This window comes from Pantoea sp. ACRSC, assembly GCF_022346785.1.
Lineage (GTDB): Bacteria > Pseudomonadota > Gammaproteobacteria > Enterobacterales > Enterobacteriaceae > Pantoea > Pantoea alvi.
Map to the genome: position 1 here is coordinate 1 of NZ_JAKRNN010000019.1, position 86,730 is coordinate 86,730.

At 59.4% G+C, this 86,730-nt stretch carries 78 protein-coding genes, 1 rRNA gene and 1 CRISPR repeat array; of the genes, 45 read left to right on the forward strand and 34 right to left on the reverse strand.

The annotated features are described in order from the left end of the window. Window positions 1-88, reverse strand: an 88-nt coding sequence (locus tag MHZ97_RS16835) for a hypothetical protein (protein WP_239313698.1), incomplete at its 3' end; no start/stop codon positions are given. Window positions 89-118: 30 nt separating this feature from the next. Next, a CRISPR array of direct repeats spans window positions 119-1,306; the repeat unit is 29 nt; unit sequence GTGTTCCCCGCGCAAGCGGGGATAAACCG. A gap of 7 nt (window positions 1,307-1,313) precedes the next feature. Here MHZ97_RS16835 and MHZ97_RS16840 point away from each other — a divergent pair. The 4 genes from MHZ97_RS16840 (at window position 1,314) to yacL (ending at window position 6,122) form a co-directional block, all read left to right on the forward strand. Beyond that, complete coding sequence (locus MHZ97_RS16840) at window positions 1,314-1,829, forward strand: tyrosine-type recombinase/integrase (protein ID WP_239315169.1); 516 nt, start codon at window positions 1,314-1,316, stop codon at window positions 1,827-1,829. A gap of 27 nt (window positions 1,830-1,856) precedes the next feature. Then, on the forward strand, window positions 1,857-2,105 hold the full coding sequence (locus tag MHZ97_RS16845; protein WP_239315170.1) for a hypothetical protein: 249 nt from the start codon (window positions 1,857-1,859) through the stop codon (window positions 2,103-2,105). A 903-nt stretch (window positions 2,106-3,008) separates the two neighbouring features. Continuing rightward, entirely contained in the window at window positions 3,009-5,606 is a 2,598-nt protein-coding gene (gene acnB, locus MHZ97_RS16850; RefSeq protein ID WP_103794042.1) for a bifunctional aconitate hydratase 2/2-methylisocitrate dehydratase, read from the forward strand. A 153-nt stretch (window positions 5,607-5,759) separates the two neighbouring features. Then, the gene (yacL, locus tag MHZ97_RS16855; RefSeq protein ID WP_103793960.1) at window positions 5,760-6,122 is read left to right on the forward strand and encodes a protein YacL; all 363 of its coding nucleotides are present in this window, start codon (window positions 5,760-5,762) and stop codon (window positions 6,120-6,122) included. A gap of 143 nt (window positions 6,123-6,265) precedes the next feature. On the opposite strand, the gene MHZ97_RS16860 is transcribed toward yacL, so the two are convergent. Genes MHZ97_RS16860 through MHZ97_RS16875 form a run of 4 tightly spaced genes read right to left on the reverse strand, consistent with a single transcriptional unit; the run spans window position 6,266 to window position 10,682 of the window. Then, window positions 6,266-7,585, reverse strand: a complete 1,320-nt coding sequence (locus MHZ97_RS16860; protein ID WP_239315171.1) for an MFS transporter — start codon at window positions 7,583-7,585, stop codon at window positions 6,266-6,268. A 42-nt stretch (window positions 7,586-7,627) separates the two neighbouring features. Further along, window positions 7,628-8,581 carry a phosphoglycerate dehydrogenase gene (locus MHZ97_RS16865; RefSeq protein WP_239315172.1) on the reverse strand — a complete coding sequence of 318 codons (954 nt, stop codon included), beginning with the start codon at window positions 8,579-8,581 and terminating at the stop codon, window positions 7,628-7,630. Between the two features lie 57 nt (window positions 8,582-8,638). Continuing rightward, the gene (locus MHZ97_RS16870) at window positions 8,639-9,523 is read right to left on the reverse strand and encodes a dihydrodipicolinate synthase family protein (RefSeq protein ID WP_239315173.1); all 885 of its coding nucleotides are present in this window, start codon (window positions 9,521-9,523) and stop codon (window positions 8,639-8,641) included. Between the two features lie 10 nt (window positions 9,524-9,533). Beyond that, entirely contained in the window at window positions 9,534-10,682 is a 1,149-nt protein-coding gene (locus MHZ97_RS16875) for an iron-containing alcohol dehydrogenase (RefSeq protein ID WP_239315174.1), read from the reverse strand. Window positions 10,683-10,871: 189 nt separating this feature from the next. On the opposite strand from MHZ97_RS16875, the gene MHZ97_RS16880 reads away from it, so the two are divergent. From MHZ97_RS16880 to MHZ97_RS16890, 3 genes are read left to right on the forward strand one after another with little or no spacing between them, the layout of a single operon-like run. Beyond that, window positions 10,872-12,131 (forward strand): four-carbon acid sugar kinase family protein, encoded by a 1,260-nt coding sequence (locus MHZ97_RS16880; protein ID WP_239315175.1) that lies wholly within the window; start codon window positions 10,872-10,874, stop codon window positions 12,129-12,131. Then, window positions 12,124-13,104, forward strand: coding sequence for a D-threonate 4-phosphate dehydrogenase (locus MHZ97_RS16885; RefSeq protein ID WP_103793966.1), 981 nt, complete (start codon window positions 12,124-12,126; stop codon window positions 13,102-13,104). The genes MHZ97_RS16880 and MHZ97_RS16885 overlap by 8 nt, the downstream gene beginning before the upstream one ends. A gap of 6 nt (window positions 13,105-13,110) precedes the next feature. Further along, on the forward strand, window positions 13,111-13,872 hold the full coding sequence (locus MHZ97_RS16890; RefSeq protein ID WP_103793967.1) for a DeoR/GlpR family DNA-binding transcription regulator: 762 nt from the start codon (window positions 13,111-13,113) through the stop codon (window positions 13,870-13,872). Window positions 13,873-14,284: 412 nt separating this feature from the next. Here the strand turns inward: MHZ97_RS16890 and speD are convergent, their stop codons facing one another. The 3 genes from speD to MHZ97_RS16905 all read right to left on the reverse strand — a co-directional run bounded on the left by speD (window position 14,285) and on the right by MHZ97_RS16905 (window position 16,436). After that, window positions 14,285-15,094, reverse strand: coding sequence for an adenosylmethionine decarboxylase (gene speD, locus MHZ97_RS16895; protein ID WP_103793968.1), 810 nt, complete (start codon window positions 15,092-15,094; stop codon window positions 14,285-14,287). Between the two features lie 14 nt (window positions 15,095-15,108). After that, window positions 15,109-15,978: a polyamine aminopropyltransferase gene (gene speE / locus MHZ97_RS16900; RefSeq protein WP_239315176.1), complete on the reverse strand. Its 870-nt coding sequence runs from the start codon at window positions 15,976-15,978 to the stop codon at window positions 15,109-15,111. Between the two features lie 107 nt (window positions 15,979-16,085). Next, a complete protein-coding gene (locus MHZ97_RS16905; RefSeq protein ID WP_239315177.1) occupies window positions 16,086-16,436 on the reverse strand; it encodes a YacC family pilotin-like protein in 351 nt (116 codons plus the stop codon). 180 nt (window positions 16,437-16,616) lie between these two features. Here MHZ97_RS16905 and cueO point away from each other — a divergent pair, with 180 nt between their 5' ends. Beyond that, the gene (gene cueO, locus MHZ97_RS16910; protein ID WP_239315178.1) at window positions 16,617-18,230 is read left to right on the forward strand and encodes a multicopper oxidase CueO; all 1,614 of its coding nucleotides are present in this window, start codon (window positions 16,617-16,619) and stop codon (window positions 18,228-18,230) included. Here the strand turns inward: cueO and MHZ97_RS16915 are convergent, their stop codons facing one another. Then, window positions 18,231-19,514: a cystathionine gamma-synthase family protein gene (locus MHZ97_RS16915; protein ID WP_239315179.1), complete on the reverse strand. Its 1,284-nt coding sequence runs from the start codon at window positions 19,512-19,514 to the stop codon at window positions 18,231-18,233. 271 nt (window positions 19,515-19,785) lie between these two features. Here MHZ97_RS16915 and hpt point away from each other — a divergent pair, with 271 nt between their 5' ends. The 3 genes from hpt (at window position 19,786) to MHZ97_RS16930 (ending at window position 22,236) form a co-directional block, all read left to right on the forward strand. After that, on the forward strand, window positions 19,786-20,322 hold the full coding sequence (gene hpt / locus MHZ97_RS16920; RefSeq protein WP_239315180.1) for a hypoxanthine phosphoribosyltransferase: 537 nt from the start codon (window positions 19,786-19,788) through the stop codon (window positions 20,320-20,322). 223 nt (window positions 20,323-20,545) lie between these two features. Next, entirely contained in the window at window positions 20,546-21,469 is a 924-nt protein-coding gene (locus tag MHZ97_RS16925; RefSeq protein WP_103793974.1) for an ABC transporter ATP-binding protein, read from the forward strand. Next, window positions 21,466-22,236 carry an ABC transporter permease gene (locus MHZ97_RS16930; protein WP_103793975.1) on the forward strand — a complete coding sequence of 257 codons (771 nt, stop codon included), beginning with the start codon at window positions 21,466-21,468 and terminating at the stop codon, window positions 22,234-22,236. Before MHZ97_RS16925 ends, MHZ97_RS16930 begins: the two co-directional genes overlap by 4 nt. 179 nt (window positions 22,237-22,415) lie before the next feature. Here the strand turns inward: MHZ97_RS16930 and panD are convergent, their stop codons facing one another. The 9 genes from panD to thpR all read right to left on the reverse strand — a co-directional run bounded on the left by panD (window position 22,416) and on the right by thpR (window position 29,516). Beyond that, window positions 22,416-22,796 (reverse strand): aspartate 1-decarboxylase, encoded by a 381-nt coding sequence (gene panD / locus MHZ97_RS16935; protein WP_103793976.1) that lies wholly within the window; start codon window positions 22,794-22,796, stop codon window positions 22,416-22,418. Between the two features lie 40 nt (window positions 22,797-22,836). Further along, complete coding sequence (gene panC / locus MHZ97_RS16940; protein ID WP_103793977.1) at window positions 22,837-23,691, reverse strand: pantoate--beta-alanine ligase; 855 nt, start codon at window positions 23,689-23,691, stop codon at window positions 22,837-22,839. 15 nt (window positions 23,692-23,706) lie between these two features. Next, entirely contained in the window at window positions 23,707-24,501 is a 795-nt protein-coding gene (gene panB / locus MHZ97_RS16945; RefSeq protein ID WP_103793978.1) for a 3-methyl-2-oxobutanoate hydroxymethyltransferase, read from the reverse strand. An 88-nt stretch (window positions 24,502-24,589) separates the two neighbouring features. Further along, window positions 24,590-25,075 (reverse strand): 2-amino-4-hydroxy-6-hydroxymethyldihydropteridine diphosphokinase, encoded by a 486-nt coding sequence (gene folK / locus MHZ97_RS16950; protein ID WP_103793979.1) that lies wholly within the window; start codon window positions 25,073-25,075, stop codon window positions 24,590-24,592. After that, on the reverse strand, window positions 25,072-26,493 hold the full coding sequence (gene pcnB, locus MHZ97_RS16955) for a polynucleotide adenylyltransferase PcnB (protein ID WP_239315197.1): 1,422 nt from the start codon (window positions 26,491-26,493) through the stop codon (window positions 25,072-25,074). Before pcnB ends, folK begins: the two co-directional genes overlap by 4 nt. Window positions 26,494-26,532: 39 nt before the next feature. Continuing rightward, window positions 26,533-27,462 carry a tRNA glutamyl-Q(34) synthetase GluQRS gene (gene gluQRS, locus MHZ97_RS16960; protein WP_239315181.1) on the reverse strand — a complete coding sequence of 310 codons (930 nt, stop codon included), beginning with the start codon at window positions 27,460-27,462 and terminating at the stop codon, window positions 26,533-26,535. Between the two features lie 70 nt (window positions 27,463-27,532). Then, window positions 27,533-27,988, reverse strand: coding sequence for an RNA polymerase-binding protein DksA (dksA, locus tag MHZ97_RS16965; RefSeq protein WP_033749555.1), 456 nt, complete (start codon window positions 27,986-27,988; stop codon window positions 27,533-27,535). Between the two features lie 286 nt (window positions 27,989-28,274). Then, complete coding sequence (gene sfsA / locus MHZ97_RS16970; RefSeq protein WP_103793982.1) at window positions 28,275-28,979, reverse strand: DNA/RNA nuclease SfsA; 705 nt, start codon at window positions 28,977-28,979, stop codon at window positions 28,275-28,277. A 12-nt stretch (window positions 28,980-28,991) separates the two neighbouring features. Beyond that, window positions 28,992-29,516 (reverse strand): RNA 2',3'-cyclic phosphodiesterase, encoded by a 525-nt coding sequence (gene thpR, locus MHZ97_RS16975; RefSeq protein ID WP_239315182.1) that lies wholly within the window; start codon window positions 29,514-29,516, stop codon window positions 28,992-28,994. 36 nt (window positions 29,517-29,552) lie between these two features. Between thpR and hrpB the strand changes: the two genes are divergently transcribed. From hrpB to fhuB, 6 genes are all read left to right on the forward strand, one after another. Next, on the forward strand, window positions 29,553-32,036 hold the full coding sequence (gene hrpB, locus MHZ97_RS16980) for an ATP-dependent helicase HrpB (RefSeq protein WP_239315183.1): 2,484 nt from the start codon (window positions 29,553-29,555) through the stop codon (window positions 32,034-32,036). Between the two features lie 97 nt (window positions 32,037-32,133). Next, on the forward strand, window positions 32,134-34,683 hold the full coding sequence (mrcB, locus tag MHZ97_RS16985) for a bifunctional glycosyl transferase/transpeptidase (protein ID WP_103793985.1): 2,550 nt from the start codon (window positions 32,134-32,136) through the stop codon (window positions 34,681-34,683). Window positions 34,684-34,876: 193 nt separating this feature from the next. Further along, complete coding sequence (gene fhuA, locus MHZ97_RS16990) at window positions 34,877-37,078, forward strand: ferrichrome porin FhuA (protein ID WP_239315184.1); 2,202 nt, start codon at window positions 34,877-34,879, stop codon at window positions 37,076-37,078. A 41-nt stretch (window positions 37,079-37,119) separates the two neighbouring features. Next, a complete protein-coding gene (gene fhuC / locus MHZ97_RS16995; protein ID WP_103794043.1) occupies window positions 37,120-37,911 on the forward strand; it encodes a Fe3+-hydroxamate ABC transporter ATP-binding protein FhuC in 792 nt (263 codons plus the stop codon). Between the two features lie 10 nt (window positions 37,912-37,921). Further along, window positions 37,922-38,797: a Fe(3+)-hydroxamate ABC transporter substrate-binding protein FhuD gene (fhuD, locus tag MHZ97_RS17000; protein WP_103793987.1), complete on the forward strand. Its 876-nt coding sequence runs from the start codon at window positions 37,922-37,924 to the stop codon at window positions 38,795-38,797. After that, complete coding sequence (gene fhuB, locus MHZ97_RS17005; protein WP_239315186.1) at window positions 38,797-40,776, forward strand: Fe(3+)-hydroxamate ABC transporter permease FhuB; 1,980 nt, start codon at window positions 38,797-38,799, stop codon at window positions 40,774-40,776. Before fhuD ends, fhuB begins: the two co-directional genes overlap by 1 nt. Window positions 40,777-41,022: 246 nt before the next feature. Here the strand turns inward: fhuB and hemL are convergent, their stop codons facing one another. Next, a complete protein-coding gene (gene hemL, locus MHZ97_RS17010; RefSeq protein WP_103793989.1) occupies window positions 41,023-42,303 on the reverse strand; it encodes a glutamate-1-semialdehyde 2,1-aminomutase in 1,281 nt (426 codons plus the stop codon). A gap of 211 nt (window positions 42,304-42,514) precedes the next feature. On the opposite strand from hemL, the gene erpA reads away from it, so the two are divergent. Further along, window positions 42,515-42,862 carry an iron-sulfur cluster insertion protein ErpA gene (gene erpA, locus MHZ97_RS17015; protein WP_033749565.1) on the forward strand — a complete coding sequence of 116 codons (348 nt, stop codon included), beginning with the start codon at window positions 42,515-42,517 and terminating at the stop codon, window positions 42,860-42,862. A gap of 32 nt (window positions 42,863-42,894) precedes the next feature. On the opposite strand, the gene MHZ97_RS17020 is transcribed toward erpA, so the two are convergent. The 3 genes from MHZ97_RS17020 to mtnN all read right to left on the reverse strand — a co-directional run bounded on the left by MHZ97_RS17020 (window position 42,895) and on the right by mtnN (window position 44,755). Then, window positions 42,895-43,146, reverse strand: coding sequence for a hypothetical protein (locus MHZ97_RS17020; protein ID WP_103793990.1), 252 nt, complete (start codon window positions 43,144-43,146; stop codon window positions 42,895-42,897). 123 nt (window positions 43,147-43,269) lie between these two features. Further along, entirely contained in the window at window positions 43,270-44,064 is a 795-nt protein-coding gene (gene btuF, locus MHZ97_RS17025; protein WP_239315187.1) for a vitamin B12 ABC transporter substrate-binding protein BtuF, read from the reverse strand. After that, window positions 44,057-44,755, reverse strand: a complete 699-nt coding sequence (gene mtnN, locus MHZ97_RS17030) for a 5'-methylthioadenosine/S-adenosylhomocysteine nucleosidase (RefSeq protein ID WP_103793992.1) — start codon at window positions 44,753-44,755, stop codon at window positions 44,057-44,059. The genes btuF and mtnN overlap by 8 nt, the downstream gene beginning before the upstream one ends. Window positions 44,756-44,854: 99 nt before the next feature. Between mtnN and dgt the strand changes: the two genes are divergently transcribed. The 3 genes from dgt to MHZ97_RS17045 all read left to right on the forward strand — a co-directional run bounded on the left by dgt (window position 44,855) and on the right by MHZ97_RS17045 (window position 49,232). Further along, entirely contained in the window at window positions 44,855-46,345 is a 1,491-nt protein-coding gene (gene dgt / locus MHZ97_RS17035; protein WP_239315188.1) for a dGTPase, read from the forward strand. A 135-nt stretch (window positions 46,346-46,480) separates the two neighbouring features. Further along, window positions 46,481-47,902 (forward strand): serine endoprotease DegP, encoded by a 1,422-nt coding sequence (degP, locus tag MHZ97_RS17040; protein ID WP_103793994.1) that lies wholly within the window; start codon window positions 46,481-46,483, stop codon window positions 47,900-47,902. A 172-nt stretch (window positions 47,903-48,074) separates the two neighbouring features. Then, window positions 48,075-49,232 (forward strand): CdaR family transcriptional regulator, encoded by a 1,158-nt coding sequence (locus MHZ97_RS17045; RefSeq protein ID WP_103793995.1) that lies wholly within the window; start codon window positions 48,075-48,077, stop codon window positions 49,230-49,232. 137 nt (window positions 49,233-49,369) lie between these two features. Here MHZ97_RS17045 and MHZ97_RS17050 read toward each other — a convergent pair whose 3' ends face one another. The 4 genes from MHZ97_RS17050 to map form a co-directional block, all read right to left on the reverse strand. Beyond that, complete coding sequence (locus MHZ97_RS17050) at window positions 49,370-49,762, reverse strand: DUF3461 family protein (protein ID WP_103793996.1); 393 nt, start codon at window positions 49,760-49,762, stop codon at window positions 49,370-49,372. A 224-nt stretch (window positions 49,763-49,986) separates the two neighbouring features. Next, entirely contained in the window at window positions 49,987-50,811 is an 825-nt protein-coding gene (gene dapD / locus MHZ97_RS17055; protein WP_103793997.1) for a 2,3,4,5-tetrahydropyridine-2,6-dicarboxylate N-succinyltransferase, read from the reverse strand. Window positions 50,812-50,885: 74 nt separating this feature from the next. Next, window positions 50,886-53,540, reverse strand: a complete 2,655-nt coding sequence (glnD, locus tag MHZ97_RS17060; protein ID WP_239315189.1) for a bifunctional uridylyltransferase/uridylyl-removing protein GlnD — start codon at window positions 53,538-53,540, stop codon at window positions 50,886-50,888. Between the two features lie 67 nt (window positions 53,541-53,607). Continuing rightward, window positions 53,608-54,402 carry a type I methionyl aminopeptidase gene (gene map / locus MHZ97_RS17065; RefSeq protein ID WP_103793999.1) on the reverse strand — a complete coding sequence of 265 codons (795 nt, stop codon included), beginning with the start codon at window positions 54,400-54,402 and terminating at the stop codon, window positions 53,608-53,610. Window positions 54,403-54,718: 316 nt separating this feature from the next. Here map and rpsB point away from each other — a divergent pair, with 316 nt between their 5' ends. The 21 genes from rpsB to MHZ97_RS17170 all read left to right on the forward strand — a co-directional run bounded on the left by rpsB (window position 54,719) and on the right by MHZ97_RS17170 (window position 78,754). Further along, window positions 54,719-55,444, forward strand: coding sequence for a 30S ribosomal protein S2 (gene rpsB / locus MHZ97_RS17070; protein WP_048781339.1), 726 nt, complete (start codon window positions 54,719-54,721; stop codon window positions 55,442-55,444). 180 nt (window positions 55,445-55,624) lie between these two features. Then, window positions 55,625-56,476, forward strand: a complete 852-nt coding sequence (gene tsf / locus MHZ97_RS17075) for a translation elongation factor Ts (protein WP_239315190.1) — start codon at window positions 55,625-55,627, stop codon at window positions 56,474-56,476. Between the two features lie 154 nt (window positions 56,477-56,630). Next, window positions 56,631-57,356 (forward strand): UMP kinase, encoded by a 726-nt coding sequence (gene pyrH, locus MHZ97_RS17080; RefSeq protein WP_033793563.1) that lies wholly within the window; start codon window positions 56,631-56,633, stop codon window positions 57,354-57,356. 141 nt (window positions 57,357-57,497) lie between these two features. Further along, the gene (gene frr / locus MHZ97_RS17085) at window positions 57,498-58,055 is read left to right on the forward strand and encodes a ribosome recycling factor (RefSeq protein WP_081138425.1); all 558 of its coding nucleotides are present in this window, start codon (window positions 57,498-57,500) and stop codon (window positions 58,053-58,055) included. A gap of 144 nt (window positions 58,056-58,199) precedes the next feature. Next, window positions 58,200-59,402, forward strand: a complete 1,203-nt coding sequence (gene ispC, locus MHZ97_RS17090; RefSeq protein ID WP_239315191.1) for a 1-deoxy-D-xylulose-5-phosphate reductoisomerase — start codon at window positions 58,200-58,202, stop codon at window positions 59,400-59,402. 168 nt (window positions 59,403-59,570) lie between these two features. Next, a complete protein-coding gene (gene ispU, locus MHZ97_RS17095) occupies window positions 59,571-60,323 on the forward strand; it encodes a (2E,6E)-farnesyl-diphosphate-specific ditrans,polycis-undecaprenyl-diphosphate synthase (RefSeq protein WP_033793566.1) in 753 nt (250 codons plus the stop codon). An 18-nt stretch (window positions 60,324-60,341) separates the two neighbouring features. After that, window positions 60,342-61,199: a phosphatidate cytidylyltransferase gene (gene cdsA / locus MHZ97_RS17100; RefSeq protein WP_103794002.1), complete on the forward strand. Its 858-nt coding sequence runs from the start codon at window positions 60,342-60,344 to the stop codon at window positions 61,197-61,199. A gap of 12 nt (window positions 61,200-61,211) precedes the next feature. Further along, window positions 61,212-62,561, forward strand: a complete 1,350-nt coding sequence (gene rseP, locus MHZ97_RS17105) for a sigma E protease regulator RseP (protein WP_239315192.1) — start codon at window positions 61,212-61,214, stop codon at window positions 62,559-62,561. A 51-nt stretch (window positions 62,562-62,612) separates the two neighbouring features. Continuing rightward, window positions 62,613-65,024, forward strand: coding sequence for an outer membrane protein assembly factor BamA (bamA, locus tag MHZ97_RS17110; RefSeq protein WP_103794004.1), 2,412 nt, complete (start codon window positions 62,613-62,615; stop codon window positions 65,022-65,024). A 113-nt stretch (window positions 65,025-65,137) separates the two neighbouring features. Then, on the forward strand, window positions 65,138-65,635 hold the full coding sequence (skp, locus tag MHZ97_RS17115) for a molecular chaperone Skp (protein ID WP_103794005.1): 498 nt from the start codon (window positions 65,138-65,140) through the stop codon (window positions 65,633-65,635). A gap of 3 nt (window positions 65,636-65,638) precedes the next feature. Further along, window positions 65,639-66,664 carry a UDP-3-O-(3-hydroxymyristoyl)glucosamine N-acyltransferase gene (gene lpxD, locus MHZ97_RS17120; RefSeq protein ID WP_103794006.1) on the forward strand — a complete coding sequence of 342 codons (1,026 nt, stop codon included), beginning with the start codon at window positions 65,639-65,641 and terminating at the stop codon, window positions 66,662-66,664. A gap of 151 nt (window positions 66,665-66,815) precedes the next feature. Continuing rightward, window positions 66,816-67,271 carry a 3-hydroxyacyl-ACP dehydratase FabZ gene (gene fabZ, locus MHZ97_RS17125; RefSeq protein ID WP_013507953.1) on the forward strand — a complete coding sequence of 152 codons (456 nt, stop codon included), beginning with the start codon at window positions 66,816-66,818 and terminating at the stop codon, window positions 67,269-67,271. 3 nt (window positions 67,272-67,274) lie between these two features. Then, a complete protein-coding gene (gene lpxA / locus MHZ97_RS17130; protein WP_084885441.1) occupies window positions 67,275-68,063 on the forward strand; it encodes an acyl-ACP--UDP-N-acetylglucosamine O-acyltransferase in 789 nt (262 codons plus the stop codon). A gap of 3 nt (window positions 68,064-68,066) precedes the next feature. Beyond that, window positions 68,067-69,215 carry a lipid-A-disaccharide synthase gene (gene lpxB / locus MHZ97_RS17135; RefSeq protein ID WP_239315193.1) on the forward strand — a complete coding sequence of 383 codons (1,149 nt, stop codon included), beginning with the start codon at window positions 68,067-68,069 and terminating at the stop codon, window positions 69,213-69,215. Next, window positions 69,208-69,834, forward strand: coding sequence for a ribonuclease HII (rnhB, locus tag MHZ97_RS17140; RefSeq protein ID WP_239315194.1), 627 nt, complete (start codon window positions 69,208-69,210; stop codon window positions 69,832-69,834). The genes lpxB and rnhB overlap by 8 nt, the downstream gene beginning before the upstream one ends. Window positions 69,835-69,865: 31 nt before the next feature. Then, window positions 69,866-73,348 carry a DNA polymerase III subunit alpha gene (dnaE, locus tag MHZ97_RS17145; protein ID WP_103794009.1) on the forward strand — a complete coding sequence of 1,161 codons (3,483 nt, stop codon included), beginning with the start codon at window positions 69,866-69,868 and terminating at the stop codon, window positions 73,346-73,348. 12 nt (window positions 73,349-73,360) lie between these two features. Then, window positions 73,361-74,317 (forward strand): acetyl-CoA carboxylase carboxyl transferase subunit alpha, encoded by a 957-nt coding sequence (gene accA / locus MHZ97_RS17150; protein WP_033793575.1) that lies wholly within the window; start codon window positions 73,361-73,363, stop codon window positions 74,315-74,317. Between the two features lie 145 nt (window positions 74,318-74,462). Then, window positions 74,463-76,601, forward strand: a complete 2,139-nt coding sequence (locus tag MHZ97_RS17155) for a lysine decarboxylase LdcC (protein WP_103794010.1) — start codon at window positions 74,463-74,465, stop codon at window positions 76,599-76,601. An 88-nt stretch (window positions 76,602-76,689) separates the two neighbouring features. Beyond that, entirely contained in the window at window positions 76,690-77,079 is a 390-nt protein-coding gene (locus tag MHZ97_RS17160) for a VOC family protein (protein WP_033749603.1), read from the forward strand. Between the two features lie 50 nt (window positions 77,080-77,129). After that, window positions 77,130-78,449 carry a tRNA lysidine(34) synthetase TilS gene (tilS, locus tag MHZ97_RS17165; RefSeq protein WP_239315195.1) on the forward strand — a complete coding sequence of 440 codons (1,320 nt, stop codon included), beginning with the start codon at window positions 77,130-77,132 and terminating at the stop codon, window positions 78,447-78,449. Then, window positions 78,446-78,754: a cytochrome c gene (locus MHZ97_RS17170; RefSeq protein WP_103794012.1), complete on the forward strand. Its 309-nt coding sequence runs from the start codon at window positions 78,446-78,448 to the stop codon at window positions 78,752-78,754. Before tilS ends, MHZ97_RS17170 begins: the two co-directional genes overlap by 4 nt. A gap of 37 nt (window positions 78,755-78,791) precedes the next feature. On the opposite strand, the gene rof is transcribed toward MHZ97_RS17170, so the two are convergent. Then, a complete protein-coding gene (gene rof, locus MHZ97_RS17175) occupies window positions 78,792-79,052 on the reverse strand; it encodes a Rho-binding antiterminator (protein WP_033749607.1) in 261 nt (86 codons plus the stop codon). Then, on the reverse strand, window positions 79,039-79,239 hold the full coding sequence (locus MHZ97_RS17180) for a YaeP family protein (RefSeq protein WP_033749608.1): 201 nt from the start codon (window positions 79,237-79,239) through the stop codon (window positions 79,039-79,041). Before MHZ97_RS17180 ends, rof begins: the two co-directional genes overlap by 14 nt. A gap of 208 nt (window positions 79,240-79,447) precedes the next feature. Here MHZ97_RS17180 and arfB point away from each other — a divergent pair, with 208 nt between their 5' ends. Further along, entirely contained in the window at window positions 79,448-79,858 is a 411-nt protein-coding gene (arfB, locus tag MHZ97_RS17185) for an alternative ribosome rescue aminoacyl-tRNA hydrolase ArfB (protein ID WP_103794013.1), read from the forward strand. 31 nt (window positions 79,859-79,889) lie between these two features. On the opposite strand, the gene proS is transcribed toward arfB, so the two are convergent. From proS to metN, 6 genes are all read right to left on the reverse strand, one after another. Beyond that, a complete protein-coding gene (gene proS, locus MHZ97_RS17190) occupies window positions 79,890-81,611 on the reverse strand; it encodes a proline--tRNA ligase (protein ID WP_103794014.1) in 1,722 nt (573 codons plus the stop codon). A gap of 69 nt (window positions 81,612-81,680) precedes the next feature. Further along, a complete protein-coding gene (tsaA, locus tag MHZ97_RS17195) occupies window positions 81,681-82,409 on the reverse strand; it encodes a tRNA (N6-threonylcarbamoyladenosine(37)-N6)-methyltransferase TrmO (RefSeq protein WP_239315196.1) in 729 nt (242 codons plus the stop codon). Beyond that, window positions 82,406-82,801, reverse strand: a complete 396-nt coding sequence (gene rcsF / locus MHZ97_RS17200) for an Rcs stress response system protein RcsF (protein WP_103794016.1) — start codon at window positions 82,799-82,801, stop codon at window positions 82,406-82,408. The genes tsaA and rcsF overlap by 4 nt, the downstream gene beginning before the upstream one ends. Before the next feature lie 133 nt (window positions 82,802-82,934). Further along, window positions 82,935-83,750: a MetQ/NlpA family lipoprotein gene (locus MHZ97_RS17205; protein ID WP_103794017.1), complete on the reverse strand. Its 816-nt coding sequence runs from the start codon at window positions 83,748-83,750 to the stop codon at window positions 82,935-82,937. Window positions 83,751-83,787: 37 nt separating this feature from the next. After that, window positions 83,788-84,441, reverse strand: a complete 654-nt coding sequence (locus tag MHZ97_RS17210) for a methionine ABC transporter permease MetI (protein WP_224481544.1) — start codon at window positions 84,439-84,441, stop codon at window positions 83,788-83,790. Then, on the reverse strand, window positions 84,434-85,465 hold the full coding sequence (metN, locus tag MHZ97_RS17215) for a methionine ABC transporter ATP-binding protein MetN (RefSeq protein WP_103794019.1): 1,032 nt from the start codon (window positions 85,463-85,465) through the stop codon (window positions 84,434-84,436). The genes MHZ97_RS17210 and metN overlap by 8 nt, the downstream gene beginning before the upstream one ends. Before the next feature lie 200 nt (window positions 85,466-85,665). On the opposite strand from metN, the gene gmhB reads away from it, so the two are divergent. Further along, window positions 85,666-86,226, forward strand: coding sequence for a D-glycero-beta-D-manno-heptose 1,7-bisphosphate 7-phosphatase (gmhB, locus tag MHZ97_RS17220; protein ID WP_103794020.1), 561 nt, complete (start codon window positions 85,666-85,668; stop codon window positions 86,224-86,226). Window positions 86,227-86,628: 402 nt separating this feature from the next. Continuing rightward, a 16S ribosomal RNA gene (locus MHZ97_RS17225) occupies window positions 86,629-86,730 on the forward strand; the annotation flags it as partial.

Genomic DNA, 86,730 nt, shown 5'->3' on the forward strand with positions numbered 1-86,730 from the left:
TGTAGGTGGGCCAGTTGGTGATTTTGAATTTTTGCTTTGCCACGGAACGGTCTGTGTTGTCGGGAGGATGCGTGATCTGATCCTTCAACTCAGCAAAAGTTCGATTTATTCAACAAAGCCGTTCCCCGCGCAAGCGGGGATAAACCGGCACTGTTGACGGCACTGTTCGGGTAACTCAGGTGTTCCCCGCGCAAGCGGGGATAAACCGAAATTCCTGATAATTCAGTTGATTTAATCGTTGTGTTCCCCGCGCAAGCGGGGATAAACCGGCCAACAAACTGCCGTACATTGAGTTTCGCGAGTGTTCCCCGCGCAAGCGGGGATAAACCGGACGACGAAACCGGGGAAGACCTGAAAGAAATGTGTTCCCCGCGCAAGCGGGGATAAACCGCGTTTTTTCAGTGTCGGGTAATCCGTAGTTCAGTGTTCCCCGCGCAAGCGGGGATAAACCGACCATATCTTCATGGAACCTACAAAGGTTGCGGTGTTCCCCGCGCAAGCGGGGAAAAACCGGTAATCACCATAAAAGCGATTTGCCTTTTTCAGTGTTCCCCGCGCAAGCGGGGATAAACCGCAGAAAAGGCGCTCCTGAATTCGGGCGAGTGGGTGTTCCCCGCGCAAGCGGGGATAAACCGACTTTTGCCAGATGCTTTTTCGCTTCTGCCAGGTGTTCCCCGCGCAAGCGGGGATAAACCGCAACTACTCTGAGATTGCGCGCAACGCCATCAGTGTTCCCCGCGCAAGCGGGGATAAACCGGCTCATATCTACTCCTTATCCGGCCAGTAGCAGTGTTCCCCGCGCAAGCGGGGATAAACCGCTAGAGAGTCTCCAGCGACCTTTCCTGAAGAGGTGTTCCCCGCGCAAGCGGGGATAAACCGACCGCATTGTAACTTTCTCTGTCGGGCTGGACGTGTTCCCCGCGCAAGCGGGGATAAACCGGATGCAATCAACGCCTATCAGATGGTCGGTGAGTGTTCCCCGCGCAAGCGGGGATAAACCGGGAAATAAATGGATTGGTGGCCAGACACGTGGGTGTTCCCCGCGCAAGCGGGGATAAACCGGACTTTGACGGCAAAGCGGGCATTACTGATAAGTATTCCCCGCGCAAGCGGGGATAAACCGGAGTTTTCCCGTATGCCGGAAGCCGCAAAACAGTGTTCCCCGCGCAAGCGGGGATAAACCGACGAAACTGAAGACCATCCGAAACAGGCTGTCGTGTTCCCCGCGCAAGCGGGGATAAACCGCTCTCCACGATGAAAAATGGCGCTGCCCCCGCGTGTTCCCCGCATGCGCGGGGATGAACCGATTAACCTTGGCGGAGTGGCGCAGGATTTATAATGCAGCGCGGGTATTCTGCCCAGAATATATTCATTCTGCGATGTTGCTTGTGTTAGTTATCGGGCAACGACGCGGTTACATCGTTCGGCTGCATCGGCTATTAATCTGGGATGATCATTTACACATTGTGCAGCAGAAAACTGGCGCGCAAATAGCGTTACCGCTGGCTCTACGCTGTGAGGCGCTGGATTTGTCTTTGCATGAGCTGTTAGAGCAATGTCCGGGTGACGGGCTGTTTATCAATGACACTACGATCGGACCCTGGAATCTGACGCACTGGTTCGCTTACGCTCGCGATATCGCGTTTAGCCGCGCATCATGGCTGGGTGCTCCGCCTAAATTTCATGAGCAGCGATCGCTGGCGGAACGGCTCTATCGCGTCCAGGGCGTCGATACTAAAACGCTGCTGGGGCATGGGCATAAATCAATGTCACAAACCGATCGCTACAATGACGATCGCGGGCGTGAATGCCGCAGGTTCATCCTGTAAACTCAGCCCCCATTAAGGGGGGCTTATATGTACAAAATTTACGTAATCAAACAACGTCGCGGCGGCAGTGAGCGCGTGCCGGGCAGTCAGACACAATCAGAATATGCTGATGTAGCGCGAGCGGGATGGCGCGCGGCGTATTACGATCTGCGCTGGCAGACATCCGAGCATTTGCTGTTACTTACGCACAAAAATGAAAAACTGTATGTGCATCGATTCGGCTCTGCGCCCGGTGATGCAGATTATGTTGCCCCCGACGAGGATCTATCGCTATGACTAAAACCCCACAATCTCAGCTGAAAGCCGTGGCGGCATATCACGAGAGAAACAAGGACGTGTGTTCCCCGCATGCGCGGGGATAAACCGGCGGCGGGGCTGGTGGGTTTGGTAACCATTCAGTGTTCCCCGCATACGGTCGATAAAAGCAAAAAATATTACACAGAAAGTACGGAGTTAATAATCAGCGCATCTATGAAAAGATGAATAATTATATCATCCTTATTCAAGATTAAAACCGCTCAGGTAACCACAAAGGATGTGATTAACCATGCCTTTATTAAAGGAATGAGAAGGCAGGGTTATAGAAAGCATAATATTAAGGTTGAAGTAAAAACCCAAAAATCGGCGAGGCATAAACTCGATAAGTTCAGCCGTAACTCGCTTAACTTTCTACGTAAATCATTAGGTGATTATGTGTTTTATACGGTGAGCCTTTTTGGGATGGCTCTCTTATTTATCATTCATTGCTGATAAGAGAGAAGACAGCGAAAAATTAATATCAAAGGAGAGGGCATATCTTTCTTTTACAGCGAGCGCTTGTTAATTCAGGCCGGCTTGTTATCTGTGAAATATCTCTGCTGCGGCAGTGATCGCCTGCTGGACATCATAAACCATAACCAAACCGATTGATTAACAGCTGGTTGCGCTGCTGTAAGTTATGCATTGCCCCGCGAAGTCCCTGTTTCAGCGACTGGGTGCCTGGCCTGCGACCGTTTTCTAACTGTATGCAAACCGCACAATTTACCCCTGTTAATTATGTTGTATTTTTGTAAACAGATTAACAAACAGCCTGAACCCTGCTATGCTGCCCCACGCGGAACCGGGCACCTTACCCTACTCATGGAATGCTTAGCATCAGGGTGCACCGGAGACCCATACAATGTGAGCGAGGAGAACGTCGTGCTAGTAGAATACCGTAAGCACGTTGCTGAGCGTGCTGCCCAGGGGATCGTACCTAAGCCGTTAGATGCTTCCCAGATGGCCGCGCTGGTTGAACTGCTGAAAAACCCGCCAGCGGGTGAAGAAGAATTCCTGACCGATCTGTTGGTCAACCGTGTCCCACCCGGCGTTGATGAAGCCGCCTACGTTAAAGCGGGTTTCCTTGCCGCGGTTGCTAAAGGCGAAACTACCTCTCCTCTGGTATCCCCTGAAAAAGCGATTGAACTGCTCGGCACTATGCAAGGCGGTTACAACATTCATCCGCTGATTGAGGCGCTGGACAACGAGAAGCTGGCCCCGATTGCCGCCAAAGCGCTGTCGCACACGCTGCTGATGTTTGACAACTTCTACGACGTTGAAGAAAAAGCGAAAGCGGGCAATACCCATGCGCAGCAGGTAATGCAATCCTGGGCGAACGCCGAGTGGTACCTGTCACGCCCTGAGCTGGCAGAAAAAATTACCGTCACCGTATTCAAAGTGACCGGCGAAACCAACACCGACGACCTCTCTCCGGCGCCGGATGCATGGTCTCGTCCAGATATTCCACTGCACGCGCTGGCAATGCTGAAAAACGCACGTGAAGGCATCAACCCGGATGAGCCGGGCAACGTCGGCCCGATCAAGCAGATTGAAGCGCTGCAGGCCAAAGGCTATCCGCTGGCTTACGTCGGCGACGTCGTCGGCACCGGCTCTTCGCGTAAATCTGCAACCAACTCCGTACTCTGGTTCATGGGCGACGACATCCCGAACGTCCCGAACAAAAAAGGCGGCGGTCTGGTGCTGGGCAGCAAAATCGCACCAATCTTCTTCAACACAATGGAAGATGCGGGCGCGCTGCCGATCGAAGTTGACGTAGGCGAGCTGAACATGGGCGACGTGATCGACGTCTACCCGTACAAAGGTGAAGTGCGCAACCACGAAACCGGCGAGCTGCTGGCTAGCTTTGAGCTGAAAACCGACGTGCTGATCGACGAAGTCCGCGCCGGCGGCCGTATTCCGCTGATTATCGGCCGCGGCCTCACCAGCAAAGCGCGCGAATCGCTGGGCCTGCCGCACAGCGACGTGTTCCGTCAGGCGAAAGACGTGGCGGAAAGTACGCGCGGCTACTCGCTGGCGCAGAAAATGGTTGGTCGCGCCTGTGGCGTTGAAGGCGTCCGCCCTGGCGCTTACTGCGAACCGAAGATGACCTCGGTAGGTTCTCAGGACACCACCGGTCCTATGACGCGCGACGAGCTGAAAGATCTGGCGTGCCTCGGCTTCTCCGCCGATCTGGTGATGCAGTCATTCTGCCACACTGCCGCCTATCCGAAGCCGGTCGACGTTAACACGCACCACACGCTGCCGGACTTCATTATGAACCGCGGCGGCGTCTCGCTGCGTCCGGGCGACGGCGTTATCCACTCATGGCTGAACCGCATGCTGCTGCCGGACACCGTCGGCACCGGCGGCGACTCGCACACCCGCTTCCCGATCGGCATCTCGTTCCCGGCGGGTTCTGGCCTGGTGGCTTTCGCCGCCGCGACCGGCGTCATGCCGCTCGATATGCCGGAATCTGTACTGGTACGCTTTAAAGGCAAAATGCAGCCGGGCATCACCCTGCGCGATCTGGTGCACGCCATCCCGCTGTACGCCATCAAACAGGGCCTGCTGACCGTTGAGAAGAAAGGCAAAAAGAACATCTTCTCTGGCCGCATCCTGGAGATCGAAGGTCTGCCGGATCTGAAAGTCGAGCAGGCGTTTGAACTGACCGATGCGTCTGCTGAGCGTTCGGCGGCGGGCTGTACCATTAAGCTCGATAAAGCGCCGATTATCGAATATCTCAGCTCCAACATCGTGCTGCTGAAGTGGATGATCGCAGAAGGCTACGGCGATCGCCGTACGCTGGAGCGTCGTATCCAGGGCATGGAAAAATGGCTGGCGGATCCGCAGCTGCTGGAAGCGGACGCCGACGCCGAATACGCGGCGGTTATCGAGATCGATCTGGCCGATATCAAAGAGCCGATCCTCTGTGCGCCGAACGATCCGGACGACGCGCGCCTGCTCTCTGACGTGCAGGGCGAGAAGATCGACGAAGTGTTTATCGGTTCGTGCATGACCAACATCGGTCACTTCCGCGCGGCAGGTAAGCTGCTCGACAGCCATAAAGGCCAGCTGCCGACCCGCCTGTGGGTTGCGCCGCCGACCAAGATGGATGCGGCTCAGCTGACTGAAGAGGGCTACTACAGCGTCTTCGGTAAGAGCGGTGCGCGTATCGAGATCCCGGGCTGCTCGCTCTGCATGGGTAACCAGGCGCGCGTGCAGGACGGCGCGACGGTGGTTTCTACCTCGACGCGTAACTTCCCGAACCGTCTCGGCACCGGCGCTAACGTCTACCTGGCATCGGCTGAACTGGCTGCGGTCGCGTCGCTGCTCGGCAAACTGCCGACGCCGGATGAGTATCAGCAGTTTATGGTGCAGGTGGATAAAACTGCCAGCGACACATACCGCTACCTCAACTTTGACCAGCTGGATCAGTACACCGATAAAGCAGACAATGTGATTTTCCAGACTGCGGTCTGAGTGACTCACTAAAAAACAAAGGGGCGATAATCGCCCCTTTTTCTTTTGCTTTTTCCCCGCAATAATGTCGCCCCGATCTCACTTTAGCGTTGATGATGCGCACACACTATTCTGGTGCGGATTCACTCGCGTCATTAACCAAAGGGTTAGCCCATGGAATACGAATTTTTACGCGATCTCACCGGGCAGGTGAAAGTACGCATGTCAATGGATCACGAAGCGGTGGGCCACTGGTTTAACGAGGAAGTGAAAGAAAACCTGGCGCTGCTGGACGAGGTCGAAGCCGCGATGCGTAGTATCAAGGGCAGCGAGCGCCAGTGGCAGCGCATTGGCCATGAATATACGCTGTGGATGGACGATGAAGAGATCATGATCCGCGCTAACCACCTTGCCTTAGAGGATGACGGGCTGGAAGAAGGCATGAACTACTACGACGAAGAGAGCCTGTCGTTCTGCGGCGTGGAGGATTTTCTTGCCGTTATGAACGCCTACCGCCAGTTTTTACAGGGGCGCTGAGTCAGCGCGGCCACTCCGATCGCTGAACGCCGTCAGCACCGCCGTTTCAAGCCACTCTTGCAGGCGGGTAGCCTGATCAATATCGCGCCGCGTTAAACGCCAAAAGGCTCCGATCGCCATCAGAGCCTTTTTGCCCGCGCCTGTCAGACGCTGCTGGCGACCGCCTGCGGCTCTGGCGCTTTCTCTTTATCGACAATCGGCTCAACCTTGCCCATCAGGAACAGATAGTTGAGGATGCCGATAACCACCAGCACGGCGGAGAAAACCAGCGCCCAGGTAAAATTGCCGGTGGCGCCAACAATCGCGCCGGTGATAATCGGGCCGACCGCGCCGCCCATATTCGACACCGTATTCTGCAGCCCGGCGACGATAGAGACGCTGTTTTTCGGCGCCACGTCGCCCGGCAGCGCCCAGACCTGCGAGGCGGCCACGGTGGTGCCCGACTTGGCGATACAGAGCAGCAGCACGGTCATAAACACCGATTCGGTAAAGGGCGCGAACCCGATGCAGAGCGCCATCAGCAAGCCAATGGTCAGAAACAGCTTGCGCGTGGCGGTCAGCGACAGCACCTTTTTATGCACCATGCGATCCGACGCCCAGCCCGCCAGCACCTCGATCACCATGCCGCAGATCAGCGGCAGCGCGGCGACGAAGCCCATCTTCAGAAAGTCCATGCCCTTGTCTTTCACCAGATAGGTCGGCAGCCAGGTAATAAAAAAGTAGGAGGTGTAGTTGATGGTGAAAAAGCCGATGCACATCGCCCAGATATTGCGGTAGCGCAGCAGCCGGTACCACTTCATCGGCCGCACGCCTTTGTCGCCATGTTTCTGCGCCTGGCCGTCGCGGATCAGACGCACTTCGTTCTGGTCGATCCTTTTATGGTCTTCCGGGTTCTCGGCATAGATAAAATACCAGGCGATGACCCAGAACAGGCCGATGGCGCCGATAACCAGAAAGGTAATGCGCCAGTCCACCATGGCGATCATCCAGACGATAAGCGGCATCGCCACCGCGCCGCCGAATTTCGAGGCGCTGTCGAACAGCCCCGATACGGTGGCGCGTTCGCGATCCGGGAACCAGCGCGCGGCGATGCCCGCGTTGCTGGGATAGGCGGCCGCTTCACCGACGCCCAGCGCCAGGCGCAGCGCCAGCAGCGATTTAAAGCCGGTCGCCAGGCCCATCGCCATGGTGGCGATCGACCACCAGCCGACCGCGATGCCGAGCCCTTTTTTCTGGCCAAAACGGTCGGCGAACCAGCCCGCCGGGATTTGCAGCAGCGCATAGGACCAGAAGAAGGCGGCCATAATCAGGCCCATCATCTCCGGGTTGATCTCCAGCTCGGTGATCAGATGCGGTGCGGCGGCGGAGAGCACCGTCCGGTCAATATAGTTAATGGCGACCGCCAGCCACATCAGGCCAGCGATCCACCAGCGAATTTTGGTCGAGCGCAGCGAAGAATTCATCATTATTTTCCACTCGAATCAGGTTGCAGGCGAGGGCGGCGCTTACGCCAGCCCGTTCATAACGTTGATCGGCCGCTCGCCCTGTCGGACGCACTGCACAATCTGCGCCACGCAGCGTTCGCCGATAGCGCTGATGGCGCCGTCGGTGTAGCCAGCGATATGCGACGTCGGGATAAAATTCGGCAGGCTAAACAGCGGGTGCGAAGTGAGTGGCTCCTGGACAAATACGTCGGCCGCCGCACCGGCAATTACGTTGTCCTGCAGCGCATGGAAGAGATCCTCTTCATTGACGACGCCGCCGCGCGAAACGTTGATCAAAAAGGCGCGCTTCTTCATGCGGCGCAGACGCGCACCGTCGAACAGGTTGCGCGTCTCGTCGGTCAGCGGCGTGTGCAGGGTAATAAAATCGCTCTCTTCGGTCAGCTGGTCGAGGCTGACAAAGGTGATGCCATGCTCGGCGGCAAAGGCTTCGTCAGGATAGAAGTCAAAGGCGATGACGCGCATGCTGAAACCTTTTGCGCGCAGCGCCACCTGCTTACCGATATTGCCCAGCCCGATAATGCCCAGCGTTTTGCCGTAGACGTCGGTTGCGAAAATACGCGGCCAGTTGCCCGCGCGCGTTTCCGTTACCGCCTGAGTCAGCTGGCGCGCGCCGCTGAGGATCAGCGCAAAGGCGAAGTCGGCGACGGCATGCTTGTTGGCGTCCGGTACGTTGGTCACGTAAATCCCGCGCGCGCGCGTGGCGTCGAGGTCGATATTATCGACGCCGACGCCGTGCTTGCAGACAATTTTCAGCGCTGGCGCCTGCGCCAGCAGCGCGTCGTCTACCTCGGTAAAGGCGACGATCATCGCCACGGTCTCTGGCAGATGCGGCGCCAGCGCGGCTGCTGGCGCGTCGGCGGGCAGGGTCACCAGCTCAAAGCCGTGCTGTTTCAGGGTATCAATCGGCGTCGTGTCATATCTGGCGAACGACGGCGAGGTGCAGATTATCTTCATCGCGTTTCCCAATGGGTTTAAAGCAGAAAAGGGCAGCAACGGCTGCCCTGATGGCCATTACTTCAGGTACTGATTGACGACCTGACGGATTTTTTGCTCTTCGTCGGCGCTGAACCGCACCGCATAGCGACTGTCGCCTACGTCGTAGCCCAGCAGCGATACCGCCTTCTTCACCGCCGCTGGCGAGAAGCCGATGCTGTAGAGATCGGTGCGCAGGCCGGTGACGTTCTCCTGCGCCGCGCGCGAGCCCTCAATATCGCCTGCGTTGAAGCGCGACCAGATGGCGTTGATTTCGTTCGGGGCGGCGTTGGCCAGGCCGGAGATACAGGCGGAGCAGCCGTCGACGAAGCCCTGATGGATCAGCGAGTCCGGCCCGTTAAGCACGTCGAAGTTCTCGATGCCTTCCGCCGCCTTAATAAAGCCGCTCAGGCTCTCATAGCTGCCCGCCGAGTCTTTGATGCCGATAATGTTGGGATGGGACGCGAGGGTACGCACGGTGTCCGGCTGTAGCGTATTACCGGTGCGCGCCGGAATGTTGTAAAGGAACAGCGGCACCTCAAGCGCGTCAGCGACCGTCTGGTAGTGATAGATCAGCTCTTCCTGACGAAGCGGCACGAAGTAGGGCGTGATCACAGAAACCGCATCCACGCCCAGCTTCGCGATCTGCCTGCCGAGACGGATGGTCTCACGCGTCGAGATCTCGCCGATATGCGCCACCACCGGCGCGCGGCCGTTAACTTCATCAAGACAGGTCTCGGTGACGGCGAGCTTCTCCTGCTCGTTCAGCACAAAGAACTCGCCGTTGGTGCCGCCGCAGAAGATGCCGTTGTCTGCGGCCAGCTGGCGTTTTACCTGCTCGCGCTGGGCGGCGGGGTTATAAGCACCTTCCGAATCGAAGCAGGTCACGATAGCGGTCAATACGCCGGTAATTTTCTGACTCATATAATCCTCTTTATTCCTGATATGAAGGGAACAGCGTCAGGTAGACGTCACGAACGTCATTCGCGCTGACGGCAGCGGGTACGTTCTTCATCAGACGCTGCACGTCGAGCGCCGCTTCCACTAAATAGGGCAGGTGATCCGGGCCGATGCCAAGCTCTTCCAGGCTGGCTGGCAGCTTCAGTCGTTTAACCAGCGCGGTGAACCAGGCCACCAGCGCGTGCGATTTACTCTCGTTATCCAGCGAGGTATCCGCATCCGGCAGCAGATCGTAAGCCTGCGCGAATTTGTCTACCGCTGCCGGTCGTACAAAGGCCATGCAGGGTGCCAGCAAGATGGCGTTGGCGACGCCGTGCGGCAGATGATATTTGCCGCCCAGCGGATAGGACATGGCGTGCACCAGATGCGTGCCCGCATGGGCGATCGCCGCGCCGCCGTAATAAGAGGCCCACAGCATATCGAGCCGCGCCTGCAGGTTGTGCGGCTCGGCAACGGCAGTTTCGAGGCTGGCGAACAGCTTCTTCAGGCCGATCAGCGCGTAATTGTCGCTTACCGGATTGGACACCGTGGCGGTAAAGCATTCAATCAAATGACAAAGCGCATCGATGCCGGTGGAAGAGGCGATATGCGGCGGCATGCTGGTGGTCAGCTCCGGCACCAGCGCCACGAAGTCGGGCAGCATCACCGGCGAGATAATGCCGACTTTGGTTTCACGTTCGGGAATAGCGAGGATCGCATTGGGCGTCGCTTCCGAGCCGGTGCCGGCGGTAGTGGGGATCAGCAGCGAGGTGGTGCGCGCGGTCGGCTTTTCGCCCGCCAGCAGCGCCTCCAGCGACGGGGCGTTATTGACGCACAGCACCGAAAGCAGCTTGGCGACATCGAGCACGCTGCCGCCGCCGACGCCAATAACCAGATCCACATCGCGCGTGGGCAGCGCCGCCAGCACCGCGGCGACATCATGCTGGCTCGGTTCCGGCGGCACGCTGTTAATCACGCTGACGCGAGCAACATGCTGTTTCAGCTGGGCGATAAGCGCCTGCACCGCCGGGATGGTTTCAATATTCTTGTCCGTCACCAGCAGCGCGCTGGCTTTTCCTTTCAGCAGATAGCTAATGTCGTTCAGCGCCTGAAAGCCGCTAATTACCGTGCTGTTGATATTCATTTTATACCCTTATTACTGCGAAGCCTGAGCGAATGATTAAATTTGGTCAAACGGGTGCGATATCTGTCACTTGCTGTGGTTAAGTTTATAGAGCATATCGATTTCGATTAATTTGATCTTGCTCACATATAATCAACCGTGATTGAATATAATCATTCGGTAGCAGCATGCAGCTCAACGGGAGAGAAGATGACGCAGAAGTCATGGAAAACGCCGGTGTTGGTTATTGCCGATGACTTTACCGGCGCTAACGACGCCGGCAGCGGGCTGGCAAAGGCGGGCGCTCGCGTGCACGTCCTGTTCAGCAGCGAAGCGCCGCTGGATGTCGCCGCCGCTGACGTCTGGGTGATCAGCACCGACAGCCGCGCCGTCAGCGCCGCAGAGGCGGCGGCGCGTACCGAAGCCGTGGTGCGGCGGCATCAGGATTTTATTGCGCAGGGCTGGCTGTTTAAAAAGATCGATTCCACGCTGCGCGGCAATATCGGCGCCGAAGTGCGCGCCGCGCTGGCTGCCAGCGGCAAGCAGCGGGCGCTAATCGTCCCCGCCGTGCCGCGGCTGGGACGGGTGACGCGCCGCGGCGAGGTGCAGGTCAACGGCGTGCCGCTGACCGAGACCGAATACGCCAGCGATCCAAAAACGCCGGTGATCAGCGCGCGGGTGTTAACGCAGCTTGGGATCGCGGGCAGGGAGATCGATCTCGCCGCGCTGCGCAGCGATCGTTTTGCCGCGCTGCTGGCGGAGCAGCAGGGCGCAGTGGTGATCGATGCGGAAAGCGAGAGCGATATTGCGCTTATCCTGGCCGCCGCCGCGCAGCTTGACGAAACGCCGCTGCTGGTGGGCGCCGCCGGACTGAGCGACGCGCTCGGCGCGCAGCTGGCGGTACGCGCCACTGCGCCGGTGCTGGCCGTTATCGGCTCGATGAGCGCCAGCGCGCAGCAGCAGATCGCCCGGCTGGCGGCGCAGCGAGATATCACGCTGGTGGATATCGATATCCGTCAGCTGTTTGAACGCCCTCGCTGGCCGGACGGCGCGCGCTGGGCGGAGCAGGTTCTCGCCGCGCTGCGCGCCGGTCGCCATACGGTGCTTCGCACCTGCCAGCACGCCGGGCAGCGTCATGAGATCGAGGCGCTGTGTCGGCAGCAGCAGATAACGCGCCAGCAGCTGGGCGAAGCGATTTGCCAGTTTCTGGGCGAACTGACTCTGACGCTCTGTCGCGCGCACCGGCCCGCGGCGCTTTATCTCTCTGGTGGCGACGTAGCGATTGCGGTTGCGCAGGCGCTGGGCGCCAGCGGCTTTGAGATTCAGGGCATCGTGGCGGACTGCGTGCCGCACGGCGTCCTGCTTAACAGTGAATTTACCCTGCCGGTGATGACCAAAGCGGGCGGTTTTGGCGACGAAAACACCCTGGTAGCAGCCATTGGTTTTATTGAGGAGAAGTCGAGTGAGTAAAATTATTGCGGTGACCATGGGCGATCCGGCGGGCATTAGCCCGGAGATCATCATCAAAGCGCTGGCGGAAGGCGATCTTAACGGCGCGCCGGCGGTGGTGGTGGGATGCGCGGCGACGCTGCGCCGCATCCTTGCTCTGAACATTACGCCGCAGGTCGAGCTGCGCGTGCTGGATAGCGTAAAAGAGGCGCACTTCGCGCCAGGCATTATTAACGTCATCGACGAGCCGCTGGCCGATCCCGATGCGCTGAAGCCGGGCGTGGTGCAGAAGCAGGCGGGCGATCTCGCCTGGCGCTGCGTGAAACGCGCCACCGAGCTGGCGCTGGCGGGCGAGGTTCAGGCCATCGCCACCGCGCCGCTGAATAAAGAGGCGCTGCACTCGGCGGGCCATCTCTATCCTGGCCATACTGAGCTGCTGGCGCATCTGACCGACACCAAAGATTACGCGATGGTGCTCTATACCGATAAGCTGAAGGTTATTCACGTCACCACGCATATCGCGCTGCGTAAGTTCCTCGACACGCTGAGCCGCACGCGCATCGAAACGGTGATTGGCATGGCGGATACCTTCCTGCGCCGCGTCGGTTTTGAAAAGCCGCGTATCGCGGTGGCGGGCGTTAATCCGCACGCTGGTGAAAACGGTCTGTTTGGCGACGAGGAGATCACCACCGTCGCGCCGGCGGTGAAGGCGATGAAGGCGCAGGGCATTGAGGTTTTCGGCCCCTGTCCGCCCGATACGGTGTTCCTGCAGTGTCAGGAAGGGCAGTATGACATCGTGGTGGCGATGTACCACGATCAGGGACATATCCCGCTGAAACTGCTTGGCTTTTACGACGGCGTGAATATCACTGCCGGTCTGCCGTTTATCCGCACCTCTGCAGACCACGGCACCGCTTTTGATATCGCATGGACAGGTAAAGCGAAGTCTGAGAGCATGGCGATCTCCATTAAACTCGCGATGCAGTTAGCATAGGGAAATATGAAGGGACAAAGTCGCCTTGACCAGATTATGGACTATCTGAAAAGCCATAATCTGGTGACTGTTGATCAGCTGGTGAGCGCTATTTCCGCCTCGCCGGCAACCATTCGACGTGATTTGATTAAGCTGGATAAAGAAGGCGTGATTAGCCGCAGCCACGGCGGCGTTACGCTGAATCGTTTTATTCCGGCGCAGCCTACCACGCTGGAGAAGATGCAGCGTAATCTGGCGGAGAAGCAGGCTATCGCCCACCACGCCGCCACGTTCGTGCAGTCGGGCGATGCGGTAGTGCTGGACGCCGGCACCACCATGCTGGAGCTGGCGCGTCAGCTGACGCATTTGCCGCTGCGCGTGATTACCGCCGATCTGCATATCGCGCTGTTTCTCTCGGAATTCAAACAGATTGAAGTGACCATTATCGGCGGCCGCATCGACGACTCGAGCCAGTCGTGCGTAGGTGAGCACGGGCGGCGTCTGCTGCGCAGCATCAATCCCGATATCGCTTTCGTCAGCTGCAACTCCTGGAGCCTGGAGCGTGGCATCACCACGCCGACAGAAGAGAAGGCCGGGCTGAAGCGCGATCTGCTGGCGAATGCGCGCCGTCGCATTCTGCTGGCTGACAGCAGCAAATATGGCTCCTGGTCGCTGTTCTGCGCCGCCCCGGTGGATGAGCTGACCGATGTGGTGACCGACAGCCGGTTAGACGAAGAAGTGTGCCGCACGCTGCGCGAGCGCGGAATTGCGCTGGCGCTGACGGATTAACGTTGCGGGTGGTTTAGCTGGCACCCGCTGCGCTTTTTTCTCGTTGAAATAAGGGGAAGGGCAGGACGGCCGCGCCTGTTTATTGGGCATGCGTGGGATTGAGCGCTTCGGCTGAAAAGTACGATCCTGTTTTTTATTTCAAAAGTAATCAGCCTTTCTCGCCTGGACTATTTTCGGCATCCTTTTGCACACCCTTTTTTATAGGCTGGCTTTAATTTATTGGAAAATAAGGCGCGGCAGTGCGTGCCTGATAAAAGGGGTTTTGGCTCAATATTGCTGCTTTTTAGTGGGATATGAGCAGGTTAGTTTGGTAAGGTAACCGTTCACTGCCGTACAGGCAGCTTAGAAATTAAAACCCCCAAAGAAATCGGCGCGCGTCTGCCGCTATGGCGTGACATCGCGCGCCTGGTCATTAAAAGGTCTTCAGGCCCACAGCCGGAATATTGCGGCCGTAGTAAATCTCGCGCATCTCCTTCCACAGCAGGTCGGTAATGCGTTTGTGTTCCGCCGGGCTGAGATCTTCAGGGCGGGTATTGAACAGGTAGTGCTTCAGGTCGAACTCTTTCAGCAACATCTTGGTGTGAAAGATATTTTCCTGATAGACGTTCACATCCACCATGTCATACATCGCCTTCATATCTTCCGACATAAAGTTCTGGATCGAGTTAATCTCATGGTCGATAAAGTGTTTCACGCCGTTTACGTCGCGGGTAAAGCCGCGCACGCGGTAGTCGACGGTAACGATATCGGACTCCAGCTGGTGGATCAGGTAGTTCAGCGCCTTCAGCGGGGAGATCACGCCGCAGGTTGAGACTTCGATATCCGCACGGAAGGTGCACAGGCCGCCTTCAGGATGGCTTTCCGGATAGGTGTGCACGCAGATATGGCTCTTGTCCAGGTGCGCCACAACGGAATTAGGCAGCGGACCAGGATGCTCTGAATTGTCGATATCCTTTGGATCGATCGGCTCTTCGCTCACCAGAATGGTGACGCTGGCGCCCTGCGGTTCATAATCCTGGCGCGCAATATTAAGCACGTTCGCGCCGATAATCGAACAGGTTTCCGTCAGGATCTCCGTCAGGCGATTGGCATTGTATTGCTCATCGATATAGGCGATATAGCCATCGCGTTCGGCTTCAGTATTCGCATAACAAATATCGTAAATACAAAAACTCAGGCTTTTGGTCAGGTTGTTGAAGCCATGCAGTTTAAGCTTTTGCAATTTGGTTCACCTCCTTATAAAGGCTGTTCAGCGGACAGGGCGGTCAGCAGGTACTGCGGCAGCGCAAAGCTGCCGGCATGGATAGCCGGGTTATAGTAGCGGCAGGTCAGGCCCGACGCCGCGAAACGCGTTTGCAGCGTGGCGAGGTCAAGGTGACGCAGCGCCGGATTATCGCTTGCCCAGGCGAAAGTCATAATGCCGCCGTAGTAGGTCGGGATCGCCGCCTGATAAAAACTGACGTCTGCGAAATAGTGGCTGAGTTTACGATGGCTGTTGATCGCTTCCTCCTGCTGCAGAAAGCAGACGCCGTTCTGCGCCACGAAAATGCCGCCAGGATTAAGGGCGTTTTTGCAGCCAGCGTAAAATTCTGAGGTGAACAGGCTCTCGCCCGGTCCGACAGGATCGGTGCAGTCGGAGATGATCACATCGAATTTTTCCTGAGTCTGGCTGACGAAGTTTACGCCATCGTCGATCACCAGATTGAGACGCGGATCCTGATAAGCGCCCTGGCTGTGATTAGGGAGATATTGCTGGCAAAAAGTCACTACGCCGGCGTCAATCTCTACCATCGTTATGCTTTCCAGCTGCCGATGACGCGCCACCTCGCGCAGCATCGCGCCGTCGCCGCCGCCGATAATCAGCACGCGCTTCGCCGCGCCGTGCGCCAGCAGCGGCACGTGCGTCATCATTTCGTGATAGATAAATTCGTCGCGCTCGGTGGTCTGCACCACGCCGTCCAGCGCCATTACGCGGCCCATCTGCGCGTTTTCGAAGATGATTAAATCCTGATGCGCGGTCTTTTCCCGGTACAGCTCTTTATCGACCGTGAAATATTGTCCGAAACCGGCATGAAGGGTTTCATACCACATTTCTTTTTGCGCCATGGTGGGCTCCTCTCTGATGACTTGGCCATGAAAAAGAGCGGCACATCATAACCAGGAGTGACCGTGCATGCACGGTCAAATGAACGGCGTTAAGGCGGGCGTGCGGCTTATTTAACGTAGGCGAGCAGGCTGAGGGAGTCGCGCGCCAGCGACTTGCACTTCTTGTCGTTGGTAATGGCGATGCCGCTCAGATCTTTATAGCTCGCTTCGCCAAGCGCCTTCATGTTGTAGGCCGCGTAATTACTCAAATCCCAGCGGTTCTGCTGGGCGAAAAACACCAGAGCTTTGCGGATTTGCGCATCAGGCAGATCCTGATAGCCGCAATCATTTTTCAGGTAAACGAATACCGCGGTGAGATCGGCCAGATCTTCTGCTTCGGATTCGCTTAGTGCGAAGCTGGTGGAGGAGAAGCCAAAGAGTCCTGCCAGCAGTAACAGGATCCTGATGCTTTTCTTCATAGTAATTCTCATTCATTAATCATCATGTGACGATAGCACAGTGACTGGCAGGATTCCGATTATTTTGCCGCTGGAAGGCCGCTCGAGCACTTTTTTCAGGCGTTTCCGCTAACAGGGCTTGACCCTCCCGCAGGGGAAGGGTTTAGGCTGTGGTTCCCTTATCACACGGATGAATAAGCTATGCATCGTCGCCACTTTCTCAAACTGACCGCAGCGCTGAGCGCGGCCGGGGCGCTGCCGCTCTGGAGTCGATCCCTGATGGCGGCCAGCCGTCCGCTGCTGCCGATTCCTTCACGGCTGGAGTCAGATCCGCGCGGCCAGATCCAGATCACCGCCATGACCGGCACCAGCCAGTGGCAGGGCAAGGAGGTGCCGACATGGGGCTACAACGGCGCGCTGCTGGGGCCAGCCATCGTGCTGCGCCGCGGCAAGCAGGCCACGGTTAATATCCTTAACCGCCTGCCGGAAGCGACCACGCTGCACTGGCACGGGCTGGCGATCCCCGGCGACGTCGACGGCGGGCCGATGGCGCGTATTGAACCGGGTGCGACGCGCCAGGTCAGCTTTACGCCAGATCAGCCCGCCGCTACCTGCTGGTTCCATCCCCATTTGCATGGCAAAACCGGCCATCAGGTGGCGCAAGGGCTGGCGGGCCTGATCCTGCTGCAGGATGAGGAAACCGACAAGCTGCGCCTGCCGTCGCAGTGGGGCTCAGACGATGTGCCGCTGATTTTCCAGGACAAGCGGCTAACCCAGGACGGCAGCCGCATCGACTATCAGCTCGATATCATGAGCGCCGCGGTAGGCTGGTTCGGCGATATGATGCTGACCAACGGCGTACAGTATCCGCAGCAGGCGGTGCCGCGCGGCTGGCTGCGCCTGCGCCTGCTGAATGGCTGCAACGCGCGCTCGCTGCATATCGCCGCCAGCGACAACCGACCGCTCTATGTTATCGGCAGCGACGGCGGCCTGCTGGCGGAGCCGGTGAAGGTGACGTCGCTGCCGCTGCTGCCGGGAGAACGCTTCGAGGTGATGGTCGATACCTCTGACGGCAAAACCTTCGATATCGTCACTCTGCCGGTTGAGCAGATGGGCATGACGCTGGCGCCGTTCGACCAGCCGCTGCCGCTGGTGCAGATCCTGCCGCTGCGCGTAATGGCGAGCGCGACGCTGCCGGATAGTCTGGTGCAGCTGCCGCCGGTTCCCTCGGCGGAAGGCGCTAACGCACGCTGGCTGCAGCTAATGATGGATCCGCAGCTCGATCGGCAGGGCATGGCGGCGCTGATGCAGCGCTACGGCGATAAAGCGATGGGCAAGGCGGGCGGCCATCACGCCATGCCGGCAGCTGGCGGCCATGAGGCGATGGGCGGCCATGAGGGGATGGCGATGAACGGTCACGATATGTCGACGCATGACGCGCACGGCGGCGGCGCAGCCCAGGGCTACGATTCCCACAGCGGCAACAAGATCAACGGCCAGGCCTTTAATATGGCGAAGCCGATGTTTAACGTTACGCCCGGCCAGCTGGAAAAATGGACCATCTCCGGCGAAGGCGACAAGATGCTGCATCCCTTCCATATCCACGGCACGCAGTTCCGCATTCTTTCAGAAAACGGCAAGCCGCCTGCGCCGCACCGGCAGGGCTGGAAAGATATGGTCAATGTCGACGGCTGGCGCAGCGAAGTGCTGGTGCGCTTTGACCACCGCGCCGCCGCCGAACACGCCTATATGGCGCACTGCCACCTGCTCGAGCATGAAGACACCGGCATGATGCTGGGCTTCACCGTCGGCTAATCAGGCTTTCTCGAGCGCCAGGCGAATATCTTCCACCAGATCGCCGGCGTTCTCGATGCCGATAGAGAGGCGGATAGTGGCGTCGCTGATGCCGATGCGCTGCCTGACCGCCTCCGGCACGCCAGAATGGGTGGTGCTGCCGGGGTGGCTGGCAAGGGACTCGGTGCCGCCCAGGCTCACCGCCTGTTTAAACAGCCCCAGCGCGTTAAGGAAACGGAAGGCGGCGGGCTGTCCGCCCACAATATCAAATGAGAAGGTCGAACCGGCGCCGCTGCACTGCTGGCGGAAAGTACGGCCTTCGGCGCTGTTCTCGTCGAGGTAGGGCAGCCACTGCAGCTTCGCCACCTTTTCATGGTCGCGCAAAAAGGCGGCCACCGCCTCGGCGTTCTGCCAGGCCTTCTCCATGCGCAGCGACAGCGTCTCCAGCGAACGGCCAATCATCCAGCTGGAGTGGGGATCGAGCTGGGTGCCGATGGCGCTGCGCAGCGAGCGTATCTGGGTAATCAGCGCCTTGCTGCCCATCGCCGCGCCGGCAATCAGGTCGGAGTGACCGCCGACATATTTGGTCAGCGAGTAGAGCGAAATATCGGCGCCGAAGTTCAGCGGACGCTGAAACAGCGGGCCGAGCAGGGTATTGTCGCAGGCGACCACCGGACGCGATCCCTGCTGCTGGCCAATCTCATCAGCGATGCGCGCGATCAGCGCAATATCGACCAGGCTGTTGGTGGGGTTGGCCGGCGTCTCGATCAGGATCAGCGCGACGCGACCCTTGCTCAGCGCCGTCTGCGCGGCGGCGCGCACTTTCTCTTCATCGGTGCCGTCGCTGAAGCCCACCGGCTCAATATTCAGGTTATGCAGCGTTTTGCTCAGCAGCGTCTCGGTGCCGCCGTAGAGCGGCTGCGAGTGCAGGATCACATCGCCCGGGCGCGCAAAGGTCAGCAGCGTGGTAGAGATGGCCGATATGCCCGACGAGAACAGGGCGCAGCTCTCCGCCTCTTCATAGATCGCCAGCCGATCTTCAACGATTTCGCTGTTGGGATGGTTAAAGCGCGAATAGACCAGCCCGCCGCTTTTGCCTTCCGGCGGTTCACGCCGTCCCGCCACATAATCAAAGAAGTCACGCCCCTCTTCGGCGCTGTTAAAGACAAAGGTCGAGGTCAGAAAGACCGGCGGTTTGACCGCACCTTCCGACAGGCGCGGATCGTAGCCGTAGTTAAGCATCTGGGTTTCGGGATGCAGCTTACGATCGCCAATATGGGTTTTTTTACTGGAGTTATGGGACATGGGATCTCCTGCTCAGCGCAGATGTAAGGTAACGATATGTTGGTCATAAGCTAACACGCAGCGGAATGTTCTGTTAAAGGCCGGTAAGTTCTAAGTTTATATCATCTGCGTACCCTGAGCCTGACGGCGGCTTAGCGCTGCATCTCGCCGCGTCTGGCAAGCTGTGATACTCTCCTGCGAATCGCTACCCGCTCAGGTCTGTGCGGGTTCTCTCTGTTCATCCGCTGCTGAGGATGAACGATCCCTTTAAAATCAACGAGAAGTACAGGTTTTGAAACATACTGTTGAAGTGATGATTTCCGAAGAGGCGATCGCAACGCGCATTGCCGAACTGGGTAAAGAGATTTCCGAGCGCTATCGCGACAGCGGCTGCGAGATGGTGCTGGTCGGTCTGCTGCGCGGCTCCTTTATGTTTATGGCCGATCTCTGCCGCGCCGTCGAGGTGCCTCACGAAGTCGACTTTATGACCGCCTCCAGCTACGGCAGCGGCATGTCCAGCTCGCGCGACGTAAAAATCCTCAAGGATCTCGATGAAGATATTCGCGGCAAAGATGTGCTGATTGTCGAAGATATCATCGACTCCGGCAATACGCTGAGCAAGGTGCGCGAGATCCTGCGCCTGCGCGAGCCGAAATCTCTCGCCATCTGCACGCTGCTGGATAAGCCCGAGCGTCGCGAAGTAGAAGTAACGGTGGAGTATGTCGGTTTCACCATTCCTGACGAGTTCGTGGTCGGCTTCGGCATCGACTACGCCCAGCGCTATCGTCATCTGCCCTTTATCGGCAAAGTGGTGCCGCTCGAATCCTGAGCCTGACCGCACGATCTTCCAAGGCCGACCGCCTCGGCCTGGTGTAGGCTGTGCTCCGATTCAGGAGTTCAGCCTTCACCTCCGCAAAAAAATGCCCACCCAGGAAGATTTTACGCTCAGGGTGGCTCATCATAAGTAGCAACGTTGCGGCGACATCGCGTCAGCCAGCGGCTCGCTATGTCTATCGCGACTCACCGACATTAAAACAGGATATGGATTCGGAATGACTTATGCACTGGAACTTTCCCGGCTGACCAAGACCTATTCCGGCGGCGTGCAGGCGCTGAAGGGCATAGATCTTAAGGTCGAAGCCGGCGATTTTTATGCGCTGCTGGGGCCAAACGGCGCGGGCAAATCGACCACCATCGGAATTATCAGTTCGCTGGTGAACAAATCTGGCGGCAGCGTACGGGTGTTCGGCTACGACCTCGAAAAAGAGGTGGTGAACGCCAAACGCCAGCTCGGCCTGGTGCCGCAGGAGTTTAACTTCAATCCGTTCGAGACCGTGCAGCAAATTGTGGTGAACCAGGCGGGCTACTACGGGGTAGAGCGCCGCGATGCGCAGCAGCGCGCAGAGAAGTATCTGACGCAGCTCGATCTCTGGGGCAAGCGCAACGAGCGCGCGCGGATGCTCTCCGGCGGCATGAAGCGCCGTCTGATGATCGCCCGCGCGCTGATGCATGAGCCGAAGCTGCTGATCCTCGACGAACCGACGGCAGGCGTCGATATCGAGCTGCGTCGCTCGATGTGGACCTTCCTTAAAGAGCTGAACGAAAAAGGCACCACCATTATTTTGACCACGCACTATCTGGAAGAGGCAGAGATGCTGTGCCGCAACATCGGCATTATCCAGAGCGGCGAGCTGGTGGAGAACACCTCGATGAAGGGACTGCTGGCCAAGCTGCAGTCGGAAACCTTTATTCTCGATCTGGCGCCGGGCAGCGCGCTGCCGACGCTGGAAGGGTTCCAGTATCGTCTGGTGGACGCCTCCACGCTGGAGGTTGAAGTTATGCGCGAACAGGGTCTGAACAGCGTGTTCGGCCAGCTGAGCGCGCAGGGCGTGCAGGTATTAAGCATGCGTAACAAGGCGAACCGCCTGGAAGAGCTGTTTGTCAGCCTGGTGCAGGGTAAAGGAGTAAAAGCATGACACATTTGTACTGGGTGGCGCTTAAGAGTATTTGGGCCAAGGAGATTAACCGTTTCGCGCGCATCTGGATCCAGACGCTGGTGCCGCCGGTGATCACCATGACGCTCTATTTTATTATTTTCGGCAACCTGATCGGCTCGCGCATCGGCGATATGCACGGCTTCAGCTATATGCAGTTTATCGTGCCGGGCCTGATTATGATGGCGGTGATCACCAACGCCTACGCCAACGTCGCCTCGTCGTTCTTCAGCGCCAAGTTTCAGCGCAATATTGAAGAGCTGCTGGTGGCACCGGTGCCGACGCATATCATTATTGCCGGCTATGTCGGCGGCGGCGTGGCGCGCGGTCTCTGCGTCGGGGTGCTGGTCACGGCGGTTTCGCTGTTTTTCGTGCCGTTCCACGTTCACTCCTGGCCGATGGTGGCGCTGACGCTGCTGCTGACGGCGATCCTCTTTTCGCTGGCTGGCCTGCTGAACGCGGTATTCGCGCGCACCTTCGACGATATCAGCCTGATCCCGACCTTTGTGCTGACGCCGCTGACCTATCTGGGCGGGGTGTTCTATTCGCTGACGCTGCTGCCGCCGTTCTGGCAGGCGGTGTCGAAGCTTAACCCGGTGGTCTATATGATCAGCGGCTTCCGCTTCGGCTTCCTCGGCATCAACGACGTGCCGCTGGTATTTACCCTGTCGGTGCTGATCGCCTTTATCCTGGTGTTTTATATTCTGGTCTACACGCTGATTCAGCGCGGACGCGGCCTGCGCACCTGATAAAAAAAGCAGCCGGATGGCTGCTTTTTTTTGCCAGACGGCTCAAAAGCCTGACAAGTGGGCGACGTGAACCGAAGAGCAAAGCGTCCCACGCCATGGAAGGCGTGGGCCGAGCGGGCAGGGATGCCATCTTTTGCGTCTTTGCGATCGGTTCACGCCGCCCACGTCAGCACCGCCCCTCAGGCGACCTGCACCGGCAGCGCCTTCGCCAGACGCTTCATCTGATTGTCGCCCTCAAAATAGGCTACCTTCGGCTGCCACTGGCGCGCTTCCGCATCCTCCACCTGCACGTAAGAGCAGATAATCAGGATATCGCCTTCGCAGGCGCAGCGTGCCGCCGCGCCGTTTACCGAAATAATCTTCGATCCGCGTTCGGCGGCGATAGCGTAGGTGGAAAAGCGCTGGCCGTTGGTGACGTTATAGATATCGATGGCTTCATACTGCAGGATGCCAGAGGCGTCGAGGAAATCCTGATCGATGGCGCAGGAGCCCTCATAGTGTAAATCCGCCTGGGTCACCTTCACGCGATGCAGCTTGCCTTGTAAAACGGTACGTATCATAACCAGAAGACCTTGTTGTTCTGCCTGAAAACGACCCCGCTTACTGCGTGAGGTCGACCTGTTGATTATCAATAAGACGCGCTTTGCCCAGCCATGCCGCCATCAGGATCACCGCACGACGGCTCTCGACCGTCAGCGGCTCCAGCGTATCGGCGTCGCAAATCGCCAGTCCGTCCGGACGCAAACCCTTCTCGCCAAGTTCTGCCTCGGCGGCTTCGATAATCTCTTCGATATGGCGTTCGCCGTTAGCGAGGCGCGCCGCCATCCCGTTCATCACCTGCGCCAGCGCAGGCGCAAGCTGACGCTCGTCGTCGGTGAGATAGCCGTTGCGCGAGCTGAGCGCCAGACCATCTTTGGCGCGCACCGTTGGTACGCCGACAATCTCGATATCGAAGCCCATATCCGCCACCATCTTGCGGATAATCGCCAGCTGCTGAAAATCCTTTTCGCCGAAACAGGCGATATCGGGCTGCACCAGATTAAACAGCTTGCTGACGATGGTGGCGACGCCGCGAAAGTGGCCGGGACGGCTTGCGCCTTCCAGCAGCGATGACAGCACCGGCACCTCGACGAATGTCTGGTTCGCCAGCCCGTGCGGATAAACCTCCGCAGGCGAAGGTGCGAACACCACGTCGACCTTACGCCGGTTAAGTTTCTCGCAGTCCTCCTGCAGCGTACGCGGATAGCGCGCCAGATCGTCGGCGCGATCGAACTGCATTGGGTTAACGAAAATCGACACCACGACAATATCGCCGCGCTCGCGCGCCTCGTCCACCAGCGTCAGATGACCGTCATGCAGGTTGCCCATGGTCGGCACCAGCGCGATGCGTTTTCCCTGCTGCCGCCAGCGACGAATTTCACGGCGCAGCATCGGCAGCGTTTCAATGATCAGCACGGTAAAGCTCCTGGATTACTGGAAACTGTGTTCAGCCGCGGGGTAGGTTCCCGCTTCGACTTCGGCGATATAGTGACGGATAGCGGCGCGCATGTCGCCCGCCTCCGCGAGAAAGTTTTTCGCGAATTTCGGGATATGACCGCCGGTAATGCCGAAGGCGTCATGCATCACCAGAATCTGGCCGTCGGTGACGCTGCCCGCGCCAATGCCGATAACCGGAATTGTCAGCGCCTGGGTAATGCGCTGCGCCAGCGAAACCGGCACGCACTCCAGCACCATCAGCTGCGCGCCCGCGGCTTCCAGCGCCAGCGCGTCGGCCAGCAGCCGCTCGGCGGCCGCCTCATCGCGGCCCTGCACCTTATAGCCGCCGAAGATATTCACCGACTGCGGCGTCAGGCCGAGATGGCCGCACACCGGCACCGCGCGCTCGGTCAGCATACGCACCGTCTCCACCAGCCACTCGCCGCCCTCCAGCTTCACCATATTGGCGCCGGCGCGCATCAGCTGCGCGGCGCTGTCGAAGGTTTGCTGCGGCGTGGCGTAGCTCATAAAGGGCAGATCGGCCATCAGCAGCGCCTGCGGCGCGCCGCGGCGGACGGCGGCGGTGTGATAGGCAATATCGGCGACGGTGACCGGCAGCGTCGACTCATGGCCCTGAACGGTCATGCCGAGCGAATCGCCAATCAGCATCACCTGAATGCCTTCGTCGGCGAACAGGCGGGCAAAGCTGAAATCGTAGGCGGTCAGGGTGGCGAACTTACGTCCGCTGGCTTTCCACTGACGCAGATGAGAAATAGTGGTGGGTTTCATTGCGCTCTCAACTCAGGTATTTCAGATGGGCGCAGTGTACTGGATAGCGGGGGAGAGCGGAATCTCCCGCGTATCAATCTGTGCGGCGTCAGCCGTGCCAGGGGCGAATGGCGCTGGCGTCGAGGCGAGCCAGCAGGTCGCGCAGCGGGCGGCCGTCCGGCAGCGTCGCGTCGGGCGCGATCTCCAGCAGCGGCACCAGCATAAAGGCGCGGTTGTGCATATCGTAGTGCGGCACGATCAGGCGCGGCGTGTTGAGGTGCTGCTGGCCGAAAAGCAGGATATCGATATCAAGCGTGCGCGCTCCCCAGCGTTCCGCCTTGCGTACGCGACCGTGCTCAAGCTCGATACGCTGGGTATGATCCAGCAGCGCTTCCGGCGCCAGATCGGTTTCCAGCGCCACCGCCGCGTTCAGGTAATCCGGCTGGTCCGGCGGGCCGTAAGGCGGCGTGCGGTAGAAAGAGGAGGTGGCAACGCGCGCCGTATCCGGCAGCGCGTCCAGCGCCCGCAGCGCCGCGTCGACCTGGTGCAGCGGATCGGCAAGATTGCTGCCGAGCGCCAGGTAGACGCGCGTCACGAGGCGCTCTGACCGTCGCGGCGCGGCGCAGCCGGACGGCGGCGCGGACGACGCGTTTTGCGGCGCGGCGCCGGGTCGTCGCCCAGCGTATTGAGCATGGTTTTCTGCTGCGTCGGCGCGGCGGCCTGGAATTCGCCCCACCAGTGGCTGAGGCGGATCAGTTCCGGGTTATTCTCCACCTCGGCGCGCAGCGCCAGCAGATCGTAGGCGGCGCGGAATTTTGGATGCTCCATCAGCTTCCAGGCGCGTTTGCCGTGGCGGCGCGACATGCGCAGCTGCAGCTGCCAGATATCGCGGATCAGCGTGGTGATGCGTTTCGGGATAGCCAGCGCGCGGCAGGCTTCATCCAGCGTATCGTTCATCGCCATCGCAAAGGCGTCGAAATAGGTCAGGCCGCTCTCCTGGGCGATGCGCTGCGCCGCCTCAAGCTGCGGATACCAGAACATCGCCGCGAACAGGAAGGCCGGGTTGACGCGCATATCGTTATGGATGCGGTTATCGGTGTTTTTCATCACCTGCGCTACCATCCGCTCCATATAGCTGTCGCCATCTTCGGTGAAGTTGCGCGTGATGGTAGGGAACAGCGGCTGGAACAGCTGGAACTCGCGCAGCTTAACATAGGTGCTGTAGCCGTAGCCCGCCTGCAGCAGCTTCAGCGACTCTTCAAACAGGCGCGCCGGCGGAATATCGCGCAGCAGCGTGGCGAGACGCGGGATCGGCTCGGCGGTTTCCGCCGCAATGGTCATATCCAGCTTGGCGGCGAAGCGCACCACGCGCAGCATACGCACCGGATCTTCGCGGTAGCGCGTCTCGGGATCGCCAATCAGGCGGATAATGCCCTGCTGCAGATCCTGCAGGCCGCCGACGTAGTCGCGTACCGTAAAGTCGGCGACGTTATAGTAGAGGCTGTTGATCGTCAGATCGCGGCGCTGCGCATCATCCTCGATGCTGCCAAAGATGTTGTCGCGCAGCAGCATGCCGCTCTGGGCGCGCTGCGACTGATTGCGATCCTCTTCAACATCCTCTTCGGTCTGATGATGGCCGCGGAAGGTCGCGACTTCGATCACTTCAGGGCCGAACATGACGTGCGCCAGACGGAAGCGACGCCCGACCAGACGGCAGTTGCGGAACAGCTTGCGCATCTGCTCTGGCGTGGCGTTGGTGGTGATATCGAAGTCCTTGGGCTTTTTACCCAGCAGCAGGTCGCGAACGCCACCGCCCACCAGATAGGATTCGTAGCCTGCTTTGTTCAGGCGATAGAGGACCTTGAGGGCATTTTCGCTAATGTCTTTGCGCGAGATGTTATGGCTCTCACGAGGGATAATGGTCATCTGATGACGCTCAGTTTCAACCTCGACAGGCGCCTCCTCATCACGCATGAGGACTTTCCGGCAAAAATTAGCAACTCGGGTAAAAATGGGACACCTCGACAGCGACGTAAAGTGGTGTAAATAAAATCAGCGGCTAATCATAGCCTGTTGCGAATCATTTAGGAATGGTGTTGTCGGCTCAGCCGGTTTCGGGGCGTTCTCCCGGGGTATCAAAGCGATATTCCACTGCGAGAGGGCGCTTTCCAGCAGTTTCTCCTGCGTTTCATCCTGCCAGCCTGCCGAAACGGGCTGCCCCAGAAAGCGCAGCGCCTGTACCAGCAGCGGTCGCGGATCCCCTGCGGGCAGGGAAGGCGCATGATTCTGCTTCGACAGTTTGTTGCCGTCCAGGTTGAGCGCCAGCGGCAAATGCAGATAGTCAGGCACCGGCCAGCCGAACTGCTGATAGAGCGCAATCTGCCGCACCGTCGGCTCAATCAAATCCGCGCCGCGCACAATCTCCGTCACGCCCTGAAAATGGTCGTCGACCACCACCGCGAGGTTGTAGGCAAACAGGCCGTCGCGACGATGAATAATAAAATCTTCCTGCGCCAGGCGCGCATCGACCGATAAGCGGCCGTGCAGCCGATCCTCGAAGCTGAAAACCGGCGCGTGCTGGCGCAGGCGCAGCGCGGCGTTTTCCGGCCCCAGCTGGCGATCGCGGCAGTGACCGTCATAGAACCCGCCGATCTGCTGGATGCGGCGACGGGTACAGGTGCAGTAATAGCTCTGGCGATGCGCCTGCAGCCAGGCCAGCGCCTCGCGATAGGCGTCATGACGCTGCGACTGCCACAGCACCTCGCCGTCCCAGTGCAGGCCGTAGTGCTCCAGCTGTTGCAGAATACGGGTGGCGGCGCCGGGGACTTCGCGCGGCGGATCGATATCTTCAATGCGCACCAGCCAGCGGCCGTTTTGCGCGCGCGCGTTCAGATAGCTACCCAGGGCAGCAATCAGCGAGCCGAAATGGAGGTCGCCAGAAGGCGAGGGGGCGAAGCGCCCGATGCAGGGATGCGTAGACACAGGCTTTAAAATTCACCGCACAGCGGCACAGCAGCGTGCTTTTCCGCAGTGCGGTGAGTCAGGCGTGGCGTTAGCCAGCCATCTGTTTTTCGCGGATTTCTGCCAGCGTCTTGCAGTCGATACAAAGATCGGCGGTCGGACGCGCTTCCAGACGGCGAATGCCGATCTCCACGCCGCAGGATTCGCAGTAGCCGAAGTCGTCATCTTCAACTTTCTTCAGCGTCTTTTCGATCTTCTTGATCAGCTTACGCTCGCGGTCGCGGTTGCGCAGTTCAAGGCTGAATTCCTCTTCCTGCGCAGCACGGTCAACCGGATCCGGGAAGTTCGCCGCTTCGTCCTGCATATGCGAGACGGTACGGTCAACTTCATCACGCAGCTGATTGCGCCAGGCTTCCAGAATCTTGCGAAAATGTTGCAGCTGGGCTTCGTTCATATACTCTTCGCCCGGCTTCTCCTGGTATGGCTCCACCCCAGCGATGGCGAGAATACTCAGGGACGATGTTTTACGGTTTTGCCCTTCTTGCATGTTGTTTCTCCTGGATAACACGCACTATACCTTTTGTGGTTCAGCGCCAGCGATTAGGCGTCAGGCGGATGAGTGTAGTCAGTGATCTACATTTTGCCTGGCGGGTGTCGCCGCGTTGCCGCAAATGGGTACATCGATCCCCCTACGGGGAAAAACAGGCCGCTATAAATAACAGAAGCAGTCAAGGTTGGCAATTATTGATGAACGCACCTTGACAAGCCTGTGAGGAACAGCGTATTTGGCGCCTCGCGTTAACCCTTCATACCACAATAATTTGCAAAAGATATTACAAGGTTACGGAAACCGGTTTTTTCAGAAACAGGCCTGCCGGTGATAAATCCGCGCGATAGGCCAAAATCTCTACGCCATCCTGCTGCGCCTGGACCAGTTGGTCTGCGTAACGTGCATCGATGTGACGCGCGGGGGAGACGTCCTCAATCCCCGAGTGCAGAACCGCAAACAACAAAACAGCCCGATGGCCGGCAGCCGCGACGGCGCTTAGCTCGCGCAGATGCTTCTGGCCTCGAACCGTCACCGCATCCGGAAAATAGCCTTTTCCTTGATGTAAAAGGGTCACGGACTTGACTTCAATATAGCAGTTGCGCCTGCCGCCTGCCTGAAGCAGAAAGTCGATTCGGCTCTTTTCCGCGCCGTACTTTACTTCAGCCTGGCAGCGTTCGTATCCCGCTAATTCCGGTAGCGCTGCGGCGAGCAGCGCCTCTTTCACCAGCTGGTTGGCGCGCAGCGTATTAACGCAGATCCAGTGGCCCTGCTGCGTTTCGGTCAGCTCCCAGCTGTGCGGGTATTTGCGCGTCAGGCTGTCGGAGGTGGAGTACCATACTCTGTCTCCCGGCGTGGCACAGCCGGTCATGGCGCCGGTGTTGGCGCAGTGAATCGTCAGGGTTTCCCCTTCCGGCGTCACCACGTCGGCGAGAAAACGCTTATAGCGGGTAATCAGTCGGGCGGGCTTTAACGGCGGTGAAAACAGCATAGCGCTCCAGAGTCAGCTCAGCGGCCAGCTCGCCAGCGCCTGATAGCGCGTGCGGCCCCGCGCGTAGTGCGAGGAAAACAGCGAAAAATGGTCGACGCGAAAGCGCCAGTGAAAGTCGCGCGGCGGCAGCGCGATGCGTGGGGCGGCGTCGCGCAGCAGCGTAACGTGTGGATGAAACGGCTGCGCGCTCTGGGCGCAGCCGTGGCGCGCGGCCTGGGCGCGCAGCAGAGCGGCGAGCTGCAGCAGGCCGCGCGGCGGCCGCTGGCAGCCGATCCATACCACGCCCGGACGCGGCCAGTGGCCGGCGTCGTCGAGGTCGAGATCGAAGCCGGGCTGCTGAATGCGCGCCGCCAGCTGTTGCAGCTTTAGCGCGGTCTCGTTTTTGACCTCGCCGAGAAAGGCGAGCGTCAGGTGCAGATTGGCCGCCGCGATGGGGCGGCCGGCGTCGTCGGCAAAGCGATCGGCGCGCCAGCGCACCAGCTGCTGCTGCAGCGCATCAGGCAGCCCGATGCCGAAAAACAGGCGTTGCGTCTCCATGGCGGTCTCCGGCAATCCTCACGGATGAGTGCTACAATGCGCGCCATCTTAACACAGGCTGAACGGGAGTTTGCCGTGAGTGATTTACCGGTCAGCGCCGTGCTGCCCGACCTGCTTCTGGCGCTCGACGTCGCGCCGCAAATTCTGCTGGCGGCCCCGACCGGCGCGGGCAAATCAACCTGGCTGCCGCTGCAGCTGCTGCAGAAGGCGAACCTGACGGGGCGCATTATTATGCTGGAGCCGCGGCGGCTGGCGGCGCGCAACGTGGCGCAGCGGCTGGCGGAGCAGCTCGGCGAACAGCCCGGCGCCACCGTTGGCTACCGTATGCGCGGCGAGAACTGCGTCGGGCCAGCTACCCGGCTGGAGGTGGTGACGGAGGGCATTTTGACGCGCATGCTGCAGCACGACCCCGAGCTGAGCGGCGTGTCGCTGGTGATCCTCGATGAATTCCACGAGCGCAGCCTGCAGGCCGATCTGGCGCTGGCGCTGCTGCTCGACGTCCAGCAAGGGCTGCGCGACGATCTGAAAATTCTGCTGATGTCGGCGACGCTGGACAACGCGCGCCTCTCGGCGCTGCTGCCCGACGCGCCGCTAATCGTCTCCGAAGGACGCAGCTATCCCGTGACGCGCCGCTTCGCCTCGCTTAGCACCACGCTGCGCTTTGAAGAGGCGGTGGCGCGCGAAACGGCGCAGCTGCTGCGCGAAGAGAGCGGCTCGCTGCTGCTGTTTCTGCCCGGCGTGGCGGAGATTGAGCGGGTGAAACGCGAGCTGGAGTCGCGCGTGGCGGAGGATGTCGATCTGACGCCGCTCTATGGCGCCCTGCCGCTGGCGACGCAGCGCCGCGCCATTCTGCCCGCGCCGCCCGGCCGCCGCAAAGTGGTGCTTGCCACCAATATCGCCGAAACCAGCCTGACCATTGAAGGCATTCGCCTGGTGGTGGACAGCGCGCTGGAGCGCGCCGCGCAGTTCGACGCGCGCAGCGGCGTCACCCGGCTGCTGACCCAGCGCATCAGCCAGGCGTCGATGACGCAGCGTGCCGGCCGCGCCGGTCGTCTGATGCCCGGCATCTGCCTGCATCTGATCCCCGAAGAGCAGGCGTCGCGCGCTGCCGCCCAGAGCGAGGCGGAAATCATGCACAGCGATCTCGCCGCGCTGTGGATCGAGCTGCTGCAGTGGGGCTGCCAGCAGCCGGAGCAGCTTACCTGGCTCGATGCGCCGCCAGAAAAACACCTGCGCGCGGCGCGCGAGCTGCTGACCCGACTCGGCGCGCTGGACGAAAGCGGCAAGCTGAGCGCGACGGGACGACGCATGGCGCAGCTCGGCGGCGATCCGCGCCTCAGCGCCGTGCTCTGCGCCGCCGGACAGGCGCCCGACGCCGCTGCCAGCGCCGCGCTGCTGGTGGCGATTCTGGAGGATCCGCCGCGCAGCGGCTCGCCCGATCTGCGCGACGCGCTGCATCGCCCGCAGCCGCAGTGGCTGCGGCGCGCAAAGCAGTGGCAGACGCGGCTCGGCGTCAGCGGTGGGCGCGTCGATGAAGATCGCTTTCCCGCGCTGCTGGCGGCGGGCTTCGGCGATCGGCTGGCGCGGCGGCGCGACAGCGGCGGCCGCTACCAGCTCGCCAACGGCCTGGGGGCGATGCTTGACGCACAGGAGGGGTTGAACCGCTACGAATGGCTGATCGCGCCCGCCCTGCTGCAGGGCAGCGCGACGCCGGACGCGCGTATGCTGCTGGCGCTGCCGGTCGATATCGACGCGCTGCGCCAGGCGCGGCCGGCGCTGGTAGAGGTGCGCGCCGAAGTCGAGTGGGACGAAGAGAAGGGCACGCTGCGCGCGCTGCGTCGCGAGCAGATTGGCGCGCTGGTGCTGAAGGCGCAGCCGATGGCGCGTCCGGAACCTGAGGTGCTGCACGCGGCGATGCTGCGCTGGGTGGCGCAAAAGGGGCTGGGGGTGCTGGGCTGGAGCGAGGCGGCGCAGCAGCTGCGCGTGCGGCTGCAGTGCGCGGCGCAGTGGCTGCCGGAAGAGAACTGGCCCGCCGTGGACGACGAATCGCTGCTGGCGACGCTCGACCGCTGGCTGCTGCCGGAGATGGGCGCGGTGCGCGATCTCAAATCGCTACAGGCGGTCAACCTTGTCAGTGCGCTATTACATTTGCTGACATGGTCGCAACGCCAGCGGCTGGATAGTGCGCTGCCAACTCATTACACTGTGCCAACCGGAAGCCGACTGCCTGTTTGCTACCATATCGATAAGCCGCCCGTGCTGGCGGTGCGCATTCAGGAGATGTTCGGCGAGGCGAGCAATCCCGCCGTGGCGGAAGGGCGCGTGCCGCTGGTGCTGGAGCTGTTGTCGCCCGCGCAGCGTCCGCTGCAGATCACCCGCGACCTGGCCGCCTTCTGGCGCGGCGCTTATCCGGAAGTGCAGAAAGAGATGAAAGGGCGCTATCCCCGCCATCCCTGGCCCGACGATCCGGCCAGCGCGCTGCCGACAAGACGCACGAAAAAATATTCCCCGCAAGGTTGAGCCGGCTGGATCGATTTCAGAGGGTTGCACCATACGGAAAAGGTAAAAGTCGCTAGAGTAGCGGCGCTGCTAACGTAATACCTGGAGAATGAAACCAATGTCTGGGAACGATCGCGAACCCATTGGGCGTAAAGGAAAACAACCCAGGCCGCCGCGTAACGCTACGCGCCGGGGTCGCCGCAGGGATGAAGAGGATTTTGATAATGATGATTTTGCCGATGAGGTTGAGGAGAAAACGCCTGTGCCGCGTAAAAGTAAAGGAAAGCGTCCGCCGCGCGGGAAGCGCCGCTGGTTAGGCTGGTTGATCAAGCTGTTCCTTGTGTTTGTGGTGATTATGGCCGCCTGGGGTATCTACCTCGACTCGGAGATCCGCGCACGCATCGACGGCAAAGTGTGGCAGCTGCCCGCGACCGTCTACGGCCGTATGGTCAGCCTCGAACCGGGCATGGCCTATAACAAGAAAGAGATGATTGCGCTGCTGGAAGGCACGCAGTATCGCGAGGTGTCGCGCATCACGCGTCCCGGCGAGTTCTCGGTGAAAGGCAACACCATCGATCTGCTGCGCCGTCCGTTCGATTTCCCGGACAGCAAAGAGGGCCAGGTGCATGCGCAGATGGTGTTTGACGGCGACGAGCTGGGCGAGATTAAAAACCTCGACTCCGGCCGCGACTTCGGCTTTTTCCGTCTCGATCCGCGTCTGATCACCATGCTGCAGTCGCCCAACGGCGAGCAGCGCCTGTTCGTGCCGCGCGCCGGTTTCCCGGATCTGCTGGTCGACACGCTGATCGCTACCGAAGACCGCCATTTCTACGAGCATGACGGCATCAGCCCCTACTCGATCGGCCGCGCCTTCCTCGCCAATATCACGGCCGGGAAAGCGGTGCAGGGCGGCAGTACGCTGACGCAGCAGCTGGTAAAAAACCTGTTCCTGACCAACGAGCGCTCGCTGTGGCGTAAAGCGCGCGAAGCCTATATGGCGGTCATTATGGACGCGCGCTACAGCAAGGATCGCATCCTGGAGCTCTACCTGAACGAGGTCTATCTCGGCCAGGCGGGCAACGACCAGATCCGCGGCTTCCCGCTGGCGAGCCTCTACTACTTTGGCCGTCCGGTTGACGAGCTGAGCCTCGATCAGCAGGCGATGCTGGTGGGCATGGTGAAAGGCGCTTCGCTCTACAACCCGTGGCGCAATCCGAAGCTGGCGCTGGAGCGACGTAATCTGGTGCTGCGCCTGCTGCAGCAGCAGAAGGTGATCGACCAGGAGCTTTACGACATGCTCTCGGCGCGTCCGCTCGGCGTACAGCCGAAAGGCGGCGTGATCACGCCGCAGCCCGCCTTTATGCAGATGGTGCGTAACGAGCTGCAGGCGAAGCTGGGCGACAAGGTAAAAGATCTCTCCGGCGTGAAGATCTTCACTACGCTCGATCCGGTCTCGCAGGACGCGGCGGAAAAAGCGGTGCTCGACGGCATTCCGGCGCTGAAAAAACAGCGCGGTCTGAAAGATCTGGAAACCGCGATGGTGGTGGTTGACCGCTTCAGCGGCGAAGTGCGCGCCATGGTCGGCGGCGCCGATCCGCAGTTCGCGGGCTACAACCGCGCGCTGCAGGCGCGACGCTCAATCGGCTCGCTGGCGAAACCGGCGACCTATCTGACCGCGCTCAGCCAGCCGAACACCTATCGTCTCAACAGCTGGATCGCCGATGAGCCGATCGCGCTGAAACAGCCGAACGGCACCGTCTGGAAACCGATGAACGACGATCGTCGCTTCAGCGGCAAAGTGATGCTGGTGGATGCGCTGACCAACTCCATGAACGTGCCGACGGTCAACCTTGGCATGACGCTGGGGCTCGACGCGGTGGTGGATACCTGGACCAAACTGGGCGTGCCGAAAGATCAGCTCAACCCGGTGCCGTCGATGCTGCTCGGCGCGCTTAACCTGACGCCGATCGAAGTGGCGCAGGCGTTCCAGTCGATCGCCAGCGGCGGCAACCGCGCGCCGCTCTCAGCGGTGCGCTCGGTGATTGCGGAAGATGGCACCGTGCTTTATCAGAGCTACCCGCAGGCGCAGCGCGTCGAGCCGGCGCAGGCCGCCTATCTGACGCTCTACACCATGCAGCAGGTGGCCGATCACGGTACGGCACGCGCGCTGGGCGCACGCTATCCGAAAGCGCATCTGGCGGGCAAAACCGGCACCACCAACGACCTGATCGACAGCTGGTTCGCCGGCGTTGACGGCAAAGAGGTCGCTATTACCTGGGTGGGCCGCGACAATAACCAGCCCAGCAAGCTGTACGGTGCCAGCGGTGCGATGCAGATCTACCGCCGCTATCTGGATAACCAGGCACCGATGCCGCTGGTGCTGACGCCGCCGGAAGATGTCTCAATGATGAACGTCGATTCCGCCGGCAATTTCGTCTGCGGCAACGGCAGCAGCACCTGGCGCTCGCTGCCGGTGTGGGCGCTCGATCCCGACGCGCTCTGCCAGCAGCAACAGCAGCTGTTCCAGCAGCAGCAACAGCAGCAGCTGCAGGAGCAGCAGAACCAGCAGCAAAATCAGCAGCAGATGCAGCAGCAACAGCAGCCGCAGCAGCAGAAAGAGAGCGACGGCGTTGCCGGCTGGATTAAAGATATGTTCGGCGGCAACTAACTCCGCGATTAAAAAGGGCGCTACGGCGCCCTTTTTTTGTGCCTGATCAATACTGCGCGAAGGGCCGCCAGACGGCGCTGCGCGCGGGATTATCCCTTGCAGAAAGTAAAGCGTTTCGCCTAGAATCCACTCGGCATAATAATCATTCTCGTTTTCATTCGCCTGCCCATACTTTTATTCAAGAGACACTACTATGAATGCGCGAACGACGTTTTCCTGTTATCTGCGCGGCCCATTTTTGCGCCGTCCTCTGGCTTTAAGCATTGCCGTTATTTTTGGCTCAGTAAGCGCCTCTGCGCTGGCTGAAGAGACGCTGGTGGTATCGGCAGACGCCGCGTCCGGCGCGGCGCAGGAGAGCGCGTGGGGCCCCGCGCCGACCATCGCCGCGAAAAAGAGCGCCACCGGCACCAAAACCGATACGCCGATCGAGAAAAACCCGCAGTCGGTTTCGGTGGTGACGCGTGAAGAGATGGAAACGCGGCAGATAACCACGGTAAAAGAGGCATTCAACTACACGCCAGGCGTGCTGACCGGCAACCGCGGCAGCTCGCAGGTGATCGACGCGCTGTCGATTCGCGGCTTCAGCGAAACCAATACCAACCAGTATCTTGACGGCCTGAAGCTGCAGGGCGACAACTACTCCGAATTCGCTATCGATCCTTACTTCCTTGAGCGCGCCGAGCTGCTGCGCGGCCCGGTTTCGGTGCTCTACGGCAAAAGCAATCCCGGCGGGGTAGTGGCGCTGGTAAGCAAGCGCCCGACCCTGGAAACCCTGCGCGAAGTGCAGTTTCAGATGGGCAGCGACAACCTCTTTTCCACCGGATTCGATTTTGGCGGCGCGCTGGATGACGACGGCGTCTACAGCTATCGTCTGACCGGCCAGGCGCGCAGCGCTGACGCGCAGCAGGATAAAAACAAAGAGAAGCGCTACACCATCGCGCCGTCGTTCAGCTGGCGTCCGGATGCAAATACCCGCTTCGACCTGCTGACCTATTTCCAGAACGAGCCGGAAACCGGCTACTACGGCTGGCTGCCGCGTCAGGGCACGGTGGTGCCGATTACGCGCGCGGACGGCAGCGAGTACAAGCTGCCGACCAGCTTTGACGAAGGCGAAGAGAGCAACAAAATCTCACGCAACACCAAAATGGTGGGCTACAGCTTCGAGCACAGCTTTAACGATACCTGGGCGGTGCGTCAGAACCTGCGCTACGCCGATCTGCGCACCGACTACCGCAGCATTTACGGCAACGGCTTCGACGCCGCCACGCAGTCGATTACGCGCGGTTCCGCAACGTCGCAGGAGAGGCTGAATCAGTTCGCCGTCGATACGCAGGCGCAGGCGAAATTCGCCACCGGCGAGGTGGATCATACGCTGCTGCTGGGAGTGGATTATCAGCGCACCCATAATGATATTGATGCCGCCTTCGGCAGCGCCGCCCCCCTTAGCGCCATCGATCCGCAGTATGGCAACGACGCCAGCGTCGGCACGCCGTTCCCCTACCAGTATCTTAACCGCCAGGAGCAGACCGGCCTTTACGCCCAGGATCAGATGGAATGGGATCGCTGGGTGCTGACGCTGGGCGGACGTTATGACTATGCGATGACCTCGGCGCTGAACCGTAACGGCGATAGCGAAGTGAAAAATCATGACCAGGCCTTTACCTGGCGCGGCGGACTGAACTACGTATTTGATAACGGCATCGCGCCTTACTTCAGCTACAGCGAATCCTTTATCCCGACCTCGGGAACCACGGTAAGCGGGCAGCCTTTCGATCCGTCGCGCGCGAAACAGTATGAGGCGGGCGTGAAATATGTGCCGAAAGATCGTCCGATCACCCTGACCGCCGCGCTCTATCAGCTAACCAAAACCAAAAACCTGACCGCCGACCCCTCAAGTCCGCTGTTTAGCGTGCAGAGCGGCGAAATTCGCTCGCGCGGCGTGGAGCTGGAAGCCAAAGCGGCGGTGAACGCCAATATTAACCTGACGGCCGCCTACACCTACACCGACGCAGAATATACCCACGACACGCTGCTGAAAGGCCGCACGCCGGTGGAGGTGCCGAAGCATATGGCGTCGCTGTGGGCGGATTACACCTTCCACGAGACCGCGCTCTCTGGGGTCTCCGTCGGCGCAGGGGTGCGCTACGTTGGTGAAAGCAAAGGGCTTTACAGCACCGGCACGCAGAACAATCAGAACTTCGACGTCGCGGGTTACACCACGGTGGATGCGATGCTGAAATATGACCTTGGCCGATTCGGTTTGCCGGGCTCGTCGGTGGGCGTCAACGTGAAAAACCTGTTTGACCGCGACTATGTCGCCAGCTGTTACCGCGACTACGCCTGCTACTGGGGTGCAGAGCGTCAAATCGTTGGCACCGCCACTTTCCGTTTCTGATGCAACCGGGCGCCGCGGCGCCCGTTTAACCTGGGATGATCATGCAGCCTATGCACGACGCAGCCACTTTTACGCTGGATAATGTCAGCTTTCACGTGCCCGGCCGCACGCTGCTGCATCCACTCTCGCTGACCTTTCCCCCTGGCAAAGTGACCGCGCTTATTGGCCATAACGGCTCCGGAAAATCGACACTGCTCAAGATGCTGGGACGCCATCAGTACCCCAGCGAGGGGAAGGTGCTGCTTAATGCGACGCCGGTCGAGGCGTGGAGCAACAAAGCGTTCGCGCGCGAAGTTGCCTATCTGCCGCAGCAGCTGCCCGCCGCCGAAGGTATGACGGTGCGCGAGCTGGTGGCGATAGGCCGCTATCCGTGGCACGGCGCGCTGGGCCGTTTTGGTCAGGAGGATCGCGTGCGGGTTGAAGAGGCGATCGCGCAGGTCGGGCTGAAGCCGCTGGCTGGCCGCCTGGTGGACAGCCTCTCCGGCGGGGAGCGCCAGCGCGCCTGGCTGGCGATGCTGGTGGCGCAAAACAGCCGCTGCCTGCTGCTTGACGAGCCGACTTCGGCGCTGGATATCGCCCATCAGGTCGAGGTGCTGGCGCTGATCCAGCGCCTCAGCCGCGAGCGCGGACTGACGGTGATCGCCGTGCTGCACGATATCAATATGGCGGCGCGCTACTGCGACCATCTGGTGGCGCTGCGCGGCGGCAAGACCATTGCCGAAGGCGCGCCGGACGCCATTATGCAGGCCGAGGTGCTGGGGGCGATTTACGGTATTCCTATGGGCATCCTGCCGCATCCGCAGGGCGGCGCGCCGGTCAGCTTTGTCTACTGAGGGCCTGAGCATGGAGATCTCTCGTCGTCGCCTGCTGGCGGCGCTGGCGCTGACGCCGTGGCTACGCGCGCTGCCGCTGCACGCCGCCGCGCCATCGCCGCAGCGCATTATCGCCCTGGAGTGGCTGCCGACCGAGCTGCTGCTGGCGCTCGGCGTTGCGCCGCTGGCGGTCGCCGATACGCGCAACTACAACATCTGGGTCGGCGAGCCGCCGCTGCCGCCGCACACCGTGGATGTCGGGCTGCGCACCGAACCTAACCTGGAGCTGATGACCCAGCTGCAGCCCTCGCTGATCCTCTGTTCCAACGGCTACGGCCCGTCGCCGGAAAAACTTCAGCGCATCGCGCCGATTATGGGCTTCGACCTCAACCGCGGCGACGGCAAACCGCTCTCCGCGGCGCGCGATTCGCTGCGCATGCTGGCAAAGCGCATCGGCCGCGAAGCCGAAGCGGAAGCGCACCTGCAGATGCTGGATCGCGAGCTGGCCGCCGCGCGCCAGCGGCTTGCGCCCTGGGCCGCGCGTCCAGTGCTGCTGATGTCGCTGATGGATAGCCGACATGCGCTGGCGTTCGGCAAGAACAGCCTGTTTCTGGAAGTGATGGAGCGGCTGGGGTTAACCAACGCCTGGCAGGGAGAAACCAACTTCTGGGGCAGCGCGGTGATCGGCATTGAGCGGCTGGCGCATCTGCGCGACGTCGAGGCGATCTGCTTCGATCACGCTAACGACGCCGATATGGCGCAGCTCGCGCGCAGCCCGCTGTGGCAGGCGCTGCCCTTTGTTCGTGCCGGACGCTTTCAGCGCGTGCCGGCGGTGTGGTACTACGGCGCGACCCTGTCGGCGCTGCACTTTGTTCGCGTGCTGGAACGCGCGCTGGAGACGCGCTGATGCGCCATCGTTATTTTCCTGCCGCGCTGCTGAGCCTGCTGTTCCTGCTGGCGCTGCTGCTGAGCGTCATCAATCTGCGCGCGGCGCTGCTGCCGTCGCAGTGGACACAGGCGCTGCTGTCGCCGGATCGCAATAATATCGATCAGATGCTGTTTCACTACAGTCTGCTGCCGCGCCTCGGGCTGGCGCTGCTGGTTGGCGCCGGGCTCGGGCTGGCGGGCCTGCTGTTTCAACAGACGCTGCGCAATCCGCTGGCGGAGCCGACCACGCTGGGCGTCTCTTCCGGCGCGCAGCTCGGCATTACCGTCGCCACGCTGTGGCAGCTGCCGGGCGGCGCGGCCACCACGCAGCTGGCCGCGCTGATCGGCGCGCTGGCGGTTGGCGCGGTGGTGTTCGGCGTCGCCTGGGGCAAACGGCTGTCGCCGGTTACGCTGATCCTTTCCGGGCTGGTGCTGAGCCTCTACAGCGGGGCGGTGAACCAGATCTTCGCGATTTTCAATCACGACCAGCTGCAGACGATGTTCCTCTGGAGCACCGGCTCGCTCAACCAGATGGGCTGGGAGAACGTCAGCCTGCTGTGGCCGCGCCTGCTGCTCGCCTTCGCGCTGGCGCTGGCGCTGCTGCGTCCGCTGACGCTGATGGGACTGGACGACGGCGTGGCGAAAAACCTCGGTCTGGCGCTGGCGCTGGGCCGCGTCGGCACGCTGGCGCTGGCGATCCTGCTCAGCGCGCAGCTGGTGAGCGTGGCGGGCATTATCGGCTTTATCGGCCTGTTTGCGCCGCTGCTGGCGAAGCTGCTGGGGGCGCGTCGGCTGCTGAGCCGCATGCTGCTGGCGCCGCTGATCGGCGCGCTGCTGCTGTGGCTGGCGGATGCCTGCGTGCTGTGGCTTACCGCGCACTGGCGCGAAGTCTCAACCGGCACCCTGACGGCGCTGACGGGGGTGCCGCTGCTGCTCTGGCTGCTGCCGCGGCTGCGCACCGGCTCGACGCCGCCCGCGCTCGATATGGGCGATAAGGTGCCGGCTGAACGCCACGCGGTGTGGCGCTGGTCCCTCGCGGGGCTGGCGCTGCTCGGCGTGCTGGCCTGGATGGCGCTCGCCTTCGGCCGCGACGCGCACGGCTGGCTGTGGTCGAGCGGCGAACTGTTTCATCAGCTCTTGCCGTGGCGCGCGCCGCGGCTGGTGGCGGCGCTGGCGGTGGGGCTGATGCTTGGCGTGGCGGGCTGTTTGATCCAGCGCCTGACCGGTAATCCGATGGCCAGCCCGGAAGTGCTGGGCATCAGTTCCGGCGCGGCGTTCGGCGTGGTGGTGATGCTGTTTTTCGTGCCGGGCGACGCGCTGGCGTTTCTGCTGCCGGCGGGGGCGCTGGGCGCGGCGGGAACGCTGCTGATTATTATGCTGGTGGCGGGACGCGGCGGCTTTTCGCCGGAGCGTATGCTGCTGGCGGGCATGGCGCTTAACAGCGCGTTCGTTACGCTGCTGATGCTGCTGCTGGCAAGCGGCGATCCGCGTATGGGCGGCTTGCTGAGCTGGATTTCCGGCTCGACCTATAACATCAGCAGCAGGGCAGCGATGCAGAGCGCCGCGCTGGCGCTGGTTTTGACGGCGCTGGCGCCGCTCGCCAGCCGCTGGCTGACGCTGCTGCCGCTCGGATCCGCCACGGCGCGCTCGGCGGGCATGGCGCTTAACGCGTCGCGACTGGTGCTGATGCTGCTGGCGGCCGCGCTGACCGCCGCCGCGACGCTCACCATCGGGCCGCTGAGCTTTGTCGGTTTGATGGCGCCGCATATTGCGCGCATGCTCGGCTTCCGCCGCGCGCTGCCGCAGATGGCGATGGCGGGGCTGTTTGGGGCAGGGCTGATGCTGCTGGCCGACTGGTGCGGACGCATGCTGGCGTTTCCAGATCAGCTGCCGGCGGGGCTGATGGCAACCTTTATCGGCGCGCCCTATTTTATCTGGCTGTTACGGCGCTCGCGGTAAAAAAAAGACCGGCAAGTTGCCGGTCTGATGTTGTTGACTGCGTGCTCACGCGCAAGACAGGGTCCGATCGCAACGTCGCGCAAGACCTCCCTGAACGCGCGTCCCGCACACGGGTGCCGTTGTCGGGCTAGCGCGCTGGGTTGTTCAAAACGCTCCCGGCGTTTTGTCTCTGGCGCGGAATGCCTGGCTCTTCAGCCCCTATCATCCGCTGTTTGACTGAGCCAGCCATCAGCGTCAATCCCACGCTTACAGCTTCGCAAAACAGCGGCGGGCGGCGTCGATGGTGCGCTCGATCTCCTCGTGGCCGTGCGCCAGCGACATAAAGCCCGCCTCAAAGGCGGAAGGCGCAAGGTAAACGCCCTCTTCCAGCATCAGGTGGAAGAAACGCTTGAAGCGCTCAACGTCGCATTGGGTTACGTCGGCGTAGCAGGTGACACTGTCGGCGTCGGTAAAGAAAATACCGAACATGCCGCCAACGTGATTCACCACCAGCGGGATATTTTCCGCCTTCGCCGCCGCCAGCAGACCCTGCGCCAGCTGCGTCGTGCGCTCGGTCAGCGTCTGATGCGTGCCCGGCTGGGCAATCTGCGTCAAACAGGCGAAGCCGGCCGCCATCGCAATGGGGTTGCCGGAAAGGGTGCCCGCCTGATAAACCGGCCCGGTTGGTGCCAGCGCGTCCATCACTTCGCGGCGTCCGCCGAAGGCGCCTACCGGCATGCCGCCGCCGATAATCTTGCCGAGGCAGGTCAGATCTGGCCGCACGTTGTAATACTCCTGCGCGCCGCCCAGCGCCACGCGGAAGCCGGTCATCACCTCATCGATAATCAGCAGCGCGCCGAACTCATCACAGAGTGCGCGCAGGCCCGGCAGGAAGTCCGGCAGCGGAGGAATGCAGTTCATATTGCCCGCGACCGGCTCGACGATAATACAGGCGATCTCCTCCGGGTACTGCTCGAACGCAGCGCGCACGGAGTCGAGATCGTTATAGGTGCAGGTCAGGGTGTGGCGGGCGAAATCGGCCGGCACGCCAGGGGAGTTGGGCTGACCCAGCGTCAGCGCGCCGGAGCCCGCTTTTACCAGCAGGCAGTCAGCATGGCCGTGATAGCAGCCTTCGAACTTCACAATCTTGTCGCGGCCGGTAAAGCCGCGCGCCAGACGAATGGCGCTCATGGTCGCTTCGGTGCCGGAGTTCACCATACGCACCATATCCATGCTCGGCACCAGCTCACACACCAGCTGCGCCATCTTCACTTCCATCTCGGTAGGCGCGCCGAAGCTCAGGCCATGCGTGGCCGCTTCGATCACCGCGTTGCGGATCGCGGCGTTGTTGTGGCCCAGCACCATCGGCCCCCATGAGCCGACATAGTCGATATAGGCTTTGCCGTCGGCATCATACAGGCAGGCGCCGTCGGCGCGCTCGATGAACAGCGGCGTGCCGCCTACGCCGTTAAACGCACGCACCGGCGAGTTAACGCCGCCGGGGATCAGGCGTTGCGCTTCGGCAAACAGGTTTTCGGACTTACTCATTTATTCGGCTCCAGCGGTTCATAAAAATTCTCGCGCCATTCTACGGGAAGATAACGGCCGGGCGAAAGGCCGGAAAGGGCGCGCTATACTTACCTTAGCTGAAGGCCGGCGGCACAGAGTGCGAAGGGCAAAACTTGATTGCGCTATCGCGCTGGCGGATAATAGCGCAATTGAGGTCGTTTTATGGCCTGGACCTTTACCGGAGTATAAGATGAGTGATGATGTTGCAGCACTGCCGTTACAGTTTACCGATGCGGCGGCCAGCAAGGTAAAGAACCTGATTGCCGACGAAGAGAACCCCGATCTGAAACTGCGCGTCTATATCACCGGCGGCGGTTGCAGCGGCTTTCAGTATGGCTTCACCTTTGACGATAAAATGAACGACGGCGACATGACCATTGAGAAGCAGGGCGTGGCGCTGGTGGTGGATCCGATGAGCCTGCAGTATCTGGTCGGCGGCTCGGTGGACTACACCGAAGGTCTGGAAGGGTCGCGTTTTATCGTTACTAACCCGAACGCTAAAACCACCTGCGGCTGCGGCTCCTCTTTCAGTATCTGATGCAAAAAGGCCGTCTTGCGACGGCCTTTTTATTACCATTCAACGGTTACCAGCTTCGCCGTTTCCTTACGAATTCCATCCTTCTTTAGCACGCTTTCCGTTACGCGCGGCTGCGCGTTGAGGCGGCGACCGCAATCGATCTGCGGCATTGCTCGCTGCGGCTGGCTGTTAACTTCACAGCGCGAATAGATAATCAACTGGACGCCTATCGTTCCCGTGGTTGACGCAGCCGCGAAGGGCGCGACGGTTGCGAGCGCGAAGGCCAGCAGCAAGGCTCTGGTCATACAGGATTCCTGGTGTGCAAAATGCGCGGTGCGCATAAAAGGACGCTGAGCTTACGTGGCGTCGGCGTCTCGTTAATTGATTAACGGCAAAGTTAGCGGGATCTTTAACCGATTTATGCTGATTTACTGTGCCGGATGCAGGGCGGCGCAGAGCTGCTTTGCCGCCAGCAGCATACGTGGGCCAGGACGGCTAATCCAGTCATCGTTAATGGCGATAACCGGCACGGCTAGCTGAGGCTGCCAGAATTTTGCCACGCTTTGCGCCTGCGCGGCGTCGCCGGCGACCACAATCGCCTGCGGATGACGCATCAGCACCTGCTCGCGGCTGACCTGCGGCCAGCTGACGCGGCTGTCGGCGAAAATATTCTTTCCGGCGCACAGCGTGATGATGTCGTTCTGCAGGGTATCGCGCGCGGCGGTAAACAGCGGCTGCTGGCCGAACTGCAGAAAAAGCGGCACGGCGGGCAGGGCGGCGTAGCGCGCGCGCAGGGCGTTTTCCTGCTGTTTCAGCTGCTGCGCGACATCCAGCGCCTGCTGCGGATGGGGGCTCCAGCGCTGTAGCGACGCGACGGCGTCCGCCATCTCTTTCAGCGAGCCGGGATCGAGCCACTCGACCTTAACGCCGAGCCGCTGCAGCTGATCGATCTGGCGCTGCGGATTGCCGCCGCGCCAGGCCAGCACCACATCCGGCTTTAGCGCCAGAATGCGCTCGACCTTAACGCCTTGCCAGTTGGCGACCTGCTCCAGCGCCTTCGCGGCGGGCGGATAGTCGGACCAGGCGCTGACCGCGACCGGCGTGATGCCCGCGGCGAACGCCATTTCGGTGAGATGTGGGGCGAGAGAGATAACGCGCGGGGCGGCGGCGAACAGGCTGCTGCAAAACAGCAGCAGCCCGATCGGCCAGAGCGATTTAGCCACGCGCCAGACGCGCCAGCAGCTTCTCCACCATCAGCGACGACTGCTGCGCCGCAACGCTGAGAAACTCTTCAAAGCTCAGATGCGACGCTTTGTCGGCCACGTCGGAGATGGCGCGCACCACCACGAAAGGCACCTTAAACTGGTGGCAGACATGGCCGATTGCGGTCGCTTCCATCTCTACGGCGATCGCCTGCGGGAAGGTGGTGCGAATACGCGCCAGCGGCTCGGCGCCGTTGATAAAGGCGTCGCCGCTGACCACCAGGCCGCGCACCGCGTTCAGATTCAGCTCGCTGATGCAGGCTTCCGCAGCGGCGATCAGCTGCGCATCAGCGGTAAAGGCCGCCGGGCAGCCCGCCATCTGGCCCGGCTCGTAGCCAAAGGCGGTGACGTCGGCGTCGTGGTAGCGCACTTCGTCTGAGACCACGATATCGCCAACCGAGAGCGTCGGCGCCAGGCCGCCGGCCGATCCGGTATTGATCACCAGGTCCGGCTTGCACAGCTCAAGCAGCAGCGTAGTGCCGAGCGCCGCTGAGGTTTTACCGATACCCGATTTCAGCAAAGCGACCTCAACGCCATTCAGCGTGCCGGTGTAAATTTCGCATCCGGCCAGCGTCAGGGTCTGGCGGTTCTCGATTTTGTCACGCAGCAGGGTCACTTCCTGCTCCATCGCGCCAATAATGCCTGCTTTCATAAAAGAGTCTCGCTAATGTGGTGGAAGTGGTCGTAAAAAGTGAGGCATAGTCTAGCATGGCTGGCAGGGGATTGATTCACGAAGGTATAAGGGGAAATGATGGCGACGGTTAATTTCAGGAAGAAGATCAGTTTTACCCGCCCTTATAACACGCGCAAAGAGCCGGAAGGGGAATACTTTATTACCCGCCACTTTGAGAGCGATCGCGGCCGCATTATCAACTCGGCGGCAATTCGCCGACTGCAGCAAAAAACCCAGGTCTTTCCGCTGGAGCGTAACGCCGCGGTACGTTCGCGCCTGACCCATTCGCTGGAGGTGCAGCAGACGGGGCGCTATATCGCCAAAGAGATCCTGCAAACCCTGAAAAATCAGGGCGGTCTGGCGCAGTACGGGCTGAACGGGATGGAGGGCGCGTTCGAAAGTCTGGTGGAGATGGCCTGTTTGCTGCACGACGTCGGCAATCCGCCGTTCGGCCATTTCGGCGAGGCCGCCATCAACGACTGGTTTGAAGAGCATCTTCCGCTGGAGCTGGTGGATCCGCTGGTGGCCGGGGTTGAAGGCGAGCAGCAGCGCGCTGACTTTAGCCAGCTAAACGCCATGATCCGCCAGGATCTGTGCCACTTCGAAGGCAACGCGCAGGCGATCCGTATGGTGCATACCCTGCTGCAGCTCAATCTCAGCTATTCACAGGTCGCCTGCATCCTGAAATATACCGCCCCCGCCTGGTGGCAGGGTGAGAAGCCGGAACAGTTTAGCGCCCTGATGAAAAAGCCCGGCTTTTATCTCTCCGAGCGCGACTATATCGCCGAGCTGCGCGCCGCGACCCATATGGAAGAGCATCATCGCTTTCCGCTGACCTATATTATGGAGGCGGCGGATGATATCTCTTACTGCATCGCCGATCTTGATGACGCCGTTGAAAAAGATATATTTAACATTGATGCGCTTTATGACTATTTATGTAAAAACTGGGGCCCGATTAAAAATAACGACGCCTTTAGTCGAACGGTCGGCGATGCCTGGCGCGAAGCCTGTAACAAAAAGCGTCGCAGCAGAAGCGATCAGTTCTTTATGTCATTGCGGGTTAACGTTCAGAACGTGCTGGTTAGCCATGCGGTGAGACGTTTCGTCGATAATCTGCCGGCTATTTTCAACGGCGATTTTAATCATGCGCTATTAGAGGATGACGGCGAAGAGGGGCGGCTATTGCAGATGTTTAAAACGGTGGCGCGTCGCCACGTATTTAACCATGCCGAAGTCGAACAGCTGGAATTACAGGGTTATCGCGTTATTAAGGGATTGTTAGAAATATATCAACCTTTAATGACGCTGACGTATGAAGCCTTTACCACGCTGATTAATGACGATTTTTTGCGCCAGCACCCCATTGAAACGCGCCTGTTCCATAAACTTTCCGGCAAACACCGCAAAGCCTATCAGCAAAAAATGCGTACGCTAGTGGTTGAGCATAAATATCAGCGCCTGTTGTGGGAGCGTTATTATCGCTTTCGCCTGATTCAGGATTATATTAGCGGCATGACCGATCTCTATGCATGGGATGAGTATCGCCGACTAATGGCGGTGGAATAACTGGACTTTTGTAAAGGGCGTGCATAAATTTTTACCTTTCCCGCAAACTTTTGCTGGAACTTCGCGTTAAAAGATAAATCTCATAACTGACCACAGCAAGGGTCTGACGTTTATTACTGGATGAGACTAATACGAATGAAAAAAAACACCTTAACGTTGAGCGCGCTGGCGCTCAGTCTTGGCCTGGCGTTAAGCCCTGCCGCCGTTTTCGCCGCCGAATCGGCTTCTTCTACCAGTCAGCAGCTGCCGAGCCTGGCGCCGATGCTGGAAAAAGTGATGCCATCGGTAGTCAGTATTAGCGTTGAAGGCAGCACCACGGTTAAAACCCCGCGCCTGCCGCAGCAGTTCCAGCAGTTCTTCGGCGATAATTCGCCGTTCTGCCAGGATGGGTCACCTTTCCAGAGCTCGCCGATGTGTCAGCAGGGCGGCGCTGGCCCTGATACCCAGCAGGAAAAATTCCGCGCGCTTGGCTCCGGCGTGGTGATTAATGCCGAGAAAGGCTATGTGGTGACCAACAACCACGTGGTCGATAACGCCACCAAAATTCAGGTGCAGCTCAGCGACGGCCGTCGCTATGACGGTAAAGTGATTGGTAAAGATCCCCGTTCCGATATCGCGCTGGTGCAGCTGATCGACGCGAAAAACCTGACGGCGATTAAAATTGCCGACTCCGATAACCTGCGCGTCGGCGACTACACCGTCGCTATCGGCAACCCGTACGGTCTGGGCGAGACCGTCACGTCAGGCATCGTCTCCGCGCTGGGGCGCAGCGGGCTTAATGTGGAAAACTACGAAAACTTTATACAGACCGATGCGGCGATTAACCGCGGCAACTCCGGCGGCGCGCTGGTCAATCTCAACGGTGAGCTGATCGGTATTAACACCGCGATCCTCGCGCCGGACGGCGGCAATATCGGTATCGGCTTCGCTATTCCAAGCAATATGGTGAAAAACCTCACCGGGCAGATGGTGGAGTTCGGTCAGGTGAAACGTGGCGAGCTGGGCATCCTGGGCGCTGAGCTGAACTCCGAGCTGGCGAAAGCGATGAAGGTCGACGCGCAGCGCGGCGCCTTCGTCAGCCAGGTGCTGCCGAATTCCGCTGCGGCGAAAGCGGGCGTGAAAGCGGGCGACGTCGTGGTGTCGATGAACGGCAAGCCGCTGAGCAGTTTTGCCGCCCTGCGCGCCGAAGTAGGCTCGCTGCCGATTGGCACCAAACTGCAGCTTGGCCTGCTGCGCGACGGCAAGCCGCTGAGCGTCACCGTCGAGTTGCAGCAGAGCACGCAGGATAAAGTGCAGTCGGCCACCATCTACACCGGCATCGAGGGCGCCGATCTGAGCAACGACAGCGGCAGCGATAAAGGGGTGCGCGTCGATAACGTGAAGGCCAACAGCGCCGCAGCGCGTATTGGCCTGAAAAAAGGCGACATAATCCTTGGCGTCAACCAGCAGCGCGTCACCAACCTGGGCGAGCTGCGCAAAATTCTCGATACCAAACCTTCAGTGCTGGCGCTTAACGTCAAGCGCGGCGACACCAGCCTCTATCTGCTGATGCAGTAAAGCGGGTTATGCTGTCAGGCGGACTTCGGTCCGCCTTTTTTATGGGCGCGGTTCAGAGTGTGACCGGAGCCGCAAAATCTGCAAATCCCTGCCTGGCTCTGTGCATCTGCACAATGCCGACCTCTTCCGCCATGCGTATGCTGGACTATTCACTCCCTGTCAGGATTTAAGGATGGCAACCTATCATCTCGATGCGCGCCTGGCGCAGGATATCGTGGCGCGCACCATGAAGATTATTGACAGCAATGTCAACGTGATGGACGCGCGTGGCCGCATTATCGGCAGCGGCGATCGCGAGCGTATTGGCGAATTGCACGAAGGCGCGCTGCTGGTGCTGTCGCAGGGACGTATCGTGGACATTGATGAGGCGGTAGCGAAACATCTGCACGGCGTGCGGCCAGGTATTAACCTTCCGCTGCGCATTGACGGCGAGATCGTCGGGGTGATCGGCCTGACCGGCGATCCAGTGGCGCTGCGCCACTACGGCGAGCTGGTCTGCATGGCGGCAGAAATGATGCTGGAGCAGGCGAGGCTGCTCAATATGCTGGCGCAGGACAGTCGACTGCGCGAAGAGCTGGTGCTAAACCTTATCCGCAGCGAGAGCCTGACGCCGCAGCTGACCGAGTGGGCGCAGCGTCTCGGCATCGATCTCAATCAGCCGCGCGTGGTGGCGGTGGTGGAGGTCGACAGCGGACAGCTCGGCGTCGACAGCGCCATGTCGGAGCTTCAGCAGCTGCAAACGCTGCTGACGACCCCGGAGCGCGATAACCTGATCGCCATTGTTTCCCTGACGGAGATGGTGGTGCTGAAACCGGCGCTGAATGCGCACGGGCGCTACGATCAGGAGGATCAGCGCAGGCGCGTCGAGCAGCTGCTGCAGCGTATGAAAGAGAGCGGCCAGATGCGGATGCGCATCGCGCTCGGCAACCACTTCACCGGGCCGGGCAGTATTGCGCGCTCGTATCGCACCGCGCGCACCACCATGATAGTCGGCAAGCAGCGTATGCCGGAGCAGCGCAGCTATTTCTATCAGGATTTGGTGCTGCCGGTGCTGCTCGACAGCCTGCGCGGCGGCTGGCAGGCCAATGAGCTGGCGCGTCCGCTGGCGCGGCTGAAAAGCATGGATAATAACGGTCTGCTGCGGCGCACGCTGGTGGCCTGGTTTACCCATAACGTGCAGCCCAGCGCCACGGCGCGCGCGCTCTTTATTCACCGCAATACGCTGGAGTATCGGCTGAACCGCATATCTGAGCTGACCGGGCTGAATCTCAGCCAGTTTGACGATCGTCTGCTGCTTTATGTGGCGCTGCAGCTGGATGAACAGAGCTAAGGCAACAAAAAGGCCAGCGTTAGCTGGCCTTCTGTTGAAGAGTCTGAGCGCTGGCGCGGATAGTATGGCCCGATCGCAAAGTCGCCTGAGGCATCCATGCGCGCTCGGCCCGCGACCTCCCTGTAATATCAGGCGCGTTAGCGGTTGTTGCGCGTCAGCTTTTCCAGATCGCTCTCGATCTCGCTGATTTTGTTGGTGACCACGCTCTCCAGATGACGCAGATCCGCCAGGATTTTGCGCTTGAGATCGACTTCCACCTGATCGCGCTGGCAAATCTGATCCAGCTCGTCGATCACATAGCGCAGGTTGGGGCTGATTTCCTGCACCTCTTTGTAGCCCTGATTGATATTGTCGGCGACGACGGTTTTGCGCTGGCGCGGATATTTAAACTTCACGCTTTTAGCGAAGAACTCGCCTTTGTCTTTGCGGAAGTAAATTTTCAGAATGTCGTTGTTCGCTTCCTGACGCAGGCTGTAGCGATCGATGTCATCGGGATTGTTAATGCCTAAACTTTTAAGATTGTCATACATAGCGATTTTTCCACCAAAAAGAGAGAAGCGCGCATCTGTGTTCACGGCACAAAAATAACTGTAGACAAAAAAACGGATTGAACACTGCGCGACGGGAGATAACTGGCGCGGATTATGACCTGGGTGAAAAGTAAACGCACCTGTTAATTCGTCGCGCGAATCAGGTTGTAAGAGAGGGAAGTGTAAAGAAAAGATGACGGGCCGCAGCGGCCCGTCAGAGAAGCTTAGTCGATAGTGCGCAGCAGTTCGTTGATGCCCACTTTGGCGCGCGTCTTCGCGTCAACCTTCTTCACGATAACCGCGCAGTAGAGGCTGTAGCTGCCGTCTTTAGAGGGCAGGTTGCCGGAAACCACTACGGAGCCCGCCGGTACGCGGCCGTAATGTACTTCGCCGGTTTCGCGATCGTAGATTTTGGTGCTCTGGCCGATGTAGACGCCCATGGAAATCACCGCGCCTTCTTCCACGATAACCCCTTCGACGATCTCCGAGCGCGCGCCGATAAAGCAGTTATCTTCGATAATGGTCGGGTTCGCCTGCAGCGGCTCCAGCACGCCGCCGATGCCGACGCCGCCAGAGAGGTGAACGTTTTTGCCGATCTGCGCGCAGGAGCCAACGGTCGCCCATGTATCGACCATGCTGCCTTCATCAACGTAAGCGCCGATATTGACGTAGGAGGGCATCAGCACGGTATTGCGTGCGATATAGGCGCCCTGACGAACCGCCGCTGGCGGCACGACGCGGAAGCCTGCTTCTTTAAAGCGTGCATCGTCCCAGCCGGCGAACTTCATCGGCACCTTGTCGTAAAAACGGGTTTCTGCGCCTTCCATTACCTGGTTTTCGTTAATGCGGAACGACAGCAGAACCGCCATCTTCAGCCACTGATGCGTTACCCACTGACCGTCGATCTTTTCTGCTACGCGCAGCGCGCCGCTGTCCAGCTGAGCGATCACCTGGTTGATAGCTTCACGGGTCACCGGATCGACGCTCGCTGGGGTAATCTCGGCGCGACGTTCGAAGGCCGTTTCAATAACGCTCTGTAACTGTTGCATAATTTTTTCCTGATCTGTCTGGTGCATGCCGGGCCACGCCCCGGCACAAGAGTAAATAAGTAAATCGATTGCGGTCACACTTTATCGTTTGGATTAAGGGCTTCTGTCAACCGTTGTTGCAACGCTTTGCGCATTTGCGCGTCAAGCGCGCGACGCTCGCTGTTGGCCAGAATAAATAAATCCTCGACGCGCTCGCCGATGGTGCTGATGCGCGCGCCGTGCAGCGAGACGCCCATATCGGCGAAGACTTCCCCTACGCGCGCCAGCAGGCCGGGCTGATCGAGCGCGACCAGCTCCAGATAGCTGCGGCGGTCGGTATGGGTCGGCAAAAAGTTAACCTCGGTATCGACGCTGAAGTGGCGCAGCTTGGCCGACGCACGGCGCGTGCGCGGCGGATTCCAGCTGGTCTGGGCGATCGCCTGCTCCAGCGCCTGGCGGATCATCAGGTGGCGATCGGGCGCCAGCGGACTGCCGTCCGGCTCCAGCACGATAAAGGTATCCATCGCCATGCCGTCGCGGCTGGTAAAAATCTGTGCGTCGTGGACGCTGAGGTTGCGGCGATCCAGCTCGCCCGCCACGGTGGCGAAGAGGTAAGGACGGTCGGGGCTCCAGATAAAAATCTCGGTGCCGCCGCGCGTCGCCTGCGGGCTGACCAGCACCAGCGGCTGGCGCAGGTCGTGCTCCATTAAATGACGCGCATGCCACGCGAGCTGGTTGGGCGTGTGGCGCAGGAAATAGTCGGCGCGGCAGCGGTTCCAGATATTGTGCAGCCGCTCTTCGTCGATATTGTCCATGCGCAGCAGCGCCAGCGCCTGCAGTCGGTGATGGCGCACGCGTTCGCGCAGGTCCGGGCTGTTTTCCATGCCGCGCCGCAGCTGTTTCTCGGTGGCGAAAAAGAGCTCGCGCAGCAGGCTCTGCTTCCAGCTGTTCCACAGCGTTTCGTTGGTGGCGCAGATATCGGCCACGGTCAGGCAGACCAGATAGCGCAGCCGGTTCTCGTTCTGCATTACCTCGGCGAACTGCTGGATCACGGTGGGATCCTGAATGTCGCGGCGCTGGGCCGTTACCGACATCAGCAGATGATGGCGCACCAGCCAGGCGACCAGCTGCGTCTCGCGTGAGTTAAGGCCGTGCAGCTCGGCGAACTCCAGCGCGTCCTGCGCGCCGAGAATCGAGTGATCGCCGTTGCGGCCTTTGGCGATGTCGTGCAGCAGCGCCGCCATAAGCAGCAGCTCCTGCTGCGGCAGACGCGGCCAGAGTTCAACGCAGAGCGGATGCATCGGGCGCGTGGTCTCGCTGGCGAAGCTCTCCAGCTTTTGCAGCACGCGAATAGTGTGCTCATCGACGGTATAGGCGTGGAACAGGTCAAACTGCATCTGCCCGACGATCTGTCCCCACAGCGGCGTGTAGGCCCAGAGCACGCTGTGGCGGTGCATCGGCAGCAGCGCGCGCCTGACCGCGCCCGGATGGCGCAGTATCGCCATAAAGAGCTGGCGCGCTTCCGGGATCTGACATAGCGGCTGCTTGAGGTGACGTCGCGCGTAGCGCAGCTGGCGCAGCGTGGTGGAGTAGATGCCGCGAATATTTTCGTTGCGCACCATTACGTAGAACATGCGCAGGATCGCCTGCGGCTCGCGCTCGAACAGGGTTTCGTCGCGCAGATCGATCAGGTTGCCGCGCAGCTGAAAAGTGTCATCCAGCGGGCGCGGCTTCTCGGTGGTGGAGAGCGCCAGAATCGCTTCGTCAAACAGCTGCAGCAGCATCTGGTTCAGCTCGCCGATACGACGCGTTACGCGGAAGAAATCCTTCATCATGCGTTCGACCGGCTCGTTGCCTTCGCCCTGGTAGTTAAGGCGCTGCGCGACGTTGAGCTGCCGATCGAACAGCAGCCGGTTGTCGTAGCGCGTCAGCGTCAGATGCAGGGCGAAGCGGATGCGCCAGAGAAAGGCCTGGCATTCGTTAAGCTCGTTGCGCTCCGCTTCGGTCAGAAAGCCGAACCCCACCATTTCATCCAGCGTGGTGGCGCCAAAGTGGCGGCGCGCCACCCACTGCAGCGTATGGATATCGCGCAGGCCGCCCGGGCTGCTTTTAATATCGGGCTCAAGGTTGTAGCTGGTGCCGTGATAGCGCTGGTGGCGCGCCTGCTGCTCTTCGATCTTGGCGGCGTAGAAGGTCGCCGACGGCCAGAAACCTTCGCTAAAGATGTTCTTCTGCATCTCCAGAAACAGGGCGACATCGCCGGTCAGCATGCGCGATTCGATAAGGTTGGTGGCGACGGTCAGGTCGGCTAAGCCTTCCAGCAGACACTCTTCCAGCGTGCGCACGCTGTGGCCCACCTCCAGCTTAAGATCCCACAGCAGCGTCAGCAGTTCGCTGGTCTGCTGCGCGCTCGCGTCGTCGAGGGGATCGCGGCTGAGGATCAGAATATCGACGTCGGAGAGCGGATGCAGCTCGCCGCGGCCGTAGCCGCCGACCGCCACCAGCGCAATAGCGGGCAGGGCGTCGAAGCCGTAAAAGCGCCACAGGCGGCGCAGCAGGCGGTCAATAAACAGGGTGCGCGCATCGATCAAGGTTTCAGCCGATTCGCCGGCGTCGAACGCCGTGGAGAGACAGGCGTTAAAGGTTTCCAGCTTCTGCTTCAGGGCGTCGCGGGTCAGCACCGCATCATCCCAGTGCGCCGGGGAGTCTTTCAGGCCGTCAATGACCTCATCCGTCAGGATCGCGCTCATACCGCATCTCTCTTCTTGAGCCATAAAAAAGCCGGCGCAGGGCCGGCTTTTTATCAGTGGGGGACGATTATCCTTCGTTGACCAGCACCGCGTCGATGGTGTCGTCGCTACGCAGGGTCAGGATTTCGCAGCCGTTATCGGTCACCACAATAGTATGCTCGTACTGCGCGGACAAGCTGCGATCTTTGGTTTTTACCGTCCAGCCATCTTTCATGGTGCGGATGCGGTAGTCGCCGGCGTTGACCATTGGCTCGACGGTAAAGGTCATGCCCGCCTGCAGCACCACGCCGCCGTCGTCTGCGTCGTAGTGCAGCACCTGCGGCTCTTCATGGAAGCCTTTGCCGATGCCGTGGCCGCAGTATTCACGCACAACGGAGAAGTCGTGGGATTCAACATATTTCTGAATAGCGCGGCCCAGCTCGCGCAGACGAATGCCCGGCTTCACCAGACGCAGCGCCAGGTAGAGGCTCTCCTGCGTAATGTGGCACAGGCGCTCGCCCTGAATCGTCGGTTTACCCACGATAAACATTTTCGAGGTGTCGCCGTGGTACTCATCTTTAATAACGGTTACGTCGATGTTGATGATGTCGCCATCCTTCAGCAGACGGTCGTCGCTGGGAATGCCGTGGCACACCACCTCGTTGACCGAGATGCAGACCGATTTCGGGAAGCCGTGATAGCCGAGACAGGCGGAGATGGCGTGCTGCTCGTTGGTGATGTAATCGTGGCAGATGCGGTCCAGCTCGCCGGTAGAGACGCCTGGTTTGACGTGCGGGGCGATCATCTCCAGCACTTCGGCGGCCAGCCGGCCCGCGACGCGCATTTTTTCGATTTCTTCAGGGGTTTTAATTGAAATTGCCATTAAATTAATCCGCAGTTGCCGAAAATTTCAGCAATAATGAACGATGTGCTGTCATGTTAGCAGCCGAAAACCAGGCCGCCAAACAGTTCGCGTCGCGCGGCCGCGCGCTGAACAAATTCTGGCTTCAGTAGCCTGGTTGTGGTATAAAGCGCGCCGACGATTCTCTGTCAGACCGTTATGGTCGGCGAGAAACGCGAAAAACTCACTTTGTGTACTAAAACACACATGTATCGACACATACGCCGGGGTGCTTCGAAAGAGGTCGGTCGTATGGGATACATGGAGGCCCAACCCCAAACTTAATCTAGAGGTAATCATGGCAACTGTTTCCATGCGCGACATGCTCAAGGCTGGTGTTCACTTCGGTCACCAGACCCGTTACTGGAACCCGAAAATGAAGCCGTTCATCTTCGGTGCGCGTAACAAAGTTCACATCATCAACCTTGAGCAGACTGTACCGATGTTCAACAACGCTCTGGCTGAGCTGAACAAAATCTCTGCCCGTAAAGGCAAGATCCTGTTTGTCGGTACCAAGCGCGCTGCCAGCGAAGCGATTAAAGAGTCTGCACTGAGCTGCGACCAGTTCTTTGTAAACCACCGCTGGCTGGGTGGTATGCTGACCAACTGGAAAACCGTTCGTCAGTCTATCAAACGTCTGAAAGATCTTGAGACTCAGTCTCAGGACGGCACCTTCGACAAACTGACCAAGAAAGAAGCGCTGATGCGCGGTCGCGAACTGGCCAAGCTGGAAAACAGCCTGGGCGGTATCAAAGACATGGGCGGTCTGCCGGACGCGCTGTTCGTTATCGACGCCGATCACGAGCACATCGCGATCAAAGAAGCGAACAACCTGGGTATCCCGGTATTCGCTATCGTTGATACCAACTCTGATCCAGACGGCGTTGACTTCGTTATCCCGGGTAACGACGATGCGATCCGTGCTGTTAGCCTGTACCTGACTGCCGTTGCCACTACCGTGCGCGAAGGCCGTTCACAGGATCTGGCTGAGCAGGCTGAAGAAGCGTCTTTAGAAAACGCTTAATAAGGTTCGCTCTGACACAGAGCCCTTAGACATCAGATGTAATCTGTTAAGGGGCCAGTCTTGGCCCCTTTATTTTATCTCCGTCTGTCACGCCTCCTTTCAGGCGGGCGGGACAGAGTAAATTTTCCGCAACAGGTGCCTTAGTGCGTAAGCACGGGGGTACGAACCGAGGATTCTGGAATGGCTGAAATTACCGCTGCACTGGTAAAAGAACTGCGCGAGCGTACTGGCGCGGGCATGATGGACTGCAAAAAAGCGCTGACCGAAGCGAATGGCGACATCGAGCTGGCGATTGAGAACATGCGTAAGTCCGGCGCGATCAAAGCGGCGAAAAAAGCAGGCAACGTGGCTGCTGACGGCGTGATCAAAACCAAAATCGACGGCAACTACGGCGTGATCCTGGAAGTTAACTGCCAGACCGACTTCGTTGCGAAAGACGCTGGTTTCCAGGCCTTCGCTGACAAAGTGCTGGACGCGGCGACTGCAGAACGCATCACCGACGTTGAAGCGCTGAAAGCGAAATTCGAAGAAGAGCGCGTAGCGCTGGTCGCGAAAATCGGCGAAAACATCAACATCCGTCGTATCGCAGTGCTGGAAGGCGAGCAGCTGGGTTCTTACCTGCACGGCGCACGCATCGGCGTGCTGATCTCCGCGAAAGGCGCTAACGAAGAGCTGATCAAGCAGATCGCTATGCACGTTGCAGCCAGCAAGCCGGAATTCGTTAAGCCGGAAGACGTCTCTGCCGACGTGGTTGAGAAAGAGTACCAGGTTCAGCTGGACATCGCGTTGCAGTCTGGCAAGCCGAAAGAGATCGCAGAGAAGATGGTTGAAGGCCGCATGAAGAAATTCACCGGCGAAGTCTCTCTGACCGGTCAGGCTTTCGTTATCGATCCGAGCAAAACCGTTGGCCAGGCGCTGAAAGAGCAGGGCGCTGACGTCATCAACTTCATCCGCTTTGAAGTGGGCGAAGGCATTGAGAAAGTCGAAAGCGACTTCGCTGCTGAAGTAGCGGCAATGTCCAAACAGTCTTAATGCTGTGAAAGGAACCGCCAGAAGGCGGTTCTTTTTTGTCTGCTACGCTAAGCAGACACTTTTCAGTCTCATCCCAATAGTAATTTACGCGCGCTAAGCGGATGATCGATCAGATTTAATTTCTCCTTTTCAACTCTTCCAGGAAGAACCGACCATGGCGACCAACGCAAAACCTGTATATCAACGTATCCTGCTGAAACTGAGTGGCGAAGCACTGCAAGGTGCCGAAGGTTTTGGTATCGACGCGAGCGTGCTTGACCGCATGGCGCAAGAGGTGAAAGAGCTGGTCGAGCTGGGCATTCAGGTAGGCGTGGTAATTGGCGGCGGCAACCTGTTCCGCGGCGCGGGACTGGCGCAGGCGGGAATGAACCGCGTCGTCGGCGACCACATGGGCATGCTGGCGACCGTGATGAACGGCCTGGCGATGCGCGACGCGCTGCACCGTGCGTATGTCAACGCGCGCCTGATGTCTGCCATCCCGCTCAACGGCGTGTGCGACAACTACAGCTGGGCCGAAGCGATCAGCCTGCTGCGCAATAACCGCGTGGTGATTTTCTCCGCCGGCACCGGCAACCCCTTCTTTACCACCGACTCGGCGGCCTGCCTGCGCGGCATCGAGATCGAGGCGGACGTGGTGCTGAAAGCAACCAAAGTCGACGGCGTTTACTCCGCCGATCCGGTGAAAAACCCGGATGCAACGCTCTACGATCAGCTCTCCTACGCCGAAGTGCTGGAAAAAGAGCTGAAAGTGATGGATCTGGCCGCCTTTACGCTGGCGCGTGACCACCAGCTGCCGATCCGCGTATTTAATATGAATAAACCTGGCGCACTGCGTCGCGTCGTTATGGGTGAAAAAGAAGGCACCCTGATTACGCATTAATACCCGACGCAAGATAAAATAAGGTATATTCTGTCGGCGCGGTGAACCTCACCGCGCACCATTCAGGATTATCGCTCAACAGCGATACCGCTTCCGGCGCCGCCGGAATGGCCAGGTCAAACCGAATCCAAGGGTTTCAACGTGATTAACGACATCAAAAAAGATGCTGAAACGCGCATGGACAAATGCGTCGAAGCGTTTAAAAACACCATCAGCAAAGTGCGCACCGGTCGCGCTTCTCCTTCACTGCTCGACGGTATCGTGGTCGAATACTACGGTACGCCGACGCCGCTGCGTCAGCTCGCTTCCGTTACCGTAGAAGACTCACGCACGCTGAAAATCAACGTGTTCGACCGCTCCATGGGCCCGGCAGTGGAAAAAGCCATTATGGCTTCCGACCTCGGCCTGAACCCGAACTCAGCCGGTAGCGACATCCGCGTTCCGCTGCCTGCGCTGACCGAAGAGCGTCGTAAAGATCTTATCAAGATCGTGCGCGGCGAAGCTGAGCAGGGCCGCGTTTCCGTGCGTAACGTGCGCCGCGACGCCAACGACAAAATCAAAGCCTTGTTGAAAGATAAAGAGATCAGCGAAGACGATGAGCGTCGTACGCAGGACGAGATCCAGAAAATGACCGATGCGCGCATCAAGAATGTTGATGCTGCGCTGGCTGAAAAAGAGAAGGAGCTGATGGAGTTCTAATCCCATCGGTTGCTCTCTATACCCGATATCCTTGGGTATAAAACGCCGTTCAGGGCTGTATTCATTGCGAATGCGCTCTGGCGGCGTTTTACATTATGCTGCTGCGCAAGCGGCGTTATTCGACGTCTTCACAGGGATAGCTTAATGAAGCGATTAACTTTGCTGGGTTCTACCGGATCGATCGGCGCCAGCACGCTGGCGGTGGTTCGCGCCAATCCTGAACTCTATCAAATCACCGCGCTGGTCGCCGGACAAAACGTCGCGCTGATGGCGGAACAGTGCCAGACATTTCAGCCGCGCTACGCCGCGATGGCGGATGAAGCGGCCGCGCAGGCGCTGCGTGAACGACTGAAAGCACTCAACGTCTCTACCGAAGTGCTCTCCGGCGTTCAGGCCGCGTGCGAGCTGGCGGCGCTTGACGAGGTCGACCAGGTGATGGCGGCGATCGTCGGTGCCTCGGGTTTGCTGCCAACGCTGGCGGCGATCCGCGCCGGAAAAAGCGTGTTGCTCGCCAATAAAGAGTCGCTTGTCACCTGCGGCCGTTTGTTTATGGAGGCTGTGCGTCATCATCAGGCGCAGCTGCTCCCCGTCGACAGCGAGCATAACGCCATTTTTCAGAGTTTACCCGCTTCCATCCAGCATCAGTTAGGATACGCTGACCTGCGAGAAAATGGCATTGAGTCCATTATCCTTACGGGATCGGGTGGTCCTTTTCGTGACACGCCGCTGGCTGACCTTGCGACCATGTCGCCGGCGCAGGCCTGCGCGCATCCGAACTGGTCGATGGGACGTAAAATCTCCGTCGACTCGGCCACCATGATGAATAAAGGTCTCGAATACATTGAAGCCCGCTGGTTATTTAACGCCAGCGCAGCGCAAATGGAGGTGATCCTGCATCCGCAGTCGATGATCCACTCCATGGTGCGCTACTGCGACGGCAGCGTGCTGGCTCAGCTCGGTTCACCGGATATGCGCACCCCCATTGCACACTGCATGGCCTGGCCCGCGCGTATTTCGGCAGGCGTTACGCCGCTGGACTTCACCCGCATGTCCGCGCTGACGTTCGCTGAACCCGACTTTGCCCGCTACCCTTGCCTGAAACTGGCGATAGATGCCTGCGAGGCAGGGCAGGCGGCGACCACCACGCTCAACGCGGCCAATGAGGTTGCGGTGGCGGCCTTTCTGGATAACCAGATCCGCTTTACCGACATCGCGGCGATCAACAGCGAAGCGCTGGCGGCTCAGGCGTTTGCGGAGCCAGATTCGGTTGAGGCCGTGCTGGATATCGATCGTGCCGCACGCGCCAGCGCCACAGCGATGCTGCCGCGTTTCGCGACCTTGCGTTAACGCGCGCCGCTATTTGTTCGCCTGTAGCGAAAATGGTATAGTCGCTCGCTCGCGTTTCCGGGTATGGCATCGCATCTGATGCGCCTCGCCCCTTTTGGGCGGGAGAAGACCGGGCGCAATGTATTCAGAAACCACAGCATTTCTGACAACAGGAATTAATTACGCGTTATGTCGTCCAATAATCACAACAAAACCGATGACCAACAGGGAACAGGCCCGCGTCACGTGGCTATCATTATGGATGGCAATGGTCGTTGGGCTAAAAATCAGGGAAAACTGCGTATTTCCGGCCATAAAGCGGGCGTTAAAGCGGTGCGCCGCTCCGTCAGCTTTGCCGTCAGCAATAATCTCGAAGCGTTGACGCTCTATGCCTTCAGCAGTGAGAACTGGAGCCGTCCGCCTCAGGAAGTCACGGCGCTGATGGAGCTGTTTGTCTGGGCGCTCGACAGTGAAGTAAAGAGCCTGCACAAGCACAACGTGCGTCTGCGCATCATCGGCGACGTGAGCCGTTTCAGTAACCGTATTCAGGAGCGTATTCGTCGCGCCGAGGAACTGACTCAGCAAAATAGTGGACTGACTCTCAATATTGCCGCGAACTATGGCGGACGTTGGGATATTATCCAGGGAGTGAAAAAACTCGCTGAGCAGGTTCAGGAAGGTTTGCTGCGTCCTGACCAGATCACCGAGGAAAACCTGTCTGCCCATCTGTGCATGCAGGGACTGGCTCCAGTGGATTTAGTGATAAGGACCGGGGGAGAGCATCGGATTAGCAACTTCCTGCTGTGGCAGATCGCCTATGCTGAGTTTTATTTTACCGATGTTCTCTGGCCTGATTTTGATGAACACGTTTTTGAAGGTGCACTGAATGCATTCTCTCTGCGGGAGCGTCGTTTTGGCGGCGCTGCACCAGGCGGCGCCTGAGCAAACAGGGGGTAACCTTTGCTGAAGTCTCGTCTGATTACCGCGCTTATTCTTATTCCGCTGGTGATTGCTGCGCTTTTCTGGTTACCGCCCGTTGGTTTTGCGATTACGATGATTATTATCTGCATGCTCGGCGCCTGGGAATGGGGCCAGCTTGCGGGCATGGCGTCGCGCCAACAGCGCATCTGGCTTTCCCTGCTGTGCGGGCTGCTGCTGGCGGGGATGCTCTTTACTCTTCCTCCCTATCAGCGTGACGTGCATCTGCCGCAGGTCGCCACGTCGCTCTGGGCGTCGCTGGCGTGGTGGATTGCGGCTCTGCTCCTGGTTCTCTCCTATCCCGCATCGGCCGCGCTGTGGCGTCAATCGCGTCCCCTGCGCCTGCTGTTCGGCATTCTCACACTCATCCCCTTTTTCTGGGGCATGGTAGCGCTGCGTCAGTATCACTATGAGAGCGATCGCTTTGCGGGCGCCTGGTGGCTGCTGTTCGTGATGTTCCTGGTGTGGGGCGCCGATTCCGGTGCCTACATGTTCGGCAAGATGTTTGGCAAGCATAAGCTGGCACCCAAAGTCTCGCCCGGTAAAACCTGGGAAGGCTTTCTCGGCGGTCTGGTCTCCTCCGCGCTGCTCGCCTGGCTGTTCGCCAGCTTCGCGCCGCTGACCGTTTCCGCCGGCACGCTGATCGTCTGCGCCGTCGTGGCGACGCTCGCTTCGGTGCTGGGCGATCTAACGGAAAGTATGTTCAAACGTGAAGCGGGCATCAAAGACAGCGGCAGCCTGATCCCGGGTCACGGCGGTATACTCGATCGCATCGACAGCCTTACCGCTGCGGTGCCGGTTTTCGCCTGTTTGCTGCTGCTGGTGTTCCGCACTCTCTGAGGACAGGCGTAGATGTTGAGTATACTGTGGAGTTTTGTCGCCTTTATCATCGCCCTTGGCGTGCTGATCACCGTTCATGAGTTCGGCCATTTCTGGGTGGCGCGCCGCTGCGGCGTGCGCGTAGAGCGCTTCTCGATCGGTTTCGGCAAGGCGCTCTGGCAGCGTCGCGACCGTCAGGGCACCGAATATGTGATTGCACTGATCCCGCTCGGCGGCTATGTCAAAATGCTCGACGAGCGCGTGGAAAGCGTGCCCGCCGAGCTGCGTCATCAGGCTTTCAACAATAAAGCCATCTGGCAGCGCGCCTCGATTATCGCCGCCGGTCCCGTCGCTAATTTCATCTTCGCCATCTTCGCCTACTGGGTCGTGTTTATTCACGGCGTGCCCGGCGTGCGCCCGGTCGTTGGCGAAATAGTGAACGGTTCGGTGGCGGCGCAGGCGCAAATTGTCAGCGGAATGGAACTTAAAGCAGTCGACGGTATCGAAACGCCTGACTGGGATGCCGTGCGTATGGCGCTGATCGGCAAAATCGGTGACGCGCAGACGGTGCTGACCGTCTCACGCTTCGGCGAAGAGGCGACGCAGCAGAAAGCGGTTGACCTGCGCGACTGGCAGTTCGAGCCAGACAAAGAGGATCCGGTTGTGGCGCTGGGCATTCGTCCGCGCGGCCCGCAAATCGAAACCACGCTGGCGGAGGTGCAGGCAGATTCCCCAGCGAGCGTTGCCGGTTTGCAAGCGGGCGACAGGATCGTTAAAGTCGATGGTCAGCCGTTAACGCAATGGCAGACTTTTGTCATGCAGGTGCGGGATAATCCTGGCAAAGAGATGGTCCTGGACGTCAATCGCAACGGCGAAACGGTGCAGCTGCACCTGACGCCGGAAGCCAGGCCGGGCGCGAAGGCAGAAGGGTTCGCCGGGGTTATCCCGCGCGTTGTTCCGCTGCCGGAGGCCTATAAAACGGTAAGGCAGTATGGCGCGTTTGACGCTATCGGTGAGGCCAGCGCGAAAACCTGGCAACTGATGAAGCTGACGGTCTCCATGCTGGGCAAGTTAATTACCGGCGATGTGAAGCTGAACAACCTGAGCGGGCCGATTTCGATTGCGCAGGGTGCAGGATTGTCAGCGGAATATGGGATGATTTACTACCTGATGTTTCTGGCGTTGATTAGCGTCAACCTTGGGATCATCAATCTCTTCCCACTGCCGGTGTTAGATGGTGGGCATTTGCTCTTCCTGGCGATCGAAAAGATCAAAGGTGGACCGGTGTCCGAGCGAGTTCAGGACTTCAGTTATCGCATTGGCTCAATCCTGCTGGTGTTGTTAATGGGGCTTGCACTTTTCAATGATTTCTCACGTCTGTAATCGCTGGAACGCAGACAGACGCGGGATGTGTTAGGAAAACGCATAATAACGATGGCGATGAAAAAGTTGCTCATAGCGTCGCTGCTGTTTAGCAGCGCCACCGTTTACGGTGCAGACGATTTCGTGGTGAAGGATATTCATTTCGAAGGGCTGCAGCGAGTCGCCGTCGGCGCGGCTCTGCTGAGCATGCCGGTACGAGTGGGCGATACGGTTAATGACGAAGATGTCAAAAATACCATTCGTTCACTCTTCGCTACCGGCAACTTTGAGGATGTTCAGGTCCTGCGCGACGGAACTACGCTGATTGTTCAGGTTAAAGAACGTCCTACCATTGCCAGCATTACCTTTACCGGCAACAAAGCGGTGAAAGAGGAGCAGCTCAAGCAGAACCTTGAGGCCTCTGGCGTACGCGTAGGCGAAGCCCTGGACCGCACCACCATCTCCTCGATTGAGAAGGGACTGGAGGATTTCTACTACAGCGTCGGTAAATATACCGCCAACGTGAAGGCGGTGGTGACGCCGCTGCCGCGCAACCGCGTCGACCTGAAACTGGTCTTCACCGAGGGCGTCTCTGCCAAGATTCAGCAGATTAACATCGTCGGCAATAAGGCGTTTAGCTCTGACGAGCTGATCTCCCGCTTCCAGCTGCGCGACGAAGTGCCGTGGTGGAACGTGGTAGGCGATCGCAAATATCAGAAGCAAAAACTGGCGGGCGACCTTGAAACCCTGCGCAGCTTCTATCTCGATCGCGGCTATGCGCGCTTCAACATCGATTCCACGCAGGTCAGCCTGACGCCGGATAAAAAAGGCATCTATATCACCGTTAACATCACCGAAGGCGAGCAGTACAAAATCGCCGGCGTGATCGTCAACGGCAGCATGGCGGGCCACTCGGCAGAAATCGAACATCTGACACAAATTCCATCGGGCGAGCTCTATAACGGCACCAAAGTTACCCAGATGGAAGATGACATCAAGAAGCTGCTGGGCCGCTACGGCTACGCCTATCCGCGCGTGATGACGCAGCCGGAAATCAACGACGCCGACAAAACGGTGAAGCTGCATATCAGCGTGGACGCCGGCAACCGCTACTACGTGCGTAAAGTGCGCTTCGAAGGCAACGACACCTCGAAAGATGCGGTGCTGCGTCGCGAAATGCGTCAGATGGAAGGCGCATGGCTGGGCAGCGACCTGGTAGAGCAGGGTAAAGAGCGCCTGAACCGTACCGGCTACTTTGAAACCGTCGACGTGGATACCCAGCGCGTGCCGGGTGCGCCCGATCAGGTAGACGTGGTCTACAAGGTAAAAGAGCGCAATACCGGTACCTTTAACTTCGGCGTCGGCTACGGCACCGAAAGCGGCGTCAGCTTCCAGGTCGGCGTAACCCAGGATAACTGGCTCGGCACCGGCAACACGGTAAGCATCAGCGGTACCAAGAATGATTACCAGACCTATGCCGAGTTCTCGCTGACCGATCCGTACTTTACGGTGGATGGCGTGAGCCTGGGCGGCCGCGTCTTCTACAACGACTTTAAAGCGGACGATGCGGACCTGTCGGACTACACCAACAAGAGTTACGGCGTAGACGGCACCCTGGGCTTCCCGGTCAACGAAAACAACACGCTGCGCGTGGGTCTGGGCTATGTCCATAACGACCTCTCCAACATGCAGCCGCAGGTGGCGATGTGGCGCTATCTCGACTCGGTCGGCAAGCCGCAGGAGCTTAACGATAAAGGCGATTTCTCCGCGGATGACTTTACCTTTAACTACGGCTGGACATACAACACCCTCGATCGCGGCTTCTTCCCGACCGCGGGTAACCGTACCAACCTGAACGGTAAGGTCACGATTCCGGGCTCCGACAATAGCTTCTATAAAGCGACGCTGGATACCCAGCAGTACGTGCCGCTGAACCGCGATCGCACCTGGGTGCTGTTAGGCCGCGGCCGCGTCGGCTACGGCGATGGTCTGGGCGGCAAAGAGATGCCGTTCTATGAGAACTTCTATGCGGGCGGCTCCAGCACGGTGCGCGGCTTCCGCTCCAACACCATCGGTCCAAAAGCAGCCTACCTGAACGACCGCTCATCAACCTGTACGCTGAGCGATCCGAACGGCATCTGTAAGTCGGACGATGCGGTCGGGGGCAATGCGATGGCGGTGGCCAGCCTGGAGCTGATTACCCCGACGCCGTTCCTGAGCGAAAAATATGCTAACTCGGTACGAACTTCGCTGTTCGTGGATGCGGGTACCGTCTGGGACACCAAGTGGGAGAATACGGCTGAAACCCGTGCCGCTGGCATCCCGGACTATAGCGATCCAAACAATATCCGCGTTTCAAGCGGTATTGCGCTGCAGTGGATGTCCCCGCTGGGGCCGCTGGTCTTCTCCTATGCCCAGCCGGTCAAAAAAGTGGAAGGGGATAAATCAGAACAGTTCCAGTTTAACATTGGTAAAACCTGGTAAGGTTCTGAGCAAGGAAGCATAAGCTGAAGTCTTGCTACCGAACCGCGGTTTTTCAGGCGGTTCGGAGCAAACACTGTGTCGCTGACACAAACGTTGATGGTAAGGAGTTTATAGTGAAAAAGTTGTTGTGTGCCGCAGGACTGGGTCTTGCTTTAGCTGTATCCGCAGGCGCTCAGGCTGCTGACAAAATCGCAGTGGTAAACGTGTCCAGCATTTTCCAACAGTTACCGCAGCGTGCGACCGTTGCTAAACAGCTGGAAAACGAGTTTAAAGGCCGCGCAACCGAGCTGCAGAGCCAGGAACGCGACCTGCAGACCAAAATGCAGCGCCTGCAGCGCGACGGTTCAACCATGAAGGCCAGCGAGCGCAGCCGCATGGAGAAAGATGTCATGTCGCAGCGTGAAGCGTTCTCTTCAAAAGCGCAGGCTTTTGAGCAGGATAACCGTCGTCGTCAGATGGAAGAGCGCAACAAGCTGCTGAGCCGTATTCAGGACGCCGTGAAGAAAGTGGCGAGCGACGAAGGTTATGACGTGGTGATCGACGCCAACGCCGTAGCTTACGCAGCGAACGCGAAAGATATTACCGCTGACGTGCTGAAACAGGTTAAATAATCGATGTCATCAATTCGACTGGCTGATTTAGCCCAGCAGTTGGATGCAGAATTGCACGGAGATGGCGATATCGCCATCTCCGGCATTGCTTCTATGCAATCCGCCCAAACCGGCCAAATCACATTTCTTAGCAACAGCCGCTACCGCGAGCAGCTCGTCCAGTGTCAGGCATCGGCCGTGGTGCTGACGGAAGCGGATCTGGAGTGGTGTCACTCGGCCGCGCTGGTGGTGAAGAATCCCTATCTGACCTATGCGCGCATGGCTCAGCTGCTGGATACCACGCCGCAGCCTGCGCAGAATATCGCGCCCAGCGCGGTAATCGATCCCAGCGCGACGCTGGGGCAAAACGTCTCTGTCGGCGCCAACGCGGTGATCGAGTCGGACGTGGTGCTGGGTGACAACGTGGTGATCGGCGCGGGCTGCTTCGTCGGTAAAAAGACGCGCATCGGCAACAACAGCCGCCTCTGGGCCAACGTCACCGTCTACCATGAGATCGAAATCGGTCAGGATTGTCTGATTCAGTCCGGCACCGTGATCGGCGCGGACGGTTTCGGCTACGCCAACGATCGCGGCAACTGGGTGAAAATCCCGCAGCTTGGCGCTGTAATTATCGGCGATCGGGTAGAAATCGGCGCCTGTACCACTATCGATCGTGGCGCGCTGGATAACACTCTGATCGGCAATGGTGTTATCATAGACAACCAGTGTCAGATCGCACACAACGTGGTTATTGGCGACAATACCGCGGTTGCGGGTGGTGTGATCATGGCGGGTAGTTTGAAAATTGGACGTTACTGTATGATTGGCGGTGCCAGCGTCATTAACGGCCATATGGAAATCTGTGACAAGGTGACTGTGACCGGTATGGGCATGGTTATGCGTCCTATCACAGAGCCTGGGGTATACTCCTCGGGCATTCCGCTACAACCCAATAAAACCTGGCGCAAAACTGCAGCGCTGGTGATGAACATCGATGACATGAGCAAGCGCTTAAAAGCCATCGAGCGGAAGGTCGGCAAAGACGACTAAACGCCATCCCACATGCGACCGGCTTGCTAATAAAAACTGTTAAGCAGGCAAGCCAGGCGCCATTGAACCGATTTCGGCCTGCGGAGGATCATTTTGATCTGTGCAGGCCGTGTTATTGATGTCATCAGATTTTTAGGACAGGAAGAGTATTTTGACTACTGAAACTCATACTCTGAAAATTGAAGAAATTTTAGAGCTGCTGCCGCACCGCTACCCGTTTCTGCTGGTTGACCGCGTGCTGGAGTTTGAAGAGCACAAGTATCTGCGCGCGGTAAAGAACGTCTCTGTTAACGAACCGTTTTTCCAGGGGCATTTTCCTGGTAAACCGATTTTCCCCGGCGTTCTGATCCTCGAAGCGATGGCGCAGGCTACCGGTATCCTGGCGTTTAAAAGCGTGGGTAAACTGGAGCCGGGCGAGCTCTACTATTTCGCCGGCATCGACGAAGCCCGTTTCAAGCGTCCGGTTGTACCGGGCGATCAAATGATCATGGAAGTGACTTTCGAGAAAACCCGCCGCGGTTTGACGCGTTTCAAAGGCGTTGCTACCGTTGACGGCAAGATTGTCTGTGAAGCGACCATGATGTGTGCCCGTAGCCGGGAGGCATAATCTGTGATTGATCCAACCGCCACCATACATGCCAGTTCCGTCATCGAAGAAGGGGCCATTATCGGCCCTAACGTTCACATTGGCCCGTTCTGCTTTATCGGCGCGCATGTGGAGATCGGTGAAGGTACCGTCCTGAAGTCGCATGTGGTCATTAATGGCCACACGCGTATCGGGAAAGATAACCAGATCTATCAGTTCGCCTCTATCGGCGAAGTGAATCAGGATCTTAAATACGCCGGCGAGCCGACGCGCGTTGAAGTAGGCGACCGCAACCGCATCCGCGAAAGCGTAACCATTCATCGCGGCACCGCACAGGGCGGCGGCGTCACCACTATCGGCAGCGATAACCTGCTGATGGTGAACGCGCACATCGCACACGACTGCGTGATCGGCAACCGCTGCATCTTCGCCAACAACGCCACGCTGGGCGGCCACGTGACCGTGGACGACTTCGCGATTATCGGCGGCATGACGGCGGTGCATCAGTGGTGCACTATCGGCGCGCACGTAATGGTAGGCGGTTGTTCAGGCGTTGCACAGGATGTGCCGCCGTATGTTATCGCGCAGGGCAACCACGCGACGCCGTTCGGCATCAATATCGAAGGCCTGAAGCGCCGCGGTTTCAGCAAAGAGGCGCTGCACGCCATTCGCAACGCCTACAAAGTGCTCTACCGCAGTAACAAAACGCTGGAAGAAGCCAAGCCGGAAATTGAAGCGCTGGCGAAGCAGCATAGCGAAGTGCAGCCCTTCTACGACTTCTTCGCTCGTTCCACGCGTGGATTGATTCGTTAATTCATGTCAGAGCGTCCCCTTACGATAGCCCTGGTCGCCGGAGAAACCTCCGGCGATATTCTCGGCGCCGGTCTTATCCGCGCGCTTAAAGCGCGCCATCCCGACGCTCACTTCGTCGGCGTGGCGGGCCCGCGCATGCAGGCCGAAGGCTGCGAAACCTGGTACGAGATGGAAGAGCTGGCGGTGATGGGCATCGTAGAGGTGCTCGGCCGTCTGCCGCGCCTGATGAAAATCGGCCGCGACCTGACGCAGCGCTTTACCGAACTCAAGCCGGACGTCTTCGTCGGTATCGATGCGCCCGATTTCAATATCACGCTGGAAGGGCGGCTGAAGCGCAACGGCATTCGCACCATTCACTACGTCAGCCCATCGGTGTGGGCGTGGCGACAAAAGCGCGTGTTTAAGATTGGCCGTAATACCAATCTGGTGCTCGCGTTTTTACCCTTTGAAAAAGCGTTTTACGATCGCTTTCACGTGCCGTGCCGCTTTATCGGCCATACCATGGCGGATGCGATGCCGCTGCAGCCGGACAAGTCCGCCGCGCGCCGCGCGCTGGGCATCAGCGACGAGGCGCTCTGCCTTGCGCTGCTGCCCGGCAGCCGCCATGCGGAGGTGGAGATGCTCAGCGCCGATTTTCTGCGGGCGGCGCAGCTGCTGCGCGTACGCTATCCGGCGCTGGAAATCGTCGTGCCGCTGGTCAACGCGAAGCGTCGCGCGCAGTTTGAACAGATCAAAGCAGAGGTCGCGCCTGAAGTGCCGATGCATCTGCTGGACGGTCAGGGGCGCGAGGCGATGATTGCGAGCGACGCTGCAATCCTGGCATCTGGCACCGCCGCGCTGGAGTGTATGCTGGCAAAATGTCCGATGGTGGTTGGCTATCGTATGAAGCCCTCAACCTTCTGGCTGGCGAAGCGGCTGGTGAAGACGCCTTACGTCTCGCTGCCTAACCTGCTGGCGGGGCGCGAGCTGGTGAAAGAGCTGCTGCAGGAGGAGTGTGAACCGCACGCGCTGGCGGCGGCGCTCGAGCCGCTGCTGCATGCCGGTCCGCAACGCGACGCGCTGCTCGCGACCTTCAGCGAGCTGCATCAGCAGATTCGCTGGAACGCAGACGAACAGGCAGCGGACGCCGTACTGGAGATCGCCAATGGCTGATTTTATCTATCCCGATGCCCGCCTGATTGCGGGCGTTGACGAAGTGGGCCGCGGCCCGCTGGTCGGCGCGGTCGTCACGGCGGCGGTTATTCTCGATCCCACAAGGCCGATTCAGGGGCTGGCGGACTCGAAGAAACTGTCGGAAAAGCGCCGCCTCGCCCTGTTTGACGAGATTAAAGAAAAAGCGCTGGCGTGGAGTTTAGGCCGCGCCGAGCCGGAGGAGATCGACCGGCTCAATATTCTGCACGCCACCATGCTGGCGATGCAGCGCGCGGTCGCAGGCCTGGCCATCACGCCCGATTTCGTGCTGGTAGACGGCAACCGCACGCCCGCGCTGCCGATGCCCTCGCAGGCGGTGGTGAAGGGCGACAGCCTGGTTGCGGAGATCAGCGCGGCGTCGATTATCGCCAAGGTCTCCCGCGACAGCGAAATGGCGGAGCTGGATCGGCTCTTTCCCCAGTATGGCTTCGCGCAGCACAAAGGCTATCCCACCGCGCTGCATATGGAAAAACTGACGCTGCACGGCGCCACGCCGCATCACCGCCGCAGCTTTGCGCCGGTGCGCAACGCCCTGATCGACGCTGAAGTCCTGGCCGCTGGCCAGCCAGCTACGCTTTAATAGCCTGATGCTGTTTTAACCGGAAACCGATATGGCTGAACCCCGTTTTATACATCTGCGTGTCCACAGTGACTACTCTATGGTCGATGGCCTGGCGAAAACCGGGCCGCTGGTCAAGAAGGCGGCTGCGCTCGGCATGCCGGCCATCGCTATCACGGACTTTATGAACCTGTGCGGGCTGGTGCGTTTCTACGGCAGCGCGCACGGCGCGGGGATCAAACCGATTATCGGCGCGGACTTCAAGGTCGCCAGCGAACTGATGGGCGACGAGCTGACCCAGCTGACGGTGCTGGCCGCCAACAATACCGGCTATCAGAACCTGACGCTGCTGATCTCGCGCGCTTACCAGCGCGGCTACGGCATCGCCGGCCCGGTTATCGATCGCGACTGGCTGCAGGAGCTGAGCGAAGGATTAATTCTGCTCTCCGGCGGACGCTGCGGCGACGTGGGCCGCAGCCTGCTGCGCGGCAACAGCGCGCTGGTGGCGCAGTGCCTCGACTTCTATCAGACTCACTTTCCCGATCGCTACTACCTTGAACTGATGCGCACCGGCCGCGCCGACGAAGAGAGCTATCTGCACGCTGCGGTTGAGCTTGCCATCGCCGAGGGCGTGCCGGTGGTCGCCACCAATGAGGTCTGCTTCCTTAACGAAGAAGATTTCGACGCCCATGAAATCCGCGTGGCGATCCATGACGGCTATACGCTGGACGATCCCAAACGCCCGCGCAACTACAGTCCTCAGCAATATATGCGCAGCGAAGAGGAGATGTGCGAGCTCTTCTCGGACATCCCGGAAGCGCTGGAAAACAGCGTAGAGATTGCTAAGCGCTGCAACGTTACGGTGCGCCTCGGCGAGTACTTCCTGCCGCAGTTCCCGACCGGCGATATGACCACCGAAGATTTCCTGGTGATGAAGTCGCGCGAAGGGCTGGAAGAACGCCTTGAGTTCCTCTTTCCCGACCCGGCGGTGCGCGCGGAGAAGCGGCCGGAATATGACGAGCGTCTGGAGATTGAGCTTAACGTTATCAACCAGATGGGCTTCCCCGGCTACTTCCTGATCGTAATGGAGTTTATCCAGTGGTCGAAAGATAACGGTATTCCGGTCGGGCCGGGACGCGGCTCCGGCGCCGGTTCGCTGGTCGCCTACGCCCTGAAGATCACCGATCTCGATCCGCTGGAGTTCGATCTGCTGTTCGAACGCTTCCTGAACCCGGAACGCGTCTCGATGCCGGACTTCGACGTCGACTTCTGTATGGAGAAGCGCGACCAGGTGATCGATCACGTCGCCGAAATGTACGGGCGCGAAGCGGTATCGCAGATCATCACCTTCGGCACCATGGCGGCGAAAGCGGTTATCCGCGACGTCGGCCGCGTGCTGGGGCATCCGTACGGCTTCGTTGACCGCATCTCCAAGCTGATCCCGCCCGATCCCGGCATGACGCTGGAGAAAGCCTTCGCTGTCGAGCCGCAGCTGCCGGAAATGTATGATGCGGACGAAGAGGTCAAAGCGCTGATTGACATGGCGCGCAAGCTGGAAGGCGTCACGCGTAACGCCGGCAAGCACGCCGGCGGCGTGGTTATCGCCCCGACGCAGATCACCGACTTTGCGCCGCTCTACTGCGACGAAAACGGCAACCATCCGGTGACGCAGTTCGACAAGAACGATGTGGAGTATGCCGGGCTGGTGAAGTTTGACTTCCTGGGTCTGCGCACGCTCACCATCATCGACTGGGCGCTGAAGATGATCAACCCGCGCCGGGAGAAGCAGGGGCTGCCGCCTATCGATATCGCCGCTATCCCACTGGATGATAAAAAGAGCTTCGACATGCTGCAGCGCGCGGAAACCACGGCGGTGTTCCAGCTTGAATCGCGCGGCATGAAAGACCTGATTAAACGCCTGAAGCCGGACTGCTTTGAAGATATGATCGCGCTGGTGGCGCTGTTCCGCCCCGGTCCGCTGCAGTCGGGCATGGTAGATAACTTTATCGACCGTAAGCACGGGCGCGAGGCGATCTCCTACCCGGATATTCAGTGGCAGCATGAGAGCCTGAAGCCGGTGCTGGAACCCACCTACGGCATTATCCTCTATCAGGAACAGGTAATGCAGATTGCCCAGGTGCTCTCCGGCTATACGCTGGGCGGCGCGGATATGCTGCGCCGCGCAATGGGTAAAAAGAAACCGGAAGAGATGGCCAAGCAGCGCTCGGTGTTTAAAGAGGGCGCGGAACGCATGGGCATCGACGGCGAGCTGTCGATGAAGATCTTCGACCTGGTGGAAAAATTCGCCGGCTACGGCTTTAACAAATCGCACTCCGCCGCCTATGCGCTGGTTTCTTACCAGACGCTATGGCTGAAGGCGCACTATCCGGCCGAGTTTATGGCGGCGGTAATGACTGCCGATATGGATAACACCGAGAAGGTGGTTGGTCTGGTGGATGAGTGCTGGCGCATGGGCCTGAAGGTGCTGCCGCCCGATATCAACTCCGGCCTTTATCAGTTCCACGTTAACGACGACGGCGAGATCGTTTACGGCATCGGGGCGATCAAAGGCGTTGGTGAAGGCCCGATCGAAGCGATCATCGAGGCGCGCAACCAGGATGGCTATTTCCGCGAGCTGTTCGATCTCTGCGCGCGCACCGACACCAAAAAGATCAACCGCCGCGTGATGGAGAAGCTGATCATGTCCGGCGCCTTCGATCGTCTCGGCCCGCACCGCGCGGCGCTGATGAGTTCGCTTGGCGACGCGCTGAAGGCGGCAGATCAGCACGCGAAAGCAGAGGCGATCGGCCAGGCTGATATGTTCGGCGTGCTGGCGGAAGAGCCGGAGCAGGTTGAGAAATCCTACGCCAGCGTCACCCCCTGGCCGGAGCAGGTGCAGCTCGACGGCGAGCGGGAAACGCTCGGCCTCTATCTCACCGGCCATCCGATTAATCAGTATCTGAAAGAGATTGAACGCTATGTGGGCGGCATGCGCCTGAAGGACATGCATCCCACCGAGCGTGGTAAAATTACCGTTGCTGCCGGTCTGGTGGTGGCGGCGCGCGTGATGGTGACCAAGCGCGGCAACCGAATTGGTATCTGTACTCTGGACGACCGTTCCGGCCGTCTGGAGGTGATGTTATTTACCGATGCGTTAGATAAATACCAGCAGTTGCTGGAGAAAGACCGTATCCTGATCGTCAGCGGACAGGTCAGCTTTGATGACTTCAGCGGCGGCCTTAAAATGACCGCCCGGGAAGTCATGGACATTGACGAAGCGCGCGAAAAATACGCGCGCGGACTTGCTATCTCGCTGACGGACAGGCAAATTGATGACCAGCTATTAAACCGGCTCCGCCAGTCTCTCGAGCCCCATCGCTCGGGGACGATTCCGGTGAATCTCTACTATCAGAGAGCCGACGCGCGAGCGAAGCTACGCTTTGGTGCAGCGTGGCGTATTTCGCCCAGCGATCGCCTGCTCAACGAACTGCGTTCGTTGATAGGGTCGGAGCAGGTTGAACTGGAGTTTGACTAAAACAGGAACATTATGAGTCTTAATTACCTGGATTTTGAACAGCCGATCGCGGAACTTGAAGCGAAAATTGATTCGCTTACGTCGATTGGTCGTCAGGATGATAAACACATTAATCTGGATGAAGAGGTACAGCGCCTGCGCGAGAAAAGCGTTGAGCTGACCCGTAAAATCTTCGCCGATTTGGGCGCATGGCAGGTCGCGCAGCTGGCGCGCCATCCGCTGCGTCCTTATACGCTTGACTACGTTCGCAACGCTTTTGACGACTTTGACGAGCTGGCTGGCGATCGCGCCTATGCCGACGACAAAGCGATTGTCGGCGGTATCGCCCGTCTCGACGGCCGCCCGGTAATGATCATTGGTCATCAAAAAGGTCGCGAAACCAAAGAGAAAATCCGCCGCAACTTCGGTATGCCGGCGCCGGAAGGCTACCGCAAAGCGCTGCGTCTGATGGAGATGGCCGAGCGCTTTAAAATGCCGCTGATCACCTTTATCGACACGCCGGGTGCCTATCCGGGCGTGGGCGCGGAAGAGCGTGGACAGTCGGAAGCGATCGCGCGCAACCTGCGTGAAATGTCCGGTCTGAAAATTCCGGTTATCTGCACCGTGATCGGCGAAGGCGGCTCAGGCGGCGCGCTGGCGATCGGCGTGGGCGACAAAGTGAATATGCTGCAGTACAGCACCTACTCGGTGATTTCGCCGGAAGGCTGCGCCTCAATTCTGTGGAAAAGCGCGGATAAAGCCCCGCTGGCGGCAGAAGCGATGGGCATTACGGCCAACCGTCTGAAAGAGCTGAAGCTGATCGACTCGATCATCCCTGAACCGCTGGGCGGCGCGCACCGTCAGCCGGTGGATATGGCGCTGTCGCTGAAAAATCAGCTGCTGGCGGATCTGGCCGATCTCGACAGCCTGAGCACTGAAGAGCTGCTCGATCGTCGCTATCAGCGTCTGATGAGCTACGGCTACGCTTAAGCGTATTCAGCGGTAAAAAGCGGACTCCGGTCCGCTTTTTTTATGCCTCTGATTTACCGACTGGCAACAGAGTAGAGCATTCCGACGTACCCAATCGCCATCCTTCGCTATGATTAGCCCTGCCACATTAAAAGGGAGGTGCGCATTGAATATTCTGGCGATTATGGGTTCACACGGCATGTTCTACAAAGACGAGCCGCTGCGCGAACTGAATACGGCGCTGACGCAGCAGGGCTTTCAGCTGATTTATCCCACTAATATCGACGACCTGCTGAAGCTAATAGAGCATAACCCGCGCATCTGCGGCGTGATCTTTGACTGGGATGCGCACAACAGTCCGGCGCTCTGCGCCGATATCAATCAGCTCAATGAATATCTGCCGCTCTATGCCTTTATCAACACCCATTCGCAGATGGATGTCAGCATCAACGAGATGCGTATGGCGCTGCACTTCTTTGAATACGCGCTGAGCGCCGCAGATGATATTGCGCTGCATATCCGCCAGTACACCGACGACTATATTGAGCAGATTACGCCGCCGCTGACCAGGGCGCTGTTTACCTACGTGAAAGAGGGCAAGTACACCTTCTGTACGCCTGGCCATATGGGCGGCACCGCTTTTCAAAAAAGCCCGGTCGGCAGCCTCTTTTACGACTTCTTCGGGGCCAATACGCTCAAGGCGGATATCTCTATCTCCGTGACCGAGCTTGGTTCGCTGCTCGATCATACCGGCCCGCACCTTGAAGCCGAGGAGTATGTCGCGCGCACCTTCGGCGCCGAGCAGAGCTATATGGTGACTAACGGCACCTCAACCTCCAACAAGATTGTCGGTATGTACGCCGCGCCAACCGGCAGCACGGTGCTGATCGACCGCAACTGCCACAAGTCGCTGACGCATCTGCTGATGATGAGCGACATTGTGCCAGTCTGGCTCAAGCCGACGCGCAACGCGCTGGGGATTCTCGGCGGCATTCCTAAACGTGAATTCACCCGCGCCAGCATCGAGCAGAAGGTTGCGGCGACGCCACGCGCCAGCTGGCCGGTGCACGCAGTGATTACCAACTCCACCTACGACGGCCTGCTCTATAACACCCAGTACATCAAGCAGACGCTGGAGGTGCCGTCGATCCATTTCGACTCCGCCTGGGTGCCCTATACCAACTTTCATCCCATCTACGCCGGCAAAAGCGGCATGAGCGGCGAGCGCACGCCCGGCAAAGTGATCTACGAGACGCAGTCGACCCATAAGCTGCTGGCGGCCTTTTCGCAGGCGTCGCTGATCCATATTAAAGGCGACTACGACGAGCACACCTTCAATGAAGCCTACATGATGCACACCACCACCTCGCCCAACTACGCGATTGTATCGTCGATTGAAACGGCGGCGGCGATGCTGCGCGGCAATCCCGGCAAGCGGCTGATCAATCGCTCGGTCGAGCGCGCGCTGCACTTTCGCCGCGAGATCCAGCGCCTGCGCGAGGAGTCCGACAGCTGGTTCTTCGATATCTGGCAGCCGGAGCATATCGACGAAGCCGAATGCTGGCCGATCCAGCCGGGCGAGGAGGCGTGGCACGGCTTTACCCAGGCGGATGCCGATCATATGTATCTCGATCCCATCAAGGTCACTATCCTGACGCCGGGGATGAGCGAGCTGGGCGAAATGGCGGATGAAGGGATCCCGGCGGCGCTGGTGGCGAAATTCCTCGACGAGCGCGGCATCGTGGTAGAGAAAACCGGGCCCTATAACCTGCTGTTTCTGTTCAGCATCGGCATCGACAAGACCCGGGCGATGAGCGTGCTGCGCGGCCTGACCGAGTTTAAGCGCGCCTACGATCTCAACCTGCGGGTGAAAAATATGCTGCCGGATCTCTATGCAGAAGATCCTGACTTCTACCGCAATATGCGCATCCAGACGCTGGCGCAGGGTATCCACCAGCTGATCCGTCAGCACGATCTGCCGCGCCTGATGCTCAAGGCGTTCGACGTGCTGCCGGAAATGAAGATGACGCCGCATCAGGCGTTCCAGCAGCAGGTGCAGGGCAGGGTAGAGACGGTAGATCTGAAACAGCTGGTCGGGCGCGTCTCCGCAAATATGATCCTGCCCTATCCGCCAGGCGTACCGCTGGTGATGCCGGGAGAGATGATCACCGAAGAGAGCCGCGCGGTGCTCGACTTCCTGCTGATGCTCTGCACTATCGGCCGCCACTATCCCGGTTTTGAGACCGATATTCACGGCGCGACGCTGACGGAAGAGGGCGATTATCGCGTTCGGGTGCTGAAATAGAGAAAAAAGGCAGCGGCTTCAGACAATTGCGCATTGCAAGCCGCCGCCGCACGTCTCAGGATAGGCAAAACAGTCAGGGAGTCTATTAATGTTGCAGTTATCTTCTGTTCACCATATCGCCATCATCGCCACAGATTATGCGCGCAGTAAGGCCTTTTACTGCGATGTGCTCGGCTTCAGCCTGATGGGCGAGGTTTACCGCGAGGCGCGCGATTCATGGAAAGGCGATCTGGCGCTGAACGGTCAGTACACCATCGAGCTGTTCTCTTTTCCTTCGCCGCCGGCGCGCGTCAGCCATCCTGAAGCGTGCGGCCTGCGTCATCTGGCCTTTACCGTTCCGGACGTTGGCGCGGCGGTCGCGACGCTGGCGGAAAAAGGCGTGGTGTGCGAACCCATCCGCATCGACGATTTAACCGGCAAGCAGTGCACCTTTTTTGCCGATCCGGATGGTTTGCCGCTGGAGCTCTATCAGGCGTAAAATAGCGCGCGCAGGGGCTGCATCCGGCAGCCCTGATTCTGGAACGCGTCATGCCTTTGTCTCATCTCGCCTCGCTGTTGCCTGACGATGCCGCGCTGGTGGTGGCGTTTAGCGGCGGTCTCGACTCCACCGTGCTGCTGCATCAGCTGGTTAGCTGGCAACAGACGCACCCGCAGGCGCGCCTGCGTGCGCTGCATGTCCATCATGGATTAAGTCCCAACGCCGACGGCTGGGCGGCGCACTGCCTGGCGCTCTGCGAAGCCTGGGCGCTGCGCTGCGAGGTGCTGCGCGTGCATATTGACGCGCGCGAGCAGGGCGTTGAGGGGGCGGCGCGCGCGGCGCGCTATCAGGCGCTGACGGCGGCGATGCAGCCAGAAGAGTGGCTGCTGACCGCGCAGCATCTCGACGATCAGTGTGAAACCCTGCTGCTGGCGCTGAAGCGCGGCAGCGGCCCTGCCGGGCTGGCGGCGATGCCGGTGCGGCACGAGCGCCACGGCCGCGTGCTGCTGCGTCCGCTGCTTACCCAGTCGCGGACGCAGCTTGAAGCCTATGCGCAGCAGCATCAGCTGCGCTGGATCGAAGATGAAAGTAACCAGGACGCGCGCTACGATCGCAATTTTCTGCGCCAGCGTCTGCTGCCTGAACTCCAGGCGCGCTGGCCGCACTTCGCCGCGGCGTGCGCGCGCAGCGCGGCGCTGTGCGGCGAGCAGGAGCAGCTGCTGGACGAACTGCTGGCGGAACAGCTGGCCAGTCTGATGCATCCTGACGGCAGCCTGCATTTTCCGCCGCTCTTGCAGATGAGCGAGACGCGCGCCAACGCGCTGCTGCGGCGCTGGATAGCCCGGAACGGCGCGCCGATGGTGTCGCGCGCCGCGCTGACGCGGCTGCGCCAGGAGGTGATGCTGAGCCGCGAAGATGCGCAGCCGCGCTTGCGCTTTGGCGAGGCGGAGGCGCGCCGCTATCGCGACCGGCTCTACTGGCTGCCGCGCTGCGCCTCGCTAAAAGCGCTGCAGCTGCCCTGGCCCGATCGCCGCACGCCGCTGCCGCTGCCGCAGGGGCTCGGCGTGCTCTGTGCGCGCAGCGCGCCGTCGGCGCTGCGCCAGCCCGACGCGGACGAGCAGATCAGCGTGCGTTTCCATGCGCAGGGCTATTTTCATCTGGCGGGCCGCGCGGGCGGTCGTGAAATCAAGAAGCTGTGGCAGGAGCTGGCGATTCCGCCGTGGCAGCGCGAACGAATCCCGCTGATCTATTACAATCAGACGCTTGTCTGCGCGCCCGGCCTGTTTGTCACCCGGGAAGGCGCCGCCGTTGACGACAGCGGCTGGCAGGCGCTCTGGCTAAATAACGCGTGTGCTGGAGAGCAACTATGAAGAGAGTACTGGCCATCCTGCTGCTGGCGGCGGCGCTGCCGGCGCTGGCCGATGGCGACGTCAACGCGGGCGCGCAGAAGTCGGCCGCCTGCACCGCCTGCCATGGCGCGCAGGGAAAAAGCAGCGTGCCGCTCTATCCCAGTCTGGCGGGACAGAACGCCGCCTATCTTAATCATGCGCTGCAGGCCTATAAAAAAGGCGAGCGCAGCGGCGGGCAGGCGGAGGTCATGAAGGCGTTTGTGGCGGGATTAAGCGAGGGGGATATGGCGGATCTGTCGGCTTACTATGGATCGCTGAAACCTTAGGGAAGGGGGCGGGAATATCCCGCCCGAGGCGCTGTCGTTACTCTTCGCTGACGACAACGGTGCCCAGCTCAGGATGGCTGAAGCTGGCGATGTGATCGAGGCGCAGCTCGCGTGTTTCGCCTGAGAGATCGATAGAAAGGTATTCGACGTTTTTACGTGAAACCATATCCGTCGCTTTTGCCTTTAGCGCTTCCCCGTTTTTCAGGGTCAGCTCAAGGGTCCAGCGTTTCGTGCAGGCGAGTTCCAGGTTGTCGTAATCATCACAGTTGATGGGTCTATAGGCTTCATTCGTCAACATAGTCGCTCACCAGTAAGTTTGCAGCGGCGTAAGCTGCCTGTTCCCTGACAGAAGAGTTTAGCGCAGAATTTGCGGCAATATCATCGAGTGCCTTCAAAACGCATCCGATCGCATCGGGCACATATCCCAGTTCGCCGCTGCCGATCTCGGCATACTTCTGGCGAACCAATTCACAATATTTTTGCACGTTCACCTCCTCAGCAGAGCAAGAATACTCTGGTTGCCTGAGGAACTATATCACAGGCATTTCCAGGATTTCAGCCAGGGTAAAGCAGGATCATCGCGTTGAAAGCGGCTAAAGTGACAGAATCCGCTGGCTACGCGCCATAAACAGCACGCACAAAAGGTTAAGTTGATGAACGGGTTAAACGAGCCAATGCTCTCTCAAGTGACAGATGATTAAAGTTTCACGTACGGTCGAGCTGCCCGATAGCGAAGTTGAGCTAAGCGCCATTCGCGCCCAGGGCGCGGGCGGGCAGCATGTGAATAAAACCAGCACCGCTATCCACCTGCGTTTCGATATCGCCGCGTCGTCGCTGCCGCCGTTTCACAAACAGCGCATGCTGGCGGCGAAGCACCATCTGATTACGCCGGAAGGCATGGTGATAATCAAAGCGCAGGAATATCGCAGCCAGGAGATGAACCGCGAAGCGGCGGTGCAGCGGCTGGTTAATTTGATTCAGGAGCTGACGCGCGTAGAGAAGATCCGTCGCGCTACGCGACCGACGCGCGCGTCGAAAGAGCGGCGGCTGGAAGGGAAAGCGCGGCGCAGTTCGACCAAGTCGATGCGGGGAAAAGTGCTGTAAAAAAACGCCCCCGAGGTCGGGGGCGGGAAGATTATGACTTGTTAAGCGCTTTCAGCAGGAAGTCGACGATTTCGCTCTGCTTAATCATCTCTTTCTCGCCGGCGCGACGCGCTTTGTACTCGATCTCTTCGTTATCGAGATTGCGGTCGCCGATAACGATAGTGTGCGGCACGCCAATCAGCTCCATATCGGCGAACATCACGCCCGGACGCTCTTTACGGTCGTCGAGGATCACCTCAACGCCTTTGGCGCGCAGGGTGTGGTAAAGCTCTTCCGCCAGCTCTTTCACGCGGAAAGATTTGTGCATATTCATCGGCAGAATCGCGACGTCGAACGGTGCCAGCGCCGCAGGCCAGATAATGCCGCGATCGTCGTGGTTCTGCTCAATTGCCGCCGCGACAACGCGCGTAATGCCGATACCATAGCAGCCCATGGTTAACACCTGATTGCGGCCATCTTCGCCCTGAACCGCCGCTTTCATCGCTTCCGAGTATTTGGTGCCGAGCTGGAAAATATGGCCCACTTCGATGCCGCGTTTGATCTGCAGCGTGCCTTTGCCGTCCGGGCTTGCATCGCCTTCCACCACGTTGCGGATATCGGCTACGATCGCCTGCGGCAGATCGCGTTCCCAGTTAATGCCGACATAGTGTTTACCGTCGACGTTGGCGCCGGCGCTGAAGTCGCTCATCTTGTCGACGCTGCGATCGGCAACGATCGGCATCGTCAGTCCTACCGGGCCGAGCGAGCCTGGACCTGCGCCCACTGCGGCGCGGATCTCTTCTTCGGTGGCGAACGTCAGCGGCGTGGCGACGATATCAAGCTTCTCTGCTTTGATCTCGTTCATCTCGTGATCGCCGCGCACCAGCAGCGCGACCAGCGTGTGGCCGCTCTCTTCGCTGGCTTTCACCATGAGGGTTTTCACGGTTTTCTCGATCGGCAGCTGGAACTGCTCCACCAGCTCGGCGATGGTTTTGGCGTTCGGCGTATCAATCTGCGCCAGCGCCTGGGTCGGCTGCGGACGATCGCCCGCCGGCGCCACCGCTTCGGCCATTTCGATATTGGCAGCGTAGTCCGATTCGGTTGAGAAGATCACATCATCTTCGCCGCTCTGCGCCAGCACCTGGAATTCGTGCGACGCGCTGCCGCCGATAGAGCCGGTGTCCGCCTGAACTGCGCGGAAGTCGAGGCCCATACGGCTAAAGATGTTGCTGTAGGCGCGGTACATCGCGTCGTAAGTTTCCTGCAGCGACTCCTGCGAGATATGGAAGGAGTAGGCGTCCTTCATAATGAACTCGCGCGAGCGCATTACGCCGAAGCGCGGACGTACTTCATCGCGGAATTTGGTCTGGATCTGATAGAGGTTCAGCGGCAACTGCTTATAGGAGCTGAGCTCGTTACGGATCAGATCGGTGATGACTTCTTCATGCGTCGGACCAAGTACAAACGGGCGCTCGTGGCGGTCGGCCACGCGCAGCAGTTCCGGGCCGTACTGCTCCCAGCGACCGCTCTCCTGCCACAGGTCGGCAGGCTGAACCACCGGCATCGAGATCTCAATCGCGCCCGCGTTGTTCATCTCTTCGCGCACGATGTTTTCGACTTTTTTCAGCACGCGTAAACCGGTCGGCAGCCAGGTATAGAGACCTGAAGCCAGTTTGCGGATCATCCCGGCGCGCAGCATCAGCTGGTGGCTGATCACTTCCGCGTCGGAGGGCGTCTCCTTAAGGGTGGAGAGCAAGTATTGAGTAGTACGCATTGATTAAGGTTCCAGTTGAACGGAAAGTCACTGACAAAAGTTGTGGTGGCGGCTAGTGTACCAGCGAGATCACGGGCTCAAAAGCGCGTTTTCGCGCGGGTCGATGCCGGTCACTTCGGTGCCGGTTTGATCGACGCGCCAGCGCACATTGAAATCGAGCAGCCAGACGGCATATTCGCGCGACTGCGCTTCGCCTTTGCGGTAGGCGGGACGCGGGTCCTGCGCCAGCACCTCCTGGATAAAACGCGCCAGATGGGGATAGCGCTGCCGCTGCTGCGCCAGCTGATGTTCCGCCTGCGGCGAGAAACGCACCGGCATATCGGCCGCGGGCGCCTCCTGTGCGAAGCCGGCCCGCGCCTGCGGCAGCGCTTCGGCAAAGGGGAGATAAGGCTTGATATCCACCACCGGCGTGCCGTCCACCAGATCCAGGCTGCCGAGCTGCAGGATCACCTGACTCTTCCCGCAGCGTATCGCCTTCAGCTCGACCAGCGACATGCCGATGGGGTTCGGGCGAAAGGTCGAGCGCGTTGCGAACACCCCCATGCGGGCATTGCCGCCGAGGCGCGGTGGGCGCACCGTAGGTCGCCAGCCGCCTGCCATGGTCTGATGAAACACGAACAGCACCCAGAGATGGCTGAAACTCTCCAGGCCGCGCACCGCCTCCGGCTGGTTATAGGGCGCCATCAGATGCAGCTCGCCGTGGCCGTCCTGTACCAGACCAGGCTGGCGCGGAACGGCGAATTTCTCTTTCCACGGCGAGCGGATCACGCCGATCTGCTCGAAGGCGAAAGTGCTCATTGATTTACTTTCAGCGCCGAGCCCTGACAGATCGCCTGGCGATAGCAGCCCGGCGTGCTGCTGACGATTTCACACTTATGCAGCAGAACGGCATTGGCTTTCAGGTAAGAGGCTTTAATCTGCAGACGCTTGCGCGCGGTGGCAAGATTCGGCGGCGAATCCTGGCGGCTGCTCTGGCAGTCATCGCCAGCAACTTCGCCCAGATCGCGGAACGGTTTGCTGACCAGATCGGCGGCATCGGTATAAACTTTAACCGGCGCGGGGCGCGGCGCAGGTTTGCGCGCGGGCTCGCGGGATGGCTGCGAATGAGCGGGTGCGCTGCTTATCGGGTGATATTCGTGAACGCACCCGGTCAGCATCAATGCTAACAAGCAGAGCGGTAATAAACGCATGGCAACATCCTCAAGGTTGTAAAAAAGTGGCGTTATTGAAACAAGGACCAGGGGAAATAACAAGTCGCGCCGGATGCGGCGCAAAAGAAAGGGCGGCTAAGCGCCGCCCCGGTCAAAAGTGTCAGGAAAGGGATTACCAGCCTTTCACTGCGCCACCGTTAAAGATTTTGTCCGCGGCTTGCGCGACTTCGTCAGAGTGGTAGGCCTCTACGAATTTCTTCACGTTTTCAGCGTCTTTGTTATCTTCGCGGCTGACGATCAGGTTCACGTACGGCGAATCTTTATCTTCAACGAAGATGCCATCTTTAGCCGGCGTCAGGCCGATCTGGCTGGCGTAAGTGGTGTTGATCACCGCCAGCGCGATCTGCTGGTCATCCAGCGAGCGCGGCAGCTGCGGCGCTTCCAGCTCGACGATCTTCAGGTTTTTTGGGTTCTCGACGATATCCAGCGAGGTAGGCAGCAGGCCAACGCCATCCTTCAGCTTGATCAGGCCCACTTTCTGCAGCAGCAGCAGTGAGCGGCCGAGGTTGGTCGGATCGTTAGGGATAGCAACCTGAGCACCGTTCTGCAGCTCGTCCAGCGATTTGATTTTTTTCGAGTAGCCCGCGATCGGATAGACGAAAGAGTTGCCGACCGGCACCAGCTTGTAGCCGCGATCTTTGATCTGCTGATCCAGATAAGGTTTGTGCTGGAAGGCGTTGGCGTCGATATCGCCTTTGCTCAGCGCTTCGTTTGGCAGCACGTAGTCGTTAAACGTCACCAGCTCGACGTCGAGGCCATACTTATCCTTCGCGACTTTCTGCGCCGCTTCGGCGACCTGCTGCTCTGCGCCAACAATCACGCCCACTTTAATATGGTTAGGATCTTTGGCTTTCTGATCGCATCCTGCCAGCGCAATCACGCCAATCAGTGCACCCACAGCGGCAATTTTTTTAAATGTAATAGTCATATCTCTTCCTTAATGGAGACGTAATGATATTGCTGACTTATTTATGGGACACGGCACGCACGATGCGGTCGCCACAAAACTGAATTAAATACACCAGAACGACCAGTAACACGAGAACCGTATTCATCACCGTCGCGTTGTAGCCGATATACCCGTACTGATAGCCGATCTGTCCCAGCCCGCCTGCGCCGACGGCGCCGCCCATGGCGGAGTAGCCCACCAGCGTTATCAGCGTGATGGTGGCAGCGTTCACCAGGCCAGGCAGCGCTTCCGGCAGCAGCACCTTGCGCACAATCTGCAGTGGCGTAGCACCCATGGCGCGCGACGCTTCGATCAGTCCGGTCGGCAGCTCAAGCAGCGCGTTCTCAACCATACGCGCGATAAAGGGCGCGGCGCCAACGGTCAGCGGGACGATAGCCGCCTGCAGGCCGATAGAGGTGCCGACAATGGCGCGGGTAAAGGGGATCATCCAGACCAGCAGAATAATAAAGGGAATAGAACGGAAAATATTCACCAGCGCGGAGATAGTGCGATAGAGCGCCCGGTTTTCCCGAATCTGTCCCGGACGGGTGACGTAGAGCAGCACGCCGACCGGCAGGCCCAGCACAAAGCCAAAGAAGCCGGAGACAAAGGTCATCATCAGCGTTTCCCAGACGCCGCGCGCCAGTAAAGCCATCATCGCCTCAGACATAACCCAGTACCTCTACTTTCACATGATTTTCCTGCAGCCACGCGATGGCGGCGTTAGCGTCGCTCTCGGCGCCGTCCATTTCGGCCAGCATAATGCCGAACTTCACGCCGCCGGCGTAATCCATCTGCGCGCTGATAATGTTGTTATTAACGTTGAAGCGGCGCGCGGCTTCAGAGAGCAGCGGTGCATCAACGGATTTGCCGGTGAACTCAAGACGCAGCAGCGGCACGCGCTCGGCTGCGGGCTGCGGCACCATACGCTGCTGATAATCTTCCGGGATATCGAGGTGCAGCGTCGACTGGATAAACTGCTGGGCCAGCGGCGTTTTGGGATGAGAGAAGACTTCGCTGACGCTGTCTTTTTCAATCAGCTCGCCATGGCTAATGACCGCCACCTGATCGCAGATGCGCTTCACCACGTCCATCTCATGCGTAATCAGCAGAATGGTCAGGCCGAGGCGACGGTTAATATCTTTCAGCAGCTCGAGGATAGAGCGGGTCGTGGCCGGATCGAGCGCGCTGGTGGCTTCGTCGCACAGCAGCACTTTGGGATTGCTGGCCAGGGCGCGGGCGATAGCGACGCGCTGTTTCTGACCGCCGGAGAGGTTGGCGGGCCAGGCGTCCTGCTTATCCGCCAGGCCGACCAGCTCCAGCAGTTCCGTTACGCGCTTTTTAATCTCTTCGCGCGACAGGCTACCCAGCTCAAGCGGCAGCGCCACGTTGCCGAAGACGGTACGCGAATTCATTAAATTAAAGTGCTGGAAGATCATGCCGATTTGACGGCGCGCCTGCGTCAGCTGACGTTCGCTCAGGAGGGTTAAATCCTGGCCGTCCACCAGTACGCGACCTGAGGTTGGGCGTTCCAGTAAGTTAACGCAGCGGATAAGCGTGCTTTTACCAGCGCCGGACGAGCCGATAACGCCATAAATTTGTCCCGCAGGCACGTGCAGAGTGACGTCAGAGAGCGCCTTAATCGTGCGTGAGCCCTGCTGGAACACTTTGGTAATATTTTCGAGTTTAATCATTAGGTTATTTATTATCGTCTTGCGTTGTCCGTGGTGTGGAACCTTTCGCGGCGATCTTCCGGGCGAAAGCTGAACGGATGGTAAGGCATCCAGACGTCTAAATCAATCAAAGTCATCTTATCTGCCATTCTCTCTTTTATTGCAATCATGCAATACTAGGCGGCAATTTTAGTAGCATCTTTAGTAGCAGGAGTTTCTCAGTGGCGAATAAAGTCCCGGCTGTATTTCTCGATCGTGATGGCACCTTGAACGTCGATCACGGCTATGTCCATGAAATCGACAACTTCCAGTTTATCGACGGCACTATCGAGGCGCTGCAGGAGCTGAAAAAGATGGGGTTTGCGCTGGTGGTCATTACCAATCAGTCTGGCATCGCCCGCGGCATGTTCAGCGAAGACCAGTTTATGCAGCTGACAGAATGGATGGACTGGTCGCTGGCGGACCGCGACGTCGATCTCGACGGCATCTATTTCTGTCCGCACCTGCCGGATGCCCCCGTTGAGGAATATCGTCAGGAGTGTGACTGCCGCAAGCCGCATCCTGGCATGCTGCTCTCCGCGCAGAAGCACCTGGATATCGATATGGCCGCTTCTTATATGGTGGGCGACAAAACGGAAGATGTACTGGCGGGCAAAGCGGCGGGCGTGGGCACAACCGTGCTGGTACGCAGCGGTAAACCCGTTACGGCGGAAGGGGAGGCGGCTGCGGATTGGGTGCTTAACAGTCTCGCTGAGCTGCCTCAGGCGATTAAAAAGCGCTAAAAACGCGCGTTTTGCGCATTAATCAGACGAACGACACAAAACTTTAAAAAAGGGTATTGCGCTCTCTGAACGACTCCCTATAATGCGCCTCCATCGACACGGCACAACGGCTTACGGAATGCGGTGTTGAGGTGATGAAAATCACCGCCGGTTAAAGCGAAAATAAACGCTTGACTGGCACGGAGGAAAGCGTAATATACGCCACCTCGCAGCAGCAGGCTCCGCCGCTGACTGCACCGCTCTTTAACAATTTATCAGACAATCTGTGTGGGCACTCGAGAGCAGATATCAAAAGCCTCCGGGCTTTAAAAAATATCAAGCCTCACGAGTGGACACATAATGACATTCATTATGACGTTTTACAGATGAGCACCGCTTAACTTGTTTAAGCAAATCAAACTTAAATTGAAGAGTTTGATCATGGCTCAGATTGAACGCTGGCGGCAGGCCTAACACATGCAAGTCGAACGGTAGCACAGAGGAGCTTGCTCCTCGGGTGACGAG

What these genes read in the sequence shown, in the direction of transcription:
- MHZ97_RS17045 (WP_103793995.1), top strand. Translation starts at nt 48,075, where the DNA reads ATGGCAACCTATCATCTCGATGCGCGCCTGGCGCAGGATATCGTGGCG.
- map (WP_103793999.1), bottom strand. Translation starts at nt 54,402, where the DNA reads ATGGCAATTTCAATTAAAACCCCTGAAGAAATCGAAAAAATGCGCGTC.
- hrpB (WP_239315183.1), top strand. Translation starts at nt 29,553, where the DNA reads ATGCGCGCCATCTTAACACAGGCTGAACGGGAGTTTGCCGTGAGTGAT.
- cueO (WP_239315178.1), top strand. Translation starts at nt 16,617, where the DNA reads ATGCATCGTCGCCACTTTCTCAAACTGACCGCAGCGCTGAGCGCGGCC.
- dksA (WP_033749555.1), bottom strand. Translation starts at nt 27,988, where the DNA reads ATGCAAGAAGGGCAAAACCGTAAAACATCGTCCCTGAGTATTCTCGCC.
- MHZ97_RS16890 (WP_103793967.1), top strand. Translation starts at nt 13,111, where the DNA reads ATGAAGGGACAAAGTCGCCTTGACCAGATTATGGACTATCTGAAAAGC.
- MHZ97_RS17050 (WP_103793996.1), bottom strand. Translation starts at nt 49,762, where the DNA reads ATGTATGACAATCTTAAAAGTTTAGGCATTAACAATCCCGATGACATC.
- MHZ97_RS16880 (WP_239315175.1), top strand. Translation starts at nt 10,872, where the DNA reads ATGACGCAGAAGTCATGGAAAACGCCGGTGTTGGTTATTGCCGATGAC.
- dnaE (WP_103794009.1), top strand. Translation starts at nt 69,866, where the DNA reads ATGGCTGAACCCCGTTTTATACATCTGCGTGTCCACAGTGACTACTCT.
- mtnN (WP_103793992.1), bottom strand. Translation starts at nt 44,755, where the DNA reads ATGAAAGCAGGCATTATTGGCGCGATGGAGCAGGAAGTGACCCTGCTG.
- ispU (WP_033793566.1), top strand. Translation starts at nt 59,571, where the DNA reads ATGTCGTCCAATAATCACAACAAAACCGATGACCAACAGGGAACAGGC.
- panD (WP_103793976.1), bottom strand. Translation starts at nt 22,796, where the DNA reads ATGATACGTACCGTTTTACAAGGCAAGCTGCATCGCGTGAAGGTGACC.
- sfsA (WP_103793982.1), bottom strand. Translation starts at nt 28,979, where the DNA reads ATGCTGTTTTCACCGCCGTTAAAGCCCGCCCGACTGATTACCCGCTAT.
- metN (WP_103794019.1), bottom strand. Translation starts at nt 85,465, where the DNA reads ATGATTAAACTCGAAAATATTACCAAAGTGTTCCAGCAGGGCTCACGC.
- fhuA (WP_239315184.1), top strand. Translation starts at nt 34,877, where the DNA reads ATGAATGCGCGAACGACGTTTTCCTGTTATCTGCGCGGCCCATTTTTG.
- fhuC (WP_103794043.1), top strand. Translation starts at nt 37,120, where the DNA reads ATGCAGCCTATGCACGACGCAGCCACTTTTACGCTGGATAATGTCAGC.
- thpR (WP_239315182.1), bottom strand. Translation starts at nt 29,516, where the DNA reads ATGGAGACGCAACGCCTGTTTTTCGGCATCGGGCTGCCTGATGCGCTG.
- MHZ97_RS16915 (WP_239315179.1), bottom strand. Translation starts at nt 19,514, where the DNA reads ATGTCCCATAACTCCAGTAAAAAAACCCATATTGGCGATCGTAAGCTG.
- rpsB (WP_048781339.1), top strand. Translation starts at nt 54,719, where the DNA reads ATGGCAACTGTTTCCATGCGCGACATGCTCAAGGCTGGTGTTCACTTC.
- tilS (WP_239315195.1), top strand. Translation starts at nt 77,130, where the DNA reads ATGCCTTTGTCTCATCTCGCCTCGCTGTTGCCTGACGATGCCGCGCTG.
- bamA (WP_103794004.1), top strand. Translation starts at nt 62,613, where the DNA reads ATGGCGATGAAAAAGTTGCTCATAGCGTCGCTGCTGTTTAGCAGCGCC.
- rof (WP_033749607.1), bottom strand. Translation starts at nt 79,052, where the DNA reads ATGTTGACGAATGAAGCCTATAGACCCATCAACTGTGATGATTACGAC.
- hemL (WP_103793989.1), bottom strand. Translation starts at nt 42,303, where the DNA reads ATGAGTAAGTCCGAAAACCTGTTTGCCGAAGCGCAACGCCTGATCCCC.
- MHZ97_RS16845 (WP_239315170.1), top strand. Translation starts at nt 1,857, where the DNA reads ATGTACAAAATTTACGTAATCAAACAACGTCGCGGCGGCAGTGAGCGC.
- panB (WP_103793978.1), bottom strand. Translation starts at nt 24,501, where the DNA reads ATGAAACCCACCACTATTTCTCATCTGCGTCAGTGGAAAGCCAGCGGA.
- speE (WP_239315176.1), bottom strand. Translation starts at nt 15,978, where the DNA reads ATGGCGCAAAAAGAAATGTGGTATGAAACCCTTCATGCCGGTTTCGGA.
- MHZ97_RS17210 (WP_224481544.1), bottom strand. Translation starts at nt 84,441, where the DNA reads ATGTCTGAGGCGATGATGGCTTTACTGGCGCGCGGCGTCTGGGAAACG.
- MHZ97_RS16860 (WP_239315171.1), bottom strand. Translation starts at nt 7,585, where the DNA reads ATGAATTCTTCGCTGCGCTCGACCAAAATTCGCTGGTGGATCGCTGGC.
- pyrH (WP_033793563.1), top strand. Translation starts at nt 56,631, where the DNA reads ATGGCGACCAACGCAAAACCTGTATATCAACGTATCCTGCTGAAACTG.
- dgt (WP_239315188.1), top strand. Translation starts at nt 44,855, where the DNA reads ATGGCGACGGTTAATTTCAGGAAGAAGATCAGTTTTACCCGCCCTTAT.
- degP (WP_103793994.1), top strand. Translation starts at nt 46,481, where the DNA reads ATGAAAAAAAACACCTTAACGTTGAGCGCGCTGGCGCTCAGTCTTGGC.
- arfB (WP_103794013.1), top strand. Translation starts at nt 79,448, where the DNA reads ATGATTAAAGTTTCACGTACGGTCGAGCTGCCCGATAGCGAAGTTGAG.
- fhuD (WP_103793987.1), top strand. Translation starts at nt 37,922, where the DNA reads ATGGAGATCTCTCGTCGTCGCCTGCTGGCGGCGCTGGCGCTGACGCCG.
- MHZ97_RS16930 (WP_103793975.1), top strand. Translation starts at nt 21,466, where the DNA reads ATGACACATTTGTACTGGGTGGCGCTTAAGAGTATTTGGGCCAAGGAG.
- ispC (WP_239315191.1), top strand. Translation starts at nt 58,200, where the DNA reads ATGAAGCGATTAACTTTGCTGGGTTCTACCGGATCGATCGGCGCCAGC.
- MHZ97_RS16870 (WP_239315173.1), bottom strand. Translation starts at nt 9,523, where the DNA reads ATGAGTCAGAAAATTACCGGCGTATTGACCGCTATCGTGACCTGCTTC.
- lpxD (WP_103794006.1), top strand. Translation starts at nt 65,639, where the DNA reads ATGTCATCAATTCGACTGGCTGATTTAGCCCAGCAGTTGGATGCAGAA.
- erpA (WP_033749565.1), top strand. Translation starts at nt 42,515, where the DNA reads ATGAGTGATGATGTTGCAGCACTGCCGTTACAGTTTACCGATGCGGCG.
- glnD (WP_239315189.1), bottom strand. Translation starts at nt 53,540, where the DNA reads ATGAGCGCGATCCTGACGGATGAGGTCATTGACGGCCTGAAAGACTCC.
- MHZ97_RS17205 (WP_103794017.1), bottom strand. Translation starts at nt 83,750, where the DNA reads ATGACTATTACATTTAAAAAAATTGCCGCTGTGGGTGCACTGATTGGC.
- lpxB (WP_239315193.1), top strand. Translation starts at nt 68,067, where the DNA reads ATGTCAGAGCGTCCCCTTACGATAGCCCTGGTCGCCGGAGAAACCTCC.
- mrcB (WP_103793985.1), top strand. Translation starts at nt 32,134, where the DNA reads ATGTCTGGGAACGATCGCGAACCCATTGGGCGTAAAGGAAAACAACCC.
- tsf (WP_239315190.1), top strand. Translation starts at nt 55,625, where the DNA reads ATGGCTGAAATTACCGCTGCACTGGTAAAAGAACTGCGCGAGCGTACT.
- accA (WP_033793575.1), top strand. Translation starts at nt 73,361, where the DNA reads ATGAGTCTTAATTACCTGGATTTTGAACAGCCGATCGCGGAACTTGAA.
- rseP (WP_239315192.1), top strand. Translation starts at nt 61,212, where the DNA reads ATGTTGAGTATACTGTGGAGTTTTGTCGCCTTTATCATCGCCCTTGGC.
- MHZ97_RS16905 (WP_239315177.1), bottom strand. Translation starts at nt 16,436, where the DNA reads ATGAAGAAAAGCATCAGGATCCTGTTACTGCTGGCAGGACTCTTTGGC.
- rnhB (WP_239315194.1), top strand. Translation starts at nt 69,208, where the DNA reads ATGGCTGATTTTATCTATCCCGATGCCCGCCTGATTGCGGGCGTTGAC.
- dapD (WP_103793997.1), bottom strand. Translation starts at nt 50,811, where the DNA reads ATGCAACAGTTACAGAGCGTTATTGAAACGGCCTTCGAACGTCGCGCC.
- MHZ97_RS16925 (WP_103793974.1), top strand. Translation starts at nt 20,546, where the DNA reads ATGACTTATGCACTGGAACTTTCCCGGCTGACCAAGACCTATTCCGGC.
- MHZ97_RS17170 (WP_103794012.1), top strand. Translation starts at nt 78,446, where the DNA reads ATGAAGAGAGTACTGGCCATCCTGCTGCTGGCGGCGGCGCTGCCGGCG.
- MHZ97_RS16875 (WP_239315174.1), bottom strand. Translation starts at nt 10,682, where the DNA reads ATGAATATCAACAGCACGGTAATTAGCGGCTTTCAGGCGCTGAACGAC.
- yacL (WP_103793960.1), top strand. Translation starts at nt 5,760, where the DNA reads ATGGAATACGAATTTTTACGCGATCTCACCGGGCAGGTGAAAGTACGC.
- MHZ97_RS17020 (WP_103793990.1), bottom strand. Translation starts at nt 43,146, where the DNA reads ATGACCAGAGCCTTGCTGCTGGCCTTCGCGCTCGCAACCGTCGCGCCC.
- tsaA (WP_239315196.1), bottom strand. Translation starts at nt 82,409, where the DNA reads ATGAGCACTTTCGCCTTCGAGCAGATCGGCGTGATCCGCTCGCCGTGG.
- proS (WP_103794014.1), bottom strand. Translation starts at nt 81,611, where the DNA reads ATGCGTACTACTCAATACTTGCTCTCCACCCTTAAGGAGACGCCCTCC.
- MHZ97_RS16865 (WP_239315172.1), bottom strand. Translation starts at nt 8,581, where the DNA reads ATGAAGATAATCTGCACCTCGCCGTCGTTCGCCAGATATGACACGACG.
- rcsF (WP_103794016.1), bottom strand. Translation starts at nt 82,801, where the DNA reads ATGCGTTTATTACCGCTCTGCTTGTTAGCATTGATGCTGACCGGGTGC.
- fhuB (WP_239315186.1), top strand. Translation starts at nt 38,797, where the DNA reads ATGCGCCATCGTTATTTTCCTGCCGCGCTGCTGAGCCTGCTGTTCCTG.
- MHZ97_RS17160 (WP_033749603.1), top strand. Translation starts at nt 76,690, where the DNA reads ATGTTGCAGTTATCTTCTGTTCACCATATCGCCATCATCGCCACAGAT.